General features: G+C 67.8%; 103 protein-coding genes (1 of these 103 cut by a window edge). 61 read left to right on the plus strand and 42 right to left on the minus strand.

Features of this window, described 5'->3' with window-relative positions; translation table 11 throughout:
- From IE88_RS0108745 to proS, 11 genes are all read left to right on the plus strand, one after another.
- Nucleotides 1-900 (plus strand): calcium-binding protein (locus tag IE88_RS0108745; protein WP_162178326.1); only part of this gene is annotated, 900 nt, incomplete at its 5' end.
- Nucleotides 901-1,264: 364 nt separating this feature from the next.
- Nucleotides 1,265-2,419, plus strand: a complete 1,155-nt coding sequence (locus IE88_RS0108755; RefSeq protein WP_162178327.1) for a glycosyltransferase family protein — start codon at nt 1,265-1,267, stop codon at nt 2,417-2,419.
- Nucleotides 2,419-4,413, plus strand: coding sequence for a glycosyltransferase (locus IE88_RS0108760; protein WP_031553170.1), 1,995 nt, complete (start codon nt 2,419-2,421; stop codon nt 4,411-4,413). Before IE88_RS0108755 ends, IE88_RS0108760 begins: the two co-directional genes overlap by 1 nt.
- A 2-nt stretch (nt 4,414-4,415) precedes the next feature.
- Nucleotides 4,416-5,243, plus strand: coding sequence for an FkbM family methyltransferase (locus IE88_RS17310; protein ID WP_031553172.1), 828 nt, complete (start codon nt 4,416-4,418; stop codon nt 5,241-5,243).
- A gap of 7 nt (nt 5,244-5,250) precedes the next feature.
- The gene (locus IE88_RS17315) at nt 5,251-6,129 is read left to right on the plus strand and encodes an FkbM family methyltransferase (RefSeq protein WP_051881763.1); all 879 of its coding nucleotides are present in this window, start codon (nt 5,251-5,253) and stop codon (nt 6,127-6,129) included.
- A 70-nt stretch (nt 6,130-6,199) separates the two neighbouring features.
- Nucleotides 6,200-6,808 carry a class I SAM-dependent methyltransferase gene (locus IE88_RS0108775; protein WP_031553177.1) on the plus strand — a complete coding sequence of 203 codons (609 nt, stop codon included), beginning with the start codon at nt 6,200-6,202 and terminating at the stop codon, nt 6,806-6,808.
- Between the two features lie 189 nt (nt 6,809-6,997).
- Complete coding sequence (locus IE88_RS0108780) at nt 6,998-7,756, plus strand: ABC transporter permease (protein WP_162178328.1); 759 nt, start codon at nt 6,998-7,000, stop codon at nt 7,754-7,756.
- A 1-nt stretch (nt 7,757) separates the two neighbouring features.
- On the plus strand, nt 7,758-8,582 hold the full coding sequence (locus IE88_RS0108785; protein ID WP_081871561.1) for an ABC transporter ATP-binding protein: 825 nt from the start codon (nt 7,758-7,760) through the stop codon (nt 8,580-8,582).
- A 4-nt stretch (nt 8,583-8,586) separates the two neighbouring features.
- Nucleotides 8,587-12,117, plus strand: a complete 3,531-nt coding sequence (locus IE88_RS17320) for a glycosyltransferase (protein WP_051881765.1) — start codon at nt 8,587-8,589, stop codon at nt 12,115-12,117.
- A 62-nt stretch (nt 12,118-12,179) separates the two neighbouring features.
- Entirely contained in the window at nt 12,180-13,706 is a 1,527-nt protein-coding gene (locus tag IE88_RS0108795; protein WP_031553197.1) for a class I SAM-dependent methyltransferase, read from the plus strand.
- A 180-nt stretch (nt 13,707-13,886) separates the two neighbouring features.
- Nucleotides 13,887-15,230 (plus strand): proline--tRNA ligase, encoded by a 1,344-nt coding sequence (gene proS, locus IE88_RS0108800; protein WP_031553200.1) that lies wholly within the window; start codon nt 13,887-13,889, stop codon nt 15,228-15,230.
- Here the strand turns inward: proS and IE88_RS0108805 are convergent.
- Nucleotides 15,227-16,234: a zinc-dependent alcohol dehydrogenase family protein gene (locus IE88_RS0108805; RefSeq protein WP_031553203.1), complete on the minus strand. Its 1,008-nt coding sequence runs from the start codon at nt 16,232-16,234 to the stop codon at nt 15,227-15,229. The two genes, proS and IE88_RS0108805, sit on opposite strands and share 4 nt — an antisense overlap.
- A 154-nt stretch (nt 16,235-16,388) precedes the next feature.
- Here IE88_RS0108805 and mfd point away from each other — a divergent pair, with 154 nt between their 5' ends.
- Nucleotides 16,389-19,877: a transcription-repair coupling factor gene (mfd, locus tag IE88_RS0108810; RefSeq protein ID WP_051881767.1), complete on the plus strand. Its 3,489-nt coding sequence runs from the start codon at nt 16,389-16,391 to the stop codon at nt 19,875-19,877.
- Here mfd and IE88_RS0108815 read toward each other — a convergent pair.
- Entirely contained in the window at nt 19,874-21,172 is a 1,299-nt protein-coding gene (locus IE88_RS0108815) for a hypothetical protein (protein ID WP_031553209.1), read from the minus strand. The two genes, mfd and IE88_RS0108815, sit on opposite strands and share 4 nt — an antisense overlap.
- Nucleotides 21,173-21,404: 232 nt before the next feature.
- Here IE88_RS0108815 and IE88_RS0108820 point away from each other — a divergent pair, with 232 nt between their 5' ends.
- Together IE88_RS0108820 and IE88_RS0108825 are read left to right on the plus strand one after the other, a co-directional pair.
- On the plus strand, nt 21,405-22,166 hold the full coding sequence (locus IE88_RS0108820; protein ID WP_036766952.1) for a histidine phosphatase family protein: 762 nt from the start codon (nt 21,405-21,407) through the stop codon (nt 22,164-22,166).
- 90 nt (nt 22,167-22,256) lie between these two features.
- A complete protein-coding gene (locus IE88_RS0108825) occupies nt 22,257-23,252 on the plus strand; it encodes an NAD(P)/FAD-dependent oxidoreductase (protein WP_031553215.1) in 996 nt (331 codons plus the stop codon).
- Here the strand turns inward: IE88_RS0108825 and IE88_RS0108830 are convergent.
- Nucleotides 23,249-24,859 (minus strand): amidase, encoded by a 1,611-nt coding sequence (locus tag IE88_RS0108830; RefSeq protein ID WP_051881771.1) that lies wholly within the window; start codon nt 24,857-24,859, stop codon nt 23,249-23,251. The genes IE88_RS0108825 and IE88_RS0108830 overlap by 4 nt on opposite strands.
- 188 nt (nt 24,860-25,047) lie before the next feature.
- Here IE88_RS0108830 and rpsD point away from each other — a divergent pair, with 188 nt between their 5' ends.
- Nucleotides 25,048-25,665: a 30S ribosomal protein S4 gene (gene rpsD / locus IE88_RS0108835; RefSeq protein ID WP_031553221.1), complete on the plus strand. Its 618-nt coding sequence runs from the start codon at nt 25,048-25,050 to the stop codon at nt 25,663-25,665.
- Between the two features lie 150 nt (nt 25,666-25,815).
- Here the strand turns inward: rpsD and grxD are convergent, their stop codons facing one another.
- Entirely contained in the window at nt 25,816-26,142 is a 327-nt protein-coding gene (gene grxD, locus IE88_RS0108840; RefSeq protein WP_031553224.1) for a Grx4 family monothiol glutaredoxin, read from the minus strand.
- Nucleotides 26,143-26,224: 82 nt separating this feature from the next.
- Here grxD and miaA point away from each other — a divergent pair, with 82 nt between their 5' ends.
- Complete coding sequence (gene miaA, locus IE88_RS0108845; protein ID WP_031553229.1) at nt 26,225-27,139, plus strand: tRNA (adenosine(37)-N6)-dimethylallyltransferase MiaA; 915 nt, start codon at nt 26,225-26,227, stop codon at nt 27,137-27,139.
- On the opposite strand, the gene IE88_RS0108850 is transcribed toward miaA, so the two are convergent.
- The 5 genes from IE88_RS0108850 to IE88_RS0108870 all read right to left on the minus strand — a co-directional run bounded on the left by IE88_RS0108850 (nt 27,109) and on the right by IE88_RS0108870 (nt 30,966).
- The gene (locus tag IE88_RS0108850; RefSeq protein WP_051881773.1) at nt 27,109-27,534 is read right to left on the minus strand and encodes a PPC domain-containing DNA-binding protein; all 426 of its coding nucleotides are present in this window, start codon (nt 27,532-27,534) and stop codon (nt 27,109-27,111) included. The two genes, miaA and IE88_RS0108850, sit on opposite strands and share 31 nt — an antisense overlap.
- Nucleotides 27,535-27,538: 4 nt before the next feature.
- Entirely contained in the window at nt 27,539-28,435 is an 897-nt protein-coding gene (gene phhA, locus IE88_RS0108855; RefSeq protein WP_031553235.1) for a phenylalanine 4-monooxygenase, read from the minus strand.
- Between the two features lie 97 nt (nt 28,436-28,532).
- Nucleotides 28,533-29,390: a fructosamine kinase family protein gene (locus IE88_RS0108860; protein WP_031553238.1), complete on the minus strand. Its 858-nt coding sequence runs from the start codon at nt 29,388-29,390 to the stop codon at nt 28,533-28,535.
- A 33-nt stretch (nt 29,391-29,423) separates the two neighbouring features.
- The gene (locus IE88_RS0108865) at nt 29,424-30,194 is read right to left on the minus strand and encodes an SDR family NAD(P)-dependent oxidoreductase (RefSeq protein WP_031553240.1); all 771 of its coding nucleotides are present in this window, start codon (nt 30,192-30,194) and stop codon (nt 29,424-29,426) included.
- A gap of 22 nt (nt 30,195-30,216) precedes the next feature.
- On the minus strand, nt 30,217-30,966 hold the full coding sequence (locus IE88_RS0108870; RefSeq protein WP_031553244.1) for a hypothetical protein: 750 nt from the start codon (nt 30,964-30,966) through the stop codon (nt 30,217-30,219).
- Between the two features lie 155 nt (nt 30,967-31,121).
- On the opposite strand from IE88_RS0108870, the gene clpB reads away from it, so the two are divergent.
- On the plus strand, nt 31,122-33,779 hold the full coding sequence (clpB, locus tag IE88_RS0108875; protein WP_036766954.1) for an ATP-dependent chaperone ClpB: 2,658 nt from the start codon (nt 31,122-31,124) through the stop codon (nt 33,777-33,779).
- Nucleotides 33,780-33,813: 34 nt separating this feature from the next.
- Here the strand turns inward: clpB and IE88_RS16535 are convergent, their stop codons facing one another.
- Nucleotides 33,814-34,383 carry a restriction endonuclease gene (locus IE88_RS16535; protein ID WP_051881775.1) on the minus strand — a complete coding sequence of 190 codons (570 nt, stop codon included), beginning with the start codon at nt 34,381-34,383 and terminating at the stop codon, nt 33,814-33,816.
- Nucleotides 34,384-34,537: 154 nt separating this feature from the next.
- Here IE88_RS16535 and IE88_RS0108885 point away from each other — a divergent pair, with 154 nt between their 5' ends.
- The 12 genes from IE88_RS0108885 to IE88_RS0108940 all read left to right on the plus strand — a co-directional run bounded on the left by IE88_RS0108885 (nt 34,538) and on the right by IE88_RS0108940 (nt 43,918).
- Nucleotides 34,538-34,861, plus strand: a complete 324-nt coding sequence (locus IE88_RS0108885; protein ID WP_031553252.1) for a YbjQ family protein — start codon at nt 34,538-34,540, stop codon at nt 34,859-34,861.
- Nucleotides 34,862-35,108: 247 nt separating this feature from the next.
- A complete protein-coding gene (fabD, locus tag IE88_RS0108890; protein ID WP_031553255.1) occupies nt 35,109-36,050 on the plus strand; it encodes an ACP S-malonyltransferase in 942 nt (313 codons plus the stop codon).
- An 18-nt stretch (nt 36,051-36,068) separates the two neighbouring features.
- Nucleotides 36,069-36,782, plus strand: a complete 714-nt coding sequence (locus IE88_RS0108895; RefSeq protein ID WP_031553259.1) for a dienelactone hydrolase family protein — start codon at nt 36,069-36,071, stop codon at nt 36,780-36,782.
- A 23-nt stretch (nt 36,783-36,805) separates the two neighbouring features.
- A complete protein-coding gene (gene fabG, locus IE88_RS0108900; RefSeq protein WP_031553263.1) occupies nt 36,806-37,543 on the plus strand; it encodes a 3-oxoacyl-[acyl-carrier-protein] reductase in 738 nt (245 codons plus the stop codon).
- Nucleotides 37,544-37,663: 120 nt separating this feature from the next.
- A complete protein-coding gene (locus tag IE88_RS0108905; protein WP_031553266.1) occupies nt 37,664-37,900 on the plus strand; it encodes an acyl carrier protein in 237 nt (78 codons plus the stop codon).
- Nucleotides 37,901-38,017: 117 nt separating this feature from the next.
- Nucleotides 38,018-39,289 (plus strand): beta-ketoacyl-ACP synthase II, encoded by a 1,272-nt coding sequence (gene fabF / locus IE88_RS0108910; protein WP_031553269.1) that lies wholly within the window; start codon nt 38,018-38,020, stop codon nt 39,287-39,289.
- 4 nt (nt 39,290-39,293) lie between these two features.
- Complete coding sequence (gene mltG, locus IE88_RS0108915; RefSeq protein ID WP_051881777.1) at nt 39,294-40,319, plus strand: endolytic transglycosylase MltG; 1,026 nt, start codon at nt 39,294-39,296, stop codon at nt 40,317-40,319.
- Nucleotides 40,316-41,197: a YicC/YloC family endoribonuclease gene (locus IE88_RS0108920; protein ID WP_202900471.1), complete on the plus strand. Its 882-nt coding sequence runs from the start codon at nt 40,316-40,318 to the stop codon at nt 41,195-41,197. The genes mltG and IE88_RS0108920 overlap by 4 nt, the downstream gene beginning before the upstream one ends.
- On the plus strand, nt 41,194-41,862 hold the full coding sequence (gene gmk / locus IE88_RS0108925; protein WP_051881781.1) for a guanylate kinase: 669 nt from the start codon (nt 41,194-41,196) through the stop codon (nt 41,860-41,862). Before IE88_RS0108920 ends, gmk begins: the two co-directional genes overlap by 4 nt.
- A gap of 57 nt (nt 41,863-41,919) precedes the next feature.
- Nucleotides 41,920-42,672, plus strand: coding sequence for an SDR family oxidoreductase (locus IE88_RS0108930; protein WP_031553281.1), 753 nt, complete (start codon nt 41,920-41,922; stop codon nt 42,670-42,672).
- 86 nt (nt 42,673-42,758) lie between these two features.
- Nucleotides 42,759-43,502 carry a Crp/Fnr family transcriptional regulator gene (locus IE88_RS0108935; protein ID WP_051881783.1) on the plus strand — a complete coding sequence of 248 codons (744 nt, stop codon included), beginning with the start codon at nt 42,759-42,761 and terminating at the stop codon, nt 43,500-43,502.
- A 71-nt stretch (nt 43,503-43,573) separates the two neighbouring features.
- On the plus strand, nt 43,574-43,918 hold the full coding sequence (locus IE88_RS0108940; RefSeq protein WP_031553288.1) for an Hpt domain-containing protein: 345 nt from the start codon (nt 43,574-43,576) through the stop codon (nt 43,916-43,918).
- Here the strand turns inward: IE88_RS0108940 and fni are convergent.
- A complete protein-coding gene (fni, locus tag IE88_RS0108945; RefSeq protein ID WP_031553291.1) occupies nt 43,915-44,943 on the minus strand; it encodes a type 2 isopentenyl-diphosphate Delta-isomerase in 1,029 nt (342 codons plus the stop codon). The genes IE88_RS0108940 and fni overlap by 4 nt on opposite strands.
- A gap of 116 nt (nt 44,944-45,059) precedes the next feature.
- Between fni and IE88_RS0108950 the strand changes: the two genes are divergently transcribed.
- The gene (locus IE88_RS0108950; RefSeq protein ID WP_051881784.1) at nt 45,060-45,983 is read left to right on the plus strand and encodes a polyprenyl synthetase family protein; all 924 of its coding nucleotides are present in this window, start codon (nt 45,060-45,062) and stop codon (nt 45,981-45,983) included.
- A 10-nt stretch (nt 45,984-45,993) separates the two neighbouring features.
- Here IE88_RS0108950 and IE88_RS0108955 read toward each other — a convergent pair whose 3' ends face one another.
- Genes IE88_RS0108955 through IE88_RS0108980 form a run of 6 tightly spaced genes read right to left on the minus strand, consistent with a single transcriptional unit; the run spans nt 45,994 to nt 51,318 of the window.
- On the minus strand, nt 45,994-46,491 hold the full coding sequence (locus IE88_RS0108955; RefSeq protein WP_031553296.1) for a sterol desaturase family protein: 498 nt from the start codon (nt 46,489-46,491) through the stop codon (nt 45,994-45,996).
- Entirely contained in the window at nt 46,491-47,222 is a 732-nt protein-coding gene (locus IE88_RS0108960) for a fatty acid desaturase (RefSeq protein WP_031553298.1), read from the minus strand. Before IE88_RS0108960 ends, IE88_RS0108955 begins: the two co-directional genes overlap by 1 nt.
- Nucleotides 47,219-48,187 carry a phytoene/squalene synthase family protein gene (locus tag IE88_RS0108965; protein ID WP_031553300.1) on the minus strand — a complete coding sequence of 323 codons (969 nt, stop codon included), beginning with the start codon at nt 48,185-48,187 and terminating at the stop codon, nt 47,219-47,221. Before IE88_RS0108965 ends, IE88_RS0108960 begins: the two co-directional genes overlap by 4 nt.
- On the minus strand, nt 48,184-49,755 hold the full coding sequence (locus IE88_RS0108970; RefSeq protein ID WP_051881786.1) for a phytoene desaturase: 1,572 nt from the start codon (nt 49,753-49,755) through the stop codon (nt 48,184-48,186). Before IE88_RS0108970 ends, IE88_RS0108965 begins: the two co-directional genes overlap by 4 nt.
- A gap of 3 nt (nt 49,756-49,758) precedes the next feature.
- A complete protein-coding gene (gene crtY, locus IE88_RS0108975; RefSeq protein ID WP_031553302.1) occupies nt 49,759-50,931 on the minus strand; it encodes a lycopene beta-cyclase CrtY in 1,173 nt (390 codons plus the stop codon).
- 48 nt (nt 50,932-50,979) lie between these two features.
- Nucleotides 50,980-51,318, minus strand: coding sequence for a hypothetical protein (locus IE88_RS0108980; RefSeq protein WP_156032518.1), 339 nt, complete (start codon nt 51,316-51,318; stop codon nt 50,980-50,982).
- Nucleotides 51,319-51,611: 293 nt separating this feature from the next.
- Between IE88_RS0108980 and hisS the strand changes: the two genes are divergently transcribed.
- Nucleotides 51,612-53,081: a histidine--tRNA ligase gene (gene hisS, locus IE88_RS0108985; protein WP_031553305.1), complete on the plus strand. Its 1,470-nt coding sequence runs from the start codon at nt 51,612-51,614 to the stop codon at nt 53,079-53,081.
- On the opposite strand, the gene IE88_RS0108990 is transcribed toward hisS, so the two are convergent.
- The 4 genes from IE88_RS0108990 to IE88_RS0109005 all read right to left on the minus strand — a co-directional run bounded on the left by IE88_RS0108990 (nt 53,070) and on the right by IE88_RS0109005 (nt 58,621).
- Nucleotides 53,070-53,723: a MarC family protein gene (locus IE88_RS0108990; RefSeq protein ID WP_031553307.1), complete on the minus strand. Its 654-nt coding sequence runs from the start codon at nt 53,721-53,723 to the stop codon at nt 53,070-53,072. The two genes, hisS and IE88_RS0108990, sit on opposite strands and share 12 nt — an antisense overlap.
- 63 nt (nt 53,724-53,786) lie before the next feature.
- Nucleotides 53,787-54,683, minus strand: a complete 897-nt coding sequence (locus tag IE88_RS17325) for a pentapeptide repeat-containing protein (protein ID WP_051881788.1) — start codon at nt 54,681-54,683, stop codon at nt 53,787-53,789.
- A gap of 67 nt (nt 54,684-54,750) precedes the next feature.
- Nucleotides 54,751-54,978: a hypothetical protein gene (locus IE88_RS0109000; RefSeq protein ID WP_031553312.1), complete on the minus strand. Its 228-nt coding sequence runs from the start codon at nt 54,976-54,978 to the stop codon at nt 54,751-54,753.
- Nucleotides 54,979-55,060: 82 nt separating this feature from the next.
- A complete protein-coding gene (locus IE88_RS0109005) occupies nt 55,061-58,621 on the minus strand; it encodes an adenosylcobalamin-dependent ribonucleoside-diphosphate reductase (protein ID WP_036766981.1) in 3,561 nt (1,186 codons plus the stop codon).
- Nucleotides 58,622-58,802: 181 nt separating this feature from the next.
- Between IE88_RS0109005 and IE88_RS0109010 the strand changes: the two genes are divergently transcribed.
- The 17 genes from IE88_RS0109010 (at nt 58,803) to IE88_RS0109090 (ending at nt 75,764) form a co-directional block, all read left to right on the plus strand.
- Entirely contained in the window at nt 58,803-59,159 is a 357-nt protein-coding gene (locus IE88_RS0109010; protein WP_036766955.1) for a glycine zipper domain-containing protein, read from the plus strand.
- Nucleotides 59,160-59,321: 162 nt separating this feature from the next.
- Nucleotides 59,322-60,248, plus strand: a complete 927-nt coding sequence (gene rpsB / locus IE88_RS0109015; RefSeq protein WP_036766956.1) for a 30S ribosomal protein S2 — start codon at nt 59,322-59,324, stop codon at nt 60,246-60,248.
- A 122-nt stretch (nt 60,249-60,370) separates the two neighbouring features.
- Complete coding sequence (tsf, locus tag IE88_RS0109020) at nt 60,371-61,300, plus strand: translation elongation factor Ts (RefSeq protein ID WP_031553328.1); 930 nt, start codon at nt 60,371-60,373, stop codon at nt 61,298-61,300.
- Nucleotides 61,301-61,323: 23 nt separating this feature from the next.
- Nucleotides 61,324-62,364, plus strand: coding sequence for a sugar-transfer associated ATP-grasp domain-containing protein (locus IE88_RS17330; protein WP_051881790.1), 1,041 nt, complete (start codon nt 61,324-61,326; stop codon nt 62,362-62,364).
- An 81-nt stretch (nt 62,365-62,445) separates the two neighbouring features.
- Nucleotides 62,446-63,171, plus strand: a complete 726-nt coding sequence (gene pyrH, locus IE88_RS0109030; protein ID WP_031553334.1) for a UMP kinase — start codon at nt 62,446-62,448, stop codon at nt 63,169-63,171.
- Nucleotides 63,172-63,239: 68 nt separating this feature from the next.
- Nucleotides 63,240-63,791, plus strand: coding sequence for a ribosome recycling factor (gene frr, locus IE88_RS0109035; RefSeq protein WP_031553337.1), 552 nt, complete (start codon nt 63,240-63,242; stop codon nt 63,789-63,791).
- A 65-nt stretch (nt 63,792-63,856) separates the two neighbouring features.
- Nucleotides 63,857-64,609 (plus strand): isoprenyl transferase, encoded by a 753-nt coding sequence (locus tag IE88_RS0109040; protein ID WP_031553340.1) that lies wholly within the window; start codon nt 63,857-63,859, stop codon nt 64,607-64,609.
- 27 nt (nt 64,610-64,636) lie between these two features.
- Nucleotides 64,637-65,524, plus strand: a complete 888-nt coding sequence (locus IE88_RS0109045; RefSeq protein ID WP_051881791.1) for a phosphatidate cytidylyltransferase — start codon at nt 64,637-64,639, stop codon at nt 65,522-65,524.
- A 41-nt stretch (nt 65,525-65,565) separates the two neighbouring features.
- Nucleotides 65,566-66,753, plus strand: coding sequence for a 1-deoxy-D-xylulose-5-phosphate reductoisomerase (dxr, locus tag IE88_RS0109050; RefSeq protein WP_031553346.1), 1,188 nt, complete (start codon nt 65,566-65,568; stop codon nt 66,751-66,753).
- A gap of 44 nt (nt 66,754-66,797) precedes the next feature.
- Complete coding sequence (rseP, locus tag IE88_RS0109055) at nt 66,798-68,057, plus strand: RIP metalloprotease RseP (RefSeq protein ID WP_031553350.1); 1,260 nt, start codon at nt 66,798-66,800, stop codon at nt 68,055-68,057.
- Between the two features lie 38 nt (nt 68,058-68,095).
- Entirely contained in the window at nt 68,096-70,612 is a 2,517-nt protein-coding gene (gene bamA, locus IE88_RS0109060; RefSeq protein ID WP_031553354.1) for an outer membrane protein assembly factor BamA, read from the plus strand.
- Between the two features lie 107 nt (nt 70,613-70,719).
- Nucleotides 70,720-71,310: an OmpH/Skp family outer membrane protein gene (locus IE88_RS0109065; protein ID WP_031553357.1), complete on the plus strand. Its 591-nt coding sequence runs from the start codon at nt 70,720-70,722 to the stop codon at nt 71,308-71,310.
- Nucleotides 71,311-71,394: 84 nt separating this feature from the next.
- On the plus strand, nt 71,395-72,426 hold the full coding sequence (lpxD, locus tag IE88_RS0109070) for a UDP-3-O-(3-hydroxymyristoyl)glucosamine N-acyltransferase (RefSeq protein ID WP_031553361.1): 1,032 nt from the start codon (nt 71,395-71,397) through the stop codon (nt 72,424-72,426).
- Nucleotides 72,372-72,893: a 3-hydroxyacyl-ACP dehydratase FabZ gene (gene fabZ, locus IE88_RS0109075; RefSeq protein WP_081871564.1), complete on the plus strand. Its 522-nt coding sequence runs from the start codon at nt 72,372-72,374 to the stop codon at nt 72,891-72,893. Before lpxD ends, fabZ begins: the two co-directional genes overlap by 55 nt.
- 1 nt (nt 72,894) lies before the next feature.
- Entirely contained in the window at nt 72,895-73,692 is a 798-nt protein-coding gene (gene lpxA / locus IE88_RS0109080) for an acyl-ACP--UDP-N-acetylglucosamine O-acyltransferase (RefSeq protein WP_238319290.1), read from the plus strand.
- Between the two features lie 10 nt (nt 73,693-73,702).
- Nucleotides 73,703-74,572: an LpxI family protein gene (locus tag IE88_RS0109085; protein ID WP_031553367.1), complete on the plus strand. Its 870-nt coding sequence runs from the start codon at nt 73,703-73,705 to the stop codon at nt 74,570-74,572.
- A complete protein-coding gene (locus IE88_RS0109090; RefSeq protein ID WP_162178329.1) occupies nt 74,565-75,764 on the plus strand; it encodes a lipid-A-disaccharide synthase in 1,200 nt (399 codons plus the stop codon). The genes IE88_RS0109085 and IE88_RS0109090 overlap by 8 nt, the downstream gene beginning before the upstream one ends.
- Here the strand turns inward: IE88_RS0109090 and IE88_RS0109095 are convergent.
- Nucleotides 75,711-76,166 (minus strand): RidA family protein, encoded by a 456-nt coding sequence (locus IE88_RS0109095; RefSeq protein WP_031553376.1) that lies wholly within the window; start codon nt 76,164-76,166, stop codon nt 75,711-75,713. The two genes, IE88_RS0109090 and IE88_RS0109095, sit on opposite strands and share 54 nt — an antisense overlap.
- Nucleotides 76,163-77,461: a DNA polymerase IV gene (locus tag IE88_RS0109100; RefSeq protein ID WP_031553379.1), complete on the minus strand. Its 1,299-nt coding sequence runs from the start codon at nt 77,459-77,461 to the stop codon at nt 76,163-76,165. Before IE88_RS0109100 ends, IE88_RS0109095 begins: the two co-directional genes overlap by 4 nt.
- Nucleotides 77,462-77,553: 92 nt before the next feature.
- On the opposite strand from IE88_RS0109100, the gene IE88_RS0109105 reads away from it, so the two are divergent.
- Entirely contained in the window at nt 77,554-77,955 is a 402-nt protein-coding gene (locus IE88_RS0109105; protein ID WP_420330130.1) for a response regulator, read from the plus strand.
- A gap of 43 nt (nt 77,956-77,998) precedes the next feature.
- Complete coding sequence (locus IE88_RS0109110; protein ID WP_031553384.1) at nt 77,999-79,378, plus strand: PleD family two-component system response regulator; 1,380 nt, start codon at nt 77,999-78,001, stop codon at nt 79,376-79,378.
- Nucleotides 79,379-79,382: 4 nt separating this feature from the next.
- On the opposite strand, the gene IE88_RS0109115 is transcribed toward IE88_RS0109110, so the two are convergent.
- From IE88_RS0109115 to ruvX, 6 genes are all read right to left on the minus strand, one after another.
- The gene (locus IE88_RS0109115) at nt 79,383-80,210 is read right to left on the minus strand and encodes an inositol monophosphatase family protein (protein ID WP_031553389.1); all 828 of its coding nucleotides are present in this window, start codon (nt 80,208-80,210) and stop codon (nt 79,383-79,385) included.
- Nucleotides 80,211-80,212: 2 nt separating this feature from the next.
- A complete protein-coding gene (locus IE88_RS0109120) occupies nt 80,213-81,079 on the minus strand; it encodes a diacylglycerol/lipid kinase family protein (protein ID WP_031553392.1) in 867 nt (288 codons plus the stop codon).
- 97 nt (nt 81,080-81,176) lie between these two features.
- The gene (glnA, locus tag IE88_RS0109125) at nt 81,177-82,583 is read right to left on the minus strand and encodes a type I glutamate--ammonia ligase (protein WP_031553395.1); all 1,407 of its coding nucleotides are present in this window, start codon (nt 82,581-82,583) and stop codon (nt 81,177-81,179) included.
- Nucleotides 82,584-82,759: 176 nt separating this feature from the next.
- Nucleotides 82,760-83,374, minus strand: a complete 615-nt coding sequence (gene plsY, locus IE88_RS0109130; protein WP_162178330.1) for a glycerol-3-phosphate 1-O-acyltransferase PlsY — start codon at nt 83,372-83,374, stop codon at nt 82,760-82,762.
- 2 nt (nt 83,375-83,376) lie between these two features.
- Nucleotides 83,377-84,312: an aspartate carbamoyltransferase catalytic subunit gene (locus IE88_RS0109135; protein ID WP_031553403.1), complete on the minus strand. Its 936-nt coding sequence runs from the start codon at nt 84,310-84,312 to the stop codon at nt 83,377-83,379.
- Nucleotides 84,312-84,785: a Holliday junction resolvase RuvX gene (ruvX, locus tag IE88_RS0109140; RefSeq protein ID WP_036766962.1), complete on the minus strand. Its 474-nt coding sequence runs from the start codon at nt 84,783-84,785 to the stop codon at nt 84,312-84,314. The genes IE88_RS0109135 and ruvX overlap by 1 nt, the downstream gene beginning before the upstream one ends.
- Between ruvX and IE88_RS0109145 the strand changes: the two genes are divergently transcribed.
- The 5 genes from IE88_RS0109145 to gatB all read left to right on the plus strand — a co-directional run bounded on the left by IE88_RS0109145 (nt 84,784) and on the right by gatB (nt 89,494).
- The gene (locus tag IE88_RS0109145; protein WP_156032521.1) at nt 84,784-85,554 is read left to right on the plus strand and encodes a hypothetical protein; all 771 of its coding nucleotides are present in this window, start codon (nt 84,784-84,786) and stop codon (nt 85,552-85,554) included. The genes ruvX and IE88_RS0109145 overlap by 2 nt on opposite strands.
- 24 nt (nt 85,555-85,578) lie before the next feature.
- A complete protein-coding gene (gene gatC / locus IE88_RS0109150; RefSeq protein WP_031553412.1) occupies nt 85,579-85,878 on the plus strand; it encodes an Asp-tRNA(Asn)/Glu-tRNA(Gln) amidotransferase subunit GatC in 300 nt (99 codons plus the stop codon).
- Nucleotides 85,878-87,350: an Asp-tRNA(Asn)/Glu-tRNA(Gln) amidotransferase subunit GatA gene (gene gatA, locus IE88_RS0109155; RefSeq protein ID WP_031553415.1), complete on the plus strand. Its 1,473-nt coding sequence runs from the start codon at nt 85,878-85,880 to the stop codon at nt 87,348-87,350. The genes gatC and gatA overlap by 1 nt, the downstream gene beginning before the upstream one ends.
- Nucleotides 87,351-87,531: 181 nt before the next feature.
- Nucleotides 87,532-87,948, plus strand: coding sequence for a DUF2141 domain-containing protein (locus IE88_RS0109160; RefSeq protein WP_051881795.1), 417 nt, complete (start codon nt 87,532-87,534; stop codon nt 87,946-87,948).
- 76 nt (nt 87,949-88,024) lie between these two features.
- Nucleotides 88,025-89,494, plus strand: a complete 1,470-nt coding sequence (gene gatB / locus IE88_RS0109165) for an Asp-tRNA(Asn)/Glu-tRNA(Gln) amidotransferase subunit GatB (protein WP_031553423.1) — start codon at nt 88,025-88,027, stop codon at nt 89,492-89,494.
- 3 nt (nt 89,495-89,497) lie between these two features.
- Here gatB and IE88_RS0109170 read toward each other — a convergent pair whose 3' ends face one another.
- Both IE88_RS0109170 and IE88_RS0109175 read right to left on the minus strand, forming a co-directional pair.
- Nucleotides 89,498-89,836 (minus strand): hypothetical protein, encoded by a 339-nt coding sequence (locus IE88_RS0109170; RefSeq protein WP_031553427.1) that lies wholly within the window; start codon nt 89,834-89,836, stop codon nt 89,498-89,500.
- Nucleotides 89,833-91,497 (minus strand): S41 family peptidase, encoded by a 1,665-nt coding sequence (locus IE88_RS0109175; protein ID WP_036766964.1) that lies wholly within the window; start codon nt 91,495-91,497, stop codon nt 89,833-89,835. Before IE88_RS0109175 ends, IE88_RS0109170 begins: the two co-directional genes overlap by 4 nt.
- A gap of 226 nt (nt 91,498-91,723) precedes the next feature.
- Between IE88_RS0109175 and IE88_RS0109180 the strand changes: the two genes are divergently transcribed.
- Nucleotides 91,724-92,362, plus strand: coding sequence for a GIN domain-containing protein (locus IE88_RS0109180; protein WP_031553432.1), 639 nt, complete (start codon nt 91,724-91,726; stop codon nt 92,360-92,362).
- 1 nt (nt 92,363) lies between these two features.
- Here IE88_RS0109180 and IE88_RS0109185 read toward each other — a convergent pair whose 3' ends face one another.
- The 6 genes from IE88_RS0109185 to IE88_RS0109210 form a co-directional block, all read right to left on the minus strand.
- Nucleotides 92,364-92,738 carry a hypothetical protein gene (locus tag IE88_RS0109185; RefSeq protein WP_031553436.1) on the minus strand — a complete coding sequence of 125 codons (375 nt, stop codon included), beginning with the start codon at nt 92,736-92,738 and terminating at the stop codon, nt 92,364-92,366.
- 161 nt (nt 92,739-92,899) lie between these two features.
- Complete coding sequence (gene rsmA / locus IE88_RS0109190) at nt 92,900-93,760, minus strand: 16S rRNA (adenine(1518)-N(6)/adenine(1519)-N(6))-dimethyltransferase RsmA (RefSeq protein ID WP_031553439.1); 861 nt, start codon at nt 93,758-93,760, stop codon at nt 92,900-92,902.
- On the minus strand, nt 93,757-94,824 hold the full coding sequence (gene pdxA, locus IE88_RS0109195; protein WP_031553441.1) for a 4-hydroxythreonine-4-phosphate dehydrogenase PdxA: 1,068 nt from the start codon (nt 94,822-94,824) through the stop codon (nt 93,757-93,759). Before pdxA ends, rsmA begins: the two co-directional genes overlap by 4 nt.
- The gene (locus tag IE88_RS0109200; RefSeq protein ID WP_031553444.1) at nt 94,817-96,142 is read right to left on the minus strand and encodes a peptidylprolyl isomerase; all 1,326 of its coding nucleotides are present in this window, start codon (nt 96,140-96,142) and stop codon (nt 94,817-94,819) included. Before IE88_RS0109200 ends, pdxA begins: the two co-directional genes overlap by 8 nt.
- A gap of 105 nt (nt 96,143-96,247) precedes the next feature.
- On the minus strand, nt 96,248-96,829 hold the full coding sequence (locus IE88_RS0109205; protein WP_081871568.1) for a DsbE family thiol:disulfide interchange protein: 582 nt from the start codon (nt 96,827-96,829) through the stop codon (nt 96,248-96,250).
- 53 nt (nt 96,830-96,882) lie between these two features.
- Complete coding sequence (locus IE88_RS0109210; protein WP_031553450.1) at nt 96,883-98,370, minus strand: phosphomannomutase/phosphoglucomutase; 1,488 nt, start codon at nt 98,368-98,370, stop codon at nt 96,883-96,885.
- 154 nt (nt 98,371-98,524) lie between these two features.
- Here IE88_RS0109210 and IE88_RS0109215 point away from each other — a divergent pair, with 154 nt between their 5' ends.
- Both IE88_RS0109215 and IE88_RS0109220 read left to right on the plus strand, forming a co-directional pair.
- Nucleotides 98,525-99,568, plus strand: a complete 1,044-nt coding sequence (locus tag IE88_RS0109215; RefSeq protein ID WP_051881799.1) for a PAS domain-containing protein — start codon at nt 98,525-98,527, stop codon at nt 99,566-99,568.
- Nucleotides 99,569-99,664: 96 nt separating this feature from the next.
- Complete coding sequence (locus IE88_RS0109220; RefSeq protein ID WP_202900472.1) at nt 99,665-101,083, plus strand: SLC13 family permease; 1,419 nt, start codon at nt 99,665-99,667, stop codon at nt 101,081-101,083.
- Here the strand turns inward: IE88_RS0109220 and IE88_RS17335 are convergent, their stop codons facing one another.
- Nucleotides 101,084-101,800 carry a DUF1190 domain-containing protein gene (locus IE88_RS17335; RefSeq protein ID WP_031553458.1) on the minus strand — a complete coding sequence of 239 codons (717 nt, stop codon included), beginning with the start codon at nt 101,798-101,800 and terminating at the stop codon, nt 101,084-101,086.
- 81 nt (nt 101,801-101,881) lie between these two features.
- The gene (locus tag IE88_RS0109230) at nt 101,882-104,383 is read right to left on the minus strand and encodes a TonB-dependent receptor (protein WP_031553460.1); all 2,502 of its coding nucleotides are present in this window, start codon (nt 104,381-104,383) and stop codon (nt 101,882-101,884) included.
- A 49-nt stretch (nt 104,384-104,432) separates the two neighbouring features.
- Between IE88_RS0109230 and IE88_RS0109235 the strand changes: the two genes are divergently transcribed.
- Nucleotides 104,433-106,148, plus strand: a complete 1,716-nt coding sequence (locus IE88_RS0109235) for a sensor histidine kinase (RefSeq protein WP_156032523.1) — start codon at nt 104,433-104,435, stop codon at nt 106,146-106,148.
- A gap of 3 nt (nt 106,149-106,151) precedes the next feature.
- Here IE88_RS0109235 and IE88_RS0109240 read toward each other — a convergent pair whose 3' ends face one another.
- Nucleotides 106,152-106,739, minus strand: coding sequence for a response regulator transcription factor (locus IE88_RS0109240; RefSeq protein ID WP_031553466.1), 588 nt, complete (start codon nt 106,737-106,739; stop codon nt 106,152-106,154).
- A 371-nt stretch (nt 106,740-107,110) separates the two neighbouring features.
- Entirely contained in the window at nt 107,111-109,267 is a 2,157-nt protein-coding gene (locus IE88_RS0109245) for a prolyl oligopeptidase family serine peptidase (RefSeq protein WP_036766984.1), read from the minus strand.
- Nucleotides 109,268-109,407: 140 nt separating this feature from the next.
- Here IE88_RS0109245 and IE88_RS0109250 point away from each other — a divergent pair, with 140 nt between their 5' ends.
- Complete coding sequence (locus IE88_RS0109250) at nt 109,408-110,448, plus strand: DUF4380 domain-containing protein (protein ID WP_051881804.1); 1,041 nt, start codon at nt 109,408-109,410, stop codon at nt 110,446-110,448.
- Between the two features lie 60 nt (nt 110,449-110,508).
- On the opposite strand, the gene proB is transcribed toward IE88_RS0109250, so the two are convergent.
- Nucleotides 110,509-111,666: a glutamate 5-kinase gene (gene proB, locus IE88_RS0109255; protein ID WP_031553476.1), complete on the minus strand. Its 1,158-nt coding sequence runs from the start codon at nt 111,664-111,666 to the stop codon at nt 110,509-110,511.
- Nucleotides 111,667-112,038: 372 nt separating this feature from the next.
- Here proB and IE88_RS0109260 point away from each other — a divergent pair, with 372 nt between their 5' ends.
- Nucleotides 112,039-113,155 carry the 5' portion of a glutamate-5-semialdehyde dehydrogenase gene (locus IE88_RS0109260; RefSeq protein WP_031553479.1) on the plus strand. 152 nt of this gene lie beyond the right edge of the window, so 1,117 of the gene's 1,269 nt are visible here — the first part of the coding sequence; the start codon lies at nt 112,039-112,041; the stop codon falls past the right edge of the window.

A 113,155-nucleotide genomic window follows, 5' to 3' on the forward strand; every position in this document is an offset into this window, starting at 1 on the left:
GATGCGAACGGCGACCGGTACTCGAATATCGAGCAGGTCAACGGTTCGGATTTCGCGGACATCCTGATCGGCGGCGCAGGCTCGGAGTTGCTGTTCGGCGATGACGGAAACGACTTCCTCGTGGGCGGTGCCGGCGCGGACGTGATCAATGGCGGCGCGGGCTTCGATGTCCTGTCCTTCTATAATGCCGGCAGCGGCGTGCGGGTCGATCTGGGCCGGGGCACGGGCGTTGGTGGCGAGGCCGAAGGCGACCTGCTGCTGAATATCGAGCAGGTGAACGGCTCGGCGTTCAACGACATCCTCATCGGCTCTGAGGCCGACAATATCCTCTTCGGGGATGAGGGCGCGGACTTCCTCAACGGTCGTGGTGGCGCGGACATCCTCAATGGCGGCGGCGGTGTGGACAAGGCGTCCTATTACAATTCGCTGGCGGCGGTGAATATCAATCTGAGTTCCGGTCTCGGCTCGGGCGGCGATGCTGAGGGCGACCTGCTCAACAATATCGAGCAGGTAGATGGCTCGGCTTTCAATGATACCCTTATCGGATCAGGGGATGCCGACCAGCTCTTCGGCGGTGAGGGCGCGGATGACCTTTACGGCCTCGGAGGCGCAGATACCCTGCTGGGCGGCAGGGGGTCAGATGACCTCGATGGCGGCGCCGGCGCTGATGTCTATCTGTTCCGCCTGGCCGATGACGCCGGCGGCGCGGAGGATAATGTCTTGTCATTCGAGCAGGGCTTGGACCTGATCGACCTCTCGGAGTTCGGCTATTCCTCCGTAAGCGATCTTACGCTTCAGGATGTGGCCGGTGCGGCCAGGATCGTTCTGGATAATTCCGTGATCGACATCGAGGGTGTGGCGGCCAGCGCGTTGAGCGACGCCGATTTCATCTTCGCTTGAGGTCTCTGAGAGCGCTCTAAGCCGCTCCGCAGCGGGCGGTTGGCCGTTCGAGGACTGGAAGGAAGGGGCAGGAGGGATCCTGGCCCGCTTCCCTACCGGAAGAATGGAGTTCCCGATCGAAGGAATCCGGCTCCGAAAGGCTCGCCGCCATCGGAAGTGGTTTCGCCTGATACCTGTTTTCCCAAAGCCTCTCGACCTCCCGGCGCGTTTCCGGTAGCGCCCTATGGCGGCTCAGGTCGACACTTCCATTTCACAAAGCGGAGAGCCTGCCGAGGCTAGACTCAAGATGTTCGAGCCATCTCACGGTCGATATATAGTTTGTGCCCGTGTCGGCGATCCTCTCTGCCGGAAGGCTCGGGCCCGATTGATCTGGGCTGCCAATACAGTCGATGCGGTCGCCAAACTCGGCCTGCCGGCGACGCTCGTTGCCGGTGCGATAGATTTGCCTTTCAATGTATCGAGCCCGGAAGGTTTCCGCGGGTGCCGCCGTCTTCTCGAGCATTTCTACGGCGTGCGGGAAGCTTTCGATGTCATGCTGACTTACCCGCCCCCAAAGCAGGTGGGGGAACAGGCCTCTCCTGCTTCGCGTCAGTGGCAGGTGGAGGCTGACTTCGCGCGCCATGTTCTTCCGCGAGCTGCGCTGGTGCATTCGCGTGATCCGGCGCTGAACAGGCTGTGCCACCGCCACAAGATTCCGTTCATATACGAGGATCACAGCGAAGACTTCCACGTCGAAGTGGAAAGGGCGCAGGACGCCCAGCTGAACTCGGAGTTCTGTCGCGCCGTCATCGCCATTGCGCCGGAGGTCAAGGCAAGGCTCACGGCCATGGGCGTGGACGATGAGCGGATTCTGGTGGTCGAGAGCGGGCTGAGCGAAAACGAGGTCCTGCCTGCGGAGTCGGAGTTCCTGCGCTGGCGTCAGTTCCTGATGCAGGGCGTGTACGGAAAACTCGCTGTCTATACGGGCGGCATGCAGGAAGAGCGGGACATCGAGCAGATCATCCGTGCTGCGAGTGTCCATCAGGACGTCATGTTCGCCTTCGCCGGCGGCCACCCGACCGACATTGCGCACTGGCGGCAGATGGCCTTCCAGATGGGGGTCCGGAACACGAGTTTCCTGGGCCATCTGACCTACTCCGAAGTCGCAACGCTTCAGCAGGCCGCCGATCTTCTTCTATATACCCGCAAGGCCGGTCCGCGGGCATTCATCACCTCGCCTCTTAAGCTGTTCGAGTACCTTGCAACCGGAAACCGCATCGTCGCTGCGCAGTTGCCGCAATTGGCGGACCTCTCTTCTGCCGGATTGCCCCTGACCTGGTACGATCCCCGTCAGGGCGACTTCTGCGACCGCGTCGGAGAGGCGCTGCGTCTCGACCCTCCGGGAGCGGATGAGCGTCGCCGGTCGCGCCAGTTCGCTTCCCTTTACACCTGGCGCCGGAGGCAGCAGCGAATACTCGGCTTCGCGGGATATCAGATCGACAGCGAGGCGCATTATCGTCCTGAGGAAGCCGTTGCCTGATGCGAAGCCGCATTCACCAGCTTGAGAAGTCCTATCGCGCCCGGGAGCAGTTCGTTCCCGACGAGCTCGTCTACGACATAGTATTCGTACTGAATATAAACAGTCGCGGGTGGATTCTCGAAAAGATCGCTCGCATCATCGCCCGGGAATCCAACCTGCACTGCCGAGTCATATTCTCCGAGCGCAACAACACGCTGACCAATCCGCTTCCCCCGGCCAGGGCCTATTTCTTCGCCCACTATGCCATCGCGTTCTTCGCGATGCTGCACGAGCCAGATGTCTTCAAGGCAAGACGCTTCGTCTGGTTCACCCATCCGGACCGCGGCAAAGGGGTGAGCTTCGACGAACTGGCCGCGATGGCCGATTTCTGCGAGGCGGTCTTCGTGCCGAACTCGCTGTATCGTCAGCTGCTCATCCAGATCGGCGCTTCACCTGACAAGGTCGAACTCGTGCTAGGCGGTGCGGATCCGGAACTCTTCTCCCCTAAGGCGCGGGGGGAGGGCAAGATCGGCTTCGTCTCCGCCTACTATGACCGGAAGCGCCCGGAGTTCATGCGGGACGTCGTCGCCGCGAATCCCGATCGGGAATTCCTTCTTCTCGCTCCCCACCCCGATGAGGTGACCAATCTCGGGCTGTTGTGGTCGGCCTGGGAGGGCTTCGACGAACTGGCAGCCCTGCCGAACTTCGAATATGTCGAGGCAAGGTACGAAGACTTTCCCCGCTACTATGACAGGATAGACGTGCTCATCTCGCTGTCGAAGGTCGAGGGGGGGCCGATCCCCTTGATCGAAGGCTTGATGAGCAATGCGTTGATCCTTGCGACCGATACCGGCTTCGCTCGGGATCTCATCCGAAGCCGTGAAAATGGCTGGATTTTACCCAGCGACCCTGCATTGGAAGATGTTCAGGCGGCACTCGATTGGGCGCTGGGTGCGCCTGCTTCCGATGTCAGCAGCGAACCTCGCCGGCTCCTGTCCTGGGCCAGTTTCGGGCAGCAGATCGTGCAAAGGATGTTCCCGCCGCTTGGCGACGGGGTGCATATTGACTGCGATTCTTCCGGATCAGGGGAGCGCTATGCCCAAGGAGGCTGGCTGCCGTCGGATCCGACCGGAATGAAGATGTCCCAGGGCCGGGCCACTCTGGACCTTCCTTTTTCTTCGGTTGACACGCCGATGGCTCTGCGACTGCGCATGTGGCGTTGCGATGGCAGGGAGGGCGATTTGCCGGTTTCCTGCGGCGGTCCTGCGCAGGACCGCAGCTACGTCTTGCAGGGAAAAGGCCCTCAGGTTCTTCGACATGTTACCTTCTCTGCGCCTGCGGAGGCGGCCGCCACGCGCGTTCAGCTTGCGGTGCCTTCCCTGTACGGGCCCTCTCCACCCGTCTTGAAGCTGGGCTGGGTGGAGCAGGTGCCGCTCAGTCTCCTGAAGCCAGGCGACGCCATCCGCTTCGATGCGGAAGCGGTCTGGTCGAACTGCCTCGAGCATGGCTGGCATGGGGCGGAGCGCAGCGGGACATGGTCACGGGTTCCTCGTGCCCGCCTCGTCCTGCCCGTCGAAGCGCAGGCAGACGGCCTCAAGCTCACGATCTCTGGGCGTGTCTGTGATGCAGGCAGGAAGCGGCGCGGCCCGCTGGGCGGAAAAAGAAACGGGACCACCCTGAGGGTGGCCGCACCGGCTCATGACATATCCCGGTCCTTCGAATTCGAAGACGAAGCGGTCAGGGATCTGACCTTCATCCTGCCGGGGCCTGTTGCCAGGGGAGGGATCGAGCTCGTCTTCACTGCAGAGGCGTTCACGGCACCGAAATCTCTCGATCCATCGTCCGCCGACGACCGACGCCTGGGTTTCATGATCCAATCGATCGCGTTCGCTCTGCCGACCGCATCGGACAAGGGGGGTGCGGCGGCCGGTGACGCCGGGCAGAATTCGGTCCGGACGAACCGGGTCGGGCAAGGCGGGTCGAGCCAAAGGAAACGTGCAAAGGAAGGGACGTAGCGATGGTCCAGCCCTTCGCCGTTCCAATGCGCGACGGTACGATCCTGACCCATGCCTCTTCGGGGTTGAGCTATCTGGTGCCGGGCGAGGATGTTCATGCCGTTGAGCGGCTGGCTGTGCGGCGAACCTTCAGGCCGCACGTCGTCGAAGCATTGCGCCGGTTCGTGTTGCCAGACAGGGACGTGGTCGAGATTGGTGGCTCGTTCGGGTTCTTCACCTGCTATCTCGCTTCGCTCCTCGATCCCATGAGCGGAAGAGTCCTGTCATTCGAGCCGAACCCGGAACTCGCACGGCTCATTCGGCTCAATGCCGACCTCAATTCTCCGCTCGCCCCGGTCACGGTGGTAGAGGCGGCGGCGGCATCGCGACCGGGAGTGGCGGTGCTCCATATTCCTGCCGCAGCCCCCTCGGAAGCTGCGCTGATGCCCGCCCGCGCTGACGAGACGTTCGTCGGCGCAAGCGAGATCGAAATCAGCTGTGAGCGCGCCGACAGCGTGGCCGCATCGACGCGCACGGTGGGGCTGATCAAGCTCGACGCGGGAAGCGGAACCCTTGATGCTCTTGAAGGCTGTAGGGCACTCATCGAGCGAGTGGAGGACATCGTGATCGTCCTGAGATGGCACGGGACCAAGATCGAACGTTCGCCCCTTGGCGTGGATGGCATCTGCGCGTTCTTCGAAGAGTACGGCCTTGAGGCGCGGGTGATCGACTCCGCCGGCGAGTGTCCCCGTTCTTTCTGGAATGAGCGGAATGACCGTGAAGTCGTAGATCTCGTATTGCGCCGATCGCATGTGTGGGACCCCGCCGAACCTTCGGCGGGAGCGTCCTGAAGGAGGAATGATGTCGGGCGAAGATACTTTGAATGCTCTGCTGCAGGAGGTGCGATCCCTTCGCAAGGAGGTGTCGAACCTGTCAAAGCTGACGGCTCCGTTCGGCGTATACATGGGGGATGGGACCGTCCTGACGCAGAGTGCCCAGGGACTGCGCTTCTATGTTTATGCCGATGATCAGATCCTGCTGCCGAAGTTGATCGGCAACAGGATCTGGGAGCCGAGCGTGACGCGGCACTTGATGTCCTCGATCAATCCAGACGCTGATTTCATCGATGTGGGGGCGAATATCGGGTACTTCTCCTGTCTCGCCGCCTCGCGTCTCGACCGGAAGAAGGCCAGTGTCTTCGCCTTCGAACCCAATCCGCGGGCGATGGATCTCCTCGTGCGGAATACCGCCATCAATTGGTCGCTCGCCAAGATCCACGTCTCCCATTTCGCCCTGGCCGAAACGGAGGGGGAGGTGACGCTGTTCACGCCGCGCCGGCTTATCGGAAATGCCTCGATCTACGATATGCGGAACCCGGGCGAGAGCTACGGTGAGGGCGACACAGTCTCCGAGGTGAAGATTCCGACCCGCACTCTCGACTCCCAGATCGCCGAGAAGGATCGGGTCGGAACGATAAAGATCGATGTGGAGGGCGCTGAATTGGGGGTGCTACGGGGTGCCGAGGAAATCCTCCGGGCCTCGAAAGGCGTCGAGGTCGTGATGGAGTGGTCGCGGGCACAGCTCGACCGGGCGCCCGGGGGGGCGGATAGCGTTCTGGCGTTCCTCGATGACCACCACCTGATGGTCCGCGAAATCGGCAAGGCCGAGAACCCGCCTATCCCACTGGAATCCCTGGCCCAGATCTCCTACACGAACATCTTTCTCAGAAAAGACTGAGGAGCGGCTGGTCCGGGCGCGCCCGCAAAGACCGGCCTCCTGCTGACCGGAAACCTTCGAGAGGCTCAGCATGAGCACCTATGATCTTGACTTCGATATCGCTTCCCTGCCGGAGGGTTGGTTTACAGCCGCTCAGATCCATGGGCTCTACGATCTCGCGATGGCAACCGCAGGTCCGATCCTCGAGGTGGGGCCGTGGGTGGGTCGCTCGACTTCCGTCATATGCCGGGCGCTCGCGAGGCGGCGGGACGAGAAGATCGAGTTTCATACCGTCGATTATGGCATCTCCTCCGAAGAGGAGTGGGAACGGCTCTTCGGAAGTCCGGTGCGCAACAAGCACAAACCGGAGCGCTATCTGCGGCATATCAATCAGGCCGGCGGTACCATTGCCTCGCTCAAGCGCAATCTGGAGGCGCAGGGTCTGCGTGACCACGTCACCATTCACAAAGGCGACTTTCACGCCGTTGCGCCCGACGGTCCTTTCGGGCTGATTTTCTGTGACGCCACGCACAACCGGCGGGAGATCGACAAGAATGTTCCGGCTCTTCTGGAGCGACTGGTGGAAGGAGGCGTGCTCGCCTGCGACGACATCAATGACGAACTGTTCGAACACCTCTCGGAAAATTACCCGTTCCGCCGCTGGGTGCGGCACGAACTTCTCTGTGTCGGCTATCGTTGAGCCGTCAGGCCACCTGTCCGTTTGACAGGCGGTGACGCCAATGCTCCCTGCCTCGTCCCCCGAAAGAGGAGCGGCCGGCTCGATGCGAGCGCTCTTCAGCGCCTAATCGGATCTTCCATGAGTACTGCGCTTCCCAGACCCCGGTCATATTCCACGAGCGGATATCCCCTTCGCGCGACTTTGAAGGATATGCGCGAAGGCGCCGTACGTTGGCGGCTATGGTCCTCTCTTGCCTGGGAGGACTTGCGCCAGCGCTATCGCCGCTCTTTCATCGGGCTGCTGTGGTCGACGATTTCCTTCGCCTTCTTCATCGCCGTGAAGGTGCTCATCTTCAATCCGCTCATCGATGCGGGAGAAAACTACTTCACGCTCTACGTCGCCCTCGGCTTCTTCGCATGGACCTTCATCAGCGCGATCGTGACCGACGGTTGCAACGTCTACGTGGTCTCCGAAGCCTGGGTGAAGGGCGCCCGGCTGCCCCTGACAGTCTTCGTCATGCAGATGGTGGCGCGCAACTGCGTCATCGCATGCTACAATCTGATCGTCATCGTGGCTTTGATGGTGTGGCTGCGATGGCCCATTTCCTGGATGACGCTGGCCTTCGTTCCGGTGTTCTTCCTGTTCTGCCTCAACGGCGTGTGGGTCGGCTTCGTTCTGGGAGCCATCTCCGCCCGACACCGCGACTTTCTGCATCTCGTCCAGACGATCATGCGGGTCATGTTCTTCCTCACCCCCATCTTCTGGTTGCCGAACCAGATGGGAGGCCTCTGGGAGTACTTGCAGTACAATCCGTTCGCTCACTACATCATCCTTCTGCGGGATCCGGTCCTTGAAGGCAGCTTCCCCGTCGCCAGCGCACTGGTGGTGGGGGCCGTCACGGTGGTGGGTTCGTTGCTGGCTGTCGCCACGATGGCCATGACGCGCAAACGCATTGTCTTCTGGCTCTGATATGGCGAAGATCACACTGAATGACGTCTCGGTGGTCTATCCGATGCTGGGACGCGGACCGAAACAGCCTCTCATGGAAGGCGAGCCAGAGGGCGCCGGCTCCTTTATTCGCGACACGGCCGATCGAGGACGAGGCGTCATGGCCCTGTCCAATGTCACTCTGTCCATGGAGACGGGGGATCGTGTCGGCCTGATCGGCAGAAACGGTTCCGGGAAATCGACGCTCCTGCGTACGATCGCCGGGATCTACGAGCCCGATAGCGGCCGGATCACAGTCGAGGGTGCCGTCGCAGGATTGTTCAATGCGAGCCTAGGTATCCGGGCCGAAGCAACCGGCTATCGCAACATCGAACTGTCTGGGCTCATAGCGGGGTACCCGCGGGAGGCCATTCGCGAAATCTTACCGAAAATCGCCGAATTCACGGAGCTTGGCGATTATCTCAACTACCCTGTGCGCACCTACTCCAATGGCATGGCGATGCGCCTGAAATTCGCCTGCGCGACCGCTTTCCACCCCGACATCCTCCTGCTCGACGAGTGGCTGGGGGCGGGCGATCCGGATTTCCAGAAGAAGGCGCAGGCCCGGATGGTCGAGATGGTCGAGCAGGCAGGCATCATGATCCTCGCTTCGCACAACCACAATCTTATCAAGGAGACCTGCGACAAGGTGGCGTGGCTTGAGCGGGGGGAGCTGCGGGCCTACGGCCCGGCAGGAGATGTCATTGCCTTTGCCGAGGGGCGGCAATCCATAGCTGACGACTATTACTACGAGGAGGACTGCCTGGAACTGGTATCGGCCTCTTCCGAAGCTACAAGAGAAAGCTAGACGAATGCTTCATACGAGCGGTGACGCTGCGGGTCGCTCTTCTCGCTCCGCGAAGATTCTGGTCGAGCTCGTGCTCGCGGATCGAGGGTGGATCGTCGAAAAACTGGCGCGAGAGATCGCCGGGGCGCTGCCATCGGAACGGTTCGCCGTTCGCATGCTCGATGAGCCGAGCGGCCTGGGCGATATCACCTATTTCATTCCCTACTCCGCCTACCGCCCCGTTCCAGGCAGCATCACGGGAGCGTGGTTTACGCACCAAGAGCAAATCGAGCCGGCCAAGAGCAGGTTCGTCGAGATTGCCCGTGCTGTCGATTTCTGCCTCACCCCGGCCGACCGCTACAAGGCGCTGCTGCGGGGGGAGGGGGTAGACGAGGTCAGCACCATTCTCCATGGCGTCGATCTTGACAAGTTCGAGCCGGAACTCCGTATCGGCGTGGTGGGGCGCACATATCACACCGGTCGCAAGGGCGAGGCCCTTATCGCGAGCCTTCTGGATCTCGAGGGGGTCAAACTGTCCTTCACCGGTGAGGGATGGCCCTTGCCGAATCAGAATCGGACGGTGGAGGGACTGGCTGAATTCTATCGCGGTCTCGACTACCTCCTCATTCCCTCCACCATAGAGGGCGGGCCAGTGCCCCTTTTCGAGGCGCTGGCGAGCGGTTGCCCCGTCATCGCGAGCGATGTGGGCTGCGTCCCGGATTTCCCGCACATCCCCTTTTGCAAAGGTGACGGGGACGATCTGCGCCGTGTGGTCAAGGAACTCCGGGACGAGAAGTTCAGCCTGCGTAATTCTGTCGCCGACCTGACCTGGATGCGTTTCGGGAAGGCTCACGGCGAGGTCTTCGAGAGGATGGTGCAGGCGCGCGGCAACGGCCGCGATCGCGCTCGCAGAGAGGACGAGCCCCTGCTCGACAGCCCTTTCGCCCTGGTCACTCATGGTTCGGAAGACAAGAATCTGGGCGGCCCCACCACAAGGATCCGCAACATCCTGAGCGCTGCCGCACAAAGAGGAGCCGTCGGCGGCAGCTATCACGGCTACACGGCTCTTCGCCGTTCGGGCCGTGCCGTAGATCCCGTGCATGTCTTCAACTCGTGGCCGTTGAAAACCGCGGTGGAGACCTTGAGCCTCGTCAGGCGTCAAGGGCATGCTACCGTCTTTTCGCCCATCGCGTTGAACCTCTCTACCCGGCCCTATTTCCAGGACGTGCTACCGAAACTTTTGGCCGATGCCTCTTCGGCTGGAGATGTCGAAGAGGCCGCTCGCTCTGTGCGGGTTCTGACGAATGAATGGGATCCCGCATCCGGCGTCGCGCCTGTTGAAGGCGTGGAAGGCCATTTTTCGGCGCTGCGCAGGGCAGTGGGAAGTTCCGATGCGACGGTCTTCCTGAGCGCCTACGAGCAGGCCTTCGTCGAGAGTGTCGGAGCCCGTCCTGCAAACTCCCGCATCATCCGCAACGGCGTCGACACCGCGATCATGGCAGCGGGCGAGCGCGAGCGGTTCGAGCAACAGTTCGGGGTCCGGGACTTCATCCTCCTCGTCGGACGGATCGAAAGCCGCAAGAACCAGGCGCTCCTCGCTTTCGCCCTGCGCAATTTCGACCTGCCGGTCGTCTGCATCGGGCATATCGGCGACCCCGCCTACTACAAGTCCCTGCGCCGGTGGGCAGGGAAATCATTCGTGCACATTGAGCGAATCGACGACCGGGCTCTGCTTGCCGGTGCCTACAAGGCCGCGAGGGTTCTCGTGCTGGTAAGCTGGTCGGAAGGAGCGCCGCTGGCGGCGTTGGAGGCCGCGGCCGCCGGAACCCCACTCGTGTTGTCGACGATGTCCTCCGAGCGGGAATATTTCGGAGATCTCGCCAGTTATGCCCACCCGGCGGATCTCGATGGTATTCGCGATGCCGTTGGCGGGATCATCGAGAGCCCACGGGACGAAGCGGGGCGGCGCCACCGATCCGGATGGGCGTGCGAGAACTTCGACATCGCGCGGCATGCTGAAGAGACGCTTTCCTTCTATGGCGACATTCTTGCCGCGCGTGGCTACGAAAGGGGCGCGGGCGCTTCGGTGCATCCGGCGCTTGATGTCACTCATCTGGCGCATCGTATCGCCAACAAGCGCCACCTCACCGGCGTCACCGCGGTCGAACAGAATCTGGCCAAGGCCATGCAGGCGATCGAGCCGGGGCTTGCTGCCTATGCCTGGAATTCTCCGCAGCGCACCTATTGCGGATTGAACCTCGAAGCGGTGCTGAGCGCCGAAGATGCCGAAACCGTCAAGAGCACCGGCGAGCTGCCCGGGACATCACGGGAATATTCTCTTGTCACGACAGGAGGCGCGAACACAGCCGCGGCGGAGGGCGGTGCCGGCGCGTCCGAGCCCCTCAATCTGAGGCGTGCGGCTTATTCTGCCTTCAAGCAGAGCGTGAACGCCTTGCCGGATCCGGCTCATCGTGCGGCAGTCAGCGCTATTCGGAACATCCGTCCGTCATTCAATCCCGAGGTTGCGCCCCATCACCGCGTGTTCGGTGGACAGGAGAAGCGGAACTTGCTGCCGGACCGGCGGCACCGCTTGACCGAGCGCGTGAAGGTCGGCGAGATCGACATCGTGACCAGATCGCGGCCCGTCGCGCCTTTCGACATCGCGGAGGACACGCTTTATTTGTTCGGGCAGCCCTGGATTTCCAATGATCGGCAGCTCGAAGATCTGGCCGACTTCGTTGTAGCGAATCGGCTGAAGCTACGCCCCCTCATCCACGATATTCTCTATGTCACGGATTCGAGTAGCTTCTCCGAGCAGACAAGACAGGCTTATCGCCGTCGCCTGCTGCGGCTGTTGCGGTTCGCGGACCGGGCCCTGGTGACATCCAAGACTGTCGAGAGGGACCTGCAGAAGTTCCTCGAGATGGAGGCGCTGCATGTCCCGGTGCAGCGCATCAAGCTGGGCTTGCCGCCAGGAGCGATCACAGCCGTCCCCCTACCTCCGCGCATATCGCTGCCTGAGCGATACGTTCTCTACGTCTCGTCGATGAATTCGCGGAAGCTGCATGATTTCTTGATAGACGTTTGGCAGAGCCTGGCGGGCGAGATCGGCGCGAACGCGCGCATCCCCGAGACGGGCCTCGTGCTCGTGGGTGAGGCGCAGGAAGGATTCGAACATTTTGCCGATGCCGCCTTCTTGAAGCAGCTCCGCGAGAGGGGCATCTACGTCCTGCAAGGCATAGAGGACGAGCAGCTTGCCTGGCTGTATGCCAATGCGGCCTTCACCGTTTTTCCGTCACGTTCCGAAGGATGGGGCTTCCCCCCTCTGGAGAGCCTGGCCTTCGGCAAGCCCTGCCTCGCATCCAACACCATCCCATCCGTTCGCGAGACCGAGAACGGTGGCCTCATCAAGCTGCCGCCGGGTGATTTCTTCGCGTGGCGATCGGCGTTGCGGTCGTTCCTGTTCAGCCCGGCAATGGTCGAAGCATTTGCCGAGCGGGCAGGTGAATATGTGCCGCAGAGTTGGGAGTTGGCTGCCCGTGAGCTGCTTGGCTAGACGACAGTGCCAGGCGAAGCGGAGCCGACGTTGCGCCTTCTGCGAGAAAGACGAGTTAGTAAATGCCCTTCCGTACCGACATTCCCGGACAGATTTCGATTTTCCAGCTCCGCGCGATCGAGATCGTCGCCGGTCTTGTTCCCGCTGGGGGTGCGGTCGTGGAGGTCGGCTCGCTGTTCGGCCGTTCGAGTTATGCATGGGGAGCCAGCGTCGATCCCTCCGTCACGGTCCACTGCATCGATCCATGGGAGCGGAACGAAGGCGTCCGCTCGATGGAGAAGCGCTTCCAGATCACCTACGGCATCGAGCAGTTCGAAGCCTATACGAAGCATCTGCCGAACGTTCGGGCGCACAAAGGCTATAGTCCCGCCGATTTTTCTGAATGGGCGGACCCTGTCGATCTCTATTACGAGGACGCAGTACACACAGACCCTATATTGGACCGGAACCTTACATTCTGGACCTCTCGCCTGAAGCCCGACGGTATCGTCTGCGGAGATGACTACAGGCCGCGTTTCCCGGACGTCCGCAATGGTGCTGCACGCCTCGCCGAGCAGATGGGGCGCGAGATCATCACGGTGGATCATTTCTGGTGCCTTCTGCCCAACGCCGATCCCGACGGTCGTGTCGCTGCTGCAGCCGCACGGCTTCGGGAATTGAGCAAGGAGGCACAAAAGGAGCAGCAGAGTCGAGGCTTCAGGTTGAGGATCGGCGCTAATGGTAACCTCGCGCCGGTTCCCGAGGAGGGCGACTGGGAGATCGAGGGGCGCGTCTATATCGACTCCCCCCAACCTTGGCCGGCAAGAGGCAAGAAGCAGCTATGGGCCGGGGCGCGTATCATCGATGCGGAAGAGCCCCATGCAGATCGGATCATCGCTCTTTCGCCTCTGGGCGTTACGCAGCTTCTCTATGACGAGCCCATCGATTTCACTTGCAGGCTGCCAGCTGCAGCCCTGACCGGCGAGCCTGTCGAAGTCGTCTTCGACCTCTTCACGGTGGATCAGGGCTGGCTGCTGAACCGGAATCCCGAGACTGCGCATCGCCACCCCGTGGAATTCGCCGGGAAAGCGCCTACGGCTCCCGAACCTGCTCGATCACCGTCCGATGGAGTCGCGATGCCGGGGGAGCGTGTGCAATTCACGCTGGATGGGCGAGGACAGCAATTTCAGGGAGAAGGCTGGATCGGGACCGAAAAGCAGCACACCTGGACGCGCGGCGAAATTTCGGCGCTACAGATCAAGTATGACCAGGAGCGCCACGAACACGCGGACGGTGTAATGCTGAGCTTCTCGCTGCGCCCCTTCGTCCGTCCCCCGGCACTCAAATCACAACCCCTGAGGATCGCGGTCAACGGCGAGGAAGGCCCTAATCATCGGCTGAAGCAGCGCACCACATTGAGTATGCTCTTGCCAGCGCGCGAGGTACAGGAACCAGTGATGATCCAGTTCCAGCATCCCGAATTCACCCGCCCATGCGATGTCGTACCGGGTTCAACTGACCGCAAGCCGCTGGCAATGGCGTTCGAATGGTTCTCGATGGTCCCGGTCTATACCCTAGCCCGGCGACCGGGGGCGGCGGAATCCGGGTAGGCCGCCTCCGCACGAAGGGAAACCGGCTCCGGAGCGCGAGGCGGGTTGGATCGGCTTGGCCCTGTCAGTCCCTGCGGGACAGGGCCGATGCGAAACTGTTCGGCCCGTTCGTGCGCGTGGACAGCCGGGGCGCGTGGCGATATTGCCCGGAAGCTACCTCGCCACGCTGATGGAGCTCCAATGCGCCTGTCCCGTTTCTACCTGCCGACCCTGAAGGAAACGCCCGGCGATGCGCAGATCGCGTCGCATCGCTTCATGCTGCGGGCGGGGATGATCCGGCAGCAGGCGGCGGGCATCTATGCCTGGCTGCCGCTGGGGCTGCGGGTCCTGCGCAAGATCGAGGCGATCGTGCGCGAGGAGCAGGAGCGGGCGGGGGCGGTCGAGCTTTTGATGCCGACGATCCAGCCTGCGAGCCTGTGGCAGGAGAGCGGGCGCTTCGAGGCCTATGGCCCCGAAATGCTGCGGATCGAGGACCGGCACGGGCGCGACATGCTCTACGGGCCCACCAATGAGGAGATGATCACCGAGATCGTCCGCACGGCGGTGCGCTCCTACAAGCAGCTGCCGCTCATGCTCTACCACATCCAGTGGAAGTTCCGCGACGAGGTGCGGCCCCGCTTCGGCGTGATGCGCGGGCGCGAATTCCTGATGAAGGACACCTACAGCTTCGACCTCAGCCCCGAGGCGGCGCGGAAGAGCTATCTCAAGATGTTCGTCGCTTACCTGCGGACCTTCGAGCGCATGGGCGTGCGAGCGGTTCCGGTCAGGGCGGATCCCGGCCCGATCGGCGGCGATCTCAGCCATGAATTCGTGCTTCTGACCGAGAACGGAGAATCGGAAGTCTTCCTGCACGAAGGGCTCGCCGATCTGCCCGCGCCGCCTGCGGATACCGATTTCGACAGCGATCTCGAGCCGCTCTTCGAGGAGCGCACGGCGCTTTATGCGCGTACGGACGAGATGCATGACGAGGCGCTCTGGGCGGAGGTGCCCGAGGAGGCGCGCGTCACCCTGCGCGGCATCGAGGTCGGGCACATCTTCTATTTCGGCACGAAATATTCCGAGCCGATGAACGCCCGGGTGCAGGATGCGGACGGCAAGGACACGCCGCTCGAAATGGGCTCCTACGGGATCGGGGTCAGCCGCCTGGTCGGCGCGCTGATCGAGGCGCATAGCGACGAGGACGGGCCGCGCTGGCCGATCCCGGTCGCGCCCTTCCATTGCGGCATCGTCAACCTCAAGGCGGGCAATGCGGAGACCGACGCGGCCTGCGAGGCGCTATGCGCTGCGCTCGAGGCGCAGGGCGTCGAGGTCCTCTATGACGACACGGGCGACCGGGCGGGCGAGAAATTCGCGCGCATGGACCTGATCGGCCTGCCCTTTGCCGTCACGGTGGGCCCGCGCGGCCTGAAAGAGGGCAAGGTCGAGGTGAAGACGCGCAGCACGGGCGAGAAGGCCGAGATGGCCCCGGACGCGGCGGCCGCGCACATCGCCGAAGCGGTGCGCGCGGCGCTGATGGTGCGTTAGAGGCGCACCACGATCTTGCCGAAATGCTCGCCGGCCTTCTCGTGGCGGAAGGCATCGGCGAGCTCTTCGAGATCGAACTGCCGGTCGATGACCGGCTTCACCCCCGAGGCCTCCAGGCCCCGGATCATGTCGATCTGGTGCTGGCGGCTGCCGACCGTCACGCCGTGGATCTGGGCCTGCTTGTGCATGAGGAGGGCGGTGGGGATGTCGCCCGACACGCCCGTCAGAACGCCGATCAGCACGATCCTGCCGCCGACCCGCAGCGCCTTGATCGAGTGGGGCAGGGTGGCAGGGCCGCCGACCTCGACCACGATATCCGCGCCGCGCCCGCCGGTCAGCTCACGGACCGTCTCGCCCCAGCTCTCGGTTTTCTCGTAATTGATCGTGTGGGCGGCGCCGAGGCCGTCCAGCCGCTCGCGCTTCTCGTCGGAGGAGGAGGTGGCGATGACGCGCGCGCCCATCGCCCTGGCCATCTGCAGCGCGAAGATCGACACGCCGCCCGTGCCCATGGTGACCACCGTATCGCCCGCCTTGAGGCCGCCTTCGACCACCAGCGCGCGCCAGGCGGTCAGGGCGGCAGTGGGCAGGCAGGCGCTCTGCGCATGATCCCAGCCTTCGGGCGCATGGGTGAATGCGGAGGCGGGGCGCACCACGACCTCCTGGGCGAAACCGTCGACGCCGTCGCCGGGCGTCTTGCCGAAACCGGCCTCGGTCGCCTCGCCGTCCTGCCATTGCGGAAAGAAGACCGAGACGACGCGGTCGCCGGTGCGGAAGCCCGTCACGCCCTCGCCGATCTCCTCGACTTCGCCCGCGCCGTCGGCCATGGGCACGCGCCCGTCCTGGGTCTCCATCATCCCCGCGCAGACGGCGTAGTCGTGATAGTTGAGAGAGCAGGCCCTGACCCGGACCTTGATCTCGCCCGGCCCCGGAGAGCCCGGCTCATCGGCCTCCTCGAGCTTCAGCCTGTCCAGGCCCTCGCCCTTGCGGATTCTCATGCAGCGCATCGGCGCCTCCCGTCATGCTTCGCTCCCGATGTTGCGCGCGCGGCGCCCGCGGCAAGCGGCGGCTTGATCTGAGGCGTGGGGCCGCTAGTTCGGGGGCTCAGATCCTTTCCCGCGCGATGCCGAACCGGCATTCGCGCTTTTCCCGCGTGACCGCATGGCTCTTTCGACCCTGACCCCGATCATTCCGGCCAAGACGGCCTGGACGCCCGAGGACCACATCACGGTCCATGGCGCGCCCGAAGGCGCCGATGCGCTCGCCGTCGCCGAGGCGGCGCGGCATCATGACGGGGTCACCTTCGTCATCGCGCGGGATGCGAGCCGGGCGGCGGCCATGGCCGCGGGCGCGCGCTTCTTCGCGCCGAACGTGCCGGTCCTTCAGCTGCCGGCATGGGACTGTCTTCCTTATGACCGGATGAGCCCGAGCCCGGAGGTGGTGGCACGGCGCATGGCTGCCCTGTCCGCGCTGGCGAACCGGAAGGCCGGCATGCCGCTCGTCGTCGTGACCACGGTGAACGCCGCGACCCAGCGCGTGCCCGCGCGCGGCATGATCGAGACCGCCAGCTTTTCGGCCAAGCCCGGCGGCACGGTGGAGACCGACGACCTGATCGCCTATCTCGGCGCGAACGGCTATGCCCGCGCCTCGACCGTGCGCGAGCCCGGCGATTACGCGGTCAGGGGCGGGCTCATCGACCTCTTCCCGCCGGGCGCGGCGGAGCCTCTGCGCCTCGACTTCTTCGGCGACACGCTGGAATCGATTCGCAGCTTCGACCCCGTCACCCAGATGACGACGGCGCAGAAGCCCTCGATCGATCTCGCCGCGGCATCGGAAGTCCTCCTGACCGACGAGACGGCGAGCCGGTTCCGCACCAACTATCTCGCTCGCTTCGGCGCGCCCGGCGACGATCCCGTCTATGAGGCGGTGACCGCGCAGCGCCGCCAGGCGGGCATGGAGCACTGGCTGCCGCTCTTCTACGAAGAGGTCGGCACGCTGTTCGACTATCTCGGCGACGCGCTGGTCTTCACCGACCACCTCGCGGCCGAGGCGGCCAAGGAACGCTTCGATCAGATCAGGGATTACTACGAAGCGCGGGCCGAGGACGCCTCGGCCAAGGAAGGCAAGGGCGCGATGGATGTCGTGCCCTATCGTCCGCTGGCGCCCGACGCGCTCTATCTGTCGCAGGATGAATACGAGGCGAAGCTCGCGAGCGCGGCCCTGCGCCCGCTCTCGCCCTTCTCGCCGCCCGCCAACATGCGAGCCTTCGATTTCGGCGCCAAGCAGGGGCGGACCTTCGCGGCCGAACGCGCGGCCAATCTCAACGTCTTCGACGCAGTCGCCGCGCATATCGCCGAGCGGCGCAAGGAGAAGAAGGTGGTCGTGGCGGGCTGGACCGAAGGCTCGGCCGAACGGATGCGTTCCGTCCTCGCCGACCATGACGTCTCCGGCCTCAAGATGGCGGGCTCGTGGTCGGATGTCGCGACCGGGGACCGCGCGCGCGTGCCGGTGGTGGTTCTGGGCCTCGAAAGCGGCTTCGAGACGCCGGATCTCTGCGTGATCGCCGAGCAGGACATTCTGGGCGACCGCCTTGTCCGCCGCACCAAGACCAAGAAGGCCGAGAATTTCCTGACCGAGGCGAGCTCTCTCTCGGTCGGCGACCTCGTCGTGCATATCGATCAGGGCGTCGCGCGCTATGAAGGGCTCGAAACCCTCGAAGTGCAGGGCGCGCCGCATGACTGCCTGATCCTGCAATATCATGGCGGGAAGCTCTTCCTGCCGGTCGAGAATATCGAGCTCCTCTCGCGCTTCGGCTCGGACGATCCGAACCACCCGCTCGACAAGCTCGGCGGCGCCTCCTGGCAGGCGCGCAAGGAGAAGATGCGCGAGCGGGTGCGGATGATGGCCGATCAGCTGATCGGCATCGCCGCCAAGCGCGCGGCCAAGAAGGCGGAGACGCTGACCCCGCCCGCCGGCGCCTATGACGAGTTCTGCGCCCGCTTCCCCTATGCGGAGACGGACGATCAGCTCAACGCCATCGACGACGTGCTCTCGGACCTCGCCGCCGGGCGCCCGATGGACCGGCTGATCTGCGGCGATGTCGGCTTCGGCAAGACCGAGGTGGCGCTCCGGGCCGCCTTCGTGGCGGCCATGTCGGGGCGGCAGGTGGCGCTGGTCGCGCCGACCACGCTGCTGGTGCGCCAGCATTACCGCAATTTCGCCGACCGTTTCGCGGGCTTCCCGCTCAATGTCCGCCAGCTCAGCCGTTTCGTCTCGTCCAAGGAGGCGTCCGAGACGCGCAAGGGCCTCAAGGACGGCTCGGTCGACGTCGTGATCGGCACGCATGCTCTTTTGTCCAAGCAGGTCGGCTTCCGCGATCTCGGCCTTCTCATCATCGACGAGGAGCAGCATTTCGGCGTGAAGCACAAGGAGCGCCTCAAGGAATATCGCGGCGACACCCATGTCCTGACCCTGACGGCGACGCCAATCCCGCGGACCTTGCAGCTTTCCATGACCGGCATCCGCGATCTCAGCCTGATCGCGACCCCGCCCGTCGACCGCCTCGCCGTGCGCACCACGATCGGACCCTTCGACCCGGTCGTCGCGCGGGAAACCCTGCTGCGGGAACATTACCGGGGCGGGCAGAGCTTCTATGTCTGCCCGCGCGTCTCTGATCTCGACGGGGTGGCGGACTATCTGACGGCGCAGGTGCCGGAGGTGAAGTTCCGCGTCGCGCACGGACAAATGGCGGCGGGCGAGCTCGAGGACATCATGAACGCCTTCTATGACGGCAAGTTCGATGTCCTTCTCGCCACAACGATCATCGAGAGCGGCATCGACGTGCCCACGGCGAACACGCTGATCGTTCACCGTGCGGACATGTTCGGCCTCGCGCAGCTCTACCAGATCCGCGGCCGGGTCGGCCGGGCCAAGCAGCGCGCCTACGCCTATCTTACGACCAGCCCGCGCAAGAAGATGACCGATGGCGCGCAGCGCCGCCTCAAGGTCCTCCAGTCGCTCGACACGCTGGGCGCGGGCTTCACGCTGGCGAGCCACGACCTCGACATAAGGGGCGCGGGCAACCTTCTGGGCGAAGAGCAGTCCGGCACGGTCAAGGAGGTCGGCGTCGAGCTCTACCAGCACATGCTCGAAGAGGCCGTCGCCCAGATGAAGGATGGCGGCGAGGTCGAGGAGACCTGGTCGCCCTCGATCAATATCGGCACGGCCGTCCTGATTCCCGACACTTACGTCGCGGATCTCGACGTGCGCATGTCGCTCTATCGGCGCCTCTCCGACCTCAGCCAGCAGGACGAGATCGAGGGCTTCGGCGCGGAGCTGATCGACCGCTTCGGCCCGCTGCCGAAAGAGGTGGAGCAGCTTCTCCAGATCGTCGCGATCAAGGCGCTCTGCCGCCGGGCCTGCGTCGCCAAGATCGATGCGGGGCCGAAGGGCGCGGTCGTCACCTTCCGCGAGGGGCAGTTCCCGAACCCCGCGGGGCTCGTCCAGTACATCTCAAGCTCGCCCTATGACATCAAGCTCCGGCCGGACCAGAAGCTCGTCTTCAAGCAGGAATGGCCCGACGAGAAGGCGCGGCTGAAAGGGTGCCGCCGCGTGCTGAACATCCTCGTCGAGGTGGCGGAGGACGCCTAGAAGACGGGCTCGGGGCTGGGAGGCTTCACGCCGCGCAGATTGCTCAGCGTGCGGGCGACCAGCGTTTCCGCATCCTCCCCCGGCCGCCAGGCGCAGGCCGCGGCCTCGCCGTCGAAGGTGGTGAAGCGGTCCTCGGCGCCGAATTTGAGGTCCCCGACCAGGGTGGCGAGGCTGCGCACCGTGCGCTGCGCGCCGAGCGCGTCGGCGGAATTGATCTGGAACAGGAAGACATCTGCGGCGGGCCGCGCCATCAGGTCCTCGCTGCCGACGCCGAAGGACAGATAGACGGCCGCTTCGGACAGCGCTGCCGAATCCGCCGCGCCGCCCGGCGCGCGCAGGCGGACCGCGCCGAGCGCGAAGGGTCCGGTGCCCCGGCGACAGCGCTCGGCGAGGCAGGCATCGAAGAGGCGGCTGCCGATGATGCGCGATTCCGCCCCGGCATCGGACTGCACGGTGCGGGTCAGAAGCCCGCCGAGCCGCCGGTTCATCAGCCGCCGCCGAAGCCCCGCGCGGATCGCGGCGCAGGTGAAGGCGATCTCGCCGGGCGTGAAGCAGCCGTCGATCTCCGCATGCGCCCAGTAATCGAGATGGCGCGGCGTGCGCCGCTTCTCGATCACCACGACCGGCACGTCGCGCAGGACGCTCTGGCGCCGGATGAGGCGGACAAGGGCCGCCGCGTCGCGGCGCAGCGAGCCCGCCAGGATGATCAGAGCCCCCGCATCGCCGCATTCGAGCGCCCGCAGCGCCTGGGTGCGGGAGAGAACGCCGGAGACGCCGAATTCCGGGGACAGCGCATGCAGCGTTTCGAGGGCGAGGGGGCCCGGATCGGCGAGCAGGGCCACATTGCCTGCGGGCGGCGCCGTCTCGCTGTGGCCCAGCGGCTGTTCGAGCGCGGTCAGCGCGGCGAGCCGCACTCCCGCTTCCCGGGCGAGATCGGCGGCTCTCACCGCCCGGCCGAGGGCGCGCAGGACGGGCGCGCTGTCGCGGCCGATCTGCACGAGGACATGACGCTCGGCGGCTTCGGCGAGGCCCGGCTGGGGCAGGGGGCCGGTGACGACGATCAGCGGCGTCGCGCCCGCGGCCTGCCGCGCCCGGTTCAGCGCGGCGAGAGGCCGCTCCGCACCGCGCAGATCGGCGATGAAGGCGTCCGGGCGCCCTCCGAGCGGGCCGTCCCGCCCGATCGGCGTCACGGCGCAGCCCGCCTCGTGCAGCACGGGCCTCAGCGACGAGGCGGCGCCGCTCTCGAACAGGCGGATATCGAGCGTGCGGCGAAAGGGCGCTTCCGTTCTCGACATCCCTGCGTCAGCTCCTCGCGCAGGCGGCGTCGCGGCCGGTCCGGAAACCCTGTCCGATCATGCTCTCCGCCTCTTGTTCCGCCGACTCACCACCGGCGTCCTTCGTAGCATGGCGCTGGGACCCGCCCGCCCCGGAGCTTTCCCCAGAGCGAGAATACGGGCTTCACGCGCTCCCGTCCGGCACGCTATCGGGCAGCTTCCCATGGGGCAATGCTCGTCAGGAACGGCTTCGATGACATCTTCACACGCAGAGCGTGCAGCGCCCGGATCCCGCCGCACGGGCCGCCGCCGCCTCTATCTGATGCGGCACGGGCATGTGGACTATTTCGCCGAAGGCCTGACGGATTTCACGCAGGTGCCCCTGACGGAGGAGGGCGAGCGCCAGGCCAAGGCCGCGGGCGAGGCGCTGCGGCTCGTGTCTTTCGATGCCGCCTTCTCCTCGGGGCTTCCCCGGACGCAGGCGACGCTGCGGCACGTTCTCGAAGCGAACAATCATGACGCGCCGCCCGCGCTCGGCCTGCCCGCCTTCGCCGAGCTGCGCGGCGGCAGCGTCACGGTGGAAACGCGCGAGGAACTCGCCGCCCGCCTGGCCTTCAGCTTCGATGCGGCGGGAGAGGAGGGCGCCGCCTTCCTGCCCGGCGGCGAGGTCTTCTCGGACGCCTATGCCCGCGTCACCGAGGGGCTTCAGGCGCTGGTGCGCGAGCACGACTGGAAGAGCGCGCTCCTCGTCGCCCATGACGGGGTGAACCGGCTGCTCCTGGGCTTTGCCTGCGGCGCGGGCCTTCAGGGCTGCGCGCATTTCGAGCAGGACCTCGCCTGCATCAACGTCCTCGATTTCGACGTGGTCGAAGCCGAGGACGGCACGCTGGAGCTTCTCCGCGTGGTCATCAAGGCGGTCAATCTGACGGCCTATGACGCGGTCAAGGAGACCCTGCCGCGCACCAGCCTGGAGCATCTCTTCGACATCGATTTCGGAGGCGCGCGGCCTGTCTAGCTCTCGCCGGGCCTCGCGCCTTTTGCCCTGAGCGGTCTTCCCCATACATCCCGCTGACATGCAGGACGGCATGGCGAGCAGGATGGCGGAATGAACGGCAGCACGGTCAGCATCATCGGAGCGGGCATCGCAGGGCTCGCCTGCGCGCGCGTGCTGTCGGATGCGGGCGTGCCGGTCGCGCTGTTCGACAAGGGGCGGGGCCCCGGCGGACGGCTGTCCACGCGCAGGACGCCCTTCGGCCGCTTCGATCACGGCGCGCAGTTCTTCACCGTGCGGGACCCCGATTTCGAGGAGCAGGTCGAGGCGTGGCGGGAGGCGGGCCTCGTCGCGCCGTGGGATCGCCGCTTCGGCCGCGTCGAGGACGGCGCGCTTTCCTCCGCCGACAGGTCCCCGCGCTTTGTCGGCACACCGAAGATGAACGCCTTCATCGCCGAAGAGGCGGCCGCGCTCGGCGCGCAGTTCGGCATGCGGATCGGCACGCCCTGCCGCCAGGGAGACGGGCGGTGGTGCCTTTATACCGAATGCGGACATTGTGCGTGGAAAGCCGAGTGGATGGTGCTGGCCGTCCCCGCAGAGCAGGCGGCGGAGCTTCTTTGCGGCCTCGGCCCGCGCGGCTCCTCGAAGCTTGCCGGGGAAGCGCGGGCTGCGCGCTCGGCGCCGACATGGACCCTGATGGCGCAGTTCGAGGGTAATGACGATTTCCCCTTCGACGCGGTGGAGGCGGGCGGGCCGGTGCTCGACTGGATCTCCCGCGATGCGAGCAAGCCCGGGCGGGAGGGTGCCGGCCGATGGGTGGCGCATGCGACCTCGGAGTGGTCGCGCGATCACCTCGAAGCCTCGCCCTGCGAGATCGTCTCCGCCCTGACCGAGGCGTTCCGCGCGCTCACCGGTATCGAAACGAAGCGCGTCTTCGCCGATGCGCATCGCTGGCGCTATGCCCGCGTGACCGAGGCCGCGGGCACGCCCTTCGGCCTCGACGCCGAGGCGCGGCTCGCCGCCTGCGGCGACTGGCGCCTCGGTCCCCGGATCGAGAGCGCCTGGATCAGCGGACGGCGCCTCGGCGAAGCGCTGCTCGAGCGGCTCTAGCGGGCGCCCTCGAAGGGGGAGCGGTCGCGGGCGAGCGCATCCTTCGTCTCTTCGGCCGCGAAGGCATCCGCGCGGAAGGTCGGAGTGGTCAGCTTGCGGGAAGCCGCCTCGTAATCCGCGCCCGCGGCCAGCACCCGCTCGTCGTCCCAGGCGGCGCCGAAGAAGGAGAGGCCGACCGGCAGGCCCTGCACCATGCCCATGGGCACGGTCAGGTGCGGGGTTCCCGCCATCGCCGCCATCCACCCCGCGCCGATGCCGCCCTCGTAATGATCGCCGGAGACCGGGTCGATGAGGAAAGCCGGCCCGCTCGTCGGCGCGACGAGGATGTCGACCTCGTTCTCGGCGAGAAGAGACTCGATCCCGTTGTCACGCACCGCCGTCAGCATGCGCGGCAGGGCCTTCTTGTATTCCTCGTCCGAAAGGCCGCCGGTCGCTTGGGAGTCCTCGAGAATGTCCTGGCCGAAGAGCGGCAATTCCTCCTCCGCCTCCTGCGCGTTGAAGGCGATCAGCTCTTCGAGGCTGCGCACCTCGACCTGCGGCGCCGCATCGGCGAGATAGGCGTTCAGCCCCGCCTTGAACTCGGCTTGCAGGACCAGAAACTCGTCCGCCCACAGCGTATCCGGCGCGTCCCACTCCTCGATCTCGATGAGCTCGGCGCCCTGTTCCTTCAGCGTTTCGAGCGCCGCCTCGAAGCGTTCGGACACCCGCGTGTCGTCGCCTTCGGCAAAGCGCATCACGCCGACGCGCAGGCCTTCGAGCGCATCCTCTTCCAGCGTGGCCGAGGGCAGGTGCCCGTCCGCCTCGGCCGTTGCCGGGTCGGCCTCGTCGCTGCCCGCCATGACCGAGAGGAGGAGGGCGGCATCCGCGACCGAGCGGGTCATCGGGCCGATCGTGTCCTGGGTGTGGCTGATCGGCACGACATGGGTGCGGCTGATCATGCCCACGGTCGGCTTGAAGCCGACGATCCCGTTCGCGGCGGAGGGGCAGATCACGGAGCCATTGGTCTCGCTGCCGAGCGCCGCCGGGACATAGCCTGCCGCCACGGCTGCGCCGGACCCGGACGAGCTGCCGCAGGGCGTGCGGTTGAGGCTGTGCGGGTTGCGGGTCTGCCCGCCGATCCCGGACCAGCCCGAAATGCTGTCGGTCGAGCGGAAATTCGCCCATTCGGACAGGTTCGCCTTGCCTAGGATCACCGCGCCCGCATCGCGCAGCTTCGCCACGGCCGGCGCGTCCCGGCCGGTATCGTTGTCGAGAAGGGCATAGGAGCCGGCCGTGGTGGGCATGTCCTCGGTCTCGATATTGTCCTTGATCAGGATCGGCACGCCGTGAAGAGGGCCGCGCCGCGCCTCCTCGGCGTCGAGCGCCCGGGCATTGGCGAGCGCATCCGGGCTGACCGCCAGCACCGCCTGGAGCTGTCCGTCGCGCGCCTCGATCAGGCCGAGAGCCGACCGGGCCGCGTCCTCCGCGGTCATGGTGCGGTCCTCGAAGGCGGCGGCGAGCTGCGCGGCCGTCATCCGCTCATAGGGCGGCGCGTCCTGTGCCGCCGCGGTGAGGGCGGTGCAGGCGAGGAGGAGGGCGGGGGCGGACCGGGCCAGAAGACGATGCATCGGAGGAGGCTAGCCCAAGCGGGGTGCCGGTAAAGCCGTCTTGTGCAGCGCCCCCTTCGCCCGAAAGCCTTTGACAGTCCCGTCCAGTCTGCTAGGCGCGCCCGCTCACACGGGACGGGCTCGCCGCCGCCGTTGAAATCGCACGCCGGATGGTCCGGCGCGCCGAGGCGGGCCGATGAAGGATGATCATGTCCAAGCGTATTCAAGCCAAATACAAGATCGATCGCCGCGTCGGCGAGAACATCTGGGGCCGCCCCAAATCGCCCTTCAACCGCCGCGACTACAAGCCCGGCATGCACGGCCAGCGCCGCCAGCAGAAGCAGTCCGACTTCGGCCAGCAGCTGATGGCGAAGCAGAAGCTCAAGGGCTATTACGGCAACATGACCGAGAAGCAGTTCCGCAAGGTCTATGAGGAAGCCGCCCGCAAGCGGGGCAACACGGCCGAAATCATGATCGGCCTTCTCGAACAGCGCCTCGACATGGTCGTCTATCGCGCGAAATTCGTGCCGACCGTCTTCGCCGCGCGGCAGTTCGTGAACCACGCCCATGTCAAGGTGAACGGCGTTCGCACGAACATCCCCTCCTACCGGGTCAAGCCGGGCGACGTCATCGAGATCCGCGAGAAGTCCAAGAACATGGCCCTCGTCCTCGAGGCGCTGCAGCTCGCAGAGCGCGACATTCCCGACTATATCGACGTCGATCCCAAGAAGATGACGGCGACCTATGTCCGCGTGCCGGAATTCGCCGATGTGCCTTACGCGGCGCAGATGGAACCGAGCCTCGTCGTCGAATTCTACTCGTCTTAAGCGCTGACGCCTTCCGCGACGCGCTGCACGGGCCTTCGGCCGGTGCGCGCGGCGTGGGGGCGGAGGCCCCGCCGCCCGGCGGCGGGATCGGGAGAAGAAAAAAGGCCGCCCTCCGGGGCGGCCTTTTTGTCTGCGCGAGTGCTCGCTGCCTCAGGCGGCTTCGAGCACGCCCTTCTCGGCGAGGAAGGGCTTGAGCTCGCCCTGCTCGAACATCTCGCGGATGATGTCGCAGCCGCCGACGAAATCGCCCTTCACATAGAGCTGGGGGATGGTCGGCCAGTCCGAATAGGTCTTGATGCCCTGGCGCAGATCGTCGTCCTGCAGCACGTTCATCGAGCCGTATTCGACGCCGAGATAGTCGAGGATCTGCACCACCGCGGCGGAGAAGCCGCATTGCGGGAACTGGGGCGTGCCCTTCATGAACAGCATGACGGGGTTCTTCTCGATCTCGGTCTGAATGGTCTCGTGGGCGGACATGGCGGCCTCCTTTTCTCGGCCTGCAGGTAGGAGAGGCGCCCGCCATGGGCAAGGCGGGGCCGAAGCGGCTAAGCGGCGGCCCATGACGCCCGTCCTGATCCTCGCCGGTCCCACGGCCAGCGGCAAGTCCGCCGCCGCGCTGGCCCTGGCCCGCGCCATCGGCGGAGAGATCGTCAATGCCGATGCGATGCAGGTCTATGAGGGCCTGCGCATCCTGACCGCACGGCCCTCGGAGTGTGAGGAGCGGGTCCTGCCCCACCACCTCTACGGCCATGTTCCGCCGGAAGAGCGCTATTCGGCGGGCCGTTTCGCCCGGGAGGCGGCCGGGGCGATATCCGGCATCCGGTCGCGGGGACATGTGCCGGTCGTCGTCGGCGGAACCGGCCTCTATCTGCGCGCGCTGACGCAAGGGCTGAGCCCCGTGCCGGACATCCCGGCTGAGCGCGTCCGGGATGCCGAGCGCGCCTGGGAAGCGGACCCCGAGGGCGTCCGCGCAGCGCTCATCGCCCGCGATCCCGCCGCGGGCGCGCTCGTTCCTGCCGACCGGCAGCGCCATGTGCGGGCCTTGTCGGTGCTGGAGGCGACGGGCCGCCCGCTGTCTTCCTGGCAGAAAGAGCCGCCTTCGCGCCTGACGGAGGGACCGTTCCGGGCAGCGGTCCTCTCGCCGCCGCGCGACGCCCTCTACGACCGCATCGAGCGGCGCTTCGACGCCATGATCGAGGCGGGGGCGCTCGGCGAGCTGCGCGCGCTTCTGGCGCGGGATCTGCCCCCCGGCCTGCCGCTCCTCAAGGCGCTCGGCGTGCCGGAGCTTGCGGCGCATCTTCGCGGCGAGCTGGCTCTGGAGGAGGCTGTGTCTGCGGCGAAGCGGGCCACGCGGCGCTTCGCCAAGCGGCAGCTGACCTGGTTCCGGGGCCAGACGGACTGGCCGCTTTTCGAGGATGGGGCGGCGGCCGCCGATCATCTGGCTCAGAGCGTCTCGGCCAGAAGCTCCGCATAGCCGGTCTCGGCGTCGAGCGGCCGGGAAAACCTCACGCCCTCCGCAAGGCCGAGAACGATCTCGGCCGTCGTGCGAATGAGGGAACCGGCAAGGAGGTGCCCGCCCGTCACGCGGCCCTCTCTATCGGAGAGCATTACGTGCAAATGCGGCCCGTCCACCGAGAACGTACCCGACAGCGAGAGGAGCTCGTAATCCTTCCCCGTCACGCTCGCCTCGTCCCGGCCCGCATGGCGCAGCGCGGCGACCGACAGGCTGCCGACCGCCGAAACGACGAAGCCCGCCTGCTCGCCTTGCGCCGCGAAGGCCTCCTCCAGCGCGCCGCGCAGGTCCTCGCCAGGCCCGAGCCGCAGGACGAGAAAGCGGGCGGCGCTGGCAGGGAAGACGACGGGCGTCACCGCCTCAGCCCTTGGCGAAGCGGCCGCCCTTCTTGGCATAATCCTGCGTGCCCTCGTGGATCACTTCGTCCGTCTCAAGAACGTCCGCGGGCTTATAATCGTACTCTCCGGCGGCATCCTCCTCGCGCAGGCGGTCGTAGAGCGGGGCGAAATCGGTGTTCTGGGTCCTCTCCAGCAGGTCCTCATAGCTGTCGATGACGAAATAGGTCTGCTGGAAATCGTCGATCTTGTAGGCCGTGCGCATCAGCCGCTCGACCGAGAAGCCGAGGCGGTTGGGCGAGGGATCCTCCAGGCTGAATACGCTCTCGGCCGGGCTCGACACGATGCCCGCGCCATAGATGCGCAGGCCGTCCTCGGACTTCTTGAGGCCGAACTCCACCGTGTACCAATAAAGCGCGGCGAGGTTCTTGAGGCAGCCCGAGCCGAGGCTGCGAAGGCCGCCCTTGCCGTAAGCCTCCATATAATCGCCGAAGACCGGGTTCGACAGCATGGGGACATGCCCGAAGACGTCGTGGAAGACGTCCGGCTCCTGGATGTAGTCGAGCTGGTCGGGCTTGCGGATGAAATTGCCCGCCGGGAAGCGCCGGTTCGCGAGGTGATCGAAGAAGACCTCGTCGGGGACGAGGCCCGGCACGGCGACGACGCGCCAGCCGGTCAGCTTTTCGAGCTCGTCCGACATGCGCTCGAAATGGGGAATGCCGCCGCTGCCGAGGTCGAGCGCTTTCAGCCCGTCGAGGAAGGCGTCGTCGGCGCGGCCCGGCAGCACCTTCATCAGCCGCTCATAGAGCGTGTCCCAGGTGCCGTGCTCCTCCGCCGTGTAGCTCTCCCAGTCCTGCGGGATCGTGTAGTCGTCGGCGGGCTTCTGGCTGGCCCTGTGGAATGTCTTTTCTGCGGCGGTCATGTCGTCCTCCGTGGCGGGCCGTCCTCGGGCCTCTCGCGCATTTTCCCTATTCTAACAGGAACGCCCGCGCACCGCACACGGTTCGCCAGTGTCGCCCTCAGAGGTAGCGGCGCAGCGTGCTGCGCACGCTCTGCACATAGCTGCCGCCGAACAGGCGGACGTGGAAGAGCAGCGGGTAGAGATTGTAGAGGTCCCGCCGTTCGCCGAAATCCGGCGCCAGCGGCCGGTGCTCGGAATAGCGGGCGAAGAAGCGCTCGCCGAACGTGCCGAACAGGGTCGAATAGGCGAGGTCGATCTCGGGATCGGCATAGTAGATCGCCGGGTCGATGAAGCCGCAGTGGCCTTTGCCGTCCACCAGCACGTTTCCGCCCCAGAGGTCGCCATGGATGAGGGTCGGGGTGGAGCCGCCGGGGATCAACCGGTCGAGCCTGCCGCACAGCGTCTCGACATCGTGCAGCAGGGCGGCATCGATCCGCCCCTCCTCTCGCGCGTGCCGCGCCATGTGCATCAGGCGGTGCTCGGCGAAGAAGGCGCGCCAGTCCTCCATTTGCGGGTTGGGCTGGCGCAGGGGGCCGATCACAGTATCCCGATTGAGGCCGAAACGCTCCGCCGTCACGCCGTGCAGCGCGGCGACCTTGTCCGCCGCATCCTCCTGCGCCGCGCCGTCGAGGCGCCCCTCGGCGGGGACGTGATCCATCACCAGGAGGCGCTCCTCGGCGTGGTGCACGCCCGGCACCGGGAAGCCGTGACCGGCCAGCGTTTCCAGCATGAAGGCTTCGAGCGTGAGGCCGGAAAACGCGCCTTCCGCCCGCTTCGCGACGAGGTCGCGCCCATCGGACAGGCGCAGGCGGGTCAGCACGGTCCCGCTGCCCGACGTGCCGCGGCCGAGCGCTTCGGTCTGCGTGACCGAGGCGCCGAGAATGCTTTCGAGCGCGTTTCGCTGGTCCGGTGTCATGCAGGGGGAACGGGCAGGGCGGACAGAAGGTCCTCAGCGCACATGCGACGCGCCGTTCACGTCGAAGGTCGCGCCCGTCGCGGACGGGCAGGCATCCGACAAGAGGAAGGCGACCAGCCGGCCGACCTCTTCTGGCTCGGCGAAGCGGCCGAGCGGCACGGTCTCGGCCTGCTGCGCGACGCGGCTCGGATCGCGCCGCGCCATGCGGGTCGCCACCCATCCCGGCGCGACCGTATAGGCGCGCAGGCCGTGGCGGGCATAGGCGCGGGCGAGCGTCTTGGTCAGCGCCACCACCGCGCCCTTGGAGGCGGCGTAATGGGCATGGTCCGCATCATCGCCGCGCTGCGCCGCCCGGCTCGCGATATTGACGAGCGCGCCGCCCGTGCCGCGCGTGAAATGCAGGGTCGCCGCGCGGGAAAGATCGGCCACCGCCTGCACGTTGACCGCCATCGTCTTGGCCCAGCCCTGCGCCCATTCGGCCTCGGACGCCGTCAGCGGGCAGGGCTCGTAGATGCCGGCATTGTTGACGAGGCAATCGAGCCCCGGCGCGACCTTCACCGCCTTCTCCCAAAGCTGCCCGCCAGCGCCGGGCTGGGACAAATCGGCGCCGAGGACATGGGCGGGCGGCATGCCGATCTCGCTCGCGATGCCTTCCGCCTCGTCACGCCCGCGCCCGTAATGAAGGAGGACGGATGCGCCTTGCGCGGCGCAGATCCGCGCCGTCGCCGCCCCGATCCCGCGCGAAGCGCCGGTGACGAGGACGGTGCGGCCGGAAAGGGGGCGGGCGAGATCGGGCTTGGTCACGGAATGCTCCTCAAGAAGGCGGTCACTGCGGTTCTGACAGCTCGAGCGCACGAACAGCGCTGTCGAGCTTCGATTGCGTTCCGCCCGATGGCGCGAAGCAGTATTCGAGCATCATGTCCGCCGCATGCCGCAGCCGTTCCATGTCCTCGCCGGTCGGGAAGTTCAGCGTTCGACCTGTCGTCATGCCGCCGAACACGTAGACCTCGCCGTCATGCACCGAGGGCGGAGGTGGTGGAATGTCGTTCTCCCACCGGGCATGCGCGACACGCGTGCGAGCGAGACGGGCATTCACTGCATTGACGTAGCGCACACCGAGTGGGCCGAGCGGTGCAACCTCACAGGTCTCGACGTCCTGTCTGGCCGCTTGGGCGACTGCGAGCGCCGGTTCGGACCGCAAGCCTCCTCTGAGCTCATCGTGGGCGGAGACGGCTCTCGCCCCCTCTGGGAAGCGGGACCATAAGTTCTGGTCGAGACGCGTTCCAATGAGGATGAGATGGTCCCTCCTTCTGCGCAGGATCGAGAAGCCACTCTCCGGCCCGAAAGAGGGCAGTTTCATCGCCCAGAGAAGTTCGCTGTCATCGTCCGATAGCTCCCGCGGCAGACCCAAGGCATAGCCTTGCAGGTATCGGAGCTGGGAGGACCAGTTGCCGAGTTTGCCGGAGACCGGTGCTTCAGGGGGATAGAGATGATCTTCAACGTCTCCCTGACCCCCGGTGTAAGTCACGAGCGAGGGTCCGAGAGCGAGGGCGGTCAGGGCGATGATCAACTGCATCGGACGACACTAGGCGGTGCCGAGCTCGCTTTGGAAGGCGATGCGGTCGCTCGCCCTCCTCCTATTGCAGTGACATCTAAGCAACACCATCTGATCTCGCACAAGGCGTCGCCGCTTGAAGGGGCGCTATCCATCTGACGCTCAGGAGAGGTCACATGAACTTCGAGAACTTCACCGATCGCAGCCGCGGCATGATCCAGGCGGCGCAAACGATTGCGGTGCGCGAGAGCCACCAGCAGATCACTCCCGACCACCTGCTCAAGGCGCTTCTGGACGATTCCGAAGGCCTGGCGGCGAACCTCATCCGCTCGGCCGGCGGGCAGCCCGAGACCGCGCTGCAACTGACCGAAGCGGCGCTCGCCAAGCTGCCCTCGGTCGAGGGGTCCGGCGCGCAGACCTATCTCAGCCAGTCGCTGAACAAGGTCTTCGTGCGCGCCGAAGAGATCGCCAAGAAGGCGGGCGACAGCTTCGTGACGGCGGAGCGCCTGCTGGTCGCGCTCGCCATGGAGGGCGAGGCCGCAAGCCACCTCAAAAAGGCGGGCGTCTCTGCCCAGTCGCTCAACGAGGCGATCAATCAGGTGCGCAAAGGCCGGACCGCCGACAGCGCCTCGGCCGAGCAGCAATATGACGCGCTCAAGCGCTATGCGACGGACCTCACCGAGCGGGCGCGGGACGGCAAGCTCGACCCGATCATCGGCCGCGACGAGGAGATCCGCCGCGCCATGCAGATCCTGTCGCGGCGCACCAAGAACAATCCCGTGCTGATCGGCGAGCCCGGCGTCGGCAAGACCGCCATTGCCGAGGGCCTCGCCCTGAGGATCGTCGATGGCGACGTGCCGGAATCCTTGCGCGACAAGAAGCTCCTCGCCCTCGACATGGGCGCGCTGATTGCCGGCGCAAAGTATCGCGGCGAGTTCGAGGAGCGGCTGAAGGCCGTCCTGTCCGAGGTAACGGCGGCGGAGGGCCAGATCATCCTCTTCATCGACGAGATGCACACGCTGGTCGGCGCGGGGAAGGCGGACGGCGCGATGGACGCGTCGAACCTTCTGAAGCCCGCCCTCGCGCGCGGCGAGCTGCACTGCATCGGCGCGACGACGCTGGATGAGTACAGGAAGCATGTCGAAAAGGACGCGGCGCTCGCCCGGCGCTTCCAGGCCGTCTTCGTGACCGAGCCGACCGTCGAGGACACGGTGAGCATACTCCGTGGCCTGAAGGAGAAATACGAGCTGCACCACGGCGTGCGGATCTCCGACGGCGCCATCGTGGCGGCGGCGCAGCTGTCCAACCGCTACATCACGGACCGCTTCCTGCCCGACAAAGCGATCGACCTCGTCGACGAGGCGGCCTCGCGCCTGCGCATGGCGGTCGATTCCAAGCCCGAGGCGCTCGACGCCCTCGACCGGCAGATCGTGCAGATGAAGATCGAGCGCGAGGCGCTTTTGAAGGAGGACGATGCCGCGTCCAAGGACCGCCTCGAAAAGCTCGAGGCGGAACTCGGAGAGCTGGAGGAGGAATCCGCCCAGCTGACCGCGAAATGGGAGGCCGAGAAGGCGCTCCTCGCCTCCGCGACGGAAGTGAAGGAGCAGCTCGACCGCGCCCGCCAGGAGCTGATCGATGCGGAGCGCCGGGGCGATCTCGCGGGGGCGTCCGAGCTGAAATACGGCCGCATCCCCGAGCTCGAAAAGCGCCTCGCCGAAGCCGAGGATCATCAGGACCAGGACGGACAGAATTCCGGCCTCGTGCGCGAGGTCGTGGATTCGGACGCCATCGCCCATGTCGTCTCGAAATGGACCGGTATCCCGGCGTCCAAGATGCTGGAAGGCGAGCGCGAGAAGCTCCTCAAGATGGAGGATGCGCTGCACCGGCGCGTCATCGGGCAGGACGAGGCGGTGACCGCCGTCAGCTCAGCCGTTCGCCGGGCGCGCGCGGGGCTTCAGGACCCGAACCGTCCCCTCGGCAGCTTCCTGTTCCTCGGCCCGACCGGGGTGGGCAAGACCGAGCTGACCAAGGCGCTGGCGAACTTCCTCTTCGACGACGAGCATGCGATCCAGAGGATCGACATGTCCGAGTTCATGGAGAAGCACGCCGTGAGCCGCCTGATCGGGGCGCCTCCGGGCTATGTCGGCTATGAGGAAGGCGGCGTCCTGACCGAGGCCGTCCGCAGGCGGCCCTATCAGGTCGTCCTCTTCGACGAGGTCGAAAAGGCGCACCCGGACGTCTTCAACGTCCTCTTGCAGGTCCTCGACGAGGGCCGGCTGACGGACGGGCAGGGGCGGACGGTCGACTTCCGCAACACGCTGATCATCCTGACCTCGAATCTGGGCTCGGAATTCATGGCCCAGCTCGGCGAGGGCGCCGATGTCGAAAGCGTGCGCGAGCCCGTCATGGATGCGGTGAGGGCGGCCTTCCGGCCCGAATTCCTCAACCGCCTCGACGAGATCATCCTCTTCTCGCGCCTCCAGCGCGAGCAGATGGGCGCCATCGTCGATATCCAGATGGGGCGCCTGCAAAAGCTGCTCGACGAGCGCAAGATCGAAATCTCGCTCGACGATGCCGCGCGCGACTGGCTGGCCGAGGCGGGCTACGACCCCGCCTTCGGCGCGCGCCCGCTCAAGCGGGTCGTTCAGAAGGCGGTGCAGGACCCCCTCGCCGAGGCGATCCTGTCGGGCGACGTCCATGACGGGGACGAGCTGGCGCTGTCGGCGGACGAGCACGGCCTGACCCTGAACGGCCGGCCTCTGTCGAGCCGCGACAGCTTCCGCCTCGGCGGCGGCCCGCGCCCTCCGGCTCCGCCGAGCACCGCGATCAATTGAGTCTTCAAGCCCCTTCCGCCTCGGCGGGAGGGGCTCAGAGCCTCACCCTCCCCACGCGGACCTTCTGTCCCGCGACCAGGCGCTCGAGCGCCTCGCCATGGATGACCGAAACCCGGCGCGTGCGCGCTTCGGCTTCGTAGGAGAGGGGGCCCATCGTCCCCGTATGCACGAAGAGGCCGCGCGAGCGCGTCTTGCGGCAGAGCCGCGCGAACTCCTCGATATGCTCGGCCCTGATCGCGCGGGTATAGCGCTTGGCCTGGATGAGATAGCGCCGCCCCCTGATCCATGCGCGCCCGTCCACGCCGCCATCGCCGGTATAGCGGTCGTTCCGCCTTATCCTGTGCCCGCGCCGCGCCAGCGCGGTCAGCACCAGCTCCTCGAATTCGTGCGCCGAGACCGCGCGCAGATGCTCGATGCTCGCCGCATCGTCGCGGGCGAAGCGCCGCGCGATCCTGCGCGAGCGCTTCACGTTCCGGGCGTGCAGTTCCTCCGAGGTCAGAGGCGGCTTCGCCCCGGCCCGGCGGCGCAAGAGGATCAGGCCGCACGCGATCAGCGTGAGGACGAGATAAACGGCGGTCAGGTCCTGCGCGTCGAGGGGCGGCATGGGGGCTCCCGGGGGGAAACAGGCAAGCCGGACCGATTCGGGTTGTCGAGGGGTGAATCCGCGCAGGGCGCTGCGTTCGCGCATGGACCCTCGCATGAGGGGGAGTTCTAAAGGGCCAGGACTTCAAGTCCGCCAGCAGGCGAGGAGAGACCCGATGATCGTCACCACCACTCCGCAGGTTCCCGGACGCGAGGCGGCCGAGCCCCTGGGCATCGTCGCCGGCGAGGCGATCCTGGGCGTCAACATCTTCCGCGACCTCTTCGCGGGGCTTCGCGACATCATCGGCGGCCGCTCCGGCGGCTACCAGAAGGCGCTGTCCGAAGCGCGTGAGCACGCGCTCGCCGATATGGAGGAAAGCGCGCGGGCCCTGGGCGCGGATGCCGTCGTGGGCGTCGACATCGATTACGAGACCATCGACACCCAGAAGGGGGCGATGCTCATGGTGTCCGCGAATGGGACAGCCGTCAGATTGCGCTGAAGTGTGGCCTGAAAACTTCTTCACAATTCGCCGGTGCGGCGACAGGCTTGCAGAGCTGGGGACGCTTCCCGGAGGCGGGGGGTCATCTTGAGGCGGGCGAACCGGGAGCAATTTCTTCTATCGAAGGAACCTTGCAGCCGCTTCCGGTTTCGAAAGCCATGAGGACTGGCCTTCGGGAAGCACCCCTCGCGCTTGCGCGGCCCGCGCGGCGCGTTCTAGGCGGCTCTCCTCATAAAGGGAGGCCTCGATGACACCTTCAGGACGCAAAACCAGCCTCGTCTTCCCAGGCCAGGGCAGCCAGTCCGTCGGCATGGGCAAGGCCCTCGCCGATGCCCGGCCCGAGGCGCGGGTCGTGTTCGAGGAGGTGGACGAGGCGCTCGGACAGTCCCTCTCGAAGCTGATGTTCGAGGGGCCCGAGGACGAGCTGACGCTGACGGCGAACGCCCAGCCCGCCCTGATGGCCCATTCCGTCGCCGCCTTCCGCGTGCTTGAGGCCGAGGGCTTCTCGCTCTCCGCCGTGCACAGCGTGGCGGGGCACAGCCTCGGCGAATATGCCGCCCATTGCGTCGCGGGCACCTTCTCGCTCGGCGACACGGCGCGGCTCCTGCGCATCCGGGGCGAGGCGATGCAGGCGGCGGTGCCGGTCGGCGAAGGCGGCATGGCGGCGATCCTGGGCCTGACCCTCGATCAGGTGGCCGAGGTCGTGTCCGGCACGGATGCCGAGATCGCCAATGACAATGCGCCGGGCCAGGTCGTCATCTCCGGCCCCAAGGCCGCCGTCGAGGCCGCCTGCGACAAGGCCAAGGAGGCGGGCGCCAAGCGGGCCCTGCCGCTGCCGGTCTCCGCGCCCTTCCACTGCTCGCTGATGCAGCCTGCCGCAGAGCGCATGGCGCAGGCCCTGTCCGAGGTGACGATCGGCGAGCCGCAAGTGCCCGTCTTCGCCAATGTCCTCGCCGGCAAGGTCGCGGCGGGCGATATCCGGGACACGCTCGTCCGCCAGGTGACAGGCCGCGTGCGCTGGACCGAGAGCGTTCAGGCGATGACCGCGGACGGCACGGATATCTTCGTCGAGCTTGGCACCGGCAAGGTCCTGTCCGGCCTGATCAAGCGCATCGAGCGCGGCGCGGGAACGGTCGCCGTGGGCGCGCCGGACGATATCGAGAGCTGGCGGGACGCGATCTCGCACTGAGAAACGGGAGGAGACACCATGGCGACGACGAGAACGGTCGAATATGAGCTGGACGGCGAGACCTATGAGGGCCTGCTGGCCGTGCCCGAGGGCGAGGGGCCGCATCCTTGCGTGATGGTCTGCCATGCCTGGGCAGGCCGCGCCGAGCATGAGGACGAGGTCGCCAGGCGCCTTGCGGGGCAGGGCTATCTGGCCTTCGCCGCCGATGTCTACGGCAAGGGCGTGCGCGGCGGCTCGAAGGAGGAGAACCAGGAGCTGATGGAGCCTCTGGCCTCCGACCGGACCGGCAAGCTGGCCGCCCGGCTGAAGGCGAGCCTGGAGGCGATGACGGCGCAAAGCGAGGCCGATGCGGACCGCGCCGCCGTCTGCGGCTATTGCTTCGGCGGGCTCTGCGCGCTCGATGTCGCGCGCGCCAATCTGCCGGTGAGGGGCGCGGCCGCCTTCCACGCCATTCTCGGCGAGCAGGACAAGCCGCAAAGCGGGGACATCGCGCCCAAGGTGATCGCCTTCCAGGGCTTCGACGATCCGATGGCGACGCCGGACGACCTGACGGCCTTCGGCAAGGAGATGACCGCGCGGGGCGCCGACTGGCAGCTGCACGTCTTCGGCGGCGTCATGCACGCCTTCACCAATAAGGGCGCGAACGATCCCGATTTCGGGACGGTCTATGACGCCGATGCCGACCGGCGGTCCTGGGACGGCTTTCTGCGCTTCCTGTCCGAGACCCTCTGAGCAGTTTTCTTCCGGAGTTTTCCATGTTCGACCTGACCGGCCGCAAGGCCCTCATCACCGGCGCGACGGGCGGTATCGGCGGCGCCATCGCCAGAGCCCTCCACGCGCAGGGCGCGACCGTCACCCTGTCCGGCACGCGCGAGGAGAAGCTCGCGGGGCTGGCCGAGGCGCTCGGCGACAGGGCCCACATAGCCGCCGCGAACCTGTCGGACATGGAGGCCGTGGACGCGCTGCCGGGCCGGGCGGCCGAGGCGATGGGCGGCCTCGACATCCTGGTCGCCAATGCGGGCGTGACGCGCGACAACCTGATGATGCGCATGAAGCCGGAGGATTTCGACGCCGTGATCGACGTCAATCTCCGCGCGACATGGCGCATGGCCAAGGCCTGCCTGCGGGGCATGATGAAGGCGAAGCACGGCCGCATCATCGGGATCAGCTCGGTCGTCGGCGCCACCGGCAATCCCGGCCAGACCAATTACGCGGCGTCCAAGGCGGGCATGGTGGGCATGATCAAGTCGCTCGGCGCCGAGGTGGCGAGCCGCGGGATCACCGCGAACTGCATCGCGCCGGGCTTCATCGCGACCGCCATGACGGATGCGCTGACCGATGAGCAGAAGGCGGCGATCGACAAGACCATCCCGGCCGGACGCATGGGCAGCCCCGAGGATATCGCCGCCGCCGCCGTCTATCTCGCCTCGGACGAGGCGGCCTATGTCACGGGCGCGACGCTACACGTGAATGGGGGCATGGCGATGATCTGACCGGGCGGCTGCACCGTCTCCCTCGCTTGCGCGGCTCCCGCCAATCGCCTAAGCGCCCGGTGACACCAATCTTCCCGGGCGAGCCGGGCTTTGAGCATCACGACAGACCAGGAGCCTTCCATGTCCGATATCGCTGAACGCGTTCAGAAGATCACCGTCGAGCACCTCGACGTGGACGCGTCCAAGGTCGAGCCGAAGGCGAGCTTCATCGACGACCTCGGCGCCGACAGCCTCGACATCGTCGAGCTGGTCATGGCCTTCGAGGAAGAGTTCGACATCGAGATCCCGGACGACGCCGCCGAGACGATCCAGACCGTCGGCGACGCGATCAAGTTCATCGAAGAGCGCAAGAAGTAAGCGCTTTTCGCTCTTCCCGCGGCCGGGTTACCGGCCGCGGCTTCAGGACCCGCCGCTTTTCGATGCGGCGGGTTCTTGCTATCTGGACCTCCCGCCAAGGACCCGAGGAGACTTTCCATGCTCAAACGCGTCGTCGTCACCGGCCTCGGGCTCGTCACCCCGCTCGGCACCGGCACGAAAGAGGGGAATGTCGAGGGGCCCTGGCGCCGCCTCGTCGAAGGCGAGAGCGGCCTCGGGCCGGTCACGCATTTCGATGCCTCCGACCTCGCCTGCCGAATCGGCGGGCAGGTTCCGACCGAGGGCGCTGACGCCTTCGACGCCGATGCCTGGGTCGACCCCAAGGAACAAAGGCGGATGGAGGACTTCATCGTCTACGGGCTCGCCGCGGCGGAAATGGCGCTGGCCGATTCGGGCCTGCCGCTGGGCACGGAGGAAGAGCAGGAGCGCACTGGCGTCCTGATCGGCTCGGGGATCGGCGGCCTCGACGGGATCGCGCGGACCGCGCTGACGCTCGAGGAAAAGGGCCCGCGCCGGGTCAGCCCCTTCTTCATTCCCTCCTGCCTGATCAACCTCGTTTCGGGTCAGGTCTCGATCAAGCACGGCCTCAAGGGCCCCAACCATTCGGTCGTCACGGCCTGCGCGACGGGCGTCCACGCCATCGGCGACGCGGCCCGGCTGATCGCCTATGGCGATGCGGACGCCATGGTGGCGGGCGGCGCCGAGGCGTCGATCTGCAGAATCGGCTATGCCGGCTTCATCGCCTGCAAGGCGCTGTCGACGGGCTATAACGACACGCCGCAGGCCGCTTCGCGCCCCTGGGACGAGGGCCGCGACGGCTTCGTCATGGGCGAGGGATCGGGCATTGTCGTCCTCGAGGAATATGAGCGGGCCAAGGCGCGCGGCGCCACGATCTATGGCGAGGTCGTGGGCTATGGCCTTTCGGGCGACGCCCACCACATCACCGCGCCCGCCTCGGACGGCGATGGCGGCTATCGCGCCATGCGCGCCGCCCTGCGCAACGCTCAGGTCGACCCGTCCGAGATCGGCTATGTCAACGCGCATGGAACCTCGACACCCTTGGGCGACGAGGCGGAGCTTCAGGCCGTCGAGCGCCTGTTCGGCGATGCGGCGAAGGATCTCGTCATGTCCTCGACCAAATCGGCGATCGGACACCTTCTGGGCGCGGCCGGGGCGGTCGAGATCATCTACAGCCTTCTCGCCATGCGCGACGGCGTCTGCCCGCCCACCCTCAATCTCGAAAATCCCTCCGTCGACACGCCGATCAACCTGGCTGCGAAGGAAGCGGTCGAGAAATCGCTCGACGTCGTGCTCTCCAACTCCTTCGGCTTCGGCGGCACCAATGCCTCGCTCGTGATGCGGAAGGTCTGACGCCGTGAGGCGGCAGAGGGGCGGCGTCCTGCGCGCCATCCTGCTGGTCCTGCTCGGCCTGGGCGTGCTGGGCGCGCTCGCCGCCGCGCTGATCGTGCGTGAGGGGCGGCAGCGGATCGAGGCGCAAGGCCCGCTCGAAGAGCCCGCCATCGTCTGGGTCGAGCGCGGCGACACGGTGCGCGCCGTGATCGGAAAGCTCGAAGGGCTCGGCGCGTTGGAAGGCGGCCGGGCCGACCTCCTCTTCAGGATCGAGGCGCGGCTTCAGGAGCTGGCGCCGTCCCTCCATGCGGGCGAATTCGAGATTCCCGCCCGGGCGAGCATCGCGGAGATCGTCGAGACCCTCAAGGAGGGCGATCCGATCCTGCGCTTCGTCACCATCCCGGAGGGCCTCACGACGGCGCAGGCCCTGCGCCTGATCGCGGCGGCGCCGGTCCTCGAGGGGGAGATCACCCTCTCGCCCGAAGAAGGCGCCCTCCTGCCCGAAACCTACGCCTATCAGCGCGGCGAGGAGAGAGACGCGGTTGTCCGGCGGATCATGGCCGCCCATGACGAGGCGCTTCAGGCGCTGTGGCCGAACCGGGCGCAGGACCTGCCCTTCGACACGCAGGAGGAAGCGGTCATCCTCGCCTCCATCGTCGAGAAGGAAACGGCCGTGCCCTCCGAACGCCCGCGCGTGGCCGCCGTCTTCGTCAACCGGCTGCGCCGGGGCATGCGGCTGCAATCCGATCCCACCATCATCTACGGGCTGACCGGCGGCGAGCCTCTGGGGCGCGGAATCCGCCAGTCCGAGCTTCAGGGCGAGACGCCCTACAACACCTATGTGATCCGGGGCCTGCCGCCGACGCCCATCGCCAATCCGGGCAAGGCGTCGCTGGCCGCGGTTCTGAACCCCGCGCAGACGGACGATCTCTATTTCGTCGCCGACGGCTCGGGCGGTCATGCATTCGCCGGCTCGCTCGCAGAGCATAACCGCAATGTCGCCGCATGGCGCAGGATCGAACGGCAGCGCGCCTCGGGAGGCGGGCGGTGAGCGGCACGGCCATCCGCTCGATGACGGGTTTCGCCACGGCAGAGGGCGAGGCGGGAAGCGCTGGCTGGCGCTGGACCCTGCGCTCGGTCAATGGGCGCGGCCTCGACCTCAAGCTGCGCCTGCCGCCGGGCTTCGAGGCGCTGGAGCCGCGGCTTCGCAAAGCGGACCTGCCGCTCTTTCGCGGCAATATCTCCGCTGCGCTGAAAATCGAGCGGGCCGAAGCCGAAAGCCGCCTGCGCGTCGACGAGGAGGCGCTCGCCGTTCTCGCCGATGCCGTTCAGCGCGTGCGCCTCGCCGTGGAATGCGACCTGCCGCGCCCGGAGGGTCTCCTCTCGCTCGGCGGCGTGCTCAGGGCCGGGCCGGACACCGAAGGGCCCGACGAAGCGCTGGTCGATGCCGCGGCGCAGGGCTTCGAGGAAGCCGTCGCCGCGCTCGCCGCCGCCCGCGCCGGGGAGGGCGCGGCGCTCGGCACCGTCCTTGCGGGCCATTTCGATGCGCTCGCCGCGCTGACGGCGGATGCGGCGGCCGAGGCGGAAAGCGCGACCGGCGCCGTGCGCGACAGGCTGCGCGCCCAGTTGAGCGAACTCATGGCCGGCGACCTGCCCGAAGAGCGCCTCGCCCACGAAGCCTCGCTGCTCGCGATCAAGGCCGATACCCGCGAGGAGATCGACCGCCTTCAAGCGCATATCGCTGCGGGCCGCGACCTCCTCCGGGCCGAAGGCGCCGTCGGGCGCAAGCTCGAATTCCTCTGCCAGGAACTCGCCCGCGAGGCGAACACCCTCACCACCAAGGCTCCCACTCTCGCGCTGAAGCGGACCGGGCTCGACCTCAAGCACAGGGTCGATCAGCTCCGGGAACAGGTACTGAACGTCGAGTGACTTCGAACGACACCCCCCATAAGGGCCCGGGCCGGATCGCCCGGCGCGGCATCCTCTTCGTCGTCTCCAGCCCCTCGGGCGCGGGCAAGACGACCCTGACGCGCAGGCTTCTCAAGAAGGACCCGGAGGTCGAGATCTCGGTCTCCTACACGACGCGCCCGCCCCGCCCGGGCGAGGTGGACGGCAAGGACTATTCCTTCGTCGGCGAGAGCACCTTCGAACGCATGGACAAGGAGGGCGCCTTCCTCGAGAGCGCCAAGGTCTTCGGCCATCATTACGGCACGCCGCGCGCGCCGGTCCTCCAGGCCGTCGAGGAGGGGCGCGACGTGCTCTTCGACATCGACTGGCAGGGCGCGCAGCAGCTCGCCGAGCGGGCCCGCGGCGACCTCGTCACGGTCTTCATCCTGCCGCCCTCGCGGCACGCGCTCGAGGAGCGCCTCCGAAAGCGCGCGCAGGACTCCGACGAGGTCGTCGCCCGCCGCATGGCGCAGGCAGACAGCGAGATCAGCCACTATGCCGAATACGGCTATGTCATCGTCAATGACGACGTCGACCGGGCCGAGGCGGAGCTTCATCACATCCTCAATGCCGAACGCCTCAAGCGCACGCGCCAGACCGGCCTGCGCAATTTCGTCCAGCAGGTGATCGACGGCTTCGGCCCGTAGAGCGGAACCGGGGCCTCCCGCCGCCTGTCTTCCTGCCCAGAGGACGAAAGGCCCGGCATGACGAGCGAGACCGAGAACGGCTATGGGCGGAGCCTGAAAGGGCGCCGCGTCCTGATCACGGGCGGCAGCAGCGGGCTCGGCCAGGCGATCGCGCTGACCCTCGCGCAGGGGGGCGCCCGCATCGTCACCTGCGCGCGCAGCCTCGATCACCTCGACCCCGTGCTCGAAAAGCTGCGCCGGCATGACGGGCAGGCGAGAGGCATCGCGGCGGACATCTCGAAAGAGGGCGACGTCCACCGCCTCTTCTCCGAGGCCGAGGCGCATCTTGGCGGCCTTGACGCGGTCATGGTCAATGCGGGCGTGCCCGCCGGCGGCATCGCCGAAATGGCCGAGGAAGACTGGCGCTATGCCGCCGAGACCGATTTCATCGGCGCGCTCGCCTGCTGCCATGCCGCCGCGGAGCGGATGAAGGGCGCCGGCGGGGACATCGTCATCACGGGGTCCATGGCGACCCACAGGCCGCACAAGGGCTCCTCCGTCTATGCCGGCGCCAAGGCGGGCCTTCATGCCTTCGCGGAATCGTTCCGCAAGGAAATGGGAGAGGAGGGCGTGAAGGTCGGCATCATCGAGCCCGGCAAGACGGCCTCTGAGCTGTTCGAGGACTTCTCGGAGGAGGACATCGCCCGCTTCGTGAAGGAGGAGCGCATGCTGCAGGCCGAGGACGTGGCCCAAGCCGCGCGCTTCATGCTGACCGCGCCGGGCGGCTGCGTCGTCTCCGGCATCCGGCTCGAGCCGCGTCTCCACATCTGAGCCCCGCTCGCATGGCTGTGCGGCACGGCTATTCCCGCTAGAAAGCCGGGACCGACACCCGCTGCGAACCGTACGGAGACGATGACGTGAGCGTTGAGCCGAAGATTCTGAAGCAACGCCTCGACCTGTTCGAGGCGATCCCGGCGGAGGCCAGGCAGGCGCTGTCCGAGGCGATGGCGCCGCCCGCCGATGTCGACAAGAACGAGGTCCTGCGCAAGGCTGGCGGCGCGGCGGACTGTTTCTACCTCGTGGATGCGGGCTGGTTCTACTCGTCGAGCCGCCTCGAGGACGGCGGGCGGCAGGTCTACGGCTTCCACCTGCCGGGGGACCTGATGGGCCTTCAGGACCTCGGCTGGGATATCGCCGTCTGCGACATCACGGCTGCCACGCCGGGCCGCGTGATCCGCATCGACAAGCCGGCCTTCCGCGCGCTTCTGAGCGCCCATCCCCTGCTCGCCGGCTTCTTCATGACCTATGGCATCTTCGATCACACGCAGCTGATCGACCGCATGCGCGTCGTCGGGCGGATGGAGGCGATCAAGAGAGTGGGCCATCTGCTCCTGCAGCTCTGCGGCGCCCAGTCCGAACCTGCCGGCGAAGAGCCGGAAGGCGGCTATCTCCTGCCGATCGACCAGTCGCTGATCGGCGATGCGATCGGGCTGACGAATATCTCGGTCAGCCGCATGATGGGGGAACTCGAGAGCCGCGGCCTGATCGAACGGAGCGGCAGGCGCCTGTCCCTGCCGGACCGCCAGGCGCTCGCCGAGCTGAGCGAATTCATCGACCGCCGCCGCTCCGTGCCGCTGTCCTGGCTGCTGCAAGGAGACTGAGCGGCAGAAACAGCCTGTTAAACGAGACAGGATAGGGAGAGCGGACGCAAAGGAAGCAGGCGGGCTTTCCCATGGACCGGCAACAGCTCATCGACCTCGACCATCTCGACCGCTACGTGGCGGGCGACCGCGCGCTGCGCGACGAGATCCTCGCCATCTTCGAGGAGCAGGCCGAGATGTGGACCCGCATGCTCGATCCGCAGGCCGAGGACAGCGCCTGGCGCGATGCGGCGCATGCCCTCAAGGGCGCATCGCGCGGCGTCGGGGCGTGGGAAGTCGGCCATCTCTGCCAGGAAGCCGAGGGCATGATCGGGGACGAGGCGCGCGCCCCGGACCGGCGCATGGCCGCGCTCGAAGCCCTGCGCGAGAAAGTGCACGCCACCGTCGCCGAGGTGCGGCGGCTCCGCAACCTCTAGGGGGCGGACCCCTCCTGCAACGGCGCCCGCCGCAGGCCGGCGAGATCCCGGCTTCCGGTGCAGAAGCAGGCGGCCCGCAATTGCGCCGCCACCGTCTCGAAATGCGCGATCACCGCGTCCGGCCCATCGATCGCGGCTCGCAGGATGGCGCCGGCAAAGCCGGCGATATCGGCGCCGAGGCGAATGGCCTTCGCCGCTTCCACGCCGTCCCTGATGCCGCCAGAAGCGATCACCACGGCATCCGGCGCCATCCTCCGGGCCGCCGCGACCGCCTGCGCCGTCGGCACGCCCCAATCGGTGAAGGCGCGCGCCAGCGCTGCGGCGCCTTCCGCGCGGGCGCCTTCCACCCTGGCCCAGTTCGTTCCGCCCGCGCCTGCGACGTCGATCACGCCCACGCCGGCATCCGTCAGCCGCCGCACGACATCGGCCGACAGGCCGAAGCCGACCTCCTTCACCGCCACGGGAAGACCGGCCTTGGCCACCGTCTCGATCGCCGACAGGACGCCGCGCCAATCGGTGTCGCCGCCGCTCTGGACGGCTTCCTGAAGCGGGTTGAGATGCACGAACAGGCCGTCGGCCTCGATCATGCCGACGGCGCGGCGCGCCGCCTCCGCCGCCTGGCCGCCGCGCAGCTGCGCAGCGCCGATATTGCCGATCAGCGGCACCGAGGGGCAAAGCGCGCGGAGGCTCGTGCCGAGGCCGCTCCCGCCGCGATCCTCGAGCGCGATGCGCTGGCTGCCGACGGCCAGCGCCACGCCGAGATGCTCGGCGGCCCGCGCCAGATTGTCGTTGATCGCCGCCGCCCGCACGGGCCCGCCGGTCATCGAGCTGATCAGGAAGGGCAGGCGCAGGGGCCGCCCGAAAAGCGAGGAGGACAGGTCCACCTCGTCGAGCGACAGCTCGGGCAGGGCGTCATGGACGAAGCGGATCCGCTCGAAGCCCGTGGTGAGCGTGTCGAAGCCGACATCGCCGCTCAGCACCACGTCGATATGATCGGCCTTGCGCCGTGCGATCTCGCTGCTCATGCCCGTCCTGTCCGTCCTGGGCGGAAACTAGGCGGGCCCGCGCCTGCGGCCAAGCAGCGCTTTACCTTTTCGCCCGGTGCACGACATAGTGTCAGCGCGTTCGACGGGAATGCAGGATGAGCCAGACGATCGCGAACGAAGCGGATCTCGACCAGAGGTTCTCCGCCGACCTCGCCCGCATCAAGGCCGCGGTCGAAACGCGGCTCGCCCAGCTTCTGCCCCAGACCGGGGAGCCGAGCCTGGCTGCGCGGGACAGCCTGCTCGCGCCTGCCAAACGCCTGCGGGCCGTCCTGACGATCCTGGCCGCCCGGCAATGCGCCGCCGATGCGGACTGGAGCGACGAACGGGCGCTCGACACGGCCTGCGCGATCGAGATGGTGCACACGGCCAGCCTCGTCTTCGACGATCTGCCGGTGATGGATAACGCCGATCTGCGCCGCGGCATGCCGACGCCGCACAAGGTCTATGGCGACGATGTCGCGATCCTGGCGGGCATCGGGCTTCTGAACGGCGCCTTCGGGGTCGTCGCGCAGGCGCAGTCGCTGGACCCCGCGCAGAAGGTGGAGGTCATAGACGTCCTCTCCCGCGCGGTGGGATGGTCGGGCCTCGTGCAGGGTCAGGCGCTCGACCTCAAGCCGGCGCTGGAGACCAGCGTCGACGATATCCACTACGGAAAGACCGGCGCGCTCTTCGTCGCGGCGGCGCTCGGCGGCGCGGCCTGCGCGGGGGCGCCGTCCTCGGACCGCCCGCCCCTGATCCATTTCGGCCGGGAACTCGGCTTCGCCTATCAGGCGCTCGACGATGTCCTCGACCAGGTGAGCGGCGATGGCGATGCGGGCAAGTCCACCGGCAAGGATGCCGGCAAGCGGACGGCCGTCATGCTGGGCTCTCTGCCTTCGGACGGTCTCGATGCCGCCAAGGCGCGGGCGGAGCGCCATCTGCGCGCCGCGGCGGATGCCGCCGAGAGGGCCTGCGACGGCAGCCCGCTGGCCGCGCTGACGGAGCATATCCGACTGCATTTCGCGCAGGTGATCGGCTGAGGCCGAAGGGCTAGCGCGCCTCGTCCGCCCGCCTCTGCGCTCGCAGCGCCCGCAGCTTCACCTGGAGCTTCTTGGGGTCCGGTGCCAAGACGAAGCCGTAGGAGACGGCGCCATGCTTGCTGGTCGTCGCATGATGCAGCTTGTGGGCCTGGACCAGGCGCTTGAAATAGCCGCGCCGCGGCACCCAGCCGATCGGCATGCGCTCATGGACGAGGCCGTCATGCACGAAAGCGTACATGATCCCGTAAAGCGTGATTCCCGCCGCCACCCACCACAGCGGCGGAAACACATAGTAGCCGACCAGGAACAGGACGAAGGAGAAGCCGCCGAAGACGACCGCGAAGAGGTCGTTCTTCTCGAGCGCGCCCTCATGCGGCTCGTGATGGTCCCTGTGCCAGCCCCATCCCCAGCCATGCATGATGTATTTGTGCGCCCACCACGCAAAGCCCTCCATCGCCGCGGCGGTGCCGAGGACGAGGACGATCTTGAGCCAGAGGGGAAGGATCATCACGCAGCCTCCGTTCTGCGACGCGGCAGGCGCCACCACGGCTCTTCCGGATAGAGGTGATGCTCGTGATGGTAGCCGCCGAAATTGTAGCAGGTCAGCAGCGCGAGCGCAGGGGGCATGCGGTCCGAGCGGGCATTGTGCCGGTCGGCGAAGCCCGGCTCGGCATGGCGGTGCGGCCTGTAGGTGCCGAAATAGAAGAGCTGCACGGCCGAGGTGAGGGCGGGGACGCCGTAGAAGAGGAAGATGTTCGCCATGGAGGCGCCGAGGACCAGCCAGTAAGTCGCCACTACGGCGTTCACGAAGAGAAGCGGGCGCAGGCCGAAATGGTGGCGGAAGAACTGCGCGAACCAGCGGAGGAAATCGTCCGGATGGTCGGCGGAGAAATCGGGGTCGTCGGCCGTCCCGGGGCTCTCGTGGTGGCGCGCGTGGCTCTTTTCCAGCCTGTCATAGTCGAAGCCCGCATAGAGCGTCATCGCGACCCGGCCGAAGGCCCGGTTCACGCGCGGCCGCCCGGGCGCGAGGCTGCCATGGATGGCGTCATGGCTGACGATGAAGAGGCCGACAGAGAGCCAGGTCTGGATCAGGATGAGGAGCGGGGCGAGCAGGACCTGCCGCGAGCCGAGATCGAGGAAGAAGACGCCATAGACATGGATCGCGGTCCAGGCCGCGAGAATGCCGCCCGCCAGCGCGACGCCGATGGCGCCGGCTCTCCGCTGCGCGGCCGCGCTCAAGCCGGCGCTCCGGGCCGCGTCCAGAGGTCGGGCCTCGGGGGCAGGCGGCGGAAGCGCATCGCCTTGGCGGAGGCGCCCTGCACGCAGCCAAGGCCCGCCAGCGCGATCTTGCGCCGCCGCGAAGTGCGCGCCCGCTCGTCCCAGGCGGCCGTGCCGCGGATGCGCACGACGCGGCCGATATCGCGATAGACGCCTCTGGCCGCCGCCACGGCGAAGCCCGCCCGGATCGGCAGGCGCCGCACGCCGGGGCCGGAACTGCGGTAATAGCGGTCCGCCTCGGCGAGGAGTTCGAGCGCCACCGACCACACGGCCGCCCTGTTGGCAGGATCGAGAACGCCTTCGGGCGTGGCAGGGACCCCTGCCGCTTCGAGCCGGTCGGCGGGCAGATAGACCCGCCCGATCTCGGCGTCGTCGATCACGTCGCGGCAGATATTGGTGAGCTGGAAGGCGATGCCGAGATCGGCGGCGCGGTTCAGCGTCTCCTCGTCCTCTGCGTCGACGCCCATGACGATCGCCATCATCACGCCGACGACGCCCGCCACGTGATAGCAATATTCGAGCGTATCCGAGAGGGTCTCGTAGCGGCGCTCGGCGACGTCCATCTCGAAGCCTGCGAGCAGGTCCAGCGGATGACGCTCTGGCATTTGGGTGGCGAGCGCGACCTCGCGGAAGGCGGCGAAGGCGGGATGGCCGACCGGCCCGCCCGAGAGGGCCGACAGCGTCTCTTGTTGCAGCATTTCGAGGTCGGAGCGCCGCGGCGCGCCCGCGGCGCCCGCCGCGGCGTCCTCGCCGAAGCCGAGATTCTGCCCGTCGATCACGTCGTCGCAATGCCGGCACCAGGCATACATCATATGGGCGTGGCGCCGCATGCGGGGGCGGAAGAGGAGGCTTGCCAGCGCGAAGCTCTTCGAGCCCTGGCGGATCGCCTGGGCGGCGCTGCGTTCGATCTCGCGCGTCTGCGTCATCGCGCCCCCGCCAGGATGTCGTCATGCGCCGAGGGCGTTTGCGGCAGCGCGATGCCGAAATCCTCGGCCATCAGCCGCGCCGTCGCCTTGGCTGAGCCCACCACCCCCGGAACCCCTGCGCCGGGATGCGTGCCCGCGCCGACGAAATAGAGGTTCTTCAAAACGTCGTCGCGATTGTGCAGGCGGAAGAATGCCGACTGCGTCAGGACGGGTTCCAGGCTGAAGGCGCTGCCGTGATGGCTGTTGAGGTCGTCGCGGAAGCCCTGCGGCGTCAGCATGTGGTCGGTCACGATATGCTCCCGGAGGCCGGGCATGTAGCGCTCCTCGAGATAGCGGTAGATGCGCTCCTTGTATTTGGGGCCTTCGGTCTCCCAGTCGATATCCGCCTTGCCAAGATGCGGCACTGGCGAGAGCACGTAGAAGGCCTCGTGGCCTTGGGGGGCGAGCGAGGGATCGGTCGCGGTCGGCCGGTGCAGGTAGAGGGAGAAATCGTCCGGCAGTTCGGGGCCGCCGAAGATCTCCGAGATCAACTCCCGGTAGCGCGGTCCGAACAGGATGGTGTGGTGCTGGATGTCCTCGTATTTCTTGTTCGTGCCGAAATAGATGACGAAGAGCGACATGGAGTAGCGCTTCTTGGCGAGCTGCTTCGCCGCCTTCTGCCCGCGCTCCGTTCCGCTCAGAAGCTTCGCATAGGTGTGCATGACATCGGCATTGCTCGCCACCGTGTCGAAGCGCTCCTTGAAGCCCGAGCGGGTCTCGACTTCGCGCACGCGGCCGCCCTCTTCGGACAGGCGCACGACCGGATCGCCGACGATCAGCCGCCCGCCCATGTCCTCGAAATAGCGTCCCATGCCGGCGATCAGCGCGCCCGTGCCGCCGCGGGGGAACCAGACCCCCCATTCGCGCTCCAGCGCATGGATCAGGGCGTAGATCGAGGAGGTCTTGAAGGGGTCGCCGCCCACCAGAAGCGGGTGGAAGCTGAAGACCTGGCGCAGGTGCTCGTCCTTGATGAAGCGCGACACCTGATCGTAGACGCTCTTGTCGGCGCGCAGGGTCGCGAGCTGCGGGGCGACGCGCAGCATCGAGCCGAAATTGAGGAAGGGCACGCTGCCGAGCTTGAGATAGCCCTCTTTGAAGAGCTTCTGCGTATAGGCGTAGAAGCGGTCATAGCCCTCCACGTCCTCCGGGCTGATGCGGCGGATCTGCTCTTTGAGCGCATCGCCGTCCTGCACGTAGTCGAACTGCGTGCCGTCCTCCCAGCGCAGGTTGTAGAAAGGGCTGACCGGCAGGAGCTCGGCATAATCCGAGAGCTTGCGCCCGCCCGCGGCGAAAACCTCCTCAAGGCAGGTCGGATCGGTGATGACGGTCGGGCCGCCATCGAACTTGAAGCCGTCCTGCTCGTAGACATAGGCCCTGCCGCCGAGCTTGTCGCGCGCCTCGATGAGCGTGACCGCGAACCCCGCCGCCTGAAGGCGGCAGGCGAGGGCGAGACCGCCGAACCCCGCGCCGATCACGCAGGCTTTCGGCGCCGCGGCCCGGTTTTTCTTCTCTGCCCCGTACTGTGTCATTCGTCATCCTTGCCCAAGAAGAGCCTGCGGCCGAAGCGACCGCAGCGCCGCACCGAGCGGCACTGGCGGCTTGCCTGCCAATATGCGCGCCTTGTCCGCCGCCGTCGTCTCTCCTGCGTAGAATCGTTCGATCAGCGCGCGAGGCAAGCCATAGAAGCGTTGAAGGACGACGTAACGCAGGTCCGGCTTCGCCGCGCGGAACAGCATGCGGTTGAGGAGGCGGTAGAACCCCTGGGCTTCCCATTGCCGCCGGGCATGGTCCTCGACGAGTTCGAAGAGGGCGCCGGGTGCGGGAATCGCGGACCCGCAGGCCTCCGCGATCTCGTCGGCGAGCCGCGCCGCGCTCGGCAGGCTGTAGCCGGTCACGGGGTGGAAGAGCCCGGCCCGCAGGCCCAGCGGCGCAGGGCCTGCGCGATGGGCATCCCAGAAGCCGTCGATGTCGCCTTCGAGCACGATGGGCAGGACGCCGTCCTCCTCGCGCAGGATCTCGGCGACCTCCCAGCCCTGCCGGTGCGCATAGGCCATGATCTCTTCGCGCAGCGCCTCGCGCGGCAGGTCGTCGCCATCGGCATAATAGGTGTCCTCGACATGCAGGATGTCGGGGCCGAGCGGCAGGACATAGACGAAGCGGTAGCCGTCGGTCTGGGGCACCCGCGCATCCATGATGAGCGGCGTTTCGACCCCGTGGGGCCGCGCGGTGCGCAATTCCTGTCCGAGGAATTTCTGGAAGCCGAGCGAGAGATGGGGCGAGCTTCGCGCGCCGCGCCCGTCGAGGACCGGGCCTGACAATACGGCACCGTCTTCCAGGGTCAGGCCGTCGCGCCGCACAGCCTTCACCGGCTTCCCGGTCAGGAGCGAGATGTTCGGAACGGCCGAGACGACCTCGTGGAGCCGCTCGGAGGTCACGCTGCGATAGGGCGTTTCGATCCGCCGCTCTCGCCTCGGAAAGGCGACGCGCTGGGCCGGCCAGTCATGGACGATGAAGGGGGTGAGCCAGCGGAGCGTGCCCGGCGCCACGTCGGTGGCGTGGAAGCTCCAGGTGTGGTTGCCGCCGAGGCGCGGCGCCGCCTCCACGATGGCAATGGAAAGGTCTGACCGCGCCTGCGCCACCCGATAGGCGGTCAGGCCGGAGGAGAGCCCTCCGCCTGCAAAAAGAAGATCGTAAGCGTCTGCCACGAAGGGACGCCTAGCGCTGGCGGAGACGCTCCGCCAGCGCGCCGGGCTTTACTTGGCAGCGAGCTGGGTGCGGCCTTCGCGCGCATCCTTGATGTGCTCATAGGCGGCGGCGAGAACTTCCCGCGTGCATTGGCGCTCATAGTCCGAAGAGCCGAGATGCGCCGTCACCTGCTCGCAGTAATCCATCGCCTCTTCGCGCAGGCGATCCATCATGCCGTCATCGGCCGGATCGAAGCGGAAGGCGAATTCATAGGCGATCTCCTGCGCCGGGGCCGGAGTATTGGCGGCCGTGCCGGCCGCGGACTGGGCCGCCGCCTGCAGGGGCAGGAAGAGCGCGGCACCGAGGACAGTGCCGACGGTGAGAATATTTCTGCTGAACTTCGTCATCATTACCTCCGAACTTCTCGTGTCTGCCGCCCGGTGCGCCTCGGGGGGAAAGCCGCTTCGAAGCGCGTCAGACGGCATTTGTGTCATCCAACTGTCACATACCTATCACAGACCTGTAGCAATGCGCAACTGGTGCGCATCTTTTTCGTGCGGGGCGGCTATCACGTCGTGGAGAGTGGCGGCCGTGATGCGGAAATCCTCGCGCGGCGCCGTCTTCGGCGGACGCCGTGGCTTGCCAGCGCAGCGCAGCGCGGGTTTATCCCTCGACACATCGCAAGACCGACCGGAACATCATGGCCAAGAAGCAGAAGTCCTTCCGACCCAAGGCCCGCCGCCCGCGCGGCTTTCGCGACAGGGCCGGCGCCGAGATCCTCGCCGAGCAGGCCATGCTGCGCCGCATCACAGCAGTTTATGCCTCCTACGGCTTCGCGCCGCTGGAGACGCCGGCCTTCGAATATACCGATGCGCTGGGCAAGTTCCTGCCCGATGTCGACCGCCCCAATCAGGGCGTCTTCAGCCTGCAGGACGATGACGAGCAGTGGATGAGCCTGCGCTATGACCTGACCGCGCCGCTCGCCCGGCATGTGGCCGAGAACTATGACGGCCTTCCCAAGCCCTTCCGCCGCTATCAGGTCGGCACGGTCTGGCGGAACGAGAAGCCGGGCCCGGGCCGCTTCCGCGAGTTCACGCAGTGCGACGCGGATACGGTCGGCGCGCCCGCGCCCCACGCCGATGCCGAGGCGATCATGATGTTCGCCGACGCGATCGAGGCGGCGGGCCTGTCGGCCGAGGACGTTACGATCCGCGTCTCCTCGCGCAAGGTGATGTCGGGCCTTCTCGAAGCGATCGGCCTCGACATGGGAGAGAGCGGGCAGAGCGGCACCGTGCTGCGCGCCATGGACAAATATGACCGCCTGGGCGCCGAAGGCGTGCGCCTGTTGCTCGGCGAAGGGCGCAAGGACGACTCCGGCGACTTCACGAAAGGCGCGGGGCTGAGCGCAGGCCAGTCCGATGCGGTGCTCGCTTTCATGGAAGCCGCGTCCGAGGACAATGCGGGCGCCCTGTCGGCCATGCGCGGCGTGATGGGTCAGAGCGCCATCGGGGCGGAGGGTGCGGACGAGCTATCCGCCATCGCCGAGACCCTCGACGCGCTCGGCTATGGCGCGCGCGCCAAGATCGACCCCTCCGTCGTGCGCGGCCTCGACTATTACACCGGCCCCGTCTTCGAGGCGGAGGTGACCTTCCCCGTCACCAATGAGAAGGGCGAGGAGGTCGTCTTCGGCTCGGTCGGCTCGGGCGGGCGCTATGACGACCTCGTCAAGCGCTTCAAGGGGACGGAAGTCCCGGCTGTCGGCTGTTCGGTCGGCGTCTCGCGCCTCCTGACGGCGCTCGCTGCGCGCGGAGAGGCCGAGGCGGCGCGGGGCCCCGTCGTCGTGCTCGCGCTCGAAGCGGAGCGCATGCCCGTCTATCACCGCATGGCAGCCGACCTTCGCGCGCAGGGCATTGCCGCCGAGGTCTATCTGGGCGGCTCGGGGATGCGGGCGCAGCTCAAATATGCCGACAGGCGCGGCGCGTCGGTCGTCGTCATCCAGGGCGAGGACGAGCGGGCCGAGGGCAAGGTCACGGTCAAGGACCTCGATCTCGGCGCGAAGCTGTCCCAGACCGTCGAAAGCAACGAGGAATGGCGCGCGGGCCAGCCCGCACAGGTCACCGTGGCCGAGGGCGAGATGGTCGCTGCGGTGAAGCGGGCGCTAGGCCGGTAGCGCCACCCGCTCCAGGATCCCCTCGCGGATGCCGTCGAAGACGTATTGCGTGGCGAGCGCCATCAGCAGCATGCCGAGCAGGCGGGTGACCATGTTCATTCCCGTCCGCCCGAGCGCGCCCGCGATCCGGCCGGAGGACATCAGGATCGGCACAGCGAGGGCGAGGACGCAGGTCAGCGCGGCGAGCGTGGCGATCTGCGTCGGCAGCCGCGCGGGCCCCTCGGTCTGGTTCATCAGGAGCATGACGGTGGCGATCGCGCCGGGCCCGGCCAGCATGGGCAAGGCGAGCGGGAAGAAGGCGATGTTGTCGCGCGAGGACGCCTTGGGCCCCGGCCGCTTCGCCTCGGTCTGCTCGTCCGGATTGAAGAACATCCGGAAGCCGATGAGGAAGAGGAGGAGGCCGCCGGCCGCGCGGAAGCTCGCCAGTTCGATCCCGAGGTGATGCAGCAGCACCGCGCCGAACAGCGCGAAGGCGAAGAGGACGCCGCCCGAGATCAGCGCGGCCTGCAGGGCGGTGTTGCGCTGGGTCTTCTTGTCGTCGCCATGGGTCAGGGCCGCGAAGAGCGGCGCGACCAGCACGGGGTCGATGATGATGAAGAGGGTGACGAAGGCGGCGATGAAGGCGGAGAGCGCGGTGTCCATTCTGGCCCCGGTGAACGGTCGGTACGACAGGCGCGCGGGCGATGCCCGCCTGTCATGCCCCTGTCAACCGTTCTCGTGGAGCGCCATCACCTCGCCGCAGGATGGCAGCGACAGAGTCTCGGGAAGGCGCGTCATCGCATCGCCGCAGGCCCCTTCGAGCGACCGGCGGCCAAGGCCGAGCGCGCCGCTCAGATCTGCCCCCGACAGGTCGGCGCCCGACAGCCTCGCGCCTTCGAGGCTGGCCCCTTCCAGAACGGCGCCCCGAAGGCGCGCCCCTGCAAGGTCGGCGCGGGCGAAGTCGGCGCCGGTCAGATCGGCCTCGGACAGGTCCGCCCGGAAGAAGACGCCGTCCGTCGCGACCGCGCCGCGAAGGCTCGCGCCGCCGAAATGCGCCGCGGTGAACTCGCCGCGCGAAAGCACCGCGCCATCCATGACGGCACCGTCGAAACGGGCGCCCTGCATCGTCGCGCGGGTGAGGTCGGCGCCCGGGAAGAGGGCGCCCGAGAAGTCCGCCGTGCGTCCGGAGCTGCGCTCGAGAACGGCGCGATCGAAGATCGCTCCCTGCGCGCCGGCGCCGTCGAGGAGCGCCTCGACCAGATAGGTCTTGGTGAAGTCGGCCCGTTCGATCCGCGCGCCGAGCAGCATCGCCTCGGCAAGCCGCTGGGCCGCGAAGCTCTGCCCGCGCAGGTCGGCGCCCGCCGCCATGAGGCCCGAGACGGCGGGCTCTGCCGCGTGGCCGAGGCCGAGGGCCGCGCCCGCCTTTTCCCGCATCTGCATCAGGGGCATGCCGAAGGTGTCCTCGGCCCTGTCGGCGACGCGAACGATCACGCGCGCGCCCGCATTGGCGCCTGCCCGGACCCATTCGGGCACGAGGCCGCGCTGCGCGGGCGGCGCGGCCGTATACCAGATCTGAAAGGCCACGAGCAGGCCCGTCAGCGTCAGTCCCACCATTCGGAACATGAGTGTCCTCCTTCCCCCGAAGGAAAGCCTGACACGTCCCGCTTGCGAAGCGGTTACGCCGATCGCGTCAATTCTCGCCTCTGCGGGACCAGGCTTCGAACAGCTTCCAGACCCCGATTCCCGTGTTCGCGCCCAGCGCCGCGAGAAAGGCGATGCCGGCCGCGTCCGAGCGCCAGACGTCCAGGACGAAGAGGGCCAGGAAGACCGCGACGATCATCAGATTGTTGAGGACGAGCCATCTGTACCAGGCGCTGTCGGTCACGCTGGCCAGGAGTTCAACGAGCAGTCTGTCCATGCCGGTCCCCCGCGAAGGAATTTCGCGGGGGCCTTACGCTCGTGGCCTTAAGATCAAGTCTTCGCGGCGGGCTGCGCCGTCCTCAGCTGCAGCCCGTGCTCCCCCCGCAGCTGTCGCAGCGCAAACAGGTGCCGTTGCGGACCAGGGTGAACTGGCCGCAATCGGGGCAGGCGTCGCCCTCATAACCCTTGATTTGCGCCTCTTCGCGGGCGGAGCGGGGCTCGGCGAGGCGCCCACGCGGCGTCGCGGCCTCGTCAGGCGCCTCTTCCTTGCCGCCGCTGCGCTCGGCGCGCATGCGGTCGAAATCGCCGCCGCGCAGGACGACGAGATTGTCCGTCACCTGGCTGCGCGAAAAGCCCTTGGAGATCAGGCGCTGCGCCTCCTCCTGCACGCCCTCGGCCTTCACGCCGAGGCCGAGCCCCGTGGCGTCGTCGCCTTCGGGCACATGGCCGAGATCGGAGCGGCCGAGATAGCTGATCGCGAGTTCGCGGAAGATATAGTCGAGAATGCTGGTCGCGTTCTTGATCCGGTCATTGCCCTGCACCGGCCCCGCGGGCTCGAAGCGGGTGAAGAGATAGGCGTCGATGAACTCCTCGAGCGGCACGCCGTATTGCAGGCCGAGCGACACGGCGATGGCGAAATTGTTCATGAGGGAGCGGAAGGCGGCGCCTTCCTTGTGCATGTCGACGAAGATCTCGCCGAGCTCGCCATCCTCGAACTCGCCGGTGTGAAGATAGACCTTGTGCCCGCCCACAATGGCCTTCTGGATGTAGCCCTTGCGGCGGTCGGGCATGCGCTTTCGCCCCGGCGCCCGCTCGACGACCTTCTCGACCACGCGCTCGGCGAAGACCCGCGCCTTCTCGGCGGCCGGCGCATCGATGAGGTCCTCCGCCTCCAGGTCCTCGCTCGCCAGAAGCGCACCGGTCAGGGGCTGGCTGAGCTTGGAGCCGTCCCGGTACAGCGCCACCGCCTTGAGGCCCCGCTCATGCGCGCCGCGATAGGTGCGCAGGCAGTCATCGACCGTCGCCGTGGCGGGCAGGTTCACGGTCTTGGAGATCGCGCCCGACACGAAGGGCTGGCAGGCCGCCATCATGTCGATATGCGCATCGACCGACAGCGCCCGCGTGCCGACCCGGCCGCAGCGGTTCGCGCAGTCGAAGACGGCATAGTGGTCGACCAGCAGGTGCGGCGCCCCCTCGGTCGTCATCGTGCCGCAGCAATAAAGGTTCGCCGCGTGCACGTCCTCGTCCGAGAAGCCCAGGTCGCGAAGCGTCCTGTAGCCCGACTGGCCGGGATCGTAGGCGGGCCCGAGCGTCTTGCGCAGGAAGCCTTCGCCCAGGACCTCGGGCGTGAAGGCGTAGGAGATGTCGAAGGCCTCTTTCAGCGCCGCGCGCAGCTTCTCGATCTCGGCCTCGCCGAAGCCTTCCTCGCGAAGGCCGTCGAAGCTGACGCCCGGCGCGTGCTCCAGCGTGCCCTGGCCGACGGCATAGGTGACGATGTCGCGGATCTGCGCCTCGTCATAGCCGAGCGTTTCGAGGGCGCGGGGAACGGAAGCGTTGATGATGCGGATCGTGCCGCCGCCCGCCAGGCTCTTGAACTTCACCAGCGCGAAATCGGGCTCGATCCCGGTCGTGTCGCAATCCATGACGAGGCCGATCGTCCCCGTCGGCGCGATGACCGAGACCTGCGCATTGCGCACGCCATGCGCCTCGGCGGCCGAGACGGCGCGGGTCCAGGCATCGCGCGCGGCGTCCGCCAGCCCCGCGAAGGGAACGGCCTCAGCATCGAGCGGGTCGGGGCGGCGGCCGAGCCGGTCCCATTCGCCCGCGCCGGCCGCGGCGGCATGATTGCGCAGCACGCGCAGCACGCCCTCCTTGTTGGCCTCATAGCGCGCGAACGGCCCGAGGCGCTCGGCCATGCCCGCGCTCGTCTCATAGGCGGTCGCCGTCATCAGCGCGGTGATCGCGCCCGCCGCGGCCCGGCCTTCCTCGGAATCATAGGGCAGGCCCGCCGACATCAGGAGGCCGCCGAGATTGGCGAAGCCGAGGCCGAGCGTGCGATAGGCGTAGGACCGCTCGGCGATGGCGCGCGAGGGATAGGAGGCCATGCCGACGGAGATTTCCAGCACCATGGTCCAGAGGCGGCAGGCATGCCGGAAGCTCTCCGTGTCGAAGCTGCCGTCCTCGCGCAGGAACTTCAGGAGGTTGACCGAGGCGAGATTGCAGGCCGTGTCGTCGAGGAACATGTATTCCGAGCACGGATTGGACCCCGTGATCTCGCCGTCGGCGGGACAGGTGTGCCAGTCATTGATCGTGTCGTGGAATTGCAGCCCCGGATCGGCGCAGGCCCAGGCGGCCTCGCCGATCGACTGCCAGATCTCGCGCGCGGGCACGGTGCGCACGACGCTCCCGTCGGTGCGGCGGGTGAGGGACCATTCGCCGCCGCTTTCCACCGCGTCGAGGAAGTCCGCGCCGACGCGCACCGAATTGTTCGCGTTCTGCCCGGCGACGCTTCTATAGGCCTCGTCGTCCCAGCCGGAGGTGTATTCCTCGAAGGGCATACCGGTCGCGCCCTGGCTTGCGAGCGAGAGGGCGCGGGCCATCACGCCGCCGGGCACGCCGTCGCGGCGCGCGGCCTTGAGGACGCGGCTCAGCGTCTCGTTCTTCTTGGGGTCGAGCCGGTCTCTGTCCTCGCCCGATACGGCGGCGAAGAGCGCGCGCAGATGGCGCTTCGTGACCACGGAGCCCGCGACGAGGGCAGCGACCTTGCGCTCTTCTTTCGCCTTCCAGCCGATGAAGTCCTCGATATCGGGATGGTCGACATCGACGATCACCATCTTGGCCGCGCGGCGCGTGACCCCGCCCGACTTGATCGCGCCCGCCGCCGCATCGGCCACTTTGAGGAAGCTGAGGAGCCCCGAGCTGACCCCGCCGCCGGCCAGCGGCTCGCCCTCGGCGCGCAGGGCTGAGAAATTCGAGCCCGAGCCGGAGCCGTATTTGAACAGCCGCGCCTCTCGCGTGATCAGGTCGAAGATCCCGCCCTGGCCGACCAGGTCGTCCTGCACGGACTGGATGAAGCAGGCATGGGGCTGGGGATGGGCATAGACGTCCGTCACCTCGACGACCTCGCCCGCCCCCTCGTCGAAGCGGTAGTGGCCGCCGCCCGAAGAGGCGATGCCGTAAGCCCAGCTGAGCCCCGTATTGAACCATTGGGGCGAATTGGGCGCGGCCACCTGCTGCTCGAGCATGGCGACGAGCTCGTCGCGGAAAGCTCGCGCCTCGTCTTCTTCGGCGAAGAGGCCCTGTTTCCAGCCATGATAGGTCCAGGCGCCCGCCATGCGCTCGAAGACGGCCCGCGCGTCGTCCTCGCCGCCCAGATCCGCGCCCTCGGCAGGCGCTGCGCGGCGCAGCCAGTCCGGCACCCCGTCCTCGTCCACGGGCAGGCTGGCCGAAGGCACGCCCGCCTTGCGCAGATATTTCGACGCCAGGATGTCGGTGGCGACCTGGCTCCAGCCTTCGGGCACGCTCACCGTTTCTTCTTCGACCGCGCCCTGGCCGCTCCTGGCGCGGGTCGCGCGCCGCTCAGAATAAGGGACGGATCGTGCCGGATCGGAGAAGAGGCGGGGGATGGCGGCGTCGGACATGATGGGCTCGTCGGGCGGCGGAACCCCCATATAGGCCTGCTTCGCCGCCGCCGCGAAGGCCTCCCGGCCGATGATTTCAGCCCCGCGCTTTACCAAACTGTGTGGGGCGCCGCCGTGAAACCGCCCATATGCTTCTCCCAATTCGCGCTCGAGCGACAGACGGACCGAAAGGAGAGGGATCGTGACCAAGAGAAGAATTCTTCCTGCTCTTGCGGCGCCTTTGCTGCTGACGGCCTGCGTCACCGGCGGCGGCGCAGGCGGCGATGCGGCGCGCGGGGCGGCCCTTGGCGGGCTCGCCGGCGCGGTGATCGGCAACAATGTGAGCGATGGCGACGCCAAGACCGGGGCGGCGATCGGCGCGGCCGCGGGCGCGATCGGCGGCGCGGCCTATGGTGACAGGCAAAGAGGCCGCAGCGGAACCTATGAGGCGCGGCGCGACGAGGAGGTCCATTACGACCGCACGGCAGGCCGCTATTACACGGTCGATCGCCGCACCGGCGCCACATACTGGGAGAACGGCGACCTCCGCACGCGCTGAGGCGCCTCCTTTCGTTTCCGCAAAAGTCCCGCTCGCGCGTTGCGCGGGCGGGACTTCGCGCCTATAGGGCTGCGCATTCCCCACGCGGGGGGCTCATAACTTCGGTGGCGAACGGTTCGCTTCCCTCTCCCCGCGGCGGCTTAACCGAAGGAAACACGCATCATGAGCATGCCAGAATTCTCCATGCGCCAGCTCCTCGAAGCGGGCGTGCATTTCGGCCACCAGACCCATCGCTGGAACCCGAAAATGCGCTCCTTCATCTTCGGCGAGCGCTCCGGCGTCCACATCATCGACCTGTCGCAGACCGTGCCGCTCCTCCACCAGGCGCTGGTCAAGGTGCGCGACGTGGTGGCCGGCGGCGGCCGCGTGCTCTTCGTGGGCACCAAGCGCCAGGCCCAGCAGCCCGTGGCAGAGGCCGCCCAGCGCTGCGCCCAGTACTACATGAACAATCGTTGGCTCGGCGGCACGCTGACCAATTGGGAAACCGTGTCCAAGTCGATCAAGCGCCTGCGCGAGATCGAGGAGATCCTCGAAGGCGACGGCCACGGCTTCACCAAGAAAGAGCAGCTGAACCTCCAGCGCGAATACGAGAAGCTCCAGCTCTCGCTCGGCGGCATTCGCGACATGGGCGGCCTGCCGGACCTGATGTTCGTGATCGACGTCAAGAAAGAGGCGATCGCGATCCAGGAAGCGCGCAAGCTCGGCATTCCCGTCGTCGCCGTGGTCGACACCAATTGCTCGCCCGACGGCGTGGACATGGTCATCCCCGGCAATGACGACGCCAGCCGCGCCATCGCCCTTTACACCAATCTCGTCTCCGATGCCGTCATCGAAGGCCTCGGCGCCAGCCAGATCGCCATGGGTCAGGACCTCGGCGAGCTCGAGGAGCTGCCCGAGGAAAGCGCGCTCCTCGCCTCCGAAGGCGAAGGCGAAGGCGTGACCCCGGCCGAAGGCCAGCCCGGCGAAGCGGCGACGCAGGAAGCCGCCACCGCCCCCGAGGCGCCGTCCGAAGCCGGAACCGTCGCGACGCCCGCCGCCGAAGAGGCGAAGGCCGAGCAGATGGACGAGAAGGCCAACGAGGCCGTCTGAGCTTTGGCAGGGCGGGGGCTTGACCCCGTCCCCATATGACTCCCAAAGGCCCGCGAGCGATCCTCGCGGGCCGTTCCGCATCCCGCACCCGGGACAACCCGTTTCCAATTAGGAGAGACCCCATGGCCGCGATCACCGCCTCGATGGTCAAAGACCTGCGCGAGAAGACCGGCGCCGGCATGATGGACTGCAAGGCCGCGCTGAAGGAAACCGATGGCGACGTCGAAGCCGCCGTCGACTGGCTGCGCAAGAAGGGCCTGAGCAAGGCCGCCAAGAAGGCCGGCCGCACCGCCGCCGACGGCCTCGTCGCCTATGCCGTCGACGGCACCAAGGGCAGCCTCGTCGAGGTCAATGCCGAGACCGACTTCGTCGCGCGCAACGAGACCTTCCAGAACATGGTCCGCACCGTCGCCGACCTCGCCGTCGAGAAGGAGGCCGACACCGCCTCGCTCAAGGCCGCGCAATACCCCGGCAAGGACCGCACGGTCGAAGAGCAGATCACCGAGATGGTCGGCTCGATCGGCGAGAATATGAGCCTGCGCCGCGCCGACACGATCTCCGTCTCCAAGGGCGCCGTCGTGCCCTATCTGCACACGCAGATCACGGATCGCGCCGGCAAGATCGGCGTTCTGGTCGCCCTCGAGAGCGAAGGCTCTGACGAGGCGCTGCAGGCGCTCGGCAAGCAGATCGCCATGCATGTCGCCGCCGCGCGTCCGCAGGCGCTGAACATCGATGGCCTCGACCCGGCCGCGGTCGAGCGCGAGAAATCCGTGCTGGCCGAGCAGGCGCGCGCGTCGGGCAAGCCCGAGAACATCATCGACAAGATGGTCGAGGGCCGCCTGCGCAAGTTCTACGAGGAGAGCGTTCTCCTCGAGCAGGTCTTCGTCATCGACGGCGAGACCAAGATCAAGGATGTCGTCGCCAACGCAAAGGGCGATGCGGGCGCCGAAGTGAAGCTGACCGGCTTCCTGCGCTTCGAGCTCGGCGAAGGCATCGAGAAGCAGGAAGACGACTTCGCCGCCGAAGTCGCCAGCCTCTCCAAGGGCGAGTAAGCGGGCGGCGGCCGGAGCGCGCCATGCGTGACCCGGCCGCCCGCCTGAGCGCGTTCCGGACCGGCCTCGAAGGCCGGTTCAATCTGGCCAAGGGCCTGTTGCGGACCGAGCTTCGCACCAACGGCCTGCGGTTCGACCGCGAGCTCGTCTCGCGCGGCTTCCTTTCCAATCGCCGCCGCCTCTATCCTTTCGACAGATACGGCCCCGACGCCTTTCTCTCCGACGTGGAGATCGAGGGGCCGCTGCGCATGCTCAACCCCAGGAGCTGGCGCCAGCTCCTGACCGACAAGCTGGCCGCGCATGCGATCCTGCCCGTGCAGGCTCCGAACACGCCCCTGCCGACGCTGCTCGGCCTGTCGGTCGACGGCGCGCATGTCCGCCTGCCCGGCGCGCAGGAGCCGCAAGGAGAGGCGATCATCGCAAAGCCCCTGCGCGGCAGCGGCGGGCGCGGTGTCCTGCGGCTCGCTCCGGGCGAAGCGCTTCCGCGAAGCGGCACCTATCTTCTCGAAGCGGCGCTGGAGCCGCATCCCTATGGCCAGGCGATCTTCCCCGGCGCGCTCGGAACTGTCCGTATCCTGACGGGCCGGGCGGCGGGAGAAGCGGATGTGCTGTTCCTCGGCGCGGCCCACCGGTTCGGAACGCGAATCTCAGCGCCCACGGACAATTTCAAATCGGGCGGCGTCGTCGCGGGCATCGACCCGGAGACGGGACGCCTCGGCGGGGCCGTGCTCGGCCTTGGCGTAAGGCAGCGCACGGTCTCGGCCACCCATCCCGATACGGGCGCGCGGATCGAGGGCGTCGCCGTCCCCGACTGGCAGGCTGTCCGCAGGATGGCGCTGCGCTGCATGCGCGCCTTCCCGGACCTTTCCTATGCGGGCTGGGATATCGCCGTGACACAGGATGGCCCGGTCCTGATCGAGGTCAATGTGGTCCTGCCGAACCCGAACCTCATCCAGATGCACACGCCCTGGCTTCTCGATCCGGAGGTGCGCCGTTTCCTGCGCTCCCACGGCGTGATCGGGGCCGGGAGGGCGCGGCGGGCCGAGGCCGCCGCGCGCCTCTGAGGCTTTCGGCGCCTCCGGGGCCTTTCCATCGCGCGCTGGCGGCTGCTATCGCCCGCCCGGAGCCCTGACGAGACCCCGACCATGACCCAAGCCCTCTACAAGCGCGTCCTTCTCAAGATTTCGGGCGAGGCCCTGATGGGCGACGGCGAGTTCGGCATCGACCTGCCCACTGTCGAACGCGTGGCGCGCCAGGTGAAGGCGGCGCGCGAGATGGGCGTCGAGGTCTGCCTCGTCGTCGGCGGCGGCAATATCTTCCGCGGGCTGTCCATGGCGGCCTCGGGAATGGAGCGCGCCTCGGCCGACTATATGGGCATGCTGGCGACCGTGATGAACGCGCTCGCCGTGCAGAACAGCCTCGAGGCGCTGGGCGTGCATACCCGCGTCATGTCCGCGATCGAGATGACCAGCGTCTGCGAGCCCTATATCCGCCGCCGCGCGCTGCGGCACCTCGAAAAGGGCAGGGTGGTCATCTTCGCTGCCGGCACGGGCAATCCGTTCTTCACGACCGATACGGGCGCTGCGCTGCGCGCGGCCGAGATGGGCTGCGACGCCCTGATGAAGGGCACGCAGGTCGACGGCATCTATACCGCCGATCCCAAGACCGACCCCGACGCCACCCGCTTCGACGCGATCAGCTATCACGAGGTTCTCGCCCGCGACCTCAAGGTGATGGACCAGGCCGCGATCAGCCTGACCCGCGAGAACGGCATTCCCATCGTCGTCTTCAGCCTCAAGGACGGCATAGAGGGCGCGCTGACGGGCGCAGGGCAGCATACCGTGGTCGGGGGCAGCGACAGCGCGCAGTAGCCGCCTGTTCCCACGAGGGGCCGCGCCGTTGTAAGGGCGCGGAAAGATTTCAGCGCAGGAGACGCAACATGGCCGACGGACCCGATTTCAAGGAACTCGAAAAGCGGATGGACGGCGCGCTCGCGTCGCTCAAGACCGAATATGCCGGCCTGCGCTCGGGCCGCGCCACGGCGTCGCTGCTCGAGCCCGTGACGGTCAATGCCTATGGCTCGGACATGCCGCTCAACCAGGTGGGCACGGTGGGCGTGCCCGATCCGCGCACGCTTTCGGTGCAGGTCTGGGACAAGGGCCTCGTCGGCGCGGTCGAAAAGGCGATCCGCGAATCCGGCCTCGGCCTGAACCCGGTCACCGACGGGCAGACCGTCCGCGTGCCCATGCCGCCCATGACCGAGGAGCGGCGCAAGGACCTCGCCAAGATGACCGGCAAATACGCCGAGAGCACCAAGGTCGCGATCCGCAATATCCGCCGCGACGGCATGGACGAGATCAAGAAGGCCGACGACATTCCCGAGGACGACCAGAAACGCTTCCAGGATCAGGTCCAGAAGCTGACGGACGACAAGATCAAGGAAGTCGACCGCATGCATTCGGTCAAGGAAGAAGAGATCATGCAGGTCTGAGGGTCCGCCCTCTCCCCAAGCCGGAGGCGCCCTTGTCCGCCACTCTCCGAAAACATGCCGGACGGATGTTCGCCGGCGGCCCGTCCGACGAGGCGGCGGCACGGCCCCTGCGCCATGTCGCCATCATCATGGACGGCAATGGCCGCTGGGCGAAGGAGAGGGGCGTGCCGAGGCTCGAGGGCCATCAGCAGGGCGTGGAGGCCGCGCGCCGCGCGGTCGAGACCGCCCGCGATCTCGGCCTCAGCCACATCACCCTCTACAGCTTCTCGACGGAGAACTGGAACCGGCCCGACTGGGAGGTGCGCCACCTCATGGGCCTCCTGCGGCGCTTCTTCGAGGAGGACCTCGCCAAGCTGGCCGAGGAGGGCGTGCGGGTGCGGATCCTCGGCGACCGCAGGACGCTGCCCGATGGCCTCGGGAAGCTGGTCGAGGATGCGGAGGCGCGCACGCGGCAGAATACCGGGCAGACCCTCCAGATCGCCTTCAACTATGGCGGCCGCGACGAGATCGTGCGCGCGGCGGCCAAGCTGGCGCGCCAGGCGGCCGGGGGAGAGCTCGATCCCGAAGCGATCGACGAAGCGGCGCTGACGGGCGCGCTCGACACCTCCGACGCCCCCGACCCGGATCTCGTCATCCGCACGAGCGGCGAGCAGCGGATCTCGAATTTCCTCCTCTGGCAGGCCGCCTACGCGGAATTCGTGTTCCTGGACTGCTACTGGCCCGATTTCGGGCGGGAGGAGTTCCTCGACGCGGTCGACCAGTATCGGCGCCGCGAGCGCCGCTATGGCGGCAGGAGAGAGGCGGAGGAGGCGGGCTGAACCAACTGCCCCTTTGACGCGCGCTCCGTGCGCAGGCAGAACGGCCCCGAGCATTTCTCTTTCGTCAGGATCATCGACACCCAGCCCCCTCATACCGACCCGAAGACGCGGCGTGGCCCGCTTGCGCGTTTCGGCAGCCTCGCCCCACGGGTGGGGACAGCGCTGCTGCTGATCCCGCTGGCGCTCGGCGCGATCTGGGTCGGCGGGCGGCTCTATGCCGCGGTGATCGCGGCGATGACGATCTTCCTGATCTTCGAATGGACGCGCCTCGTGCGCCAGGCGGAGTTCTCGCGCGGGTTCTACGCGCTCTCGCTGACCGCCATCGTGGCTGTGGTCTTCGCCGCGAACGGCCAGTATTACAGCGCCCTCGCCGCGACATTCGTCGGCGGCATCCTCGCGACCATACTCGAATGGCCCCAGCGCAGTCCCGATTCCTGGGCGGCCGTCGGGGCGCTCTATCTGATCGTGCCGGCCATCGCGACCTTGTGGCTGCGCGAGCAGCCAGAGGTTGGGCTCAAGCTCACCGTGCTCCTGTTCGCGGTCGTCTGGGGCGCCGATTCGGGCGCCTATGCCTTCGGAAAGACGATCGGCGGGCCCAAGCTCATTCCCCGCATCTCGCCCGGCAAGACGTGGTCGGGCGCGGCGGGCGGCGTTCTGACCGGCGCGGTCGTGGCGGCCTTGATCGCGGTCTTCGGCGGCCTCGCCCCGTGGTGGTACTGGGCGCTGGTGGGCGTGGCCCTCAGCCTCGCCTCGATCGCGGGCGACATCTCCGAGAGCCAGCTCAAGCGCACATACGGCGTCAAGGATTCGGGCTCGGCCTTCCCGGGGCATGGGGGCGTGCTCGACCGGCTGGACGGCTTCCTCTTCGCCGCGATCGCGCTGGCCATCCTCGTTCTCCTCCGCCAGAACGCCTGACACGGCGCGCCGGGCGCGTGGAAGCTGGCGAAAGGCGAAGCATGACGAGCGGTCTTCCGCGCAAGGTGACGGTGCTGGGCGCGACGGGCTCGGTGGGCGAGCAGACCCTCGCCCTGCTCGCCGATCTCAGAGCGAAGGGAGAGGCGCAGGCGCAAGTCGTCGCCCTCACCGCCCACACCAACTGGAAACGGCTGGCGGAGCTGGCCCTTCAGCACCGGGCGCATTTCGCCGCCTGCGCCGACGAGGCCGCGGGCGAGAAGCTCGCAGAGGCGCTCGCAGGGACCGGCATCGAGACCGCCGCCGGGCCCGAGGCGGTGATCGAGGCGGGGCGGCGGGACGCGGACTGGGTGATGGCGGCCGTGGTCGGCGTCGCGGGCCTTCAGCCCCTGATCGCCGCGGCCGAGCGCGGGGCGGATGTCGCCTTCGCCAACAAGGAATGCCTCGTCTGCGCCGGCGATGCCGTCCTCGCGGCGATGAAGCGGGGCGGCGGGCGCCTGCTGCCGGTCGACTCCGAGCACAATGCCATCTTCCAGGTCTTCGACTGGGCGCGGCCCGAGCGGGTGCGCCGCATCGTGCTGACCGCTTCGGGCGGCCCTTTCCGGACGCGCGATCTCGAAAGCCTTTCGGATGTCACGCCGGAGGAGGCGGTGGCGCATCCCAACTGGTCGATGGGCGCGAAGATCTCGGTCGACAGCGCGACCATGATGAACAAGGGGCTCGAGCGGATCGAGGCGGCGTTCCTGTTTCCCGTGCCGCACGAGAAGATCGAGGTGCTGGTTCATCCCCAGTCGGTCATCCATTCGCTGGTCGACTATGTCGACGGCTCGACCCTGGCCCAGCTCGGCACGCCGGACATGACCATCCCGATCGCCTCTGCCTTCGCCTGGCCCGACCGGGTGCCGACGAGCGCGGCTCCCCTCGACCTCGCGCGTGTCGGCACGATGACCTTCGAGCCCGCCGATGAGGAGCGGTTTCCCGCGCTTCGCCTGGCGCGCGAGGCGCTGGCGGCGGGCGGGCGCGCGCCGGCGGTCCTCAACGCCGCGAACGAGGTCGCCGTCGCCGCGTTTCTAGAAGGTCACCTTCGTTTTCTGGACATCTGCCACGTCACGGAACACTGTCTCGATCGCGAACGCGGCAATGACGCCTCGACCGATCTCGAGGCGGTTCTCGCCGCCGATGCGAGCGCGCGCCGGACGGCCCGCGAGAGAATCGAAGGGCTCCGGGGCTGACCGCCGCCGGAGCGGACGGCTGGGAAGTCAAGGCGGCGACAGGCATGGCGGAGCTACTATCCACCGGTACGGGAATTCTGATCGCGCTTCTCGCGTTCAGCGTCCTGCTGCCGCTCATCGTCTTCGTGCACGAATACGGGCACTTCAAGGTCGCGCGCCTCTGCGGCATCCGCGTCGAGGCCTTCTCGATCGGCTTCGGCCCGGCGCTCAGGAGCTGGCGCGACCGCCACGGCACCATCTGGAAGATCAGCGGCATTCCGCTCGGCGGCTATGTGAAGTTCTTCGGCGACGCCAATGCCGCTTCGGCGGGCAGGGCGGAGGGCAGCAGCATGGCGGTCGGCTCGGAGCTGAGCCCCGCCGAAGCGGAACCGGCGCGCGGGACCACGCAGTTCGGCTCGGAGCGCGATAAGCTCGAGGCGGTGCTGACCGACGAGGAGAAGGCGGTCTGCTTCCACTTCAAGCCGGTCTGGCAGCGCGCCGCCGTCGTGGCGGCCGGGCCCTTCGCGAACTTCGTTCTGGCGGTCGTGCTCTTCGCGGGCCTCTTCATGGCGTTCGGCCGCCCCTATATCGAGCCGGTCGTCGGCACGGTGGTCGAGGGCTCGGCCGCCGAAGAGGCGGGCTTCGCGCCCGGCGACCGCATCCTCACCATAGACGGGCGGCGGGTCGAGACCTTCACCGACATGTCGAACCGCGTGCGGCTGTCTTCGGGCACCACGCTCACCTTCGAGGTCGAGCGCGATGGCGAGGTCCTCGCCTTCGAGGCGACGCCGCGCCGGGAAGTCCAGACCGACGCCTTCGGCAACGAAATACGCGCGGGCCGCCTCGGCATCGGCAGCGGCGGCAGCGTCGGCCGTGAGCGCTACGGCCCCTTCGAAGCGGTCGGCGAGGGCATCGAGGAGGTGGGCACGGTCCTTGAGACCAGCGTGACCTATCTCGGCCGGATCGTGACCGGGCGGGAGGATCCGCGCCAGCTCGGCGGGCCGGTCAAGATCGCGCAGTTCGCAGGACAGGCCGCAAGCTCTGGCTTCAAGGCGCCGGTCGAGCTGACCTTGCGCGAGAAGCTCGTGACCTCGGGGGCGAACTTCCTTCAGCTCGCGGCGCTCATCTCGGTCTCGATCGGTTTCCTCAACCTGCTGCCGGTCCCGGTTCTGGACGGTGGCCACCTCATGTTCTACGCGTACGAAGCCGTGGCAGGACGGCCCCTCTCGGAACGCGTGCAGGGCTTCGGTTTCAGGATCGGACTGGCCATGGTGGGCTCACTCATGGTCTTCGTCGTCGTGAACGACGTGATCGGCCTACTCTGAGGGCCGTCGGGCAGGAATTTCAAAGGCGAATGCAACACATGACGACCAACGGCACTCGCGCGCTGGCCGCAGCCCTGATGCTGAGCGGCAGCGCTCTTTATGGCGGCGCTCACGCTCAGGAAGCCCAGCCCCAGCAGGCGCTCGCCCAGCAGCAGGCGGTGCCCCAGCAGGCTCCGATCATCCAGCGCATACTCGTCGCCGGCAATCAGCGGATCGAGGCGGAGACCGTGCGCTCCTATCTGCCGCTGCAGGCGGGGCAGCCCGTCGACCAGCTTTCGATCGACGCGGCGCTCAAGGCGCTCTTCGCGACCGGCCTCTTCGCCGACGCGCAGATCGTCTTCGACCAGCAAAGCGGCATCCTCCAGGTGCAGGTGCGCGAGAACCCGATCGTCAACCGGGTGATCTACGAGGGCAACAGGCGCACCAAGGAAGACAAGTTCGAGGAGGAGGTGCAGCTCGGCCCCCGCTCGATCTACACCCAGGCCAAGGTGCAGGCCGATGTCGGGCGCATCCTCGCCATCTATCGCGCTTCTGGCCGGTTCGGGGCGACGGTGACGCCCAAGATCGTCGAGCTTCCCCAGAACCGGGTCGACGTCATCTTCGAGATCGAGGAGGGGCCGAAGACCGGCGTCGCCAAGATCAACTTCCTCGGCAATGAGGCCTTCACCGACGCCCAGCTCCGCGATGCCGTTCTGACCGCCGAAAGCCGCTGGTGGAACATCCTGGAGTCGAACGACAATTACGACCCGGACCGCCTCGAATACGACCGGCAGCTCCTGCGCGAATTCTACACCAAGAACGGCTATGCCGATTTCTCGGTGACCTCCGCCGTGGCCGAGCTGACGCCGGACCGGGAAGACTTCTTCATCACCTTCACGGTCGAAGAGGGCCCGCAATACGAATTCGGCCGGGTGGATGTGCGCACCACCCTGTCCAAAGTCTCCGGCGAAGGCCTCGAGCGCTCGATCCCGATCCGCACCGGGCAGCAGTTCAACTCGGAGTTGATCGAGAACGCCGAGGAGGCCATCACCTATGCGACGGGAATCGCGGGCTATGCCTTCGTCGAGGTCAATCCGCGCCTGACGCGGAACCCCGAGACGCAGACGGTCGACATCACCTTCGAGGTCAATGAAGGCCCGCGCGTCTATGTCGAGCGCATCGACATCCGCGGGAACACGCAGACGCTCGACCGGGTGATCCGCCGCGAGATGCGCCTCGCCGAGGGCGACGCCTTCAACCGCGTGCTGCTCGACCGGTCGGAACGCCGGGTCCGCGGCCTCGGCTATTTCTCCGATGTCAGCGTGGAGGAACTGCCGGGCTCCGCGCCCGACCGCACCGTGCTCGACGTCGCGGTCACCGAGCAGCCGACGGGTTCCTTCCAGGTCGGCGGCGGCATCAGCTCGGCGGACAGGTTCATCGTCAACATGCAGGTCGAGCAGCGCAACCTGCTCGGCAAGGGGCAGTACCTGCTCCTCGATCTGTCGGCCTCCTCGCGGACACGGCGGGCTCAGGTGCGCTTCACCGAGCCGCGCTTCCTCGACCGCAATCTCTTGGCCGGTTTCACCGCCTTCGCGAACCGCACCGATTTCGAGGAGGCGGGCTATGTCGCCGATTCGCTGGGCGGCGGCGTCAATGTCGGCTTCCCCGTATCCGATTTCGGGCGCCTCGGGCTCAGCTATCAGCTGCGCAATGACGACATCCAGTTCGACCAGCAGACGACCTTCACGCTCCAGCCCGACCAGACCGTGGAGGACGTCCTCATTCCCGGCGCCGATTTCGAGGTGCTGCAGGACCAGCAGATCCTGGCCGACCGCTGCGACTTCATCGCGCTCAGCGTCGATCCGACCTGCGAAAGCCGCGGCGAGTTCCTCACCTCCCAGGTCGGCTACGTCCTCAATTTCGACCGCCGCAACGATCCCATCGTGCCGAGCCGCGGTTTCCGCGCCTCCTTCGGGCAGACCTTCGCGGGCGCGGGTGGCGACGTGCAATATCTGCGCACGGTGGCGAATGGGGCGGTCTATCGCCCGCTGCCCTATGACTTCATCGGGGCGCTCAAGCTCAATATCGGCTATATCGACGGCTTCGGCGACGACACGGTCCGGCTCAACGACCGCTTCTTCGTGGGCGGCAATAGAGGCTTTCGCGGATTCGACGTGGCGGGGGTGGGCCCGCGCTATTTCGACTCCAACGGCTTCGACCGCGCGATCGGTGCCAAGGCGCAGGCGATCGGCACGGTCGAGATCGCCATTCCCGTGCCGCTGCCGCAGCAATACGGCATCCGCGCCTCGCTCTTCTCCGACTTCGGCGCCGTCGGCATCGTCGACGAGGAGGACAAGCTCCTCAACAACGATCTGAGCCGCTGGGTGGACTATGACCGCGACGGCATCTTCGAGGCGCCGGTGCAGGACGATTTCTCGCTGCGGGCCACGGCGGGCGTGTCGGTCAACTGGAACTCGCCCTTCGGCCCGGTCCAGATCGACCTCGCCCACCCGATCAAGCAGGAAGAATACGACGAGGACCAGTTCTTCCGCTTCTCGGCGGGACGGCAGTTCTAGGCCAGAGAATGGGCAAAGTTTCACCGGACAAATCAGTCCGGTGGACTAGCGTCGCGCAGCACATCGCGGCATGTACTGCCGCCACAGGGCAACCCCGAGGAAATATCATGCGTCTTCACCGCCTCTTTGCCGTCGCCGCCGCGGCTCTCGCGCTGACGGGACTGAACAGTGCAGCGCTCGCACAGAAGATGGACGTGCTGGTGCTCAACCAGGGCGAGCTGGTCCAGAATTCCAAGGCCGGCCAGTCGATCGCCAGCCAGATTCAGGCGCTCGCGCAGACCGCCTCCGCCGAGATGCAGGGCGAGGCCCAGAAGCTCCAGAACGAAGGACAGGCTCTTCAGGCGTCCAAGGACTCGATGAGCCAGGAAGACCTGCAAAAACGCGCCCAGGCCCTGATGGCCAAGCAGCAGGGCACCCAGCGCCTCGGCCAGATCAAGGAAGCCGAGATCGCGCAGGCCGAAGCCGCCGCGCTGCAACAGCTCAGCCAGCGGGTCGAGCCCATCGTCGAGCAGATCGCCAAGAAGCGCCGCGCCAAGGTCGTCCTTCGCCGCGTCGACGTCGCCTGGCTCGACGAGGATGCCGACATCACCGACGAAGTGATCGCCGCGCTCGACCAGCAGGTCGCCACGATCAAGGTCACCAAGCCCGACCTGATCGCCCAGGCCCGCGCCGCGGCGGCCCAGCAGCAACAGCAGTAAGCGCCGATCCAGCGCGCTTCCAGAAAAGGCCGGGCCGCGCGCCCGGCCTTTCGCATGAGGAGCCGCATCCGCTAGAGGACCGACATGCCGCGCTCCGCTCCAGATGACCGCTTCTTCCTGACGGCGGATCCGATGCCGCCAGAAGAGGCATGCGAAAGAGCCGGCGCGGCCTTCCATGAGGGGGCGGGGCGCAGCGCCGTCACCCATGCGGCCGGCCCGCAGGATACGGCGCTTGGCGGCGTCGTCTTCCTCGAAGATGCCAGAGCGATCGCGGCGGCATCGGGAACGCCCTCCCTGATCCTGACGGTCCCTGCGGCGGAGCGGGAGGTCCGCTCCTGCTTTCCCGAAGCGAGCCTGGGGCTGACCGATGCGCCCAGAGCCGCATTCGCGCGGCTCGCCGGCGCGCTCCATGTCAGCCGGATGGAGGCCATGCCGCCCGCTGCGGGTATCGACCCGCAGGCGCGGATCGCGCCGACGGCCGAAATCGCGCCCTCGGCCGTCATCTGCGCGGGCGCGCTGGTCCATGACGGCGCCGTGGTGGGACCCTTCGCGCTGATCGGCCCCGGCGTCGTTCTGGGTGCGGATGTCCGCATCGGCAGCCATGCCAGCGTCACCCATGCGGTCTTGGGCGCCGGATGCGTTCTTTCGGCGGGCGTGCGCATCGGCGAGGCGGGCTTCGGCTATACCGCGGGCGAGGAGGGGCCGCTGGCCGTCCCGCAGCTCGGCCGGGTCATCCTTGGCGAGCGGGTCGAGATCGGCGCGAATTCCTGCGTCGACCGCGGCACGCTCGGCGATACCGAGATCGGCTCTGCCACCAAGATCGACAATCTCTGCCAGGTCGCGCACAATTGCCGCATCGGGAGGAATGTCCTGATCGCGAGCCAGACCGGCATTTCGGGCTCGGTCACGATCGGCGACGGCGTGATGATCGGCGGCCAGGCGGGCATGGCGGACCATATCGAAATCGGCGAGGGTGCGGTCGTGGCGGCCAAGGCCGGCCTGATGCGCAACGTGCCCGCGGGCGAGCGCTGGGGCGGCATTCCGGCCCGGCCCGCGCGCGAATGGATGAAGGAAACCGCCGCTCTGTCGCGGCTGGCAAAAGGGAGAAGCAAGTGAGCGCTGACGGCGAGAACGAGCGTCTTGACGACCTGACGATCGGCGACATCAAGGGCATACTGCCCCATCGCTATCCCATGCTGATGGTCGACAGGATCGTCGACATCACCCGCGGCGGCGGCGCGGTCGGCGTCAAGAACGTCACCGTCAACGAGCCCTTCTTCGAAGGCCACTTCCCCCAGATGCCGGTCATGCCCGGCGTCCTGATCATCGAGGCGATGGCGCAGACCGCCGCTGCCTATACGGCCTATGCCGATGGTGTGGACACGGAGGGCAAGGTCGTCCTCTTCATGGGCGTGGACAGGGCCAAGTTCCGCCGTCCCGTCACGCCCGGCGACCAGCTGAGGATCCACGTCACCGTCACCAATCGGCGCCCCCCCGTATGGAAATACGAGGCCAAGGCGATGGTCGACGGCAAGCTCGTCGCCGAAGCCGCATTCGGCGCCATGCTGACGGAGCCGAAATAGGGTGGAAGGCCGCCCCGGCATCCACCCCCGCGCCATCGTCGAGGAGGGCGCGAGAATCGGCGAGGGCGTCGAGGTGGCGCCCTTCTGCCATGTCGGCGCTCACGTCACGCTGCATGACGGGGTGAAGCTCCATCCGCATGCGACGGTTCTGGGGCATACGACCGTCGGCGAGGGCACCGAGATCTATCCCTTCGCCGTGCTCGGCTCGCCGCCCCAGCACCTCGCCTATAAGGGCGAGCCGACCACGCTGATCGTCGGCAGGCGGAACCAGATCCGCGAGCACGTGACCATGCATCCCGGCACGGTGCAGGGGCATGGGGAGACGCGGGTCGGCGATGACGGTCTCTTCATGGTCGGCGCCCATGTCGCCCATGACTGCGTTCTCGGCGATCACGTCATCATGGCGAACAATGCGACCCTGGGCGGCCACATCACGATCGGCGATTACGCCTTTCTTTCCGGGCTCTGTGCGATCCATCAGTTCAGCCGCATCGGCCCGTCGAGCTTTGTCGGCGGCGGCGCGATCGTCACGCGGGACGTCATTCCCTACGGCACCGTCGTCGGGAACCATGCCCGCCTCGAAGGGCTCAACATCGTCGGGATGAAGCGGCGCGGCATGCCGCGCAAGACGATCCACGCCGTGCGGGCCGCCTATCGGATGCTGTTCGCGCGCGAGGGCACGCTCGAGGAGCGCATCGCCGAGGCCGCCAAGATCTATGGCGACGTGCCGGAGGTCATGCAGATCGTCGACTTCATGCGGGCCGATGCCGACCGGGCCCTCTGCCTTCCGGAGCGCTGAGGAGCGGCGCGTGGAGAGGCGGTGGAACAAGCTCGGCATCCTGGCGGGCGGGGGGAACCTGCCCGCCCGCGTGGCCGAGGGCTGCGCCGCGGCCGGCGCGCCCTTCGCCATGATCCGGCTGTCGGGCTATGCGGACGAAGCGACGGCGCGCTTCGGCGGCGAGGAGTGCGGCCTCGGAGAGCTCGGCCGGATCGTGCGTGTCCTGAAGAACGAGGACTGCGACGCCGTCGTCATGGCCGGCACCGTCCGCAGGCCGAACTTCGCTGCTCTGAAGCCCGACTGGCGCGGCGCCGCCCTCCTGCCGAAGGTGGTGGCCGCGGCCAGGCGGGGCGATGGCGCCCTTCTGGACGTCCTCGTCGAGACCTTCGAGGCGGAGGGGTTCCTCGTGATCGGCGCAGAAGAAGTGTCGAGCGGCCTCGCCGTGCCGCAGGGGCCGCTGGGCCGGCACGCGCCGGCGGAGGCGGACCTGCGCGATGCGGCCAAGGCCGCGGCGATCGTCGCCGCGCTCGGACAGTTCGATGTCGGACAGGGGGCGGTGGTCTGCAACGGCTTCGTTCTGGCGATCGAGGCGGCGGAAGGCACGGACAGGATGCTGGCCCGCTGCGCGGAGCTTCCGGCGAGCATGCGCGGCCTCGAGCCGGACGAGGCGGAGGGCCCGCGCGGCGTGCTTCTCAAGCGGCCGAAGCCCGGACAGGAGCTGCGCGTCGATCTGCCGACCATCGGGCCGGAAACCGTGCGGCGCGCGCTGGCGGCCGGGCTTTCCGGGATCGCGGTCGAGGCAGGATCCGCCCTGCTGGTCGACAAGGACCGCGCGGTCGAGCTCGCCGATGAAGGCGGCCTCTTCCTCTATGGCTTCCTGCCGGCCGAATTCGATGGCTGAACAGTCCCGCGCCCCGACGCTGCTCCTGAGCGCGGTCGAACCGTCGGCCGATGCCATCGGTGCGGAGCTTCTCGAAGCGCTGCGCGCGCGGCTGCCGGGCGCGAGATTCGTCGGCTGCGGCGGGGCCGCCATGGCTGCGGCGGGCTTTTCCTCGGCCTTCGACACGGCTCCGCTCTGCGTCATGGGGCTCGGCGACGCGCTGCGGGCCGTGCCACAGGCGAAGCGGCGGGCGGCGGAGCTCGCAAGGCTCGCGCGCAGCGAAGGGGCCGACGCCGCCGTGCTGATCGATGCCTGGGGCTTCTCCCGCCTGACCGCGCAGGCGCTCGGCAGGACGTCCCCCGCAACGAAACGGGTCAAGCTGGCCGCGCCGCAGGTCTGGGCCTCCCGCCCGGGGCGGACCCGGGCAGTCCGGGACCTCTTCGATCTCGTCCTCGCGCTCCTGCCCTTCGAGCCGCCGCTCTTCGAGGCGGAAGGCACACGCGCGGTCTTCGTCGGCAATCCGAATTTCGAGGCGGTCTCGCGCACGCCGCGATCCGGCCCGGCCTTCCGCGCCCGCCACGGCCTCGACGGCGCGCCGCTCCTCGCCGTGCTGCCGGGCAGCCGGAAGGGCGAAGCGAGCCGCCTTCTGGATATCTTCGCGGATGCGAGCGACGCTTCGGCAAGGGACGTGCCGGGGCTCAGGCCCGTGATCGTCGCCGCGCCGGCCGTCGAGGCCCTGGTGCGCGATCACGCGCGGAACTGGGCGCGCCCGCCGCTCGTGGTCGGTCCCGAAGAGCGGTTCGACGCCTTCGACGCCGCCGATGCCGCGATCGCGGCATCGGGCACGGTCACGACCGAGCTCGCCATGTGCGGCACGCCGATGGTCGTCGCCTATAAGGTCGGTGCGCTGACGGAGGCGTGGGCGAAGCGCGTGCTGATCACCGACACCGTGACCATTCTCAACGTCGCGGCCGGCGAGCGGGTGATCCCCGAACGCCTCCAGGACAGCTGCACGCCCGAGCAGCTCACGGCGGACATCGTGCGGCTCTTCACGGACGATGCGGCGCGGCGGCGCCAGCTATCCATGTTCCGGCGCGTGCTGCCGCAGCTCCTGGGCCCCGGCCGCGCGGCGGACCGCGCCGCCGGAGAGATCGCGGCCTTATTGCAGGGCGAAGATCGCCTCCACCTCGACGCAGGCGCCGAGCGGCAGTGACGGCGCGCCGACGGCGAAGCGGACATGCCGCCCGGCCTCGTCGAGCACCTCGGCCATCAGGTCCGATGCGCCGTTGATCACTGAGGGGTGGTCGGTGAAATCCGGCGTGCAGGCGACGAAGCCGCCGAGCTTCACGCAGGAGGCGAGGTGCTCGAAGCCGATGGCCGCGCGGACCTGCGCGAGGAGCATGAGGCCGCAGAGCCGCGCGGCCGCTGCGCCCTCTTCCGTGCCGAGGCTGTCGCCGAGGCGTCCGGTGACGACCGCGCCATCCCGGAAGGGCAGCTGGCCCGAGACATAGAGGAGACCTCCCACGGCGCGCGCGGGCCTGTAGGACGCCACCGGCGCGGCAGGTTCGGGCAGCGCGATGTTCAGGCTCTTCAGTCTCTGGTCGATCGGGTTCATTCGGGCGTCTTCCTTTCGAATCGTATGCGGGCGTCGCGCAGCGTGCCGATGGCATCCTCGCCGAAGCGGGCCCTCAGCGCGGCCAGCGCATCTTCCTGCCGCCGCATTCGACGCTGCTCTTCGGGGAAGGCGAAGTCCCTGTCCATCACCTCGGCCGGAGCCAGATCGGACAGCCCGATGCCGATGAGGCGATAGGGGGTGGCGGAGACGGCGCCGGGGACCTCTTCGCGCAGCAGGGCCCGGCCAGTCTGATAGATGATGCGGGCGACGTCCGTGTGCACGCCCAGCGTCCGCCGACGGGTAAGCGAGCGGAAGCGGTTCGTCTTGAGCTTCAGCGTGACGACGCGCCCGGCCAAGGCCTTCTCCCGCGCGCGCCGCGCCGTCTTCTGCGCCATGGCGTAGAGCTTGTCCTCCAGGGCGGCCCGGTCCGTGATGTCGCCCGAAAAGGTCGTCTCGCCAGAAATGCTCTTGGTCTCGCGCTCGGTGCTTACAGGCCGGTCGTCGCGGCCGAAGGCGAGGCGGTGCAGGCGCAGCCCGTGCTCGCCGTAGCGCTTCGCCATCTCCGCCGCGCCGAGCGCCTGCACGTCGGCGAGGGTGGCGATGCCGTCCCGCTGAAGCTTCGCTGCGAAGGACGCGCCGACGCCGCGAACGAAGCCCGGCGGCTGCTTTGCAAGGAATCCAGGCGCCTCGGCCCTGCCGATGACGGCGAAGCCGCGCGGCTTGTCGAGGTCCGAGGCGGTCTTGGCGAGGAACTTGTTGTGGCTGAGGCCGATCGAGACGTCGATGCCGACCCTTTCGCGGATCCTGCGCACGAGGCGGGTGAGGGAGGCCGCGGGCGGCCTCCCGTGAAGCGCGTGCGTGCCCGACAGGTCGAGATAGGCCTCGTCGATCGAGACCGGCTGCACGAGAGGCGTCAGCGCGGCCATCTCCTCGCGGATCAGGAGGGCCGCTTCCTTGTAGGCCTCGAAGCGCGGACGCACGATCACCGCATCCGGGCAGAGCTTGAGCGCCTGGAACATCGGCATGGCCGAGCGGACGCCATAGGTCCTCGCGACATAGCAGGCGGTGGAGACCACGCCCCTGCGCCCGCCGCCGATCACCACGGGCCGGTCGGCCAGGCCCGGGTCGTCGCGCTTCTCAACGGCGGCGAAGAAGGCGTCGCAATCCAGATGCGCGACCGAGAGCGCGAACAGCTCCTCGTGCCGCAGGAGGCGGCGCGATCCGCAGGCGGGACAGCGCTCGCCGGCGGCGCCGTGCCAGTCGCAGTCTCGGCAAAGAGCGGGGTTTGGCGGCATCGGGTTACGGTCAACTGCGGATTAACCTACATCCCTTAGCAAACGCGAAGAGAAGCGGAGAGTCTTCGGCCCCTCCGTCTGCGCGACGAGGCATGAGCGACATGAGCAGCACGGCGAGAAACGGCGAGCCCCAGAAGACCGTCCTCATCGTGGAAGACAACGAGCTCAACATGAAGCTCTTCCACGATCTCCTCGAAACCCAGGGGTATGGCGTCATCCAGACCGACAATGGCGGCGAGGCGCTCGGAATGATCAAGCAGCATCGTCCCGACCTCGTCCTCATGGATATCCAGCTTCCCGAAAAGTCGGGCCTCGACGTCACCCGCGAGGCGAAGGCCGATCCCGAGATCGCGCATATCCCGATCATCGCCGTCACCGCCTTCGCCATGAAGACCGACGAAGAGCGCATCCGCGCGGGCGGCTGCGAGGACTATCTCGCCAAGCCGATCTCGGTCGTCGAGTTTCTTGAGAAAGTGAAAAGGTATCTCGGCTAGCCTCTCGACGAGCCGGTTCCGCTCATGCGTTGAGAGTTGATCCATGACAGCACGCGTCCTCGTCGTCGATGACCTTCTGCCCAATGTGAAGCTGCTCGAAGCCAAGCTGCGGGCCGAGTATTTCGAGGTCGTCACGGCTTTGTCCGGCCAGGAGGCCATAGAGGCGGCGCGGGACCATCAGCCCGATATCGTGCTTCTGGACGTGATGATGCCCGGCATGGACGGGTTCGCGACCTGCCGCGCGCTCAAGGAGGACGGCGCGACCTGCCACATCCCCGTGGTCATGGTCACCGCGCTCGACCAGCAGGCCGACAGGCTGGCGGGACTGACCGCCGGGGCCGACGACTTCCTGACCAAGCCGGTGCAGGACGTGGCGCTGTTCGCCCGCGTGCGCAGCCTCACCCGCCTCAAGCAGATGACCGACGAGCTGCGTCACCGCCATGCGCAAGGGACGGAACTCGGCGTCATTACGCCCGCCGCGCTGGACGAGCTGGGCGACGAGGATGTCCGCGTCATGGTCATCACCGACGAGGCGGAGATCGAAGGGCTCGCTTGCGGCGTCGCCGAGCTGCCCACCACCTGCGAATTCGACTATGTCTCCGACGGGCGGGCCGCGCTTGCCACCGTGCGCGAGGATCCGCCCGGCCTGATCCTCGTCGATCTGGGCATGGAGAGCTACGATCCGCTCCGCCTGTGCTCTGCCGTGCGCAGCTTCGAGGATTCGCGGATGGTGCCGATCCTCGCCATCGCGCGCAGCGTGGACACGAAGAAGCTCGTCCGCGCGCTCGACATGGGCGTGAACGACTACATCATGCGCCCGCTCGACCCGCAGGAATGCGCCGCCCGCATCCGCACCCAGCTCAAGCGCCTCCGCTATATCGAGAATCTCCGGGCGAGCTTCCACGAGACGCTGGAACTCGCCGTCACCGATCAGCTGACGGGGCTCTACAACCGCCGCTATCTCGCAACGCAGCTTCCGCGGATGATGAAGGACGCGCGGCGCAATCACCGCCCGCTTTCGCTCATGATCCTCGACATCGATCACTTCAAGCAGGTCAACGACACCTATGGGCACGAGGTCGGCGACGCTGTCCTGAAGGAGACGGCGCGCCGGCTGCACCTGTCCGTGCGCGGCGTGGACCTCGCCTGCCGCTATGGCGGAGAGGAATTCGTGATCGTCATGCCCGAGACGGACGACAATTTCGCGCAGATCGTCGCCGAGCGGGTCCGCGAATCCGTCGCCCGCGATTCCGTTCTGCTCGATGACGGCCGCGAAGTGCCGGTGACGACGTCGATCGGCGTCTCGAGCCTCGCCGTCGACGATTTCGAGGAAACGCCGCAGAGCCTTCTCAAGGCCGCCGATGACGCGCTCTACCGCGCCAAGGAAGAAGGGCGGAACCGCGTGGTGATGCGGGCGGCCTGACTGCTCAGAGCCGACGCATGGCGTCCGCGGCTTCGCGGCTGCCGAGGATCATCTCGCCGCGCCAGTCGCGAAGGTCCTTCGCGCCGCCGTCCCGGCTCATCGGTTCGAACCGCTCGAAACGCTGCCAGCCGCCGCCGGTCCTTATCCAGACCTCGCAGCCCGCCGCGAGCGCGAGGCAGACGCCGCCCGCCACGTCCCACAGATTGAGCGGCTTGAAGCGCGCGCCTTGCAGGAGCCCCGCCGCCACCAGAGCGCATTCCAAGGCCGCGGAGCCGGTTTTCCGGCCATCGAAGGGCAGGGACGCCGGATCTGCGAGGTCCGGCACGCCTGCCAGGCGGCGCCGCACGGCCGGATTGGGCGGGTTCCTGTAAGGAATGCCGTCGAAGGACAAGCCGCTGCCCCGCCGCGCGGAATAGACGCCGGGACGCAGCGCATGGGTCGCCGAGCACCAGACGGCGCCCGCCATGGGCACGCCGCGATGCAGCACGCCGATCGTCGCCGCGAAGAGCGGCAGGCCGTTGACGAAGTTGGAGGTGCCGTCGATCGGGTCGATCGCCCACGCCCAGTCTTCGCCGAGGCCGGGACGCTCTGGCGATTCCTCTCCGATCACGTCATGGCCGGGATAATCCTCGGCGAGCTTCGCCCTCACGATGCGCTCCACGTCGTGATCGACCTCCGAGACCGGGTCGCGGAAGCTTTCGGGGCCGCTGTCCTTGTAGGCGACGGCGAAGCCCCGGCCGAGGGCCGTCTCGATCTCCGCCCCGGCGATGCGCGCGATCTCTGCGGCGTCCTGCTCGATGCGGTCGAGCCGATCGGGATCTTGGTCGGGCATGGTCACGCCTCCGGACACAGAAGGATGGATCGCTCATTGCCGACGCCGAAACGGAGATCGGCAGCGGCCTCGAACCTTGGGAATTCGTCGCCGATGCGCAGCGCCTGGCCGTCCCAGCGCAAGGAGGCGGTCCGGGCGCGACGGATTTGAAGGGGCGGAGCGCCTGCCGCGCCGTCCGCGATCCAGTCGGCGAGCGGCGCTGCCTCCTCGGCATAGGCGATGTCGAGAAGGCCGTCATCGGTTCGCGCCCGGGGCGAGAGCAGGAGATCGGGACCGCTCATCGGGATGTTGAGGATTTCGGCGAGCGCGACCTCGCCGACGGTCTCGCCATCGAGCGTCAGGAGGCTTTTCCGGTCCTTCGACTCGCGCAGCACGTCGCAGACGCGCCTGCGGGCGTGGCGTATGGGGTGTTCGGCATCCTTGAGCGCCTCGGGCTCGGCCGAGACCTGCTGCATGCCGCCGCATAGGGGGCCGAGGCCCGCCGATTCGATCATGATCTCGCGGCCGAATGGTCCTTCTGCCCAGCAGAGCTCGATCACGCGGCGCGAGGCCGTCCGCCATTTCCCGGCAAGCAGGCCTGCATCGGCGCGCAGTCCGAAGCTGGAGGCGATATTGTTGGCGGTTCCGATCGGCAGGATCCCGACAGGCACGGAGCGGTCGGGCTGGGCCTTGAGAAGCTTGGAGACGGTGCCGTCCCCGCCGGCCGCGACGAGGAGGTCGAAGCGCTCGCCGAGCATGCCGGGAAAATCGTCCGAATGGCTGTCGCAGAGGCGGACGTCATGGCCCGCACGCGCGAAGGCCGCTTCGATGGCATCGCTCGTGTGCTCACCGCCGCCCGAGCCGGGATTGTAGATGATGCAGGTCCGCATCCTGCCCGAACAGCGCAGTCTGCGGAGGAGTTCGGCGCCTAGAGGGCGAAGGCTGCGGAAACTGCCCGGCCGGACGAGGCCGGCCGGGCGAGAGTCCTCAGACCGAGTAGTACATGTCGAATTCGACCGGGTGCGGCGTCGTGTTGTAGCGCACCACCTCTTCCATCTTCAGCGCGATATAGCCGTCGATCTGGTCGTCGTTGAAGACATTGCCCTTCTTGAGGAACTCGCGGTCCGCATCGAGCGCGGCGAGCGCCTGCTCGAGGGAGGAGCAGACCGTCGGAATGCCCTGGGTTTCTTCGGGCGGCAGGTCGTAGAGGTCCTTGTCCATCGCCTCGCCCGGGTCGATCCGGTTCTCGATGCCGTCGAGGCCCGCCATCAGGAGCGCCGCGAAGGTGAGGTAGGGGTTGCCGGCGGGATCCGGGAAGCGCGTCTCGATCCGCTTCGCCTTGGGCGAGGAGACGTAGGGAATGCGGATGGAGGCCGAGCGGTTGCGCGCCGAATAGGCGAGCATGACCGGCGCTTCGAAGCCGGGCACCAGGCGCTTGTAGCTGTTGGTGCTGGCATTGGCGAAGGCGTTGATCGCCCGCGCGTGCTTGATGATGCCGCCGATGTAGTGGAGGCAGGTCTCCGACAGGTCGGCATAGCGGTCGCCCGCGAAGGTGGGCTGACCCTCGTTCCAGATCGACTGGTGGACGTGCATGCCCGAGCCGTTATCGCCGAAGACGGGCTTGGGCATGAAGGTCGCCGTCTTGCCGAAGGCGTGAGCGACCTGTTTCACCACGTATTTGTACTTCTGCATCTGGTCGGCCATGTCGACCAGGGTCGAGAATTTCATGCCGAGCTCGTGCTGGCTGGGCGCGACCTCGTGGTGATGCTTCTCGGGCTTGATGCCCATTTCGGCCATGTAGAGCAGCATTTCCGAGCGCAGGTCCTGCTCGCTGTCCACCGGCGGGACCGGGAAATAACCGCCCTTGGCGCGCGGGCGGTGGCCCATATTGCCGCCTTCATAGGGCGTCGCCGTGTTGTAGGGCCCTTCGCGGCTGTCGATGGCGTAGCCCATATGGTCCTGATCGGTGGAGATCTGGACGTCGTCGAAGATGAAGAACTCGGCTTCGGGGCCGAAGAAGGCGGTGTCGCCGATGCCGGTCGATTTCAGATAGGCCTCGGCCGCCTTGGCCGTCGTGCGCGGGTCGCGGCTATAGGGCTGGCCCGTATCCGGCTCGAGAACGTCGCAGACGACCGAGAGGGTCGGCTGGGCGAAGAAGGGGTCCTGCACCGCCGTCGACGTGTCCGGCATCAGGATCATGTCGCTTTCGTTGATCGTCTTCCACCCGGGGATGGAGGAGCCATCGAACATCTGGCCGTCTTCGAAGAAGTCCTCGTCGACCATCGCCACGTCGAAAGTGACGTGGTGATAGGTGCCCTTGGGATCGGTGAAGCGCAGATCGACGAACTTGATGTCGTCGTCCTTGATCGTCTTGAGGACGTCTGAAGCGGACATAGGATACCTTCGGTGGCGAAAAGGAACCGGACGGTCCCTCGGGTTGGATGTGGGGCAGCATGCGAATCTGGCCCTGGCGGGGCAAGGAAAACTCTCAGAAACGCGATTAACCGCTCCCTTGCGCGGTGTGCGCGCGCGAAACTATCGCCAAAAGACAGGATCGCAAAATATTTCGCTCACCCGCTGCGCGTTTGCGCGCTCGTGCCCTTCTGGCCGATCTTCGACTCGGTCCCCGCGCGAAGGCGGGCGATGTTCTCTTTGTGCCGGTAATAGACAAGGGCGGTCATGAAGACCGCCGCCGCGGCGAAGGCAAGCTCGCCGAAGGCGAGGAAGAGGACCGGCGCGACGAGCGTCGCGGCGAGAGCGGCCGCCGAGGAGTAGCGCGTGATCCCCGCTCCGATCAGCCAGACGAGCGCGCAGAGGCCCGCCACCCGCCAGTCGAGGGCGAGGCCGGTGCCAAGATAGGTCGCGACGCCCTTTCCGCCGTGAAAACCGAGCCAGACCGGAAAGCAGTGCCCCAGAAACGCGCCGGCGCCCGCCAGCGCCATCGGGCCGGAATTCCAGTCCGAGAGGAGGCCCGCCACGACCACGGCGATGGCGCCCTTGGAGGCATCGAGGACCAGCGTGGCGAGGGCGAGTGCCGGCCGCCCGGTCCTGTAGACATTGGTCGCGCCGATATTGCCCGACCCGATCTTCCGGATATCGCCGAGGCCGGCCATCCGCACGAGGACCAGGCCGAAGGGGATGGAGCCGAGCAGATAGCCCAGCACGAAGGTCACGATTTCCTGCACGGTCAGCCTTTCAATGTCTCGAGCACGGCGATCCGCGTCGCGACGCCCTGGCGGACCTGGGAGAGGATCAAGGAGCGGTCGGGGTCGTCCGCCACCCCCGACGCGATTTCGATATCCCGGTTCATCGGCCCCGGATGCATGACGAGGGCGCCGGGCGCCGCGGCGGCGAGCGCATCCCATGTGACGCCGTAATCCCGGTGATAGTCCGCGCTGCCGGTATAGAGGTCGCGCTCCATGCGCTCCTTCTGGACGCGCAGCGCCATGACCACATCCGCGCCCGACAGCCCCTCGGCCCTGTCCGTCGTGCGGCTCGCGCCGGGCAGGCGGCCTTTGTCCGGCAACAGCTCTTCTGGGGCGACGAGCCGCACCTCGGCGCCGAGGCGCAGGAAGAGCGGCACGCCCGAGGCGGCCACGCGGCTATGCGCGATATCGCCGCAGATCGCGATGGTCAGCCCCGAAAGGCCCTCATCCGCCCGCCGCCCCGTGGCATGCAGCAGCGTCGCCGCATCGAGCAGCGCCTGAGTCGGGTGGCCATAGGCGCCTTCGCCCGCATTCACGATCGACGTCCCGTAGCCCGTGTCCCGCGCCGCATCGAGCGCCGCGCCGATGGCGCCGCTCTCGCCCGAGCGCAGCACGATCAGGTCCGCCCCTTGCGCGCAGAGCGTCTGGATCGTGTCGCGCTGGCTCTCGCCCTTGTGGATCGAGGAGGCGACGACGGGCACGACCGAGACGATCGCGCCCAGATATTTGCCCGCCACCTCGAAGGAGAGATTGGTGCGGGTCGAATCCTCGAAGAACAGGTTGAACTGCAACCGCCCCTGAAGGGCCGGAGGGATCTCCTCGTGCCGGTCGAGCTGTGCCCGCCGGTCGAGCGAGAGGTCGAGGAGCGCCCGGACCTCCTCATCGGAGAGGGCGCCGAGTTCGGTCAGATGCTCCATCACGCTTCCCTTTGGCCTGCCGCGCGCAGGCGGTCCAGCGCGCCTTGCAGGATATGCGCGGCGGCATGGGCGTCGATGATGCGGGCCCGCTTCGCCCTCTTCGTGTCGAGCGCGATCAACTCCCGCTCAGCGGCCGCCGTCGAGAGCCGCTCGTCCCAGAAGGCGACCGGCAGGTCGCTGTGGCGCGAAAGGTTGCGGACGAAGGCGCGGGCGGACTGGGCGCGGGGTCCCTCCGTGCCGTCCATGTTGAGCGGCAGGCCCATGACCAGGCCCGCGGCCCTGCGCTCGGTCGCAAGACGCAGGAGCTCCGTCGCATCGGCGGTGAACTTGGACCGCTTGATCGTGGTGACCGGCGACGCCAAGTTCCTCTCGGGGTTCGAGACAGCAACACCGATCGTCTTGGTGCCGAGGTCGAGGCCGATCAGCGGTCCCGGCGGAAAGCGCGCGGCGGCGGTGAGGAAGGCAGAATCCATGATCGGTGTGTGTGCCGCTCTCATGCTCTTCGCAAGCGTCTCGGACGCGAGCAATGATGCGTCTGCCGCCGCGGCGCGCGAATCGCTCGAAGAGGCGAGCTGGGCCTTCGCCTATTGGCAGGGACAGGTGGAGGCGGTGTCGCCCGCCTTCGCCCTGCCGCGCGCGCCGAAGATCTCCTTGCGCTTCAAGCAGCGCGCGCATGAGCCCGCCGGCGCGATGACGCTCTTCGCCTATGCCGATCCCGGCGCCGTCACGCTGGAACTCAGCGGCAGCGGCTGGGAGCGGCGAACCGCGCATGGCGAGACGATCCTGGCGCGCAATGCGGCCCATGAAGTCGCCCATGTCCTGCAATATCGCCATGGCGAAGCGCACCGCGCGCCGCGCTGGCTGCATGAGGGCTTCGCCGATGCGCTCGCCCACGAGGTCATGGCGGATGAAGGCCGCGCGGAGGGCTGGGGCGGGGGAGAGCGCTGCGCGCGCGTCCTGCGCCGCGCCTCTGTGCGGAGCGCCCAGAACGGCGGCGACGAAGCGGCCCTTTACGACTGCGGCTCCCTCGCGATCCGCGCCGTGGCCGATGCCCGCGAGGAGAGCGTGCAGGATCTCTATGCCGCCTTCGCGGAGAACGGCCTGACCGAGGAAGCCTTCCTCGCGCTCGCCGCCGAGGCGAGCCCGCGCTTCCGCCGCTCGGTCGAGGCCTTCCTGCGCACCGACTATTCCCTTGCCGATCCTCTATGGGTCCTGCGCGAGCTTCGCGCTGGACGCCTCTAGCACCGCCTGATAGCTGACCGGCCCATGAGCATCGACGAAAAGACGGTCGCCAAGGTGGCCAAGCTCGCCCGCATCGCGCTGCCCGAAGAGCGGCTGGCGCCGATGACGCACGAGCTGAACGACATTCTGAACTGGGTGGAGCAATTGCAGGAGGTCGACGTCGAAGGCGTCGAGGCCATGGCGTCCTGCGTCGACGCCGTGCTGCCCCTGCGCAAGGACGCGCTGGCGCAGGACGAGACCGGCGGCGGCCAGCCCGAAGCGGTCACGAAGAACGCGCCGCGGACGGAGGATCACTTCTTCGTCGTGCCCAAGGTGGTCGAGTGATGACGGACATTCCCGAACTGACCCTCGCAAAGCTGCGCGACGCGCTGCGCGCCAAGGACGTCTCCGCGGCGGAAGCGGCCGAGGCCTATCTCGACCGCGCGGAGGGCGCATCGGCGCTCAACGCCTTCCTGCGCATCGACCGCGAGCGGACCATGGCCGCGGCGAAGGCCTCCGACGAGAAGCTCGCGCGCGGCGAAGGCGGCGCCCTCGAAGGCGTGCCCCTGGGCATCAAGGACCTCTTCTGCACCAAGGACGTCGAGACGACCGCGGCGAGCAGGATCCTCCAAAGCTTCGTGCCGCCCTATGAGAGCACGGTGACGGCCAATCTCGCGCGCGACGGCGCGGTGTCGCTCGGCAAGCTCAATCTCGACGAATTCGCCATGGGCTCGTCCAACGAGACCTCGGCCTATGGGCCCGTGATCAATCCGTGGCGCAGGACCGGCAAGGACGACAAGCTCAGCCCCGGCGGCAGCTCGGGCGGCTCATCGGCCGCCGTCGCCGCGCATCTCTGCGCCGGCGCGACCGCGACCGATACGGGCGGCTCGATCCGCCAGCCCGCCGCGCTGACGGGCACGGTCGGCGTGAAGCCGACCTATGGCCGCTGCTCGCGCTGGGGCATCGTCGCCTTCGCCTCCTCGCTCGACCAGGCGGGGCCGATCGCGCGGCATGTGCGCGATTCGGCGATCCTGCTCCGCTCGATGGCGGGTCACGACCCCAAGGACTCGACCTCCATCAATGCGCCCGTGCCCGATTTCGAGGCGGTGCTGGACCGGGGCGTGAAGGGCCTGAAGATCGGCATCCCCGAGGAATACCGGCTCGACGGCATGCCCGAAGAGATCGAGGCGCTGTGGCGGCAGGGCGAGGCCTGGCTGCGCGATGCGGGGGCGGAGGTCCGGGAGGTCTCCCTGCCGCTGACGAAATACGCGCTCCCGGTCTATTACATCGTGGCGCCCGCCGAGGCCTCCTCGAACCTCGCGCGCTATGACGGCGTCAAATACGGCATGCGCATCGAGGATCGCGACATCCAGGAAATGTACGCCAAGACGCGGGCCGAGGGCTTCGGCGCCGAGGTTCAGCGGCGCATCCTGATCGGCACCTATGTCCTCTCGGCGGGCTATTACGACGCCTATTACCTGCGCGCCCAGAAGGTGCGGAAGAAGATTGCCGACGAGATGAACGCGGTGTTCGAGGACGTCGACCTCCTGCTGACGCCCTCCGCGCCGTCGGCCGCCTTCGGGCTCGGCGAGAAGACCGACGATCCGATCCAGATGTATCTCAACGACGTCTTCACGGTGACGGCGAATCTCGCGGGCAATCCGGGCATCTCCGTGCCCGCGGGCCTCGACGGGCAGGGCCTGCCCCTCGGCCTCCAGCTCCTCGCCCGGCCGATGGACGAGGAGACCATGTTCCGCGGCGCCTATGCGCTCGAACAGGCCGCAGGCTTCACCGCCCGGCCCGGACAGTGGTGGTAGGCCCTCAACAAGCGCTTTCTTCCTCCAAGCGAACCCGAGGCGCCGGCATCCTGCCGGCGCCTTTTTTCGTGCGCGAGGGCGCGCGCTGCGGAACAGGCTTGTAAACGCAGTCGAGTTTGTTATTTAAACCTGACCGGCCGTATCATGCGGCCGTGCTGGGGGAGCCAGCCAGGAGAGAGACATGAATTTCATCGCCATCGCCGCGCCCGCGGTTCTGCTGCTCGGAACGGCCGCCGCCGCGCCGCTCAATGTCACGCTCGAGGGCGTCGAAAGCCGCGAGGGGCCGCTCTACGTCTCGGCGCAGACCGAGGCCCAGTTCATGAAGCAGGAGGCCGTCGCGGGCGACATCATCGAGGCGCCGGAGGCCGGCACGGCCGAAGTCACGCTCGACGTGCCGCCGGGCACCTATGCCGTCATGGTCTGGCATGACGACAACGCCAACCAGGTCTTCGACATGGGAGAGGCCGGCATCCCCCTCGATGGCTGGGCCATGTCCTCGGGCACGGAGATGGACGGTCCGCCGACCTTCGAGGAGGCCGGCGTCGAGGTCACCGATGAGGGCGGCGAGGCCGATCTGACCATGACCTACGGGCGCTGAGCGCGCACCGTCTTGCAACCGACGGGGCGTCGGGCTTGAAGGGAGCAAAGTCCACACACGCGGAAAGTTTCTCGCCATGTCCGAACCCCGCAAGCTGCTCAAAGGCGCAACCGGCGACTGGGAGGTCGTTGTCGGCCTCGAGGTCCACGCGCAGGTCAGCTCGGTCTCCAAGCTCTTCTCGGGCGCCTCGACCACCTATGGCGCGGGCCCCAACGAGAATGTCAGCCTGGTCGATGCCGCAATGCCCGGCATGCTGCCGGTCATCAACGAATTCTGCGTCGAGCAGGCCGTGCGCACCGGCCTCGGCCTCAACGCCGAAATCAACAAATGGTCGCGCTTCGACCGGAAGAACTACTTCTACCCCGACCTGCCGCAGGGCTATCAGATCAGCCAGTACAAGGACCCGATCGTCGGCGAGGGCGAGATCGAGGTCGAACTCGATGACGGCTCGACCGTGATGATCGGGATCGAGCGCCTGCACCTCGAACAGGATGCGGGCAAGTCGATCCACGACCTCGCGCCCGACGCCTCCTATGTCGATCTCAACCGTTCGGGCGTCGCGCTGATGGAGATCGTCTCCAAGCCTGACATGCGCTCCGCCGAGGAGGGCGCGGCCTATTTCTCCAAGCTGCGCACCATCCTGCGCTATCTGGGCACCTGCGACGGGAACATGGACCAGGGCTCGATGCGGGCCGACGTCAACGTCTCCGTCCGCCGCCCGGGCGAGGCCCTCGGCACGCGGACGGAGACCAAGAACGTCAACTCGATCCGCTTCGTCCGGCAGGTCATCGACTATGAGGCGCGCCGCCAGATCGAGGTTCTCGAAGAGGGCGGCACGATCGATCAGGAAACGCGCCTCTTCGACGTGAAGACAGGCGAGACGCGGACCATGCGCTCCAAAGAGGACGCGCATGACTATCGTTATTTCCCCGATCCGGACCTCCTGCCGCTGGAGCTGCCCGACGATCTGATCGAGCGCGTGCGCGCCTCGCTGCCCGAGCTGCCCGACCAGAAGAAGCACCGCTTCATGGACGATCTGGGGCTCTCCGCCTACGACGCCTCCGTCCTCGCCATGGACAAGGACAAGGCGGACTATTTCGAGGCCGTGGCCGAGGGCCATGACGGCAAGCTGGCGGCGAACTGGGTGACGACCGAACTCTTCGGCGTCCTCAACAAGCAGGGCCTGACCATCAAGGAGAGCCCGGTTTCCGCCGCGCAGCTCGGCAAGCTTGTCGGCCTGATCGAGGACAAGACGATCTCCGGCAAGATCGCCAAGCAGGTCTTCGAGCACATGCTGACCGATGATCAGGGCAAGGATCCCGCCGACATCGTCGAGGCGCGCGGCCTCAAGCAGGTGACCGATACCGGCGCCATCGAGAGCGCCGTCGACGAGGTGATCGCGGCGAACCCCGATCAGGTCGAGCGCGTGAAGGAAAAGCCCAAGGCGCTCGGCTGGTTCGTCGGCCAGGTGATGAAGGCGACGGGCGGCAAGGCGAACCCGCAGGCGGTCAACGAGATCCTGCGCGCGAAGCTCGGCGTCGAGTAGCGCTCAGGCGGGGCGGCAGGCGCCCTCGGGCAGGACGAAGCGCTCGCCGCTTTCCTGCAGGACGAGGGCGCAGGTCCCGCCCGTCAGCACGAGATCGTAGACGGTCGGAACCGCGACGCTCCTCGTCTCGCGCGGGCCGGGACGGGGCGGCAGCACGACCACCCGGCTCGCCTCCCGCGGATCGGGCTCGCCGAGCGCGACCGAGGAACGGCCTAAGGCATGCGCGACGAGCGCGGCCGCTTCCGCCTTGCTCGTCGCGGTCAGAACGGCCGGAGCCTCCGTCATCGTCTGGCATCCCGTCAGGAGGAGGGCGCAGAAGGCCGCCCGGCAAGGGCCGGTCACAGCCTGCCCCCTTCGTTCGGCAGGCGCATGTCCCGGTTGACGGTCATTGGATCGACCAGGACGGGAAGAGGCCGGCCCTCTGCGAGGGAGGGCGTCTGGCTGGCCGGGCTGCTCGCCCTGCTCGACGCGGTCGCCATGCCGCCGAGGCATTGTCCCGTCTCGCGGTAGTCGAGGGCGGCGCGAAGCAGCGCCTCGGCCGGGTCGCCCAGATCGGCGGAGAGGTCGTCGGGAGCGGTGCAGCCCGGCACGCTCTCGGCATAGATCGCGCCGCTGTTCCGGGGCGTGAAGCCGTTCGGATAGTCGCCGAACCCCTTATTGTTCACGCCCTGAAACTGGATCGTGTAGTAGGTCTCGCCGCAATTGTCCGTCGGATAGAAGCCGTAGGGCTTGCCGCAGGTCGTGTCTCCGATCAGCACGACCTCGAAATCGACGCCGCGCAGCGCGTTGATGACGGATTCGCTGGCGCTGCAGGTGGCCTCCGTCGCGAGGACGTAGACGCGCCGCAGGTCGAGGCGGGGCAGCGGCGTCCCGTCGGCCACCGAAAAGCCGAGCGCCGTCGCGAAGAACGGCGTGGGATCGTTGAAAGCCCCCGTCACCGGATTATACGCGCCCGCATCGTCGTTGAAGCGCAGGCGCTCGAAGGTCCGCCCGCTGGTATAGCCCGGCCCCGCGATCATGTAGCTGAGCTGGGAGGCGATCGCGAGCAGGCCGCCGCCATTATAGCGCAGGTCGAGAACCAGATCGTCCACGGCCGCCGCCTCGAGCTCCCTCATCGCATCGATGAGGGCCTCTTCGGTGGAATAGGGGCTGAACGTGTTCAACAGGAGATAGCCGACCCTGCCCCCCGGCTGGTCGAGGGCCTCGACCCGTCCGACCGGCACGGTCGAGACGGCGGCGGCGGTCAGCATGATCTCGCGCGGTTCGGGATCGCCGGGATCCTCGACCAGGAAGCTGTGCACCTCGCCCACGGCGTCCGGGTAGAGGCCGGCGAGGAGCGTGTCGATCTCCGCCGCGGTGTCGGCCCAGACGAGGTCGACACCGTCCACCTCAAGGATGCGCGATCCCCGCACGAGCTGCTGCTGCCCGTCCACCACCGCAGAAGCCGGCGTTCCGGGGTCGGTGTAGAGCACCCGAACATCGCGCGGCGGGCGCGCGGCATAGGTCCGGATGCGCGCGCCATAGCCGGCGCTCGGCGCGGCGTTGCGGTCGGCGAGGAACTGCTCGGTCGGTTCGCTGAAGTGGAACTGGTCCTTCGGCGCGCCGGAGGGGGTCACCGCCGTCGTGCGGAGAATATCGAAATAGGCGAGGCGGCTGTCATAGGAGGCCGGGTCCTCATCGGGCACCTCGTCGTTCCAGAGATAGGTCTCATGCGTCCATGAGCGCAGCCAGAAGTTCTCGATCGTCGTCGAGCCGGGCTCGTCGGGATAGGGATTTCCTTCGAGGTCGACGCCGCTGCGCGGAATCTCGCAGCGGTCCTTGAACCGGCTTGCCGCCTCGAACACACCCGGCTGCCATTCGGGCTCCGACGAACTGACAGGGGGCGGGGCCGGGGGCGGCGGCACATAGCCGCCGCTGTCCGAGCCGCCGCCCGAACAGGCCGCAAGGCCGATCAGCGCTGCCAGGGGAAGGCTCCCCGCCTGCCGTAAAAATCGGTCGATCATGTCCCGCCCATACCCGCGCATCCCTTTCGGAAAGGTAGGACGGCGATTTCGCCTGCGCCAAATGACGTTTTGCGCAAGTGTCTTACAGGGCCGGCTGTCCTGCGACGGGATAGCGGCAGCGGCGCGTCCGAGCGTCTTGGCGCCTTGCAAAAGCCCTTGGATGAGCCTCTTGTCATGCACGGTTCTCATTCCGATATTCGATAAATCATCGGAAGGGGAACCCGTCATGACCACTCGCCTCGCTGTGCTTCTCGCCTCGCCGCTCCTCCTGTCGCTCTCCGGCTGCATCGTCGTCGTCGACGGGCAGGGGCCTGCGTCGTTCCGGACCGATTTCCAGTCCGGCCGCGCGGGGCCGCCCTCTCCGGCGGAGGCGGTTCTGGAGGATATCGAGGGGCTGCAGGCCTCCGCCGGCACCGATGTGCGGGTCCGCAGCGGTGGCGAGACGAGGATCGTGCTCGACGAGCGCGCGCAGGAGCGCACGACCTATGCGGTCGAGGACGGAATTCTTGAGGTCACCTGCCGCAAGCCCTGCGGCAGAGGCGATCGCGGGGTCGCCACGGTCTATGTGCAGGACCTGTCGAGCCTGCGGGCCAGTTCCGGTGCCTCGATCCGCGTGGAGGACGCTCTTCCCGCCGCGCAGCGGCTGAGCGTGCGGGCAAGCTCTGGCGGAAGCCTCGACGCCCGCCGGATCGAAGCCAGCCGCGCCGAGGCGCGCGCCAGCTCCGGCGGCTCGGTCCGTCTCACCGTGACCGACAGGCTCGACGCCAGCGCATCCTCCGGCGGCAGCGTCAGCTATTGGGGCGATCCTTCGGTCGACCGCTCCACCAGCTCCGGCGGCTCGGTCAGCCGCCGCGGCGGCGCCTGAGTCAGCGTCCCGGCTGCAGATGCCGGGCGGGGTCGTAATCCCGTCCGGCCTCGCTGTGCCGCTTGAGGCGATTGCCGACACGCGTATAGCCGCAGCGCGGATCGGCGAGGCCGTCTTCCTCCCACGGATCGTCGGCGCCATAGCGGCGCGGCGGACGGCCGCCGCCGGTCACAAGGACCGAGCGGAAGGTCATCGTCGCATCTTCCCATCGATGCCGGCGCAGATTGGCCGAATAGGCGAGATGCAGGTCCTCGTCGATGAGGACGTGCCGGTTGTCCGGCGTCTTCTGGGCAGGGGGCTCTTGGATGAAAGCGTTCCGGGGCCTGTCCTTCTGCGGGAAGAGACGAGCGACGGGGCGCGTTGCAGGAGCAGTCATGGGGCAGGGTCTCCAACGCTACGGGCCTGCCGATAATACCTGAAGTGTCGGGCGAGTTCCCGCTTAATTATCAACCATCTAGTGGCGCTTTTGTGACCGGCCTGCCTTCAAGGTTCCGTGTACGTTAACCTTGCCGAAACCCTTTCTGGAAGGGAATGATTTTAGGGTTTCTTTCCGGCCGGTGACGCCGGTCCGGGCCTGTCCCGAGCGTCGAGATGCGCGGCGAGACGGCAAAATTGGGCCACGCTGACGGTTTCCGCCCGCGCCGTTTCGGCGATGTCCGCCGCGTCCAGCGCCTCGGCCAGCCCCTCATCGAAGACAGGCTTAAGGCTCGACCGGACCATCTTGCGGCGCTGCGAGAACGCGGCCTGCGTGATCCGCTCCAGCGCCGGGAGGGTGTCCGGCAGCGGCGTCGCCTCGAACACCAAGACCGAGCTGTCCACTTTCGGCGGCGGGGTGAAGGCCCGCGCCGGCAGGTGGAAGCCGAGGCTCGGCCTGCTGGCCGCCTGGGAGATCACCGAGAGGCGGCCATAGGTCTTGCCGCCGGGCCCGGCGAGGATGCGGTCGCCCACTTCGCGCTGGAACATCAGCACCATGCGGGACCACCAGCGCGGCCGCGCCGTCAGCCATTTCACGAGGAGCTCGGTCGAGATGTTGTAGGGCAGGTTCGAGGCGATCACCGCCGGGGCCCCGCACAGAAGCGTCGGCTCGTCCGCCCGCAGAGCGTCGGCTTCGGCCCAGGCGAGGCGGCCGTCATGGGCCGCGCGCATCTCTTCGAGAATCGGCATCACGCGGGCATCCCGCTCGATGGCGAAGACATCGGCGCCGGTATCGAGCAGGGCGCGGGTCAGGCCGCCGGGCCCCGGGCCGACCTCCAGCACGGTGTCTCCTCCGCCCGCCCCCGTCAGCCGCGCGATCTTGGCGGTCAGGTTGAGGTCGAGAAGGAAATGCTGGCCGAGCCCCTTCCTCGCGGCGAGGCCATGCGCGCTGATGACATCCCTGAGCGGCGGAAGGGTCGTCACTCCTCCGTCGCCTCCGCATAGCCCGCGCGCGCCTTCGCCATGCCTGCGGCCGCATAGATCGCGCCGATCAGGCTGTCCGGCCGGGCCGCGCCCTTGCCCGCGATCTCGAGCGCCGTGCCGTGGTCGGGGGAGGTGCGCACGATCGGTAGGCCGAGCGTGACATTGACCGCATCGTAGAAGGCGAGGGTCTTGATCGGCACCAGCGCCTGGTCGTGATACATGCACAAGGCGGCGTCATATTGCCGCCGCGCTTCCTCGTGGAACAGCGTGTCGGCGGGGAAGGGGCCCATGGCATCCACTCCGCGTTCCCGCAGCGCCTCTATGGCGGGGGCGATGACGTCCTGTTCCTCAGTACCGATCGTGCCGCCTTCGCCGGCATGCGGGTTGAGGCCCGCAATGACGAGGCGCGGCCTGCCAATGCCGAAATCCCGGATCAGGGATTGGGACGCGGTCAGCCCGGTCCGCACGATCAGGTCGACGCTCAGCGCATCCGGCACGGCGCGCAGGGGCGTGTGGATCGTCACCGGCACCACGCGGAAGGAGCCTGCCGACAGCATCATCACCGGCCCCCGCGCGAAACCCCGGGGCAGGGCGGCCTCCGCCGTGAGCGCGCCGAGATATTCCGTATGGCCGGGATGGGCGAAGCCCGCCTCGGTCAGCGTCTTTTTCTGGATCGGCAGTGTGACCACGCCCGATGCCTCGCCCGACAAGGCGTGCCGCACCGCCATCTCGATTGAGGCGATCACGGAAGGCGCCGTCGCTGAGGTCGGCGCGCCGGGTTCGACATGAAGGAGCGCGTCGCCCCCGGCCTCGACCGGCAGGACCGGAAGCGCGCGCGGAAAGACGCTTTCCGCATCGGCGGGCCGTTCGATCGTCGCCAGGCGCAGGTCGAGCCCGACGAGGCGCACGATCTTCTCGACCCGCGCCGGATCGTCGATCAGGAAGAAGACCGGAGCGCCGCCTGGCGGAGCGTCGGACAGGCGCGCATAGGCCTTGAGCGCGATTTCCGTGCCGATCCCCGCCGGCTCGCCCATGGTGAGCGCGACAGGCGCGGGGTCAGCCACCGGTGGCGATGCGCAGGTCGACGGCGCTGTCCCGCTCCACGTCACGCAGATAGCGGCGCGACAGGCGATCGAGCTCCTCGGCGGCCAGCCGGTTCTCGATCTGCCCGCGGCTGGGCAGGCCGAGGCCTTCGTCCCGCGCGCACATCAGCACGCTGTGGAACGCCGTTTCCGATTCGAGGATATCCGACTGCTCGCCGCGTTCGAGGTCCGCGAGCACGGGCTGGAACTGCGGCGCGAAGGCGGAGGCGGGCATCATGGGCAGGGCGTTCACGCCGACGCCTTCGCCCAGATCCACGCTCAGCGCGTCGCCGGTGCAGGGATTGGCCTGCTTGAGGCGCGCGAATCCCGTTTCCGCCGCCTCGCGGCCGAGCGATTTGGGCGCGCCCGCATAGGCGACCTGATAGGACGGCTCGCCGGCCTCGGCGGCATCCCGCTTCTGGCGCACCGCGACCATCACCATCATGCCGTCCTGCGTCGGAACGGGCAGGGAAACGTTTCCTTCCTGCAGGTTCTGAACGATCTGCGCGATCTCGGGAGACATCTCGGCGCGGCGCAGCCAGCCCAGATCGCCGCCGCGAGCCGCGGAGGGACAGGCGGAGAACTGCTCGGCGAGCGCCTGGAAGGGCACGCCCTGGCGCATCTGGTCGATCATCTGCATGCCGACCTGGCGCATCTGCTCGGCCTGGGCCTGGCTCTCGAGCGGCAGGCAGATCTCGGACAGGAGGAACTGCTCGGTCTGGCTCTGCTCGCGCAGGTCGGCCAGCACGTCCTCGACCTCGCCCTCGGAGATATTGACGCGCGGGCCGTAGCGGCCCTGCACCAGTTCCTCCCAGGCCCGCTCGGCCCGGATCTTCTCGCGCAGCGTCTCGATGGCGATGCCCTGCTGGGCCAGGTCGCGGGCCAGCGCCTCGGGCGAGCCGCCGCCAGAGGCCGCGATGCGCGCCAGCTCCTCGTCCACCGCCTCATCCGGGATCGTCAGCTCGAAGCGCTCGGCCTCCTGCAGCTTGAGCCGCTCTTCGACGAGATCGCGCAGCGCCTGGCGCTGCATCTGGACGAGCGCCTCTTCGGACAGCTGCGCGCCGGAGGTCGCCATCATCAGGCGCACGCGCTGCTGCACGTCGAAGGTCGAGATCGGGTGATCGTTGACCACGGCGGCCACGGCGGTGCCGACCTGCGGCCGGGCCTGCGGCTGCGCCTGGTCCTCGGCCGCCTGCGGCGCATCCTGCGCGGCGGCGGGGGAAGCGGCGAGGCCGGCCGTCAGGCCGCCCATGCCGATCAATCCTGCCGCCAGAAGCGTTCGAAGCATAAGCTCGCTCATGAAATCCTTGCGGGCGCGCGCCCCTGCGGCCCGTGGCCTGGGACACTAGACGCGCCGGGCCATAGTGGAAACCGCCCGCCGGTGAAACTCTCGCAAAGGGAGCGGTCAGCCGGGGCCGGGGGCGCCGCCGGGCATGACAGGGTCCGGATCCGGCCGCAATTCGCGCAAGGCCGCGATGCGCGGGGCGATGTCCTCTTCATAGGATCGGGGCGTCAGCATCCCGACATGGCGGTGCCGGATGACGCCGTTGCGGTCGATCAGGAAGGTCTCGGGCGCGCCGGTCACGCCGAGATCGAGAATGGCCGTGCTGCCGGTTTCGAGGCCCACCTTGGCGTAAGGGTTGCCGAGGTCCCGGAGCCAGGCCGCGCCGGCCTCGGGCGTGTCCTTCCAGTTCAGCCCGTAGATCGGCACGTCGCCGCTCGCCGCCAGCTCCATCAGGAAGGGATGCTCGGCCCGGCAGGGCGCGCACCACGAGCCGTAGACATTGAGGAGCGAGACCTCGCCGCCGAAATCTTCGGCTTCGAGCGCCTCGCCGAAGCCGGGCACGGGGTCGAGCGAGAGCTCCGGCACGGGAGAGCTGATCAGGGCGGAGGGCTGCACCGAGGTGTCGATGCCGAGCCCGCGCACGGCGAAGATCAGGATGACCGCCAGCGTGCCGAGCGGCAGGAGGTAGAGAGCACGGTTCATGGAGAAGACCTAGACGCGGCCGCGCCCCGCCGCAAAGGCGGGGCGCCGCGCGGTCAGAGCGTCTGGTTGAATTCGCCGACCTCGGAATGGCCGGCGAGCACGTCCTGCAGCGCCTTGAACATGGCGTTGCGGTTCTCTTCGGAAGCGGGGCTCTCGACCACGACCACCAGTTCGGGCTTGTTCGAGGAGGCGCGGACGAGGCCCCAGGTGCCGTCCTCGACCGTGATGCGCACGCCGTTGACCGTGTTCACGTCGGCGACCTTCTGGCCGATCATCTCGGTGCGGGTCTTCAGCTCATCGACGATCTTCTCGACGACATCGTATTTCTTGTCGTCGTCGCAATGGGGCGACATGGTCGGCGACTGATAGGTGTTGGGCAGGTCGCGGCGCAGGTCGGCCATGGACTTGCCGGGATTGCGGTCGAGCATCTTCAGGATCGCCGCCGCCGCGACCAGGCCGTCATCATAGCCTCGGCCGTAAGGCGCGCGGAAGAAGAAGTGGCCCGACTTCTCGAAGCCCGCCACCGCCTCGATATCGGTCGTCTTGCGCTTGATATAGCTGTGGCCGGTCTTCCAGTAGACGGTCTCCGCGCCCTGTTCCTTGAGGACGGGGTCGGTCATGAAGAGGCCCGTCGACTTCACGTCGACGACGAATTTCGCGTTCTCGATCTGGGCGGACAGGTCGCGGGCCAGCATGACGCCGATCTTGTCGGCGAAGATCTCCTCGCCCTCATTGTCCACCACGCCGCAGCGGTCGCCGTCCCCGTCAAAGCCGAGCGCCACATCCGCGCCGTGCTCGCGCACCGCGTCCTGCATGGCGTGCAGCATCTTCATGTCTTCGGGATTTGGATTGTATTTGGGGAAGGTGAAGTCGAGCTCGGCATCCATCGGGATCACCTCGACGCCCATGCGCTCCAGCGCCTCGGGGGCATAGGCCCCGGCCGTGCCGTTGCCGCAGGCGGCGATCACCTTGATCTTGCGCTCGATCTTCACCGTGTCCGCGACATCGGCGATGTAACGCTCGCGCATGTCGGGAACGTAGACATAGGCGCCGCCCTCGCGCGGCTTGAACTCGCCCTTCAGCACGATGTCCTTGAGGCGGCCCATCTCGTCGGGGCCGAAGGTCAGCGGCGCCTCGACGCCCATCTTCACGCCGGTCCAGCCATTCTCGTTATGGCTCGCCGTGACCATGGCGACGCAGGGCACGTCGAGTTCGAACTGCGCGAAATAGGCGACCGGCGACAGGGCGAGGCCGATATCGTGCACCTTGATGCCCGCGCTCATCAGTCCGACGATCAGCGCCTGCTTGATCGAGGAGGAATAGCTGCGGAAATCGTGGCCGACGACGATCTCAGGCCGCTTGCCCAGCTCGTGGATCAGCGTGCCGAGCCCCGCACCGAGCGCCTGGATGCCGAGGCGGTTGATCTCTTCTTCGAAGATCCAGCGCGCATCGTACTCGCGGAAGCCGGTCGGCTTGACGAGCGGCGTCATCTCATAGGCCAGCGTATTGGGCTTCAGGCCTGTCTGGGGCGTTGGCAGCATGATGGTTCCTCCTGTTGCCAAAAGGCATACCGGGCGACGCTTGCCGGGCAAAGCGGGCCGTGTGTACTATTCGATCACGCCGCCGTGTTCCCCAGGCCTTGTCGGGGGGCTCTCCACGCTATCCGCCGTTTCGGCCCCTGCCTGCGCAAAGAAGATGTCTGCTCCCGAAGACCTGCCCCTGTCCGACCTCCCCAGCGAGCTGTCCAAGAAGACCGTCGAGAATTTCCCCCTCGCCATGGTCATTTGCGATCCTACGCTTGAAGACTGTCCTATCGTCTACGTGAATACCGCTTTCACGCGGGTGACGGGGTATGCGCCGGACATGGCCATCGGCCAAAACTGCCGCTTCCTGCAGGGCGAGCGGACGCATGAGACCGATCGCAGGATCATCCGCGAGGCCATCGAGGCCGGTGAGGAATGCACGGTCGACATCCTGAACTACAAGGCGGACGGCACGCCGTTCATGAACCGCCTGCTCATCACGCCGCTGCATGACGACGATACGGGCGAGGTCATCTATTTTCTCGGCGTCCAGACGGAACGCTCGCGCTATACGAGCTATGCCGAGCGGGCGCACGATCTCGACGAACGGCTGACCGAGCTTCAGCACCGGGTGAAGAATCACCTGTCCATGATCCTCGCGATGATCCGTCTGGAAGCGGACGGCGCGGAAAGCGCCGAAGCCTTCGCGGATGTGCTGACCCAGCGCGTGCAGGCGATCAGCCTGCTCTATGACGAGTTCGCCACCAACAAGCCCCATCCCGAGCGCAGCACGGACACTGTGGCGCTCGGCGCCTATCTCAGCCGCGTCGCGGGCTGCGTGCATGGCCTCGACGGCCGCACCGCCGTGCGCACCAATATCGAGACCGAACGGCTGGAGGCGGGCCTCGATGCCGCGGGTCGGCTCGGCATGTTCCTGTCCGAGGTTCTGACCAACAGCCTGCAGCATGCCTTCCGGCCAGGGGAGCCGGGCGAGATCCGCGTCGGGCTCGAGGCGACGGATGAGGGCGGCGTCCTCTGCATCAGCGATGACGGCCACGGCACCGAAAAGAATGTCTGGCCGTCGGAGGCGAGCCTTGGCGGCAGGATCGTCCTCAAGCTGATCGAGCGCCTGAACGGAGAGCTTTCGGTCGAGGCCGGGCACGGGCAGGAGCCGGGACGGCCGGGAACCTGCGTCACGCTGCGCTTCCGCCTCTGACCCGAACGGGCCTAGCCTTCCGCAATGGAGGGACCGAAGGCGAGTATGATGCAGGGAGGGAGGGGCGCCAAAACGCGCGGACAGCAAATTGGCCTCATGCTCGGGCCCGTCCTCGCGCTCCTTATCCTGCTGGCCCCGCCGCCCGGGGGTCTGTCTTTCGAGGCCTGGGCGCTGACCGGGCTTCTCGTTCTGATGGTGGTCTGGTGGGTCAGCGAGGCAATCCCGATCCCGATCACCTCGCTTCTGCCGCTCCTGTTCCTTCCGCTTTTCGGGATTGCGGACATGCGCGCTGCGGCGGCGCCCTATTTCAGTCCCATCGTCGTCCTGCTGCTCGGCGGCTTCATTCTGGCGAAATCGGTCGAGCGCTGGGGGCTGCATGAGCGGCTGGCGCTGCTGACCGTCTCCCGCGCGGGCTCCTCGCCCGGCGGGCTCAGCGCGGGCTTCCTCGCCGCCGCCGCGCTCCTGAGCGCCTGGATCTCGAACACGGCCACGACCATCATGCTGATGCCGGTCGCGCTGTCGGTCGCCCATGCCCTGGGGCAGAAGCGGGGGGCGGGCACGCCCCTGACCGTGGCGCTGGTCCTGTCGGTCGCCTATGGCGCTTCGATCGGCGGGCTCGCCACGCCGATCGGTACGCCGACCAATCTCATCGTGCTCGGCGGGCTCGAGGAGATGACCGGGCGGCATATCGGCTTTCCGCAGTGGATGACGGTCGGCGTGCCGACGGTCCTCCTTCTTCTGCCCGCCGCCTGGCTGGTGCTGAACCGGCTGTCGGGCCCCGTGGGGCGGCCGGACGGCGATCCGCAGCGCGTGGTGCGCGAGCGGCTGGCCGGGCTCGGTCCCTGGACGCCGCCGGAGATCCGGACGCTGGCCGTCTTCGCGATCGTCGCGGTCTTCTGGGTCTTCCGCCGCATGCTGTTCCAGGAGCTGGAGCTGTTCGGCCTCCGGCCCTTTGGCGGGCTCACCGATGCGGGCATCGCGGTGGCGGGCGCCATCGCCGTCTTCCTCGTCCCTTCGGGCTCGCGGGAAGAGCGCGGCAGCATGCTGCTCGACTGGCCCGCCGCCTCGCGCATTCCTTGGGACGTGCTCCTCCTTTTCGGCGGCGGGCTGTCGCTCGCGGCGGCGATCACGGCGACAGGCCTCGGCGCGGCCCTGGCCGCCGGAATGGCGGGCCTCGAGCCGCTCCCGGTGGTGGTCATCGCCTTCTTGCTGACGGCAGGCGTCATCTTCGCGACCGAGCTGACCTCCAATGTCGCGACGGCGGCGGCGCTGACGCCCGTCGTCCTCGCGCTCGCGGCCGGGATCGGCACGGAGCCGGTGCGGCTCGCTCTGCCGGTCGCGCTCGCCGCCTCCTGCGCCTTCATGTTCCCGATGGCGACCGCGCCCAATGCGCTGGCCTATGGCAGCGGGGAGCTGTCCATCGCGCGCATGGCGCGGATCGGGGTGAAGCTGAACCTGCTGGGGATCGTCGTGATCGTCGCCGCGGCGCAGTTCCTCGTGCCGCGCCTAGGCTGATCAGCCCCCGCGCCCGCCCGAACGGCCGCCAAAGCCGCCGCGCCGCGCCACAGTGGTGCGCCGCGCCTGCGCGCGCTGGGGCGTCGCGCGGAGATTTCCGGCCTGCGCCTTCTGGACATTGGTGCGGCCGGTCGTGGCTCTCTGGGTCTGCCGATAGGCGCTGGCCGGAACGTAAGTGCCGCCGCGCCCGCCGCGGAAGCCGTAGCCGCCGAGCGTGCGGTAGCCGCCATAGGGGTCGCGGTAATAGGGCTGGGGCCGGGTGAAGTCGTTGATGGCCGAGCTGATGAGGTAGCCCGTCAGGAAGGGCGTCCAGAACCCGCCCCCGCCGCCGGCCTGCGCCACGGGCTGGCGCCCGCAATTGGCCGCGCCGTAATCGGCTTCGCAGGCGGAGAGGTCCGAATAGGCCGGGCCGTAATCCTGGTGCAGGGCGACGGCTTCCTCGTATTTGGCGACGCAGTAATCGTCCTGGAAATAGTCGTCGGCCTGGCATTCTGCGACCGAGGCGTAATCCCTCGCCTCGGCGGGCGGCGCCTCGCCGCCTTCCGGCACGACGAGCTCGCCGCAGGCGGCGCGGGCGAAGACGCCGGTGTCGAGGCAGGCCTGCTCGGTCGGGAAGGTCGGCGCGGGCGGCGCGTCCCGCCGCGCGGCCTCCTCGGGGCTCTCGCAGGCCGCGGCGGCCCCCATCAGGACGAGCGGGACGGCGCGAGAACGTTTCATGGGCGGCCTCCGGTTACCGGAAGAAATGTAGGTGCAGGTGGGGGAGGGGATCAACTCTCCGCTGGCGGCGCCCGCATGGAATCACAGCCCGTAGCGGACCCCGAGGAGGACGGACCGCCCATAGCGCTGGGCCAGGGTCGGACGGTCGGGGTCCGGCCCCTGATATTCGCGCGCGACCTCGTCGGTCAGGTTGAGCCCGTCGAGGCGGAGCTGCAGCCTGTCCGTCACCGCATATGAGGCGCGCAGGTCCAAGGAGCCCGCAGCCCGCTGCGTCGTGTCCCGCGCGGGCGCGCTGCCGAGGCCCGAAAGATAATCCCCGCCCCAGCGATAGCCGACCGAGCCGGAGAAGCGCTTGCGGTCATAGGCGAGGAGGGCGGAGGCCTGCGCATCGGTCTGCTCGACCAGGGTCAGCCCCTCGGTACCGTAGCCCCGCTCGAAGGTGCCGTCCTCGTCGATGACCGTCACGGCGGCGCTCAAGGAGAAGGGCGCAAGGCGCTCCGAGAAGGGGCGCAAGGACCCGCTGAAGGAGAGCTCTATGCCGGTCAGGCCGTACCCTTCCACGTTTTCGGGCCTCGTCACCGCCAAGAGGTCGAGGCCGCCGGGCGGTGCGAGGGCGTCGAGGCCGAACGCCCGGAGCGCCGCGAGCGCCTCTTCGCCCTCGTAAAGCGTCACCTGCGGATAGATCTCGTCGGACAGGGCGTGGCGGAACACGCTCAGTCCGACGACCGCATCGGGGGCCGGGTAGTATTCCGCCGTCAGATCGAAACTGTCCGCTCTGCGCGCATCGAGGCCGGGGTTCCCGATCGTGAGCTGCGCGGCCGTGCCGTCGCTCTCGAAGGCGGCGCGCGGCGCGATCAGGTCGTAACCGGGCCGCCCGACGCGCTGCATGGCCGCCGCGCGAAGAATGATCCTGTCCGTCAGCTGATATTTCGTCACGACAGAAGGAAGCCAGTCCGTCCGGGTGTCGGAGCGCGACAGCGGCATCAGTCCGCCGACGGAAAGAAGCGTGCCGTCCGCACCGAGATCGGTCCGCTCCGCGCGCAGGCCGGCGATGACGCTCCAAGGGCCCTTTTCCCAATGCGCGGAGAGATAGGCGGCGCTCACCGTCTCGGTCAGCGTGAAATCCTCCGCCGTGCTGGCGATCAGGTCGGCGAGGGGATTGCCGGCGAAGGCGCCGGGGTTCGCGGCGAGATAAGCCTCAAGCGAGGTCCCGGAGATGCCGGTCACCGGATAGTCGCCGCGGGGCGTGGACACGAATGCCGTCCGAAGAGGCGACACCGCCGCCAGCGGGAGGCTGTCCACCGGCGAGAGGCGCTGCGAGTCGACCGCGTTACGCCGCTCGGTCCGGCGCCACTGCCCCCCGAGATCGAGGCGCAGCGAGGCCGTCACCGCATGGCCGAGCGCGGCTTTCGCAAGAAGGGCCTCGTCGGAGATCTCCACCCGGTCGCTGCGCCGCTCCTCGATGCCCGCGGCCTCGATCAGCCCTGAGCGCGGCTCCTCGGGAAAGCGGAGGAAATCGTTCCTGACGACATAGGAAAGCGGCGCGGCCGGCGCAGGCGCCGCCGAGTTCCATTGGAGGAACGCTTCGTCATAGGAGCTTCGCGTGGCCGCGAGCGTCCAGGAGGCGGTGGTCATGCCGCTCAGCGCGTGCGTCCCTTCGAGGCTCGCGAGCAGGAGGTCCCTGTCCGCCTCGACGCGTCGAAAGCGCAGGCCGATCCCCGAAAGGGCGGTGCCGGAGAGAATATCGCCCTCGGCGGCCGTAAGCTGGTTCTCGTAGCGGTCCTGCGACATCTCCTCGCCCAGCCGGGCGCCCATCAGCCTGAGCGCGACGCGATGGCCGGGCCGCGGCGCCGCGCCCAGCGTGAGAACCCCGCCGAGGCGGTTCTCGTCCTCTTCGAGGTCGTAGCTGCGCAGCTGCCGGGGAATGGGCGCGCCGGGCAGCTCGCCCCAGCGGCGCTGCTCGCGCACGCCGCGCTCCCTGTCCTCGGCGGACGCGGTGACGGCCAGAACGGCGCCGAACACTCCGTCAGCCGAGCGCTTCCCGACGAGCAGGGTGGCTTCTTCCAGCGCGGTCTTGCCGCCGCCCCCGGCCCGCGCGGAAATCGCGGCAGGAGGCGGGGCCAGCGGGTCGTGGCTGCGCAGGTTCACGATCCCCCCGATCCCCTGGCCCGTCATGGCGGGCAGGGGCGTCTTCACGACCTCCAGCCGGCCGAGAAGACGCGTGGAGAAGAGGTCGAGCGGAAACTGCCGGCCGCCGCCCTCTGCGCCGGGCGCGCCGATCTCCAGCCCGTCGAGGGTCACGGAGCCCAGGGCGGGCCGGATGCCGCGCAGCTGGACATAGCGCAGATCGCCGCCCTCGCTCTGAAGGGTCACGCCGGGCACCCGCGCCAAAGCCTCGGCAAGCTCGCTCGATGCCTGCGCGCGCAGCGTTTCCGCGCTGAGAATCTCGACCACGAGGTCGGCCTCGGCCTCGGCGCGGACGCCGGCGGCGATCGGGCTGTCCGCTTCGACCACGATCTCGTCGATCATGTCCCCGGCCGCGGCGGACTGGACGAGGCTGGCGAGGAGGGCGAGAACGGACATCGGGGACACGGCCTTGTGACGGCATCATCCAGATAGCAGGGAGTCGATTTTGAAAACCAGATCGCCCGTGCGCGGGCCGCTCGCCGCCGCCGTCCTGGCGACGCTCGGCGCGACAGCGGTCACCTTCGTTCTGGGCTCCGTCCTGCGCCAGGGCGGATTGACTGCCGGGCTGCCCGCCGCCGCGGCGGCGGTATCGGCGCTCGCCGCCGCGGTCCTGAGCCTGGCCGTGGCGCTGTTCCTCGACCGGCGCCCCCAGGGAGACCGGCTCACCGTCTTCTTTCTCGTCGCAGCGCTGGGCGTGCCGGTCATCTATTTCGGATCGATGGGCGCGGCGGTCTCCGAATACGGCTTCCACGGCGTGTTCCTGACCAATCGCGCCTTCGACTGGCCGAACTATCTGGGACAGCATCTCCTGCTCTTCGCGCCGGGTCTCGCGGTCGCGGCCGGCGTTCTTGCGACCGTGCTGCCGCCCGCCGGCGCGCCTGCCGGATCGGCCGCGCCGGCGGGCGGGCAGATCGCCGACCTCCTCTACACGGACTGGATGCGGTGGTTCTGGCTCGAGCCGCTGATCCTCTCCGCCCTCGCCGTCCTCGGAAGCGTCATCCTGGGCGCGGGCGCACTGGCCCACCGCCTCTCGGCCTGGTTCGCGCTGGAGCTGATCGGCCTGTCCGCGCTCCAGCTCCTGATCTGGTTCGCGGTGAGGCGGCGCCCCTTCGGGCGCAATCCGCTTCTCCAGATCGCGATGATCGGCCTGCCCTTCCTGAACTGGGCCAGGCTGCCGCTGCTTCAGGAGCACGGACCCGAAGCGGTCGGCGGCGGCGTCGGCATGTGGACGGTCGCCGTGCTGGTCGTCACCGTGCTCTCGGCGCGCCTCCTCTGGCCGACCATGGCGGTCATCGCCGCGAGCACGGTCAGCATGGTGGTCGCCTATTTCCACCATCAGCATGCCGATGCCTGGTTCGAGCAGGCGATGATCGCCGCCCTGGCCGGAAGCTTCTGCCTGGTGCTGGTGCTCGCGGCGCATGGACGGTTCCGCCGCGACACGCAGGATCGGCTGGCGCTGGCGGAGGCCCTGCGGCGGGAGCAGGAAGCACGCGAACGGGCCCAGAGGGAGACCGAGCGGCGCCAGCGCGTGCTGCGCGCGATCGGCCACGACCTTCGCCAGCCGCTGAGCGCGCTGCAGCTCTGGTTCTATGCCTCCAAGCGCAAGGGCGACGCCATGCCCGAACTCGATGCGGCCGAGGCGTCCGTGACGGCGGCGCACGAGATCCTCGACAGCATCGCCCAGCTCGCCTGGATCAATGACGGGGAGAAGGAGCCGAGGCTGGAGGATGTCGGCCTGACGCCGCTCCTCGACGATCTGGCGACGGAGGTCCGGGTCATGGCGCATGCGGCGGGCATCGAGCTGCGCTGCCGCTCGCTGCGGGCCACCATCCGCACCGACCCCTATCTCCTGCGGCGGATCCTGCGGAATTTCCTCGTCAATGCCGTGCGGCACGGCGGCGGCACGATCCTGCTGGCGGCGCGGCGGCGCGGCGGCCATGTGCACCTGATGGTGATCGATCGCGGGCCGGGCATCGCGCACGAGGCGCAGGCGACGATCTTCGACGAATTCGCGCGGGGCGGAAGCGGCACGGAGGAGGGGTTCGGCGTCGGCCTGGCCGTGGCGCGGGATCTCGCCGCTGCGCTCGGCCACGAACTGACGCTGTGCTCCGAGCCGGGCGCGGGATCGGCCTTCGGGGTCAAGGTGCCGCTGGCGCGATAGCCCTCAGGCGATGCCGTTCTCCCGCGCCCATTGCACGGCCGCCTCCCGGCCGCTCAGGCCGAGTTCGCGGTAGAGGCGCGACAGGTGCGTCTTGACCGTTTCCGGCGACACGCCGAGCCGCGCCGCGATCGCCTTCTGGCTGCTGCCGCGGACGAGCTCGGTCAGGATGTCGAGCTGTCTCGGCGTCAGGCGCCCCGTCGGATCGCCGGGGGACCGCGTTTCGACCGTCCGGCCGGTCAGCAGCGCGGTCAGCGACTGGAGCACCACTTCGGGATGGGCATGCTTTTCGAAGAAGGCGCGCGCGCCGAGCGCGAGGCTGAGATCGCGGTCGGCGCGGCTGAGCGATGAGGAGACCACCACCATCACCGCATCGCGGAAATGCGCCTTGAGCCGGGGGAGCCAGTCCGCCGCCGGGTAGCCCGGCACGTAGAAGTCGGCGACGATGAGGACCGCGTCTTCGGGCGCGGCCTCCAGAGCGGCCGCCGGCGTCGGATAGTAATGGGCATCGGTGATGCCGGGCAGATCGCAGACCAGCGTCTTCATCCCTGCGCCGAAAAGCTTGTGGTCGTCGATGATTAGCGCTTCGCCCACTCGGGTCTCCCGTCGATCGACAAGAGCGCAGGAGACTCGTCCGAGAATGTCCCGCATCATCCGGCCTTCTGTATCCGGGGGTGGATAGCGGCCCGGCCTCCCCCAGCCGGACCGCTTTCTCCCCCAGCTGACAGCTCATCTGCTCACCGGATGAAGGAAGCCTATATGCCGCTGCCGGGCCCCGCCATCCCCCCCGATGGGGGACATGGCTGCACTGACCTCCCGCGAATGTGCTCTGCATGCCTTGTGGGCAGGGGCCGAACTCAATAGCGTCTCCTCGGACGCCGCTCCGCGCCGGTCATCTCTCCCCCCCTTGAGACTGGCAGCTCCTCACCGGAGGGGGCGGCGTCCACCGAGGCGAGGCGCTCCGGTCAGTCCGCCTCCTGCCCCTCCATCAGCTGACGCACGAAATAGGCGTATTCGAGCGCGGTCCGCATGGCGAGCTGCTCCTGATTCGCGGTGCCGCCATGACCGCCCTCGATGTTCTCGTAATAGAAGAAGTCCTTGCCCATCGCCTCGAGCCTCGCGGCCGCCTTGCGGGCATGGCCCGGATGGACCCGGTCGTCCCGCGTCGAGGTGTAGAAGAGGGGGGTGGGGTAGTCTTCGTCCGCCGAGAGGCGCTGATAGGGGGAATAGGTGAGGAGCGTCTCGCGCTCCTCCGGCACGTCCGGATCGCCATATTCGCCCGTCCAGCTCGCCCCCGCCAGAAGCTTGTCGTAGCGCAGCATGTCGAGAAGCGGCACGCCGATATCGAGCGCGGCGTAGAGGTCGGGCCGCTGGGTCATCATCACGCCCATCAGGAGGCCGCCATTGGACCGCCCGATCGCGCCGAGCTTCTGCGGGCTGGTCACACCGTCCGCGATCAGGTCCTCGGAGATCGCGATGAAGTCGTCATAGGCGCGCTGACGGTTCGCCTTGAGCGCCGCCTCGTGCCAGGCGGGGCCGAACTCGCCGCCGCCGCGGATGTTCGAGAGCACGAGGACGCCGCCGCGGCTCACCCAGAGCTTGCCGGCCAGCGCGCCGTGCTGGGGCCGCGCCGGGGTCTCGTAATAGACCGGCAGGGTCGGGATCAGGAACCCGCCATAGCCGTATTGCACGGTCGGCGCGTCGCCCGCTTCGAGCACGTCCCGCTTCGCCATCACGAAATAGGGCACGCGCGTGCCGTCCGCGCTCTCGGCCTCGCGCTGCTCCACCACGACATCCTCGTCATCGTAGAGTTCGGGCAGGGCCATGACCTCGCTTAGGCCGCCGGAGGGATCGTAGTGATAGAGCGTGTCCGGAACGGTTAGGCTCTCGAAGGAGAGGAGTATGTCCGGCCGTTCATCGTCAGTCGCGACGAGCGAGACGACGCCGTTGTCCGGCAGCGGCAGCTCCTCCTGCTGCCAGCCTTCCGCCGTCGGAACGAGGCGCAGCGCCGCGCCGACCACATCGTCGAGCAGTTCGACATAGAGGGCGTCGCTCGCCGTCGCGATCCCGCGCACGGCCTGGCGCGCTTGCGGCGAGAACACCCGCTCCGCCGACATGTCCTCGAGCGAGAGCGCGACGACCTCGCCCTGCTCGTAATCCGTGCCCTGATGGGACCAGTCCTCGCGCAGGAGCGCGATGAGCCGCCCGTCGAGAATGCCTTCGAAACCGACGCGGCCGGGCAGGGGAAGCTTTTGCAGGCCGCCGTCATCCTCCAGCGAGAAGATCTCGTCTTCGTAGAAGGTCTTGCCGCGAACGAAGAACACGTGGTCCTCGCCGTCCCGGCGGATGGTGAGGCTGCCGACGCTGACATCGGTGGGTTCGCCCTCGAAGACGGTCTGCGCATCCGCGAGCGGCTGGCCGCGTTCCCAGAACTTCGCGACGAAGGGATAGCCCGATTCCGTGAGTGTCCCTTCGCCCCATTCCGTGGCGACGATCAGGGCGTCCTCGTCGACCCAGGCCGTGCGGGACTTCGCCTCGGGAAGGAAGAAGCCGTCCTCGACGAACTCCCTGCTGTCCAGGGAGAATTCGCGCGCGACATGGGCGTCCGAGCCGCCATGGCTGAGCGAGACGAGGCAGCGGTCGCTCTCGGGCGCGCAGGAGGCGCCGTCCCAGACCCAGTCCTCGCCCTCGGCCTCGCGCAGCGCATCCACGTCGAGAAGGACGTCCCATTCCGGCTCGCCGGCGACATAGGCCTCGAGGGGAGAGCGGCGCCACAGGCCCTGCACATGGGCCTCGTCCTGCCAGAAATTATAGACATAGCCGCCGCGGATCTCGCCATAGGGGATCCGGGCGCGGGAGGTCAGGATCTCGAGCGCCTCCTCGTAGAGCGCGTCATAGACGGGCAGGCCCTGAAGCGTGTCGAGGGACCGGGCGTTCCAGGCCTTCACCTGTTCGAGGGCGCGCTCGCTCTCGACATTCTCGAGCCAGAGAAACGGGTCCTGAGCATTCGCGGCACTCCCGCCCGCCTGCGAGGATTGCGCCGGGGCGGCGCAGGCGGCGCCGGAATATCCCGCGCAGGCGGTGAGGATCGCCGCTGCGGCGGTCGTCATCAGAAATTTCATGATCGTCCTCTCGAGCATGGTTCGGGCGCAGTAAGCCGCGCAGGCGGCGCCGCCGCAAGGCGGCTTCTCTTGCAGGGCTGCGTTGACAGGCCGGAAGCCGGGCGGGGACAAGGCGGCGAGGCGCAAGACAGAGGGCTGCAATGGGAATGATCGGCGTGTCCTGCGGGAGGAGGGCGGCAGGGGCGCTGCTTTTCCTCTTCATGCTGGCCGGTGCGGCCCATGCGCAGGCGGAAGAGAGCATCATCCTTCGCAGCGGAGAGGCCAGCATGACGCTCACGCCCCGCTTCGGCGGCAGGGTGAGCGCGCTGTCCCTCGACGGAAGAGCTTCGCTCATCGCCTTCGACGCCGAAGCGGCCGGGCAGGCGGGCGCCGGTCCGGTCTCGGCTGCGACGCCGCATCCCGGCGTCTTGGGCCATGTGCTCTGGCTCGGGCCGCAATCGCAGTGGTGGCGCCATCAGTCCGTCGCGCCCGAAAGGGACGAAGAGACCTGGCCGCCCGACCCCTGGCGAGCCGTTGCGCGGGCCGAGCCGGTCACGCGCGAAGGCGAGGCGGTCACGCTTCGTTCAGAGCCGAGCCCCGTTTCGGGAGTGCGGGTGACGCAGCGCTTCGCTGCCGTGCCGGACATGCCGGGCGCCTTTTCGCTTCAGGCGCGGGCCGAGAATGCGCGCGAGGAGGCTGTGGCCTGGGACCTGTGGTTCGTGACCCGCGTTCCCGCCGCCGCTGAGGTCTATGCGCCTGCCGCGTCGGCCGATGCCGTCCATGTCCTGAACATGTCGGGCGATCCCGAGACCGCTCCCGCCTTCGCGGTGCAGGGCGGCCTCTTCCACATGCAGCCCGCGCCCGGCGCTGCGGGACAGCAGGGCAAGATGTTCGTGGCTCCGAGCGCCGGCTGGATGGCCGCGTTCCATGACGGCCAGGCCTTCCTGATCACCTTCGGGCTTTTGGAGGAAAGCGAGATCCACGAGGATCAGGCGCAGCTCGAATTCTATGTCGACGATCGTCCCGGCGCCCCGCTGGGCGGTTTCATCGAGATGGAGCTGCATGCTCCCTTCGAAACGCTGATGCCGGGCGAAGCGATGGAAGCCGCAGAACGCTGGCAGGTCCTGCCCTATGAGGGAGCGGACACGGACGCGGCCCGCCGGGACTTCCTGCGGCGCCACTTGGACTGGCCGCGGGACTGAAAAAGACGACGCCGCGCCGGGGGGCGGCGCGGCGTCGTCCTCGGTACGGCAATCGGGATCTTACTCGGAGATCGGCAGCACGTCGTGTTCGGGAGCGTCCCAGGTCAGATGGTGTCCTTCGAGGATCACGAGATTGTCCTTGGAGATGATGTCCGCCGCGCTGTGATAGCCGAGGAGTTCCGAGACTTCCTCATTGGTCTGCTTGGCGAGCAGCAGCACCTCGTTGGAGGGGAAGTTGGTCAGGCCCCGCGCGACCTCGTCGCCGGTCTCGTCATAGACGTGCAGGACGTCGCCCTTGTTGTACTCGCCCTGCACCGAAAGCAGGTCATCGGCCTGGATGCCGGTCTTGCCGCTGCGGATGCGCTTGGCGGCCTCCGCATTGACGACGAGGCTGCCGGCCATGTTGAGGCGGTCGGCCAGCCAGACGCGCCAGGACGATTGCGGGTCGCCGATCGCGATGCAGCGCGTATGGCGCCGCTCCTTCTTGAGGATGCTGGAAATCGGCCGCTCCAGGATGCCGCTGGCGATATAGGCGGTCGAGCCGGCGTTCTGCGCCATGTTCGCCGCCTGCATCTTGGTCAGCATGCCGCCGCTGCCGAGGGTGCTCTTGCTCTTGGTCGCCTCGAGGTAGACGCTGACATCCTCGACTTCCTCGACGAACTGCGCGCCCGGCTCGGCCGGGTCGCGGTCGTAGAGGCCCTCGACGCCGGTGAGCATGACGAAGTCGGGCGCGCGCACCATCTGCGCGACCTTTGCGGCGAGACGGTCATTGTCGCCGACCCGGATCTCCTCGGTCGTGATCGAGTCGTTCTCGTTGACGATCGGCAGGATGCCATAAGTCAGGAGCCGGTCGATCGTGTTCTTGGTGTTGATGAAGCGGCGCCGGTTCTCCGTGTCCTCGGAGGTCAGCAGGACCTGCGCGATGTCGAGGCCGAACTCGATCGCGATCTGCTTGTAGGCGTTGATGATCAGCGGCTGGCCGCAGGCGGCGGCCGCCTGCTTGTCGGCCACGCCCGCCGATTCGGGGCGCAGGCCCAGCGTCCCGAGGCCGATCGCGGCGGAGCCGGAGGAGACGAGAACGACCTCATAGCCTTCCGCGCGCAGGGACGCGATGTCGGCGAGGAGGCCGTGCATGAACGCGTAGCGCAGTGTGAGGTCATCCTGATTGACGAGGAGGGCCGAGCCCACCTTCACGACGATACGTTTTTGTTCGTCCACGGATAAATGTCCTGATTTCTACTGTGGGAGGGCACATAGACGCTGACAGTTTCGACGCAACAAACAGTCCGTTACAAGATTCGGTGATCACGAAATTGTGAGGTGCGGGTTTAGCTAACGTATTGGTTTTGCGATCAGCGCCGTAACCGTGTTCCCGGCGCGGCCCGTTACTTGGGGCGGGGTGGTTGAAAGCCGAGGAAATCTCACGATGTTGCGTGCGTAACGGAACTGCGTTAGTGGGCGACCGCGCAATACCCATTTCAGTATAGGAAGTAATCATACCGGGTTCCGGAGTGTTGGGGGCCTAGCGCGGCGAGACGAACCCATGGCGCCGCTGCTGCTCGTTCGGACCCGAAGAGGAAAGACACCCTGATGACAGAAGAGACTCTCAAAGACCCAGACGCCTATATCGCGGAACTCGGCGCCAGGGCCCGCGCCGCGTCGCGCGCCCTGACCGGCGCCGGCACGGATGCCAAGAACAAGGCGCTCAAGGCCGCCGCGGCCGCTCTGCGCGAGGACAGCGCCAGGATCGCGGAGGTCAACGAGAAGGATGTCGCCGAGGCGAAGGCCGCCGGCCGTCCCGATTCCTTCGTCGACCGGCTGCGGCTCGATGCGGAGCGGATCGAGGGCATCGCGCAGGCGCTCGAGCAGATCGCGGAGCTTCCCGACCCAGTCGGCCGCGTCCTCGCCCGGTTCGACCGTCCAAACGGCCTCAAGATCGAGCGCGTCGCGGTGCCGATCGGCGTGATCGGCATGATCTATGAGAGCCGCCCGAATGTCGGCGCGGATGCCGGCGCGCTCTGCCTCAAGTCCGGCAATGCCGTCATCCTGCGCGGCGGATCGGAGAGCCGCCGCTCCACGCAGGCGCTCGTCGCCTGCATCAAGCGCGGCCTCAGCGAGGCGGGCCTTCCCGAGGACGCGGTGCAGATGATCGACACGCCCGACCGGGCCGCCGTCGCGGCGCTCCTGCGCGCGACCGAATCGATCGACCTCGTCATCCCGCGCGGCGGCAAGGGGCTCGTCAGCCTGGTGCGCGACCAGGCGCGGGTGCCGACGCTGCTCCACCTCGACGGCAATTGCCACACCTATATCCACGAGGCCGCCGATCTCGAAAAGGCGGTGCCCGTCGTGCGCAACGCCAAGCTGCGCCGCACCGGCGTCTGCGGGGCGACCGAGAGCCTCGTCATCGACCGCAGCATTGCGGGCGAGGCGATCCCCAAGCTCATGGATGCTCTCGGCGACTGCGAAGTGCGCGGCGACGAGGCCGCCGTCTCTGCGGATGACCGGATCAAGCCCGCCAGCGAGGAAGACTGGGACACCGAATATCTCGACACCGTCCTTTCGGTGAAGGTGCTCGACGGTCTCGAAGACGCTCTGGCCTGGGTCTCGGAGCATTCCTCGCACCACACCGACGCCATCATCACCGAGGACGAGGCCGCGGCGACGCGCTTCCTGACCGAGATCGATTCGGCGGTCGTCATGCACAACG

It is taken from the genome of Parvularcula oceani, assembly GCF_000733125.1.
Taxonomy (GTDB): domain Bacteria; phylum Pseudomonadota; class Alphaproteobacteria; order Caulobacterales; family Parvularculaceae; genus Parvularcula; species Parvularcula oceani.

What these genes read in the sequence shown, in the direction of transcription:
- IE88_RS0108760 (WP_031553170.1), top strand. Translation starts at nt 2,419, where the DNA reads ATGCGAAGCCGCATTCACCAGCTTGAGAAGTCCTATCGCGCCCGGGAG.
- IE88_RS17310 (WP_031553172.1), top strand. Translation starts at nt 4,416, where the DNA reads ATGGTCCAGCCCTTCGCCGTTCCAATGCGCGACGGTACGATCCTGACC.
- IE88_RS17315 (WP_051881763.1), top strand. Translation starts at nt 5,251, where the DNA reads ATGATGTCGGGCGAAGATACTTTGAATGCTCTGCTGCAGGAGGTGCGA.
- IE88_RS0108775 (WP_031553177.1), top strand. Translation starts at nt 6,200, where the DNA reads ATGAGCACCTATGATCTTGACTTCGATATCGCTTCCCTGCCGGAGGGT.
- IE88_RS0108780 (WP_162178328.1), top strand. Translation starts at nt 6,998, where the DNA reads ATGCGCGAAGGCGCCGTACGTTGGCGGCTATGGTCCTCTCTTGCCTGG.
- IE88_RS0108785 (WP_081871561.1), top strand. Translation starts at nt 7,758, where the DNA reads ATGGCGAAGATCACACTGAATGACGTCTCGGTGGTCTATCCGATGCTG.
- IE88_RS17320 (WP_051881765.1), top strand. Translation starts at nt 8,587, where the DNA reads ATGCTTCATACGAGCGGTGACGCTGCGGGTCGCTCTTCTCGCTCCGCG.
- IE88_RS0108795 (WP_031553197.1), top strand. Translation starts at nt 12,180, where the DNA reads ATGCCCTTCCGTACCGACATTCCCGGACAGATTTCGATTTTCCAGCTC.
- proS (WP_031553200.1), top strand. Translation starts at nt 13,887, where the DNA reads ATGCGCCTGTCCCGTTTCTACCTGCCGACCCTGAAGGAAACGCCCGGC.
- IE88_RS0108805 (WP_031553203.1), bottom strand. Translation starts at nt 16,234, where the DNA reads ATGCGCTGCATGAGAATCCGCAAGGGCGAGGGCCTGGACAGGCTGAAG.
- mfd (WP_051881767.1), top strand. Translation starts at nt 16,389, where the DNA reads ATGGCTCTTTCGACCCTGACCCCGATCATTCCGGCCAAGACGGCCTGG.
- IE88_RS0108815 (WP_031553209.1), bottom strand. Translation starts at nt 21,172, where the DNA reads ATGTCGAGAACGGAAGCGCCCTTTCGCCGCACGCTCGATATCCGCCTG.
- IE88_RS0108820 (WP_036766952.1), top strand. Translation starts at nt 21,405, where the DNA reads ATGACATCTTCACACGCAGAGCGTGCAGCGCCCGGATCCCGCCGCACG.
- IE88_RS0108825 (WP_031553215.1), top strand. Translation starts at nt 22,257, where the DNA reads ATGAACGGCAGCACGGTCAGCATCATCGGAGCGGGCATCGCAGGGCTC.
- IE88_RS0108830 (WP_051881771.1), bottom strand. Translation starts at nt 24,859, where the DNA reads ATGCATCGTCTTCTGGCCCGGTCCGCCCCCGCCCTCCTCCTCGCCTGC.
- rpsD (WP_031553221.1), top strand. Translation starts at nt 25,048, where the DNA reads ATGTCCAAGCGTATTCAAGCCAAATACAAGATCGATCGCCGCGTCGGC.
- grxD (WP_031553224.1), bottom strand. Translation starts at nt 26,142, where the DNA reads ATGTCCGCCCACGAGACCATTCAGACCGAGATCGAGAAGAACCCCGTC.
- miaA (WP_031553229.1), top strand. Translation starts at nt 26,225, where the DNA reads ATGACGCCCGTCCTGATCCTCGCCGGTCCCACGGCCAGCGGCAAGTCC.
- phhA (WP_031553235.1), bottom strand. Translation starts at nt 28,435, where the DNA reads ATGACCGCCGCAGAAAAGACATTCCACAGGGCCAGCCAGAAGCCCGCC.
- IE88_RS0108860 (WP_031553238.1), bottom strand. Translation starts at nt 29,390, where the DNA reads ATGACACCGGACCAGCGAAACGCGCTCGAAAGCATTCTCGGCGCCTCG.
- IE88_RS0108870 (WP_031553244.1), bottom strand. Translation starts at nt 30,966, where the DNA reads ATGCAGTTGATCATCGCCCTGACCGCCCTCGCTCTCGGACCCTCGCTC.
- clpB (WP_036766954.1), top strand. Translation starts at nt 31,122, where the DNA reads ATGAACTTCGAGAACTTCACCGATCGCAGCCGCGGCATGATCCAGGCG.
- IE88_RS16535 (WP_051881775.1), bottom strand. Translation starts at nt 34,383, where the DNA reads ATGCCGCCCCTCGACGCGCAGGACCTGACCGCCGTTTATCTCGTCCTC.
- IE88_RS0108885 (WP_031553252.1), top strand. Translation starts at nt 34,538, where the DNA reads ATGATCGTCACCACCACTCCGCAGGTTCCCGGACGCGAGGCGGCCGAG.
- fabD (WP_031553255.1), top strand. Translation starts at nt 35,109, where the DNA reads ATGACACCTTCAGGACGCAAAACCAGCCTCGTCTTCCCAGGCCAGGGC.
- IE88_RS0108895 (WP_031553259.1), top strand. Translation starts at nt 36,069, where the DNA reads ATGGCGACGACGAGAACGGTCGAATATGAGCTGGACGGCGAGACCTAT.
- fabG (WP_031553263.1), top strand. Translation starts at nt 36,806, where the DNA reads ATGTTCGACCTGACCGGCCGCAAGGCCCTCATCACCGGCGCGACGGGC.
- IE88_RS0108905 (WP_031553266.1), top strand. Translation starts at nt 37,664, where the DNA reads ATGTCCGATATCGCTGAACGCGTTCAGAAGATCACCGTCGAGCACCTC.
- fabF (WP_031553269.1), top strand. Translation starts at nt 38,018, where the DNA reads ATGCTCAAACGCGTCGTCGTCACCGGCCTCGGGCTCGTCACCCCGCTC.
- IE88_RS0108930 (WP_031553281.1), top strand. Translation starts at nt 41,920, where the DNA reads ATGACGAGCGAGACCGAGAACGGCTATGGGCGGAGCCTGAAAGGGCGC.
- IE88_RS0108940 (WP_031553288.1), top strand. Translation starts at nt 43,574, where the DNA reads ATGGACCGGCAACAGCTCATCGACCTCGACCATCTCGACCGCTACGTG.
- fni (WP_031553291.1), bottom strand. Translation starts at nt 44,943, where the DNA reads ATGAGCAGCGAGATCGCACGGCGCAAGGCCGATCATATCGACGTGGTG.
- IE88_RS0108950 (WP_051881784.1), top strand. Translation starts at nt 45,060, where the DNA reads ATGAGCCAGACGATCGCGAACGAAGCGGATCTCGACCAGAGGTTCTCC.
- IE88_RS0108955 (WP_031553296.1), bottom strand. Translation starts at nt 46,491, where the DNA reads ATGATCCTTCCCCTCTGGCTCAAGATCGTCCTCGTCCTCGGCACCGCC.
- IE88_RS0108965 (WP_031553300.1), bottom strand. Translation starts at nt 48,187, where the DNA reads ATGACGCAGACGCGCGAGATCGAACGCAGCGCCGCCCAGGCGATCCGC.
- IE88_RS0108970 (WP_051881786.1), bottom strand. Translation starts at nt 49,755, where the DNA reads ATGACACAGTACGGGGCAGAGAAGAAAAACCGGGCCGCGGCGCCGAAA.
- IE88_RS0108980 (WP_156032518.1), bottom strand. Translation starts at nt 51,318, where the DNA reads ATGACGAAGTTCAGCAGAAATATTCTCACCGTCGGCACTGTCCTCGGT.
- hisS (WP_031553305.1), top strand. Translation starts at nt 51,612, where the DNA reads ATGGCCAAGAAGCAGAAGTCCTTCCGACCCAAGGCCCGCCGCCCGCGC.
- IE88_RS0108990 (WP_031553307.1), bottom strand. Translation starts at nt 53,723, where the DNA reads ATGGACACCGCGCTCTCCGCCTTCATCGCCGCCTTCGTCACCCTCTTC.
- IE88_RS17325 (WP_051881788.1), bottom strand. Translation starts at nt 54,683, where the DNA reads ATGTTCCGAATGGTGGGACTGACGCTGACGGGCCTGCTCGTGGCCTTT.
- IE88_RS0109000 (WP_031553312.1), bottom strand. Translation starts at nt 54,978, where the DNA reads ATGGACAGACTGCTCGTTGAACTCCTGGCCAGCGTGACCGACAGCGCC.
- IE88_RS0109005 (WP_036766981.1), bottom strand. Translation starts at nt 58,621, where the DNA reads ATGTCCGACGCCGCCATCCCCCGCCTCTTCTCCGATCCGGCACGATCC.
- rpsB (WP_036766956.1), top strand. Translation starts at nt 59,322, where the DNA reads ATGAGCATGCCAGAATTCTCCATGCGCCAGCTCCTCGAAGCGGGCGTG.
- tsf (WP_031553328.1), top strand. Translation starts at nt 60,371, where the DNA reads ATGGCCGCGATCACCGCCTCGATGGTCAAAGACCTGCGCGAGAAGACC.
- IE88_RS17330 (WP_051881790.1), top strand. Translation starts at nt 61,324, where the DNA reads ATGCGTGACCCGGCCGCCCGCCTGAGCGCGTTCCGGACCGGCCTCGAA.
- pyrH (WP_031553334.1), top strand. Translation starts at nt 62,446, where the DNA reads ATGACCCAAGCCCTCTACAAGCGCGTCCTTCTCAAGATTTCGGGCGAG.
- frr (WP_031553337.1), top strand. Translation starts at nt 63,240, where the DNA reads ATGGCCGACGGACCCGATTTCAAGGAACTCGAAAAGCGGATGGACGGC.
- IE88_RS0109040 (WP_031553340.1), top strand. Translation starts at nt 63,857, where the DNA reads ATGTTCGCCGGCGGCCCGTCCGACGAGGCGGCGGCACGGCCCCTGCGC.
- dxr (WP_031553346.1), top strand. Translation starts at nt 65,566, where the DNA reads ATGACGAGCGGTCTTCCGCGCAAGGTGACGGTGCTGGGCGCGACGGGC.
- rseP (WP_031553350.1), top strand. Translation starts at nt 66,798, where the DNA reads ATGGCGGAGCTACTATCCACCGGTACGGGAATTCTGATCGCGCTTCTC.
- bamA (WP_031553354.1), top strand. Translation starts at nt 68,096, where the DNA reads ATGACGACCAACGGCACTCGCGCGCTGGCCGCAGCCCTGATGCTGAGC.
- IE88_RS0109065 (WP_031553357.1), top strand. Translation starts at nt 70,720, where the DNA reads ATGCGTCTTCACCGCCTCTTTGCCGTCGCCGCCGCGGCTCTCGCGCTG.
- lpxD (WP_031553361.1), top strand. Translation starts at nt 71,395, where the DNA reads ATGCCGCGCTCCGCTCCAGATGACCGCTTCTTCCTGACGGCGGATCCG.
- fabZ (WP_081871564.1), top strand. Translation starts at nt 72,372, where the DNA reads ATGGATGAAGGAAACCGCCGCTCTGTCGCGGCTGGCAAAAGGGAGAAG.
- IE88_RS0109090 (WP_162178329.1), top strand. Translation starts at nt 74,565, where the DNA reads ATGGCTGAACAGTCCCGCGCCCCGACGCTGCTCCTGAGCGCGGTCGAA.
- IE88_RS0109095 (WP_031553376.1), bottom strand. Translation starts at nt 76,166, where the DNA reads ATGAACCCGATCGACCAGAGACTGAAGAGCCTGAACATCGCGCTGCCC.
- IE88_RS0109100 (WP_031553379.1), bottom strand. Translation starts at nt 77,461, where the DNA reads ATGCCGCCAAACCCCGCTCTTTGCCGAGACTGCGACTGGCACGGCGCC.
- IE88_RS0109105 (WP_420330130.1), top strand. Translation starts at nt 77,554, where the DNA reads ATGAGCGACATGAGCAGCACGGCGAGAAACGGCGAGCCCCAGAAGACC.
- IE88_RS0109110 (WP_031553384.1), top strand. Translation starts at nt 77,999, where the DNA reads ATGACAGCACGCGTCCTCGTCGTCGATGACCTTCTGCCCAATGTGAAG.
- IE88_RS0109115 (WP_031553389.1), bottom strand. Translation starts at nt 80,210, where the DNA reads ATGCCCGACCAAGATCCCGATCGGCTCGACCGCATCGAGCAGGACGCC.
- IE88_RS0109120 (WP_031553392.1), bottom strand. Translation starts at nt 81,079, where the DNA reads ATGCGGACCTGCATCATCTACAATCCCGGCTCGGGCGGCGGTGAGCAC.
- glnA (WP_031553395.1), bottom strand. Translation starts at nt 82,583, where the DNA reads ATGTCCGCTTCAGACGTCCTCAAGACGATCAAGGACGACGACATCAAG.
- IE88_RS0109135 (WP_031553403.1), bottom strand. Translation starts at nt 84,312, where the DNA reads ATGGAGCATCTGACCGAACTCGGCGCCCTCTCCGATGAGGAGGTCCGG.
- IE88_RS0109145 (WP_156032521.1), top strand. Translation starts at nt 84,784, where the DNA reads ATGATCGGTGTGTGTGCCGCTCTCATGCTCTTCGCAAGCGTCTCGGAC.
- ruvX (WP_036766962.1), bottom strand. Translation starts at nt 84,785, where the DNA reads ATGGATTCTGCCTTCCTCACCGCCGCCGCGCGCTTTCCGCCGGGACCG.
- gatC (WP_031553412.1), top strand. Translation starts at nt 85,579, where the DNA reads ATGAGCATCGACGAAAAGACGGTCGCCAAGGTGGCCAAGCTCGCCCGC.
- gatA (WP_031553415.1), top strand. Translation starts at nt 85,878, where the DNA reads ATGACGGACATTCCCGAACTGACCCTCGCAAAGCTGCGCGACGCGCTG.
- IE88_RS0109160 (WP_051881795.1), top strand. Translation starts at nt 87,532, where the DNA reads ATGAATTTCATCGCCATCGCCGCGCCCGCGGTTCTGCTGCTCGGAACG.
- gatB (WP_031553423.1), top strand. Translation starts at nt 88,025, where the DNA reads ATGTCCGAACCCCGCAAGCTGCTCAAAGGCGCAACCGGCGACTGGGAG.
- IE88_RS0109175 (WP_036766964.1), bottom strand. Translation starts at nt 91,497, where the DNA reads ATGATCGACCGATTTTTACGGCAGGCGGGGAGCCTTCCCCTGGCAGCG.
- IE88_RS0109180 (WP_031553432.1), top strand. Translation starts at nt 91,724, where the DNA reads ATGACCACTCGCCTCGCTGTGCTTCTCGCCTCGCCGCTCCTCCTGTCG.
- IE88_RS0109185 (WP_031553436.1), bottom strand. Translation starts at nt 92,738, where the DNA reads ATGACTGCTCCTGCAACGCGCCCCGTCGCTCGTCTCTTCCCGCAGAAG.
- IE88_RS0109200 (WP_031553444.1), bottom strand. Translation starts at nt 96,142, where the DNA reads ATGAGCGAGCTTATGCTTCGAACGCTTCTGGCGGCAGGATTGATCGGC.
- IE88_RS0109205 (WP_081871568.1), bottom strand. Translation starts at nt 96,829, where the DNA reads ATGAACCGTGCTCTCTACCTCCTGCCGCTCGGCACGCTGGCGGTCATC.
- IE88_RS0109210 (WP_031553450.1), bottom strand. Translation starts at nt 98,370, where the DNA reads ATGCTGCCAACGCCCCAGACAGGCCTGAAGCCCAATACGCTGGCCTAT.
- IE88_RS0109215 (WP_051881799.1), top strand. Translation starts at nt 98,525, where the DNA reads ATGTCTGCTCCCGAAGACCTGCCCCTGTCCGACCTCCCCAGCGAGCTG.
- IE88_RS0109220 (WP_202900472.1), top strand. Translation starts at nt 99,665, where the DNA reads ATGCTCGGGCCCGTCCTCGCGCTCCTTATCCTGCTGGCCCCGCCGCCC.
- IE88_RS17335 (WP_031553458.1), bottom strand. Translation starts at nt 101,800, where the DNA reads ATGAAACGTTCTCGCGCCGTCCCGCTCGTCCTGATGGGGGCCGCCGCG.
- IE88_RS0109230 (WP_031553460.1), bottom strand. Translation starts at nt 104,383, where the DNA reads ATGTCCGTTCTCGCCCTCCTCGCCAGCCTCGTCCAGTCCGCCGCGGCC.
- IE88_RS0109245 (WP_036766984.1), bottom strand. Translation starts at nt 109,267, where the DNA reads ATGAAATTTCTGATGACGACCGCCGCAGCGGCGATCCTCACCGCCTGC.
- IE88_RS0109250 (WP_051881804.1), top strand. Translation starts at nt 109,408, where the DNA reads ATGGGAATGATCGGCGTGTCCTGCGGGAGGAGGGCGGCAGGGGCGCTG.